This window comes from Agarivorans sp. DSG3-1 (genome assembly GCF_046774965.1).
GTDB lineage: Bacteria > Pseudomonadota > Gammaproteobacteria > Enterobacterales > Celerinatantimonadaceae > Agarivorans.
On sequence record NZ_CP177241.1, the window covers coordinates 3,511,637 to 3,626,979 of the forward strand.

General features: G+C 42.5%; 109 protein-coding genes, 11 tRNA genes and 1 pseudogene (2 of these 121 running past the window's edge). 67 read left to right on the forward strand and 54 right to left on the reverse strand.

Features of this window, described 5'->3' with window-relative positions:
• The 4 genes from ACLD71_RS16245 to ACLD71_RS16260 form a co-directional block, all read right to left on the reverse strand.
• Positions 1–385, reverse strand: the 5' portion of a protein-coding gene (locus tag ACLD71_RS16245) for an amino acid ABC transporter ATP-binding protein (RefSeq protein WP_137673210.1). 374 nt of this gene lie to the left of the window's left edge; only the first 385 of its 759 coding nucleotides appear in the window; the start codon lies at positions 383–385; the stop codon falls past the left edge of the window.
• Positions 386–399: 14 nt separating this feature from the next.
• Complete coding sequence (locus ACLD71_RS16250; RefSeq protein WP_137673209.1) at positions 400–1,491, reverse strand: amino acid ABC transporter permease; 1,092 nt, start codon at positions 1,489–1,491, stop codon at positions 400–402.
• A 1-nt stretch (position 1,492) separates the two neighbouring features.
• The gene (locus ACLD71_RS16255) at positions 1,493–2,689 is read right to left on the reverse strand and encodes an amino acid ABC transporter permease (RefSeq protein WP_137673208.1); all 1,197 of its coding nucleotides are present in this window, start codon (positions 2,687–2,689) and stop codon (positions 1,493–1,495) included.
• 72 nt (positions 2,690–2,761) lie between these two features.
• Entirely contained in the window at positions 2,762–3,787 is a 1,026-nt protein-coding gene (locus tag ACLD71_RS16260; RefSeq protein WP_137673207.1) for an amino acid ABC transporter substrate-binding protein, read from the reverse strand.
• Positions 3,788–4,298: 511 nt separating this feature from the next.
• Here ACLD71_RS16260 and cobB point away from each other — a divergent pair.
• Positions 4,299–5,024 carry a Sir2 family NAD+-dependent deacetylase gene (gene cobB / locus ACLD71_RS16265; protein ID WP_303509039.1) on the forward strand — a complete coding sequence of 242 codons (726 nt, stop codon included), beginning with the start codon at positions 4,299–4,301 and terminating at the stop codon, positions 5,022–5,024.
• The gene (locus ACLD71_RS16270; protein WP_411991355.1) at positions 5,021–5,782 is read left to right on the forward strand and encodes a glucosaminidase domain-containing protein; all 762 of its coding nucleotides are present in this window, start codon (positions 5,021–5,023) and stop codon (positions 5,780–5,782) included. Before cobB ends, ACLD71_RS16270 begins: the two co-directional genes overlap by 4 nt.
• Positions 5,783–5,785: 3 nt before the next feature.
• Here ACLD71_RS16270 and ttcA read toward each other — a convergent pair whose 3' ends face one another.
• The 11 genes from ttcA to ccoN form a co-directional block, all read right to left on the reverse strand.
• On the reverse strand, positions 5,786–6,682 hold the full coding sequence (ttcA, locus tag ACLD71_RS16275; RefSeq protein WP_411991356.1) for a tRNA 2-thiocytidine(32) synthetase TtcA: 897 nt from the start codon (positions 6,680–6,682) through the stop codon (positions 5,786–5,788).
• A gap of 80 nt (positions 6,683–6,762) precedes the next feature.
• A complete protein-coding gene (gene uspE, locus ACLD71_RS16280; protein WP_137673203.1) occupies positions 6,763–7,695 on the reverse strand; it encodes a universal stress protein UspE in 933 nt (310 codons plus the stop codon).
• 135 nt (positions 7,696–7,830) lie between these two features.
• Positions 7,831–8,577 carry an FNR family transcription factor gene (locus tag ACLD71_RS16285; RefSeq protein ID WP_137673202.1) on the reverse strand — a complete coding sequence of 249 codons (747 nt, stop codon included), beginning with the start codon at positions 8,575–8,577 and terminating at the stop codon, positions 7,831–7,833.
• Positions 8,578–8,645: 68 nt separating this feature from the next.
• Positions 8,646–9,311, reverse strand: coding sequence for a sulfite exporter TauE/SafE family protein (locus ACLD71_RS16290; RefSeq protein WP_137673201.1), 666 nt, complete (start codon positions 9,309–9,311; stop codon positions 8,646–8,648).
• Positions 9,295–9,474 carry a cbb3-type cytochrome oxidase assembly protein CcoS gene (gene ccoS, locus ACLD71_RS16295; RefSeq protein ID WP_137673200.1) on the reverse strand — a complete coding sequence of 60 codons (180 nt, stop codon included), beginning with the start codon at positions 9,472–9,474 and terminating at the stop codon, positions 9,295–9,297. Before ccoS ends, ACLD71_RS16290 begins: the two co-directional genes overlap by 17 nt.
• Positions 9,471–11,858: a heavy metal translocating P-type ATPase gene (locus tag ACLD71_RS16300; RefSeq protein ID WP_411991357.1), complete on the reverse strand. Its 2,388-nt coding sequence runs from the start codon at positions 11,856–11,858 to the stop codon at positions 9,471–9,473. The genes ccoS and ACLD71_RS16300 overlap by 4 nt, the downstream gene beginning before the upstream one ends.
• Positions 11,848–12,330 (reverse strand): FixH family protein, encoded by a 483-nt coding sequence (locus tag ACLD71_RS16305; protein ID WP_303509058.1) that lies wholly within the window; start codon positions 12,328–12,330, stop codon positions 11,848–11,850. The genes ACLD71_RS16300 and ACLD71_RS16305 overlap by 11 nt, the downstream gene beginning before the upstream one ends.
• 81 nt (positions 12,331–12,411) lie before the next feature.
• Entirely contained in the window at positions 12,412–13,380 is a 969-nt protein-coding gene (gene ccoP / locus ACLD71_RS16310) for a cytochrome-c oxidase, cbb3-type subunit III (protein ID WP_411991358.1), read from the reverse strand.
• Positions 13,377–13,559 (reverse strand): cbb3-type cytochrome oxidase subunit 3, encoded by a 183-nt coding sequence (locus ACLD71_RS16315; protein ID WP_137673196.1) that lies wholly within the window; start codon positions 13,557–13,559, stop codon positions 13,377–13,379. The genes ccoP and ACLD71_RS16315 overlap by 4 nt, the downstream gene beginning before the upstream one ends.
• Before the next feature lie 10 nt (positions 13,560–13,569).
• Positions 13,570–14,172 carry a cytochrome-c oxidase, cbb3-type subunit II gene (ccoO, locus tag ACLD71_RS16320; protein WP_137673195.1) on the reverse strand — a complete coding sequence of 201 codons (603 nt, stop codon included), beginning with the start codon at positions 14,170–14,172 and terminating at the stop codon, positions 13,570–13,572.
• Between the two features lies 1 nt (position 14,173).
• Positions 14,174–15,607: a cytochrome-c oxidase, cbb3-type subunit I gene (gene ccoN / locus ACLD71_RS16325; protein WP_411991359.1), complete on the reverse strand. Its 1,434-nt coding sequence runs from the start codon at positions 15,605–15,607 to the stop codon at positions 14,174–14,176.
• Between the two features lie 494 nt (positions 15,608–16,101).
• On the opposite strand from ccoN, the gene ACLD71_RS16330 reads away from it, so the two are divergent.
• The 4 genes from ACLD71_RS16330 to ACLD71_RS16345 are packed head-to-tail and all read left to right on the forward strand — an operon-like array spanning position 16,102 to position 21,013.
• Positions 16,102–17,133 carry an HD-GYP domain-containing protein gene (locus tag ACLD71_RS16330; RefSeq protein ID WP_137673193.1) on the forward strand — a complete coding sequence of 344 codons (1,032 nt, stop codon included), beginning with the start codon at positions 16,102–16,104 and terminating at the stop codon, positions 17,131–17,133.
• A gap of 47 nt (positions 17,134–17,180) precedes the next feature.
• Positions 17,181–18,770, forward strand: coding sequence for a response regulator (locus ACLD71_RS16335; protein WP_137673192.1), 1,590 nt, complete (start codon positions 17,181–17,183; stop codon positions 18,768–18,770).
• 27 nt (positions 18,771–18,797) lie between these two features.
• A complete protein-coding gene (locus ACLD71_RS16340; RefSeq protein ID WP_303509069.1) occupies positions 18,798–19,349 on the forward strand; it encodes a YSC84-related protein in 552 nt (183 codons plus the stop codon).
• A 59-nt stretch (positions 19,350–19,408) separates the two neighbouring features.
• A complete protein-coding gene (locus ACLD71_RS16345; RefSeq protein WP_411991360.1) occupies positions 19,409–21,013 on the forward strand; it encodes an FG-GAP repeat domain-containing protein in 1,605 nt (534 codons plus the stop codon).
• 44 nt (positions 21,014–21,057) lie between these two features.
• On the opposite strand, the gene ACLD71_RS16350 is transcribed toward ACLD71_RS16345, so the two are convergent.
• On the reverse strand, positions 21,058–21,414 hold the full coding sequence (locus ACLD71_RS16350) for a YibL family ribosome-associated protein (protein WP_303509075.1): 357 nt from the start codon (positions 21,412–21,414) through the stop codon (positions 21,058–21,060).
• A 212-nt stretch (positions 21,415–21,626) separates the two neighbouring features.
• Here ACLD71_RS16350 and ACLD71_RS16355 point away from each other — a divergent pair, with 212 nt between their 5' ends.
• Positions 21,627–22,916, forward strand: coding sequence for a tyrosine-type recombinase/integrase (locus ACLD71_RS16355; RefSeq protein ID WP_411991361.1), 1,290 nt, complete (start codon positions 21,627–21,629; stop codon positions 22,914–22,916).
• 201 nt (positions 22,917–23,117) lie between these two features.
• On the opposite strand, the gene ACLD71_RS16360 is transcribed toward ACLD71_RS16355, so the two are convergent.
• Positions 23,118–23,375 (reverse strand): hypothetical protein, encoded by a 258-nt coding sequence (locus tag ACLD71_RS16360; protein ID WP_411991362.1) that lies wholly within the window; start codon positions 23,373–23,375, stop codon positions 23,118–23,120.
• Between the two features lie 426 nt (positions 23,376–23,801).
• Between ACLD71_RS16360 and ACLD71_RS16365 the strand changes: the two genes are divergently transcribed.
• From ACLD71_RS16365 to ACLD71_RS16465, 21 genes are all read left to right on the forward strand, one after another.
• The gene (locus tag ACLD71_RS16365; protein WP_411991363.1) at positions 23,802–24,002 is read left to right on the forward strand and encodes a hypothetical protein; all 201 of its coding nucleotides are present in this window, start codon (positions 23,802–23,804) and stop codon (positions 24,000–24,002) included.
• 154 nt (positions 24,003–24,156) lie between these two features.
• Positions 24,157–25,875, forward strand: coding sequence for a hypothetical protein (locus ACLD71_RS16370; RefSeq protein ID WP_411991364.1), 1,719 nt, complete (start codon positions 24,157–24,159; stop codon positions 25,873–25,875).
• Entirely contained in the window at positions 25,872–26,162 is a 291-nt protein-coding gene (locus tag ACLD71_RS16375; protein WP_411991365.1) for a hypothetical protein, read from the forward strand. Before ACLD71_RS16370 ends, ACLD71_RS16375 begins: the two co-directional genes overlap by 4 nt.
• A gap of 8 nt (positions 26,163–26,170) precedes the next feature.
• Positions 26,171–26,473 (forward strand): hypothetical protein, encoded by a 303-nt coding sequence (locus ACLD71_RS16380; RefSeq protein ID WP_411991366.1) that lies wholly within the window; start codon positions 26,171–26,173, stop codon positions 26,471–26,473.
• Positions 26,470–26,988, forward strand: coding sequence for a hypothetical protein (locus ACLD71_RS16385; RefSeq protein ID WP_411991367.1), 519 nt, complete (start codon positions 26,470–26,472; stop codon positions 26,986–26,988). Before ACLD71_RS16380 ends, ACLD71_RS16385 begins: the two co-directional genes overlap by 4 nt.
• Positions 26,978–27,691: a hypothetical protein gene (locus tag ACLD71_RS16390; protein ID WP_411991368.1), complete on the forward strand. Its 714-nt coding sequence runs from the start codon at positions 26,978–26,980 to the stop codon at positions 27,689–27,691. Before ACLD71_RS16385 ends, ACLD71_RS16390 begins: the two co-directional genes overlap by 11 nt.
• Positions 27,692–28,039: 348 nt before the next feature.
• Positions 28,040–28,891 carry a major capsid protein P2 gene (locus ACLD71_RS16395; RefSeq protein WP_411991369.1) on the forward strand — a complete coding sequence of 284 codons (852 nt, stop codon included), beginning with the start codon at positions 28,040–28,042 and terminating at the stop codon, positions 28,889–28,891.
• A 16-nt stretch (positions 28,892–28,907) separates the two neighbouring features.
• Complete coding sequence (locus tag ACLD71_RS16400; RefSeq protein ID WP_411991370.1) at positions 28,908–29,180, forward strand: hypothetical protein; 273 nt, start codon at positions 28,908–28,910, stop codon at positions 29,178–29,180.
• Positions 29,181–29,360, forward strand: a complete 180-nt coding sequence (locus ACLD71_RS16405; protein ID WP_411991371.1) for a hypothetical protein — start codon at positions 29,181–29,183, stop codon at positions 29,358–29,360.
• Positions 29,357–29,554: a hypothetical protein gene (locus ACLD71_RS16410; RefSeq protein WP_411991372.1), complete on the forward strand. Its 198-nt coding sequence runs from the start codon at positions 29,357–29,359 to the stop codon at positions 29,552–29,554. Before ACLD71_RS16405 ends, ACLD71_RS16410 begins: the two co-directional genes overlap by 4 nt.
• Positions 29,555–29,556: 2 nt before the next feature.
• Positions 29,557–29,754, forward strand: coding sequence for a hypothetical protein (locus ACLD71_RS16415; protein ID WP_411991373.1), 198 nt, complete (start codon positions 29,557–29,559; stop codon positions 29,752–29,754).
• Entirely contained in the window at positions 29,736–30,113 is a 378-nt protein-coding gene (locus ACLD71_RS16420; protein WP_411991374.1) for a hypothetical protein, read from the forward strand. The genes ACLD71_RS16415 and ACLD71_RS16420 overlap by 19 nt, the downstream gene beginning before the upstream one ends.
• A 1-nt stretch (position 30,114) precedes the next feature.
• Entirely contained in the window at positions 30,115–30,864 is a 750-nt protein-coding gene (locus tag ACLD71_RS16425) for a hypothetical protein (protein ID WP_411991375.1), read from the forward strand.
• Positions 30,861–31,784 (forward strand): hypothetical protein, encoded by a 924-nt coding sequence (locus ACLD71_RS16430; RefSeq protein WP_411991376.1) that lies wholly within the window; start codon positions 30,861–30,863, stop codon positions 31,782–31,784. The genes ACLD71_RS16425 and ACLD71_RS16430 overlap by 4 nt, the downstream gene beginning before the upstream one ends.
• Positions 31,785–31,786: 2 nt before the next feature.
• On the forward strand, positions 31,787–32,929 hold the full coding sequence (locus ACLD71_RS16435; protein ID WP_411991377.1) for a hypothetical protein: 1,143 nt from the start codon (positions 31,787–31,789) through the stop codon (positions 32,927–32,929).
• A gap of 2 nt (positions 32,930–32,931) precedes the next feature.
• The gene (locus tag ACLD71_RS16440; RefSeq protein WP_411991378.1) at positions 32,932–33,378 is read left to right on the forward strand and encodes a structural protein P5; all 447 of its coding nucleotides are present in this window, start codon (positions 32,932–32,934) and stop codon (positions 33,376–33,378) included.
• Positions 33,379–33,452: 74 nt separating this feature from the next.
• The gene (locus ACLD71_RS16445; RefSeq protein ID WP_411991379.1) at positions 33,453–33,623 is read left to right on the forward strand and encodes a hypothetical protein; all 171 of its coding nucleotides are present in this window, start codon (positions 33,453–33,455) and stop codon (positions 33,621–33,623) included.
• Positions 33,624–33,630: 7 nt separating this feature from the next.
• A complete protein-coding gene (locus ACLD71_RS16450; protein ID WP_411991380.1) occupies positions 33,631–33,771 on the forward strand; it encodes a hypothetical protein in 141 nt (46 codons plus the stop codon).
• A gap of 3 nt (positions 33,772–33,774) precedes the next feature.
• Positions 33,775–33,924 carry a hypothetical protein gene (locus tag ACLD71_RS16455; protein ID WP_154675872.1) on the forward strand — a complete coding sequence of 50 codons (150 nt, stop codon included), beginning with the start codon at positions 33,775–33,777 and terminating at the stop codon, positions 33,922–33,924.
• Positions 33,925–33,929: 5 nt separating this feature from the next.
• Complete coding sequence (locus ACLD71_RS16460) at positions 33,930–34,112, forward strand: hypothetical protein (RefSeq protein ID WP_411991381.1); 183 nt, start codon at positions 33,930–33,932, stop codon at positions 34,110–34,112.
• Positions 34,113–34,258: 146 nt separating this feature from the next.
• Positions 34,259–35,710: a hypothetical protein gene (locus ACLD71_RS16465; protein ID WP_411991382.1), complete on the forward strand. Its 1,452-nt coding sequence runs from the start codon at positions 34,259–34,261 to the stop codon at positions 35,708–35,710.
• 96 nt (positions 35,711–35,806) lie between these two features.
• Here the strand turns inward: ACLD71_RS16465 and ACLD71_RS16470 are convergent, their stop codons facing one another.
• From ACLD71_RS16470 to ACLD71_RS16485, 4 genes are all read right to left on the reverse strand, one after another.
• Positions 35,807–36,292 (reverse strand): hypothetical protein, encoded by a 486-nt coding sequence (locus tag ACLD71_RS16470; protein ID WP_411991383.1) that lies wholly within the window; start codon positions 36,290–36,292, stop codon positions 35,807–35,809.
• Positions 36,293–36,549: 257 nt separating this feature from the next.
• On the reverse strand, positions 36,550–37,056 hold the full coding sequence (locus ACLD71_RS16475) for a hypothetical protein (RefSeq protein ID WP_411991384.1): 507 nt from the start codon (positions 37,054–37,056) through the stop codon (positions 36,550–36,552).
• Positions 37,057–37,864: 808 nt separating this feature from the next.
• Positions 37,865–38,617 carry a PEP-CTERM sorting domain-containing protein gene (locus ACLD71_RS16480; protein WP_411991385.1) on the reverse strand — a complete coding sequence of 251 codons (753 nt, stop codon included), beginning with the start codon at positions 38,615–38,617 and terminating at the stop codon, positions 37,865–37,867.
• 549 nt (positions 38,618–39,166) lie between these two features.
• Entirely contained in the window at positions 39,167–40,414 is a 1,248-nt protein-coding gene (locus ACLD71_RS16485) for a PIN-like domain-containing protein (protein ID WP_411991386.1), read from the reverse strand.
• A gap of 102 nt (positions 40,415–40,516) precedes the next feature.
• On the opposite strand from ACLD71_RS16485, the gene ACLD71_RS16490 reads away from it, so the two are divergent.
• A complete protein-coding gene (locus tag ACLD71_RS16490; RefSeq protein ID WP_411991387.1) occupies positions 40,517–41,032 on the forward strand; it encodes a hypothetical protein in 516 nt (171 codons plus the stop codon).
• Between the two features lie 133 nt (positions 41,033–41,165).
• On the opposite strand, the gene ACLD71_RS16495 is transcribed toward ACLD71_RS16490, so the two are convergent.
• The 4 genes from ACLD71_RS16495 to ACLD71_RS16510 form a co-directional block, all read right to left on the reverse strand.
• Complete coding sequence (locus ACLD71_RS16495) at positions 41,166–42,344, reverse strand: alpha-D-ribose 1-methylphosphonate 5-triphosphate diphosphatase (protein ID WP_411991388.1); 1,179 nt, start codon at positions 42,342–42,344, stop codon at positions 41,166–41,168.
• 75 nt (positions 42,345–42,419) lie between these two features.
• Positions 42,420–43,268 carry a phosphonate ABC transporter, permease protein PhnE gene (gene phnE / locus ACLD71_RS16500; RefSeq protein ID WP_411991389.1) on the reverse strand — a complete coding sequence of 283 codons (849 nt, stop codon included), beginning with the start codon at positions 43,266–43,268 and terminating at the stop codon, positions 42,420–42,422.
• On the reverse strand, positions 43,261–44,058 hold the full coding sequence (locus ACLD71_RS16505) for a phosphonate ABC transporter ATP-binding protein (protein WP_411991390.1): 798 nt from the start codon (positions 44,056–44,058) through the stop codon (positions 43,261–43,263). Before ACLD71_RS16505 ends, phnE begins: the two co-directional genes overlap by 8 nt.
• Positions 44,059–44,063: 5 nt before the next feature.
• Positions 44,064–44,951, reverse strand: coding sequence for a PhnD/SsuA/transferrin family substrate-binding protein (locus tag ACLD71_RS16510; RefSeq protein ID WP_411991391.1), 888 nt, complete (start codon positions 44,949–44,951; stop codon positions 44,064–44,066).
• 500 nt (positions 44,952–45,451) lie between these two features.
• On the opposite strand from ACLD71_RS16510, the gene ACLD71_RS16515 reads away from it, so the two are divergent.
• Positions 45,452–46,285 (forward strand): hypothetical protein, encoded by an 834-nt coding sequence (locus tag ACLD71_RS16515; RefSeq protein ID WP_411991392.1) that lies wholly within the window; start codon positions 45,452–45,454, stop codon positions 46,283–46,285.
• Positions 46,286–46,352: 67 nt separating this feature from the next.
• On the opposite strand, the gene ACLD71_RS16520 is transcribed toward ACLD71_RS16515, so the two are convergent.
• Together ACLD71_RS16520 and ACLD71_RS16525 are read right to left on the reverse strand one after the other, a co-directional pair.
• Positions 46,353–49,049 (reverse strand): hypothetical protein, encoded by a 2,697-nt coding sequence (locus ACLD71_RS16520; protein ID WP_411991393.1) that lies wholly within the window; start codon positions 49,047–49,049, stop codon positions 46,353–46,355.
• A 219-nt stretch (positions 49,050–49,268) separates the two neighbouring features.
• Complete coding sequence (locus ACLD71_RS16525) at positions 49,269–50,300, reverse strand: helix-turn-helix domain-containing protein (protein ID WP_411991394.1); 1,032 nt, start codon at positions 50,298–50,300, stop codon at positions 49,269–49,271.
• Between the two features lie 185 nt (positions 50,301–50,485).
• Between ACLD71_RS16525 and ACLD71_RS16530 the strand changes: the two genes are divergently transcribed.
• Together ACLD71_RS16530 and ACLD71_RS16535 are read left to right on the forward strand one after the other, a co-directional pair.
• On the forward strand, positions 50,486–50,821 hold the full coding sequence (locus tag ACLD71_RS16530; RefSeq protein WP_303509103.1) for a DUF805 domain-containing protein: 336 nt from the start codon (positions 50,486–50,488) through the stop codon (positions 50,819–50,821).
• Entirely contained in the window at positions 50,821–51,303 is a 483-nt protein-coding gene (locus ACLD71_RS16535; protein WP_411991395.1) for a hypothetical protein, read from the forward strand. The genes ACLD71_RS16530 and ACLD71_RS16535 overlap by 1 nt, the downstream gene beginning before the upstream one ends.
• A 324-nt stretch (positions 51,304–51,627) precedes the next feature.
• Here ACLD71_RS16535 and ACLD71_RS16540 read toward each other — a convergent pair whose 3' ends face one another.
• Entirely contained in the window at positions 51,628–53,274 is a 1,647-nt protein-coding gene (locus ACLD71_RS16540) for a methyl-accepting chemotaxis protein (RefSeq protein ID WP_411991396.1), read from the reverse strand.
• 249 nt (positions 53,275–53,523) lie between these two features.
• Between ACLD71_RS16540 and ACLD71_RS16545 the strand changes: the two genes are divergently transcribed.
• Complete coding sequence (locus ACLD71_RS16545; RefSeq protein ID WP_411994870.1) at positions 53,524–53,859, forward strand: PBPRA1643 family SWIM/SEC-C metal-binding motif protein; 336 nt, start codon at positions 53,524–53,526, stop codon at positions 53,857–53,859.
• A gap of 30 nt (positions 53,860–53,889) precedes the next feature.
• Here ACLD71_RS16545 and ACLD71_RS16550 read toward each other — a convergent pair whose 3' ends face one another.
• Together ACLD71_RS16550 and ACLD71_RS16555 are read right to left on the reverse strand one after the other, a co-directional pair.
• Entirely contained in the window at positions 53,890–54,420 is a 531-nt protein-coding gene (locus tag ACLD71_RS16550) for a YaeQ family protein (protein ID WP_411994872.1), read from the reverse strand.
• Positions 54,421–54,537: 117 nt separating this feature from the next.
• Positions 54,538–56,076 carry a DUF3369 domain-containing protein gene (locus ACLD71_RS16555; RefSeq protein ID WP_137673150.1) on the reverse strand — a complete coding sequence of 513 codons (1,539 nt, stop codon included), beginning with the start codon at positions 56,074–56,076 and terminating at the stop codon, positions 54,538–54,540.
• Between the two features lie 242 nt (positions 56,077–56,318).
• On the opposite strand from ACLD71_RS16555, the gene ACLD71_RS16560 reads away from it, so the two are divergent.
• Positions 56,319–57,473 carry a sensor domain-containing diguanylate cyclase gene (locus ACLD71_RS16560; RefSeq protein ID WP_303552740.1) on the forward strand — a complete coding sequence of 385 codons (1,155 nt, stop codon included), beginning with the start codon at positions 56,319–56,321 and terminating at the stop codon, positions 57,471–57,473.
• Positions 57,474–57,511: 38 nt separating this feature from the next.
• Here the strand turns inward: ACLD71_RS16560 and ACLD71_RS16565 are convergent, their stop codons facing one another.
• On the reverse strand, positions 57,512–58,702 hold the full coding sequence (locus ACLD71_RS16565) for an aromatic amino acid transaminase (protein WP_411991397.1): 1,191 nt from the start codon (positions 58,700–58,702) through the stop codon (positions 57,512–57,514).
• A gap of 215 nt (positions 58,703–58,917) precedes the next feature.
• On the opposite strand from ACLD71_RS16565, the gene ACLD71_RS16570 reads away from it, so the two are divergent.
• Both ACLD71_RS16570 and tpiA read left to right on the forward strand, forming a co-directional pair.
• A complete protein-coding gene (locus ACLD71_RS16570; RefSeq protein ID WP_137673147.1) occupies positions 58,918–59,694 on the forward strand; it encodes a YdcF family protein in 777 nt (258 codons plus the stop codon).
• Between the two features lie 115 nt (positions 59,695–59,809).
• Positions 59,810–60,562 (forward strand): triose-phosphate isomerase, encoded by a 753-nt coding sequence (gene tpiA, locus ACLD71_RS16575; RefSeq protein WP_137673146.1) that lies wholly within the window; start codon positions 59,810–59,812, stop codon positions 60,560–60,562.
• A 59-nt stretch (positions 60,563–60,621) separates the two neighbouring features.
• On the opposite strand, the gene uvrB is transcribed toward tpiA, so the two are convergent.
• Positions 60,622–62,613 (reverse strand): excinuclease ABC subunit UvrB, encoded by a 1,992-nt coding sequence (gene uvrB / locus ACLD71_RS16580; RefSeq protein ID WP_137673145.1) that lies wholly within the window; start codon positions 62,611–62,613, stop codon positions 60,622–60,624.
• Between the two features lie 657 nt (positions 62,614–63,270).
• Between uvrB and ACLD71_RS16585 the strand changes: the two genes are divergently transcribed.
• The 6 genes from ACLD71_RS16585 to ACLD71_RS16610 all read left to right on the forward strand — a co-directional run bounded on the left by ACLD71_RS16585 (position 63,271) and on the right by ACLD71_RS16610 (position 65,755).
• Positions 63,271–63,346 (forward strand) — tRNA-Asn (locus ACLD71_RS16585).
• A gap of 29 nt (positions 63,347–63,375) precedes the next feature.
• Positions 63,376–63,451: transfer RNA gene (locus ACLD71_RS16590), tRNA-Asn, on the forward strand.
• A 31-nt stretch (positions 63,452–63,482) separates the two neighbouring features.
• Positions 63,483–63,558: transfer RNA gene (locus ACLD71_RS16595), tRNA-Asn, on the forward strand.
• 27 nt (positions 63,559–63,585) lie between these two features.
• Positions 63,586–63,661, forward strand: a tRNA-Asn gene (locus ACLD71_RS16600).
• Positions 63,662–63,689: 28 nt separating this feature from the next.
• Positions 63,690–63,765: transfer RNA gene (locus ACLD71_RS16605), tRNA-Asn, on the forward strand.
• Between the two features lie 145 nt (positions 63,766–63,910).
• Positions 63,911–65,755, forward strand: coding sequence for an EAL domain-containing protein (locus ACLD71_RS16610; RefSeq protein ID WP_411991398.1), 1,845 nt, complete (start codon positions 63,911–63,913; stop codon positions 65,753–65,755).
• Here the strand turns inward: ACLD71_RS16610 and nrdG are convergent, their stop codons facing one another.
• Both nrdG and nrdD read right to left on the reverse strand, forming a co-directional pair.
• Positions 65,756–66,226 carry an anaerobic ribonucleoside-triphosphate reductase-activating protein gene (nrdG, locus tag ACLD71_RS16615; protein ID WP_411991399.1) on the reverse strand — a complete coding sequence of 157 codons (471 nt, stop codon included), beginning with the start codon at positions 66,224–66,226 and terminating at the stop codon, positions 65,756–65,758.
• The gene (gene nrdD / locus ACLD71_RS16620; RefSeq protein ID WP_411991400.1) at positions 66,227–68,347 is read right to left on the reverse strand and encodes an anaerobic ribonucleoside-triphosphate reductase; all 2,121 of its coding nucleotides are present in this window, start codon (positions 68,345–68,347) and stop codon (positions 66,227–66,229) included.
• Positions 68,348–68,693: 346 nt separating this feature from the next.
• Here nrdD and rsxA point away from each other — a divergent pair, with 346 nt between their 5' ends.
• Genes rsxA through nth form a run of 7 tightly spaced genes read left to right on the forward strand, consistent with a single transcriptional unit; the run spans position 68,694 to position 75,195 of the window.
• A complete protein-coding gene (gene rsxA, locus ACLD71_RS16625) occupies positions 68,694–69,272 on the forward strand; it encodes an electron transport complex subunit RsxA (protein WP_137673141.1) in 579 nt (192 codons plus the stop codon).
• Positions 69,273–69,281: 9 nt separating this feature from the next.
• A complete protein-coding gene (gene rsxB / locus ACLD71_RS16630; protein WP_411991401.1) occupies positions 69,282–69,842 on the forward strand; it encodes an electron transport complex subunit RsxB in 561 nt (186 codons plus the stop codon).
• Entirely contained in the window at positions 69,843–72,188 is a 2,346-nt protein-coding gene (gene rsxC / locus ACLD71_RS16635) for an electron transport complex subunit RsxC (RefSeq protein ID WP_411991402.1), read from the forward strand.
• Entirely contained in the window at positions 72,175–73,245 is a 1,071-nt protein-coding gene (gene rsxD / locus ACLD71_RS16640; RefSeq protein WP_411991403.1) for an electron transport complex subunit RsxD, read from the forward strand. The genes rsxC and rsxD overlap by 14 nt, the downstream gene beginning before the upstream one ends.
• Positions 73,235–73,867: an electron transport complex subunit RsxG gene (rsxG, locus tag ACLD71_RS16645; protein ID WP_411991404.1), complete on the forward strand. Its 633-nt coding sequence runs from the start codon at positions 73,235–73,237 to the stop codon at positions 73,865–73,867. Before rsxD ends, rsxG begins: the two co-directional genes overlap by 11 nt.
• A 12-nt stretch (positions 73,868–73,879) precedes the next feature.
• Positions 73,880–74,563 (forward strand): electron transport complex subunit E, encoded by a 684-nt coding sequence (locus ACLD71_RS16650; RefSeq protein ID WP_303516878.1) that lies wholly within the window; start codon positions 73,880–73,882, stop codon positions 74,561–74,563.
• Complete coding sequence (nth, locus tag ACLD71_RS16655) at positions 74,560–75,195, forward strand: endonuclease III (RefSeq protein WP_303516879.1); 636 nt, start codon at positions 74,560–74,562, stop codon at positions 75,193–75,195. Before ACLD71_RS16650 ends, nth begins: the two co-directional genes overlap by 4 nt.
• Before the next feature lie 27 nt (positions 75,196–75,222).
• On the opposite strand, the gene ACLD71_RS16660 is transcribed toward nth, so the two are convergent.
• A complete protein-coding gene (locus tag ACLD71_RS16660; RefSeq protein ID WP_137673134.1) occupies positions 75,223–76,092 on the reverse strand; it encodes a flagellar protein MotY in 870 nt (289 codons plus the stop codon).
• Between the two features lie 120 nt (positions 76,093–76,212).
• On the opposite strand from ACLD71_RS16660, the gene rnt reads away from it, so the two are divergent.
• The 4 genes from rnt (at position 76,213) to fabA (ending at position 80,895) form a co-directional block, all read left to right on the forward strand.
• Complete coding sequence (rnt, locus tag ACLD71_RS16665; protein WP_137673133.1) at positions 76,213–76,866, forward strand: ribonuclease T; 654 nt, start codon at positions 76,213–76,215, stop codon at positions 76,864–76,866.
• A gap of 13 nt (positions 76,867–76,879) precedes the next feature.
• Complete coding sequence (locus ACLD71_RS16670) at positions 76,880–78,211, forward strand: Na+/H+ antiporter family protein (RefSeq protein ID WP_411991405.1); 1,332 nt, start codon at positions 76,880–76,882, stop codon at positions 78,209–78,211.
• Positions 78,212–78,282: 71 nt separating this feature from the next.
• Positions 78,283–80,280, forward strand: a complete 1,998-nt coding sequence (locus ACLD71_RS16675) for an AAA family ATPase (protein WP_411991406.1) — start codon at positions 78,283–78,285, stop codon at positions 80,278–80,280.
• Positions 80,281–80,358: 78 nt separating this feature from the next.
• A complete protein-coding gene (fabA, locus tag ACLD71_RS16680) occupies positions 80,359–80,895 on the forward strand; it encodes a bifunctional 3-hydroxydecanoyl-ACP dehydratase/trans-2-decenoyl-ACP isomerase (protein ID WP_137673130.1) in 537 nt (178 codons plus the stop codon).
• A 45-nt stretch (positions 80,896–80,940) separates the two neighbouring features.
• Here fabA and rmf read toward each other — a convergent pair whose 3' ends face one another.
• The 5 genes and pseudogenes from rmf to rlmKL all read right to left on the reverse strand — a co-directional run bounded on the left by rmf (position 80,941) and on the right by rlmKL (position 87,315).
• On the reverse strand, positions 80,941–81,117 hold the full coding sequence (gene rmf, locus ACLD71_RS16685) for a ribosome modulation factor (protein WP_137673129.1): 177 nt from the start codon (positions 81,115–81,117) through the stop codon (positions 80,941–80,943).
• A gap of 146 nt (positions 81,118–81,263) precedes the next feature.
• Positions 81,264–83,090, reverse strand: coding sequence for a DUF3466 family protein (locus ACLD71_RS16690; RefSeq protein ID WP_411991407.1), 1,827 nt, complete (start codon positions 83,088–83,090; stop codon positions 81,264–81,266).
• A pseudogene (locus ACLD71_RS16695) lies at positions 83,087–84,981 on the reverse strand (ABC transporter ATP-binding protein). Before ACLD71_RS16695 ends, ACLD71_RS16690 begins: the two are co-directional and overlap by 4 nt.
• Entirely contained in the window at positions 84,975–85,214 is a 240-nt protein-coding gene (locus ACLD71_RS16700) for a glutaredoxin family protein (RefSeq protein WP_411991408.1), read from the reverse strand. The pseudogene ACLD71_RS16695 and the gene ACLD71_RS16700 overlap by 7 nt, the downstream one beginning before the upstream one ends.
• Before the next feature lie 4 nt (positions 85,215–85,218).
• Positions 85,219–87,315, reverse strand: a complete 2,097-nt coding sequence (gene rlmKL / locus ACLD71_RS16705) for a bifunctional 23S rRNA (guanine(2069)-N(7))-methyltransferase RlmK/23S rRNA (guanine(2445)-N(2))-methyltransferase RlmL (RefSeq protein WP_411991409.1) — start codon at positions 87,313–87,315, stop codon at positions 85,219–85,221.
• Between the two features lie 161 nt (positions 87,316–87,476).
• On the opposite strand from rlmKL, the gene ACLD71_RS16710 reads away from it, so the two are divergent.
• The 6 genes from ACLD71_RS16710 (at position 87,477) to ACLD71_RS16735 (ending at position 88,368) form a co-directional block, all read left to right on the forward strand.
• A tRNA-Met gene (locus ACLD71_RS16710) sits at positions 87,477–87,553 on the forward strand.
• 86 nt (positions 87,554–87,639) lie between these two features.
• A tRNA-Met gene (locus tag ACLD71_RS16715) sits at positions 87,640–87,716 on the forward strand.
• Between the two features lie 86 nt (positions 87,717–87,802).
• Positions 87,803–87,879 (forward strand) — tRNA-Met (locus tag ACLD71_RS16720).
• Between the two features lie 86 nt (positions 87,880–87,965).
• A tRNA-Met gene (locus ACLD71_RS16725) sits at positions 87,966–88,042 on the forward strand.
• A gap of 86 nt (positions 88,043–88,128) precedes the next feature.
• Positions 88,129–88,205, forward strand: a tRNA-Met gene (locus ACLD71_RS16730).
• Positions 88,206–88,291: 86 nt separating this feature from the next.
• Positions 88,292–88,368, forward strand: a tRNA-Met gene (locus ACLD71_RS16735).
• 77 nt (positions 88,369–88,445) lie between these two features.
• Here ACLD71_RS16735 and ACLD71_RS16740 read toward each other — a convergent pair.
• Positions 88,446–89,150: an SDR family oxidoreductase gene (locus ACLD71_RS16740; protein WP_411991410.1), complete on the reverse strand. Its 705-nt coding sequence runs from the start codon at positions 89,148–89,150 to the stop codon at positions 88,446–88,448.
• Between the two features lie 120 nt (positions 89,151–89,270).
• Here ACLD71_RS16740 and ACLD71_RS16745 point away from each other — a divergent pair, with 120 nt between their 5' ends.
• Positions 89,271–89,690, forward strand: coding sequence for a helix-turn-helix domain-containing protein (locus tag ACLD71_RS16745; RefSeq protein ID WP_174235969.1), 420 nt, complete (start codon positions 89,271–89,273; stop codon positions 89,688–89,690).
• A 46-nt stretch (positions 89,691–89,736) separates the two neighbouring features.
• Here ACLD71_RS16745 and ACLD71_RS16750 read toward each other — a convergent pair whose 3' ends face one another.
• From ACLD71_RS16750 to seqA, 9 genes are all read right to left on the reverse strand, one after another.
• The gene (locus tag ACLD71_RS16750) at positions 89,737–92,808 is read right to left on the reverse strand and encodes an efflux RND transporter permease subunit (RefSeq protein ID WP_411991411.1); all 3,072 of its coding nucleotides are present in this window, start codon (positions 92,806–92,808) and stop codon (positions 89,737–89,739) included.
• Complete coding sequence (locus tag ACLD71_RS16755) at positions 92,805–93,884, reverse strand: efflux RND transporter periplasmic adaptor subunit (protein WP_137674587.1); 1,080 nt, start codon at positions 93,882–93,884, stop codon at positions 92,805–92,807. The genes ACLD71_RS16750 and ACLD71_RS16755 overlap by 4 nt, the downstream gene beginning before the upstream one ends.
• Before the next feature lies 1 nt (position 93,885).
• Positions 93,886–94,953, reverse strand: a complete 1,068-nt coding sequence (locus ACLD71_RS16760) for an efflux RND transporter periplasmic adaptor subunit (RefSeq protein ID WP_411991412.1) — start codon at positions 94,951–94,953, stop codon at positions 93,886–93,888.
• 171 nt (positions 94,954–95,124) lie between these two features.
• Positions 95,125–95,526, reverse strand: coding sequence for a hotdog fold thioesterase (locus ACLD71_RS16765; RefSeq protein ID WP_137674585.1), 402 nt, complete (start codon positions 95,524–95,526; stop codon positions 95,125–95,127).
• A gap of 17 nt (positions 95,527–95,543) precedes the next feature.
• Entirely contained in the window at positions 95,544–98,594 is a 3,051-nt protein-coding gene (locus tag ACLD71_RS16770) for an FAD-binding and (Fe-S)-binding domain-containing protein (RefSeq protein ID WP_411991413.1), read from the reverse strand.
• A 213-nt stretch (positions 98,595–98,807) separates the two neighbouring features.
• Positions 98,808–99,860, reverse strand: a complete 1,053-nt coding sequence (astE, locus tag ACLD71_RS16775; protein WP_411991414.1) for a succinylglutamate desuccinylase — start codon at positions 99,858–99,860, stop codon at positions 98,808–98,810.
• A gap of 110 nt (positions 99,861–99,970) precedes the next feature.
• Positions 99,971–102,445: a glycogen/starch/alpha-glucan phosphorylase gene (locus tag ACLD71_RS16780; RefSeq protein WP_137674582.1), complete on the reverse strand. Its 2,475-nt coding sequence runs from the start codon at positions 102,443–102,445 to the stop codon at positions 99,971–99,973.
• Positions 102,446–102,942: 497 nt separating this feature from the next.
• Positions 102,943–104,592: a phosphoglucomutase (alpha-D-glucose-1,6-bisphosphate-dependent) gene (gene pgm, locus ACLD71_RS16785; RefSeq protein WP_411991415.1), complete on the reverse strand. Its 1,650-nt coding sequence runs from the start codon at positions 104,590–104,592 to the stop codon at positions 102,943–102,945.
• Between the two features lie 40 nt (positions 104,593–104,632).
• Positions 104,633–105,214, reverse strand: a complete 582-nt coding sequence (seqA, locus tag ACLD71_RS16790; protein WP_411991416.1) for a replication initiation negative regulator SeqA — start codon at positions 105,212–105,214, stop codon at positions 104,633–104,635.
• Between the two features lie 190 nt (positions 105,215–105,404).
• On the opposite strand from seqA, the gene ACLD71_RS16795 reads away from it, so the two are divergent.
• From ACLD71_RS16795 to ACLD71_RS16815, 5 genes are all read left to right on the forward strand, one after another.
• Entirely contained in the window at positions 105,405–106,172 is a 768-nt protein-coding gene (locus ACLD71_RS16795) for an alpha/beta fold hydrolase (RefSeq protein WP_411991417.1), read from the forward strand.
• A gap of 56 nt (positions 106,173–106,228) precedes the next feature.
• A complete protein-coding gene (locus ACLD71_RS16800) occupies positions 106,229–106,450 on the forward strand; it encodes a DUF2788 domain-containing protein (RefSeq protein ID WP_137674578.1) in 222 nt (73 codons plus the stop codon).
• Between the two features lie 18 nt (positions 106,451–106,468).
• Positions 106,469–106,756, forward strand: coding sequence for a LexA regulated protein (gene ybfE / locus ACLD71_RS16805; RefSeq protein WP_137674577.1), 288 nt, complete (start codon positions 106,469–106,471; stop codon positions 106,754–106,756).
• 21 nt (positions 106,757–106,777) lie between these two features.
• On the forward strand, positions 106,778–107,305 hold the full coding sequence (fldA, locus tag ACLD71_RS16810) for a flavodoxin FldA (protein ID WP_137674576.1): 528 nt from the start codon (positions 106,778–106,780) through the stop codon (positions 107,303–107,305).
• 89 nt (positions 107,306–107,394) lie between these two features.
• Positions 107,395–107,985 carry a lytic transglycosylase domain-containing protein gene (locus tag ACLD71_RS16815; protein ID WP_137674575.1) on the forward strand — a complete coding sequence of 197 codons (591 nt, stop codon included), beginning with the start codon at positions 107,395–107,397 and terminating at the stop codon, positions 107,983–107,985.
• 3 nt (positions 107,986–107,988) lie between these two features.
• Here the strand turns inward: ACLD71_RS16815 and ACLD71_RS16820 are convergent, their stop codons facing one another.
• Complete coding sequence (locus ACLD71_RS16820) at positions 107,989–108,477, reverse strand: DUF4442 domain-containing protein (protein ID WP_411991418.1); 489 nt, start codon at positions 108,475–108,477, stop codon at positions 107,989–107,991.
• A 148-nt stretch (positions 108,478–108,625) separates the two neighbouring features.
• Here ACLD71_RS16820 and fur point away from each other — a divergent pair, with 148 nt between their 5' ends.
• Positions 108,626–109,057 carry a ferric iron uptake transcriptional regulator gene (fur, locus tag ACLD71_RS16825; RefSeq protein ID WP_137674573.1) on the forward strand — a complete coding sequence of 144 codons (432 nt, stop codon included), beginning with the start codon at positions 108,626–108,628 and terminating at the stop codon, positions 109,055–109,057.
• Between the two features lie 14 nt (positions 109,058–109,071).
• Here fur and ACLD71_RS16830 read toward each other — a convergent pair whose 3' ends face one another.
• Positions 109,072–109,701, reverse strand: coding sequence for a flavin prenyltransferase UbiX (locus ACLD71_RS16830; protein ID WP_137674572.1), 630 nt, complete (start codon positions 109,699–109,701; stop codon positions 109,072–109,074).
• 156 nt (positions 109,702–109,857) lie between these two features.
• On the opposite strand from ACLD71_RS16830, the gene ACLD71_RS16835 reads away from it, so the two are divergent.
• Complete coding sequence (locus ACLD71_RS16835) at positions 109,858–111,087, forward strand: HD-GYP domain-containing protein (RefSeq protein ID WP_411991419.1); 1,230 nt, start codon at positions 109,858–109,860, stop codon at positions 111,085–111,087.
• Between the two features lie 64 nt (positions 111,088–111,151).
• Here ACLD71_RS16835 and ACLD71_RS16840 read toward each other — a convergent pair whose 3' ends face one another.
• The gene (locus tag ACLD71_RS16840; protein ID WP_411991420.1) at positions 111,152–114,277 is read right to left on the reverse strand and encodes an efflux RND transporter permease subunit; all 3,126 of its coding nucleotides are present in this window, start codon (positions 114,275–114,277) and stop codon (positions 111,152–111,154) included.
• A 10-nt stretch (positions 114,278–114,287) separates the two neighbouring features.
• A protein-coding gene (locus tag ACLD71_RS16845) for an efflux RND transporter periplasmic adaptor subunit (protein WP_411991421.1) crosses the window boundary here: on the reverse strand, positions 114,288–115,343 show its 3' portion. 108 nt of this gene lie beyond the right edge of the window; 1,056 of the gene's 1,164 nt are visible here — the last part of the coding sequence; its start codon lies off the right edge, out of view; the stop codon is at positions 114,288–114,290.

Sequence of the window (115,343 nt, forward strand, 5' to 3'; positions counted from 1 at the left end):
TCATCGCAGTTGCTTCGGCCTCTGCTTTGGGGATTTTTTTAACCCAAATTGGCGCTAAACAACAGTTTTGCAATACCGTGAGATGTGGAAATAAGTTGAAGTGTTGAAAACACATACCTACGTCACTTCGCACTAATTCAATACTTTTTAAATCACTTTGTAATTCAGTACCGTTTACAATTATGTCGCCTTTTTGATGTTCTTCTAGGCGGTTAATACAACGAATCATTGTTGACTTGCCGGAGCCCGATGGGCCACAGATAACAATTTTTTCGCCTTTGGCTACCGTTAAGTCTAAGTCTTTAAGTACGTGGAACTCGCCGTACCATTTGTTCATTCCCTTAAGTTGAATTACCACCTCAGGGCTTGCTTGATTAGAAGTCATTTAAAATTTCCTTATTAATGTCCTGTGTGTAGTTTCTTCTCGAGATGGATCGAATAGCGAGACATGCTGAAACAGAACACCCAAAAAACAAAAGCGATAAATACATACATTTCGGTAGAAAAACCAAGCCAAGCCGGGTCAGCTAGAGCTGATTGACCGATAGCCAATAAATCGAATAACCCAATTACCAGTACCAAACTAGTATCCTTAAACAAGGCTATAAAGGTATTAACGATTGACGGAATAGTAATTTTTAACGCTTGTGGCAGAATAATTAAACCCATAGATTGCCAGTAACTCAAGCTAAGCGCTTCACCTGCCTCGTACTGACCTTTAGGAATTGCTTGTAAACCACCACGAATTACCTCTGCCATATAAGCTGACTGGAACATAATAATGCCAATCATCGCTCGAGCTAGTTTGTTGAAATCAACTTCCGCGCCAACAAACAGCGGTAACATAACCGATGCCATAAACAATACGGTAATAAGAGGCACAGCCCGCCAAAACTCAATGTAGATAGTACAAAAGCTTCGTACTATTGGCATATGAGAGCGTCGACCTAAAGCCAATAAAATACCGATTGGAAGAGCTGCAACAATACCCACGATAGCCAATACTAGCGTTAGCATTAAGCCACCCCATTGATGGGTTTCTACTTTAGGTAAACCGAAGGAGTCACCTAACAATAAGAAGAACACAATAATTGGGTATATAAACAAGCTGAATAATGCAATTTTAGGTTTGTGAGGTGTTTTCTCGTAAACCAAGGCTGCAATTAGAATCAAGAAGGTAACAAATACCAAATCAACTCTCCAGCGCTCAGCAGAAGGATAGAATCCGTAGATTAACTGAGAAAATCGGTCTGCGACGAATACCCAACATGCGCCGTCACTGGTACAAGCTTCTCGACTATCCCCAATCCAATCGGCTTGCAAAAACGCCCACTGAATAGCCGAGGCTAAAGGTGGAATAATTAAGTACAAGATGAAAAGGGTAAATAGGCTATTAAGCCAAGAAGAAAACAGATTTTTCTTTAACCAGCCCACAAAGCCAACACTGAGGTTTGGTGGCGCTAGATCAGGTTTGAATTGATGTACTGACATATTAACGCTCCACCAAAGCCATTTTCTTGTTGTAGATATTCATCAAGATTGAAGTAGCAATACTAATGGTGAGATAAACCGCCATGGTTAGCGCAATAACTTCAATCGCTTGACCTGTTTGATTTAAGGTTGTTCCCATAAATACTGATACTAAATCCGGATAACCAATTGCTGTAGCTAACGATGAGTTTTTGGTTAAGTTTAGATATTGGCTGGTGAGCGGAGGAATAATCACCCGCATTGCCTGTGGAATAATCACCAGTTTTAAGGCTTGAGTTCTGGTTAAGCCTAAAGACTCAGCCGCCTCACTCTGACCTTTACTTACGGCCAAAATACCAGATCGAACAATCTCTGCTATAAAAGCTGCGGTGTAAAAAGTAAGAGCGACTAATAAAGCGGCTAACTCTGGAATAATTACCATACCACCACGGAAGTTAAAGCCCTTTAATGCTGGGTACTCTAAGCCAATTGGCGAGCCCATTAAAAAGAATACAACCGTAGGCACCAAGATAATCATTGCTGCAGAAACAGAAAAAATAGGGAAGGGTTGACCAGTAAGCATTTGACGCTTTTTAGCCCACTTGGCTAAAACAAAAGAGCCAATAATTGCCAAAATAAAACTAATGACAACGATATTAGCGCCCGACTCCATAATGGGCCCTGGCATGTAAAGGCCACGCACGTTCAAAAACACCGCTTCACCAATGCTAAGACTTTGCTTAGGACTAGGCAGTGCTCTAAGTACCGCAAAGTACCAAAAGAATATTTGTAAAAGTAAAGGAATGTTACGCAGAGTTTCAATGTAAACGGTGGCAACTTTAGAAACCAACCAGTTTTGCGACAGGCGTGCTATACCCATAATGAAACCAAGAATAGTGGCAAATATAATACCCAGTACAGATATTAGAATTGTGTTTAACAAGCCAACTAAAAAAGTGCGCCCAAACGTGTGACTTTCGTCATATTCGACCAATGACTGAATAATACCGAAACCTGCAGTTTGGTTCATAAAACCAAAACCGGTCGTAATACCACGTTGTTCTAAGTTAAAAAGAGCGTTACTGATGATGTAGAAAAAGAAACCAATAACACCAATAACAACGAGAATTTGGAAAACTAGCGCTCTTACGTTGGGATCAAACCAGATCTTACGAAGACTATTTGCTGAGTTATCCTTTGAGGAAGGATGGGCAGCCATATAATGTAACCTAGTAGTGTAGGATTAAAACGGAAGAGAGCAGGGCAAGCCCTGCTCTTTTAAGAGTAGAAATTAACGAATAGGTGGAGCGTATTGGAAACCACCGTCTTTCCATAGTGCGTTAACACCACGAGCGATACCAAGCGGAGAGCTAGTACCTACGTTTTTCTCGAAAGACTCGCCGTAGCTACCAACTTGCTTAACAATGTTGTAGCCCCATTTGTCATCTAAGCCTAAACCTTTACCTTTAGGGCCTTCTAAACCTAAGATACGGCGTACGTTAGGGTTAGTAGATTTAAGCATGTCGTCTGCGTTTGCAGAGCTTAAGCCATATTCTTCTGCATTGATCATGGCGAATAAAGACCATTTAACAATGTTTAGCCATTGATCATCGCCTTGACGAACAACCGGACCTAAAGGCTCTTTAGAAATAATTTCAGGCAATACCATTGCGCTGTCTGGCTTAGCTAGTTTGATACGCAGTGCATAAAGTTGCGATTGGTCTGAGGTTAAAACATCACAACGGCCAGCTTCGAAACCTTTTACTGTTTGGTCTGAGGTATCAAATACTACAGGCGTGTATTTCATACCATGCTCACGGAAGTAATCCGCTAAGTTTAGTTCGGTAGTGGTACCAGATTGGATACATACTGCAGCGCCATCTAATTCTTTAGCTGAAGACACACCGAGCTCTTTGCTAACCATAAAGCCTTGGCCGTCATAATAGTTAACACCAGCAAAATTCAAACCTAGTGAACTGTCGCGGGTTAGCGTCCAAGTAGTGTTACGAGAAAGAATGTCGATTTCACCAGACTGCAGTGCAGTGAAACGCTCTTTTGCAGTAAGGGGAGTATATTTAACTTTAGAAGCATCGCCTAGAACGGCGGCGGCTACTGCGCGACAAACGTCTACATCTAGACCTTGCCAATTTCCGTCAGCATCTGGGTTTGAGAAACCAGGCAAGCCGGTACTAACGCCACATTGTAAGAAACCTTTACTTTTTACGTTGTCTAACGTGCCATCAGCAGCGCTAGCATTTGCTGCGAAAGCTAAGGCTACAGCAGCTACCGCAGCTTTAATATGCGTGTTTTTTAACATGTTTTCTTCCCTGTACAGTTTGTCTTTATATTGTGGGTTGAACGGCTCTATATTCAATCAAGAGCCAAAACCAGAGCCAATAACAACATAAACATTCAAATATTGGGTGTCAACATTATTGTAACACCGCAATCACAACAGAATGCCGAATAACTGACCACTGGCGCAAAACTATTCAATATAATTGAATATAGTATCAAGCAGCAGTATCCGTAGGCTTTTTATCGTTTTCTTGCGCTAGATCAAGATTAGCACAGCTACAGATAATTCCCTGATTTAGTTAGCTTAAAAGTAGCAAAAGCGAGATATGTCGCAAAAGTTTAATTTAGATTAACTATGCGGTCAGACAAACTAGATATTTGTGGCTCTGTCGAGAATCATTCTAGATAAAATGTTAACAGTTAGTAACTTTTAAGCCATGTTTGTCACATTACAACTTAAGTAGAATGGGGACTTATGCTGACTTAATATATATTTATAGAGCTTTCTATTCGATTTTGAACAAAAGAAGATGAATATGAAAAAAAATGTGATTGTTTTGACCGGAGCAGGGGTTTCTGCTGAATCAGGAATTCAAACTTTCCGTGATTCAGATGGTTTGTGGGAAAAGCATCGCGTAGAAGATGTCGCAACTCCAGAGGCTTATCAACGAGCTCCTGATTTTGTCGATCAATTCTATAATCTGCGTCGCCAACAGCTTCAAAGTAGTAAGGTTCAGCCAAATGCAGCGCACTTCGCGCTTGCCGAGCTAGAGCAACAAGATGATATAGAACTACTAGTTATCACCCAAAATATTGATGACTTGCACGAACGTGCCGGCAGCAAGAATGTGTTGCATATGCATGGTGAGCTATTAAAGGCACGCTGCCCAATGTCTAATCAAACCACCAATTGGAAAGGCGACTTAGGTGCAGAGGTATTGTGTACATGTTGTCAGTTTCCTACTCGACTAAGACCGCATGTTGTGTGGTTTGGCGAAATGCCTATTGGCCTAGACAAGATTTACCATCGACTTAATCACTGTGATATATTTATTGCCATTGGTACCTCGGGACATGTGTTTCCGGCGGGTGGTTTTGTTCATGAAGCTGCAAGCCATGACGCAAGAACCATTGAACTCAATCTTGAGCCCTCTGAAATGCAAAGCGAATTCGCAGAGCGTCATTACGGCCCAGCGAGTGAGTTAGTTCCTAACTTCTTGCAAGAATTAACCACAGAAATAAGAGCAACTACTTGAATAAATTTTTACTTATAGGCTTGTTTTCAAGCCTTATCATCGCTTGCGATCACACACCAAAAAAGACTTCACCCATCATTAGTTACGCACCGCTACCTGCTTTTGAAGAATTTACCGACGTTAATCAAAAGAAGCAGCAATTTACTCAATACATTTTACCACTGATAAAAGCAAGTAATCAGCAAATACTTAAGCAACGTAATCAACTGGTTTCCTTCAATAGCAAGATAGCGAATAGCAAATTAAGCAAAAAACAACACAAGATTTTAGTTGAGTTAGCTGAAGATTATCGGGTTGATACCACCCTTGGTGATAAGCAAATCATCACTGAGCTACTAACCAAAATAGACGTTGTGCCTCCTGCCTTAGTGTTAGCTCAAGCTGCTAACGAGTCAGCATGGGGAACGTCAAGATTTGCGAAAGAAGGAAATAATTTGTTTGGTCAATGGTGTTACCAGAAAGGTTGTGGCTTAGTACCATTAAGCCGTGTTGACGGTGCCAACCATGAGGTACGTAAATTTGATAGTGTGTATCAGTCGGTAAATGCCTATATGAACAACCTCAACAGTCATCCTGCCTACCAAGCGTTAAGAGAACATCGCCAAATCGCTAGAACACGCGGCGAGATAGACGCAATCGAGCTAGCAAGTTTTCTTACTAGCTATTCTGAACGGGGTGAAGCCTACGTACACGAGCTCCAACAGATGATGAGAAGCAATAGATCTTTGTGGCCTTCTCACTTATCAGTGAGTTCTTAAGAACTAAAGCTCTACTATTTGAACTACCCCAGTCGTCTCTTTCATTGTCTGCTGGGGTTCTAACTCAGGTGCATCGAAACCAATATCACCGCCGTCAATTATGCCGCTATCTCGGTTAATAGATTTAAAGTCAAACTGTTGGTGATCGAGTAAATGAGATGGCACGACGTTTTGCACCGATCTAAACATTGATTCTACTCTTCCTGGAAAACGCTTTTCCCAGTCATTCAACATTTGTTTAATTGCCTGACGCTGCAGGTTTTCTTGAGAGCCGCAAAGGTTACACGGAATAATAGGGAATTCTTTTACCTCAGCGTATTTTTCCATATCGGCCTCTTTACAGTAGGCCATTGGACGAATCACGACATGTTTCCCATCGTCACTGACTAACTTAGGTGGCATGGTTTTTAGTTTACCGCCATGAAACATGTTTAAGAATAGGGTTTCTAATATATCGTCTCTATGGTGGCCTAGTGCAATTTTGGTGGCGCCTAGTTCGGTAGCGGTACGGTACAAAATACCGCGGCGTAAACGAGAACATAAAGAACAGGTCGTTTTACCTTCAGGGATTTTGTCTTTTACAATTGAGTAGGTATCTTCTTGCACAATTTGGTATTCAATACCTAAGTTATCTAGGTATTCAGGCAAAATATGCTCTGGGAAGCCAGGTTGTTTTTGGTCAAGGTTAACGGCAATAACGTTAAAGCTTATTGGTGCGTGGGCTTTTAGATGCAGCAAAATGTCTAACATTGCGTAACTGTCTTTACCGCCAGACAAACACACCATTACTTTATCGCCTTCTTCAATCATATTGTAGTCAGCTATCGCTTGGCCTACATGTCGACGAATTCGCTTATGAAGTTTGTTTTGGTTGTATTGTTGTTTAGATGTAACTGACATTTTGAGTTCCCAATAAAAAAGCGGGGCTATTATATAACCCCGCCTTGCTTAAGCAATCTTTTCCCTTAGCTTAAACGGATCTATTTTTGGAAAGGACTAACAAAGTTTTGTGGTTTCAATGCCAGTAAATCGCAGTCTAATTGATCAATAACGTGCTCAGCGGTATTACCTATTAATGCTGCGCTAAAACCGCTTCGACCAGACGTACCCAAAATAACTATATCTGCACCAATCTCATTGGCCACTTCGGGAATCACATCATCGGGTAAGCCTTCTTCGAGGTGGCTAGTGACTTCTTGCCCAAACTGTTCAGCCACAAATTTATTCAGGGCTTCTTTATGGTATTCCATAACATTTTTGTTGTACTTGAGAGGGTCGAAATCAGGCAGTTCTATGGCAATATTTACCGGGGCTGCGGGATAGGCTGTAACAATATGGGGAGTGGCAGATAGTAACCGGCATAAATCCTTAGCTTCTTGAGCAATTCGCACATTGAGTTTGTGGTGCTCTTCGTCCTCTGCTCCTGCGTGAATCGCTGCAACAATCTTACCTGCTGTTGGCCAATCATGGTCTTTAACCATTAGCACTGGTGTTGGACACTTACGTAAAATGTGCCAATCGTTGGGGGTAAAGATTATTGATTGCAGTGTAGGGTGAGGGTGGGTGGCTTTAACCACAAGGTCGTGACCAAAATCGAGAACTTCTTCTATAACACTTTCATAGAGTCGGTTATTCCACACTACCTTGATTTCTATCTCTAGGCCTGCGGTATCTGTTGCCGCGATAACTTCGTTCAACCAGACTTTACGTTCGTCTATTACGCCAGAGCGCATGGCTTCTCGCTCTTCGCCAGATAACATTGACGTCATCTCGTAAGAGAAGTCATAAATGGTGAGTAGAGCTTTGATTTTTGCTTGGTCTTCTTTCTGTGCTAAAAACACAGCCCGAGACAAAGCCGCCTGAGTGTCGTGCAGGGGGTCAATGACCACTAAAATATTACGATACTTAATCATAAAGCAGCTCCTAGAATGTTCTGGAATAGCTACTTAACTTTAGCTCAATTTGGAAGGAATAAATCTGACTTAGTTAACACTGACCCAAGTTTTTTATCATAGCTTGATGTAAATCAGGTCAGTGTTATTAATCACTTAGGTAGCTTTAGCGCCAGCTAACTGACGAAGGGATTCGCGGTCGGTAATTGAAATATACTTACCTTTAACCGCAATCATATCGGCTTTTTGGAAACGGCCTAACAAACGTGAAATAGTTTCTACTGTTAAACCTAAGTAATTACCGATATCACCACGCGTCATGGTAAGGCGAAACTCTCTCGGAGAGAAACCACGCTCTGAGAAGCGCTGCGATAAACCATAGATAAATGCGGCTAAACGCTCTTCAGCATTTTTCTTACTGAGTAACAAAATCATCTCTTGGTCAGCGACAATCTCGTTGCTCATTAAACGCATCATTTGGCGACGAAGTTTAGGCATACTTGCCGACAAATCATCCATCGTATCAAAAGGGATTTCACATACCATCGACGTTTCAAGGGCTTGTGCAAAACTAGGGTGTACTTGGTTATTGATAGCGTCGAAGCCAACTAAATCGCCAGCTAAATGAAAACCAGTGATTTGCTCATCACCTTGTTCAGTAATGGTGTACGACTTAATGGTGCCTGAACGTATCGCGTATAAGCTTTTAAGTTTATCGCCAGCAGCAAAAATTTCTTCGCCTTTTTGAATAGGCTTTTTACGCTCAATAATACTGTCTAAACGATCTAGCTCAGTTTCATTTAAAGAAAATGGAATACACAATTGTGCAATGCTGCAATCTTGACAATGGATTTCACATCCACCAGTTTGGATTCTTTGACTAGCTTTTGGGTTAATGCTCATACTCAAACTATGCTATAGGAGTTCGAGGCAATTCTACTCTTTATAGAGGTATTTTTCTAGCGCTATTGCTACAACAATGTAACAACCTGATAGATCCCTAGAGCAAAAACACTAAGTCCAGAAACAATCTGTAGCTTACGGTTGTTTAACAAGTGGCTAAGTTTTTGACCAAGCATCACCGAGAGCAACATAACGCTAAAAGTACCCAGCCCAAAGCTAAACATCACCGCAGCACCGCTTTGCCAGCTAGCTTGGCTAGCACTTAAGGTTAAAGTGGAGTACACCAACCCGCAGGGTAACCACCCCCATAACAAACCTAAAGGAACGCAAGCCAAGGGATGGTTTAAACTGAGAAATTTACTCGCGGTGGGTTGGATTTCGTTCCATAACACTTTACCAGCAGCCTCTAATGGGGTGAGTACAGACCACCACCGGGTGAGGTGAATACCTAACAAAATTAACATTAACGCAGCAAGCCACTGGAGGCTAACTAGCAAGTGTAGTGATTTGTGTATTTGCCCAATAGCCTGGATTGAACCAGACACTATCGCACCCGCAATTGCGTAACTCACTATTCGTCCAAGGTTGAAGCCAACGCTGACCAAAAACTTTGAGGACGAATTTTCAACTCTGCTACCAAGAACACAGGCAATACCACCACACATAGCAATGCAATGCGTGGCACCTAATAAACCGGTGATAAAAGCGGCCGCGTAATCAGTTTGGAGTATCATCTTTAACCGATTTAGTGTCTTGGCCTTTTTCGTCAAACAAAATGTTTACGCCTTGGCGATCTAGGTCTTCAAACTGTTCACTTTTGACTGCCCAGAAAAAAATACCAATTCCAATACACACAAAAACAAGGGCAATAGGAATTAACACAAAAATTATGCTCATCGCTTATTCAACCTTAGTGAGTTAGTTAACACCGCTAGCGAAGACAAAGACATACCAATTGCTGCCATATAAGGTGTCACAATACCCGACACCGCCAAGGGCAATATCAGGGCATTATAACCTAAAGCCCATGCCAAGTTCTGAGCGATAATTTTTTTGGTTTTTTTAGCCAAATCTATAGCATTTAACAAAGTACTTAGCTTACTGCCGAGAAGGACTGCATCGGCACTAGATTTTGCAATGTCGGTACCTAAACCCATAGCGATAGATAAAGGTGCAGACGCGAGCACAGGCCCGTCATTTACGCCGTCGCCAAGCATTAGCAAATGTGGAGTGCTGGTGACTTTATGTTTTACCACATCAAGTTTTTGCTGAGGTAACGCGCCACTAGAAACGTCGGTGATACTCAGTTGATTGGCAACAAATTCCACTTGTGCAGACTCATCACCAGTAAGCATCGACAAACTAATATCTCTTTGTTTTAAGCCTTTAGCGAATTCTATCGCATCACTTTTTATTAAGTCTGACAGATAAATCCTAGCCACTAACTGTGTGTTTACCAGTAACACTAATTCAAGCATACCTATGCGAGGTTGAGCAATTTGTTGGCAAAACTTAGCCTTTCCTAAAGTGAGCGAATGATTGTCTACCAAACCACTTAAGCCTAAACCGGTATGGTGCTCAATATTTGTTGCTTGTAACTTCTGAAAAGATTTAAACGCTAATGCTATGGGGTGAGAACTTTGACGCTCTAAGGCACCAACATATTCAAGAACTGTCTCCTTATCGTAGCCCTTGTAACACTCTAGTTCTTGGATCTGCAATCGACCTTCGGTGAGCGTGCCGGTTTTGTCTGACACAACAGCTTGTAACTTAGCCAAGCTTTCTAGCACGTGGCCACGTTTTACTAATAGGCCGTTTTTTGACAAATTATGAGTAGCAGCCGTTAGTGCTGCTGGGGTAGCCAACGATAGGGCGCAAGGGCAAGTTGCAACCAATACTGCTAAGGTGATCCAAAAAGCGTCTTCAGGTGAATGAAAATGCCAATATGTGTAGGTGAGGGCAGCAATAACCAATAAGCCAAACACAAAATAGCGAGCCACGCCGTCTGCTATAGTGGCTATTTTCGGCTTTTCACTCTGCGCTTGTTCTTGCAGGCGCATAATGTTGGCGATAAAGGTGTTTTGTGAAACGGCTTCAACGGCTAAATGTACAGTCTGTTCGTGGTTAATGGTGCCAGCAAACACGCGATCGCCTATCGACTTAACAATGGGTAAGCTTTCTCCCGTTAAAGAGGATTCATCAAATTCACTTTCACCAAAGCTAATCTGGCCATCAGCGGGCACGGTTTCCCCAGGTAAAATAACGATAAGGTCACCGGATTTAAGCTGGCTGGCCGCTACACGCTGCTGTTTGCCGTCTTTATTTAGTTTTAAAGCCAGTTTGGGAATAAGCTTAAGCATGTTTGAACTGGTTTCACTGGCTTTTCGCCGAGCCCGTAACTCTAGCAATCTTCCTAATAACAATAAGAAGGTAAACATTGAAACCGATTCGAAATAGACTTCACCCGTACCTCTTACAGTTGCATATAACGACGCGCTATAGGCCCCTAGTAGTGCAATAGAAACTGGGACATCCATGTTTAGGGTTTTCGCTTTTATGCTTCTATACGCACCAAAATAGAAAGGCTGCGCAGAAAAAAGTAGAACGGGCGTGGCCATAATCAGGCTCACCCAACGAAAGTAATCTCGGTAAATCACTTCCATTTCGTCAAACAGATCACCATAAAGAGCAATCGCAAACATCATCACTTGCATGGTGGCTAAGCCAGCGACACCAAGCTTTAACAAGTGGCTTCGATACAGCTTGCGATCTAATTCTTCTTGTTTGTCTGTTTGAAAAGGCGTGGCGTTGTAACCTAGGGTTTGAACGGTTTGCAGGAGCTGACTAAGCTTTACCTGTTTATCGTCCCACAACAAGGTGGCACGTTGAGTAGTGGAATTAACATGAATTTTCTGAACACCTTTAACATGCGAAAGCTGCTTTTCAATCAGCCATGCACATGCAGCACAAGCAATGCCCTCTATAGACAGCAGTACTTCTTTATAGGCGTCTGACTGAGCGACAAAGTCTAATTGAACACTCTCATCATCGTATTCCAACATTTTAGATAACGCGTCAGGGACCAAACCTTGAGCGCTGGGAGCTGCGGCGGTGCGGTGCTTGTAATAGTCTTCTAAGCCACTGTCGATAATGGTTTGGGCTACGGCGGCACAACCTTGGCAACACATGGGTTCCATTTTACCTAGAATAGGAACAGATAAGCTCAGACCTGCCGGAACAACTTCATTGCAATGAAAGCAAAGGTGTTTGTTACTTCCCATCAATCTCTTCTATGTTGTACAGCGGCAGTTGTAGCTCTTCTTGTAAACGCCAGCTGTCATCCATTGGACTGATGCGGATAAACCAGCGACCATTTTCATTTAAATCTTCACCAAACCTATATCGACCGGTAGCATCAGCGGTAACTACGTAACTGCGGTCGTTTCTCGCTAAGGTTTTATGGGCCAGTTCAACTTTAAGAGGTTGGTTTTTCAGTTCATCAGGTAAGGTCATATCTAACAATAAGCCGTTGTCTGTAGGTGACAACGCGGCTTTAACGCCTAACTGCTCTGCTTGTTGTATTAGTGACAAATCGGCATTAATCGCCTTACCTTTCTTATAATAAGACTCTACGACCATGTCATTGTCGGTGGTAGCAGCTATGTAAAATGTGGTTAAGCTAGCAACGACTGCAGCCATAGGTAACGCGATTAAAAACCACGGCCAAAATTGTTTGTACCAAGCTTGTTGCATGAGCTCTTACTTCCAAAAAGAGGGGGCTTAAATATAACAAAAAAAGCGACGCATAGGCGTCGCTTTTTATAAATTTTTAGTCTATTCGCTCTTAGAAAGCTGATACACATAGGCGGAAATAAGCTGAATCTTATCTTCTCCTAGAATATCCTTCCAAGCTGGCATTACGCCATTACGACCGTAACGAAGGGTATCTTCTACCGCTCTACGCGAACCACCGTATAACCAAATACCATTGGTTAAGTTGGGTGCACCTACTGCTTCGCTACCGGTGCCGTCTGCGCCATGACAGGCTGCACATACGGCAAACTGATTTTTACCTGCAGCTGCATCAATATCGTTAACTTTACGGCCTGAAAGACTCAGTACGTAAGCGGTGACTTCTTTTATTCCGTCGTCACCAAGTACTGCTTCCCATGCCGGCATTTGGCCTTGGCGACCATGCATTAAGCTTGCTTTAATCGCTTCGCCGCTGCCGCCGTATAACCAATCTCCGTCGGTTAGGTTAGGGAAGCCCTTACCACCGCGAGCGGCTGAACCGTGACATTGAGAACAGTTTTGTAGAAACAAACGTTGGCCGATTTTAATTGCATCAGGATCAACCGAGAGTTCTTCAACGCTGCGGTATTCTCCAGATTCGTTGTATGCAACCTTACGAAATACTTCTCCAAAACGTTGGTCGGCTTTTTCTACTTCACCTTGATATTGGTTGGCAACGGTACCGTCGTAAGCTGCCACACGTTCCTGGCCTTCTGCGATAGTCTTAATGCCCATCTCTGAGCTCTTCCAACCAAGGAAACCTTGCCAGTTGCCTAAACCTGGGTATGCGGCTAAGTAAATCAACGAGAAGATAATGGTGATAATGAACATATAAGACCACCACTTAGGAAGAGGGTTATTTAACTCCTCAATCCCGTCAAACTCGTGGCCCATCGATTCACCTTCTTTAACACCGGTGGTGTTTTTGTTACAAGCTCTCAGCAATAAGTAACAGCCTAAGATGCTTCCTAACGTTATTACGGTAACCCACACGCTCCAAAATGTGCTCATTTTTTCTGTGCTCCTTCAAATTCCTTTGTAGAGCTAGCTTTAGGCTCATCGGCAAAAACCAAATTCGCAGCTTCGCTAAAATCCTTTTTGCGTTTCTTGCTGTAGGCCCAGGCAAATATGCCAATAAAAATCGCCATTAAGAATGCAGTGTAGAGGCCGCTAAATGTACCAAAGTCCATAACTAACTCCTTATTTCAATGCTGTACCTAACACTTGTAAGTAGGCGATGAGTGCTTCCATTTCTGTTTTTCCTTCAACCGCTGCTGCTGCGCCTTCAACGTCAGCATCGGTATAAGGAACACCAAAGTGGTTTTTAAACAACGCCAATTTCTTACCAGTTAACGAGCCGTCTACCAAATTTTCCTCTAACCAAGGGAAACCAGGCATATTAGACTCAGGTACCACATCACGTGGATTAATCAGGTGAACACGATGCCACTCATCTGAATAACGTTGGCCTACACGAGCTAGATCAGGTCCAGTACGTTTAGAACCCCACAAGAAAGGATGTTCCCAAACGCTTTCACCGGCTACAGAGTAATGCCCGTAGCGCTCAGTTTCTGCGCGGAATGGACGAATCATTTGGCTATGACAGTTACTACAACCTTCGCGGATATAGATGTCTCGGCCTTCCATTTCTAATGCAGTGTAAGGAACTAAGCCGTCAACAGGTTCTGTTGTTTCAGGCTGGAAGATTAGCGGGGTGATTTGTGCTAAACCACCGAAGCTAATCGCGATAACAATTAAGATGGCAAGTAAGCCAACATTCTTTTCGATTAACTCGTGCTTCATGTTATGCCTCCTGAGCCTGTTCAATTGGTTCTAATGAGCCTTTCTCAGCAGTAATTGTTTTAAAGGCGTTATAGGCCATTACAAACATACCGGTTAAGAAGAACAAACCACCAACAAAACGAACGAAGTAGAATGGGTAAGAAGCCTGTAGTGACTCAACAAACGAGTAGGTTAAGGTACCGTCTTCGTTTACTGCGCGCCACATCAAACCTTGCATCACACCAGAAATCCACATTGCAACGATATATAGCACAACGCCAATAGTTGCTAACCAGAAGTGGGTGTTAATAAGCTTGGTGCTGTACATACGGCCTTGACCGAATAAAACAGGAATTAAGTGGTAAATACTACCAATAGACACCATTGCTACCCAACCAAGAGCACCAGAGTGAACGTGACCAACAGTCCAATCAGTGTAGTGTGATAAAGCATTTACGGTTTTAATTGCCATCATCGGGCCTTCGAAGGTAGACATACCGTAGAAAGACAATGAAACAATTAGGAATCGTAGAATAGGGTCATAGCGTAATTTATGCCACGCGCCAGACAAGGTCATAATACCGTTAATCATGCCACCCCAAGAAGGTGCGAATAAAATTAACGACATCACCATACCTAGTGACTGCGCCCAATCAGGTAACGCGGTGTAGTGTAAATGGTGAGGACCAGCCCAAATGTAAATAGATACAAGGGCCCAAAAGTGAACAATCGACAAACGGTAACTATAAACCGGACGACCTGCTTGCTTAGGAACGAAGTAGTACATCATCCCCAAGAAACCAGCGGTTAATAAGAATCCTACCGCGTTATGCCCATACCACCACTGCACCATAGCGTCTACAGCGCCAGCATAAATCGAGTACGATTTAGTCATGGTAAGTGGAATAGCAGCATTGTTTACAATGTGTAAAACAGCAACGGTGATGATAAAAGCACCAAAGAACCAGTTCGCCACGTAAATATGAGACGTTTTTCGCTTCACAATGGTACCGAAAAAGGCAATACCATAGGCAACCCAAACAACCGCAATGGCAATGCCAATAGGCCACTCAAGTTCAGCGTATTCTTTTGAGGTGGTAAAACCCATAGGCAAAGTAATTGCCGCAGATACAATAATTAAGTTCCAGCCCCAAAACACAAAGGAAGCGAGGGGGCCGCCAAATAGTCTTGTTTGACAGGTACGTTGTACCACGTAAAAAGAACATGCCATTAATGCACTGGTACCAAATGCAAAAATAACGGCGTTAGTGTGAAGGGGACGTAACCGGCTATAGGTTAGCCAAGGAGTATTGAAGTTAAGTGCAGGCCAGATCAATTGCGCAGCAATTAATACCCCAACACCCATGCCAACAATACCCCAAACAATGGTCATTACAGTGAACTGGCGTACAACCGTATAGTTGTAATCAGTTTCTGTGCTAGCTGCTTGGTTCATAAATACATGCTTCCGTTGCTATTATTATTTGTTTAAGCGAGTTAAATGCAGGTGCATCAACAACATGAAACGAATTGTTAGTCTACGTTACGTTTAGCGCTGTGTGGGCGAGTATAGCTGTAGGCTAACGGCGCGATCATACTTGATCGATTAGGCAAATAACAGATTGAAAAACTAGTTATTTGCATATCTCCGCTATATTTTTAACAATTTGTTTCCAAACGGCAAACCGCATTGATCAAGATCAATTATGGGGCATTAATTTACATTCGTATAACTTATTTTGCGACCTCGATATTACGCATTTATCTAGCCAAAGCCTTAAGTCCGCTGCACTAAAGGTATTCTTTCAATATTTTCATTATATCCTCAGTAAATGTTGAGGTTCTGTAAATCACTTGATTTGCAATTTAGTGTTATTAAAGTGTTGATTTTATGTCTATAGTTACTTTTATCTAAGAGGAAAATTGGCAGATTCGTAAACAAGGATTTTTATGGAAAACAGAGCCACCGTTCTCATCGTTGACGATACCCCTGAGAACATTGACGTATTAGCTGGCATTCTGCGTGAAGACTATAAGATACAAGTCGCTCGAAATGGCGACATGGCACTAAAAATTGTATCTAAAGCTAACAAGCCTGATTTAATCTTGCTCGACATCATGATGCCAGGCATAGACGGTTTTGAAGTATGTCGCCGCTTAAAAGACGATTTAACCACTCGCCATATTCCGGTGGTATTTGTTACCGCTAAAATTAGCCCCGCAGATGAACTCCATGGCTTAGAGTTAGGTGCTGTAGATTACATCACTAAACCTGTTAGTCCTCCGGTTGTTAAAGTAAGGGTAAAAACTCACTTAGCCTTATTTAACCAAAATAGAGAGCTAGACCGAAAAGTAAAAGAACAAACCGATGTAATTAACACCACCCGATTGCAAATCATTCAGCGTTTAGGGCGAGCAGCTGAATATAAAGACAATGAAACCGGCCTACATGTGATTCGAATGAGTCATTACTCCAAAATTTTAGGTATTGCGGCTGGCATGAGCGAACCTGATGCAGAAGTACTAATGAACGCAGCGCCCATGCACGACATTGGTAAAATTGGTATTCCCGATAGCGTATTACAAAAACCCGGAAAATTAGATGCCGACGAATGGGATATCATGCAAAGTCACGCGGTTATTGGCGGTGAAATTCTTGGTGAAGGAGACAGCTCAGAGTTACTCGATTTAGCCAAAACAGTGGCGTTAACCCATCATGAAAAATGGGATGGTAGCGGGTATCCAAATGGTTTGGCTGGAGAAGACATTCCTATTGTAGGCCGAATTGTAGCTATCGCAGACGTGTTTGACGCACTGACTTCTCAGCGACCTTACAAACAAGCCTGGCCAGTAGAAAAAGCAGTTGACCTATTAAAAAGCGAAGCTGGTACACATTTTGACCCAACACTCGTTCCTTTATTTATTGCAGCCTTACCAGAGATTCTGGAAATAAAAGCTAAGTTTGAAGAAAACCAAGATTAAGCTGTGGGATTGGCGCTAAAAAAAGTAAAGGCAAGGAATGCATTCGAATGAATCTTAGTAAGCTTACCGTTCTTATTGTCGACGACATGGCGCCAATGAGAAAAATTACCCAAGAACAATTAAGACGCTTTGGTGTTGGTAACATTGTTCAAGCCGAAAATGGTGCGCAGGCACTTAGCGTACTAAAAAAACGCCATGTAGACATTATATTGTCTGATTGGAATATGCCGGTGATGAGCGGCATAGAGTTTTTGAAAGAGGTACGAAACTCAGAAACCTGGCGCCACATTCCTTTTATTATGATTACTGCAGAAGCAGAGCGTGACAGAGTTTCTGAGGCAATATCTGGCGGCGTTACCGATCTCATTATCAAGCCATTTACTACCTCTACTTTGCAGGGCAGAGTGAAACAAGCAGCACAGGGTGATGTAAGAAACCGGGCTCAATATTTCTCTACAGAAGAAATAGAAGAAATAATCAGTGACGAACTTGAGGATAAAGACGCTTATCAAGCTCCACCAGTAAAATCGCAACAACACTCGATTTTAGTGGTAGACGACACGCCAGAAAACTTAACCTTGCTTGGCGGACTATTACGTAGCGATTACCGTGTATTGCTTACCAAAGAAGGGCAAAAAGCACTCGACATATGCCATTCAGACACGCCTCCAGATTTAGTGCTTTTAGACGTAATGATGCCAGGAATGGATGGTTATGAAGTATTGCAAAAACTGCGAGAACACCCTAGTTCTCAGCACATTCCGGTCATATTTGTTACTGCGTTAACCGAAGTACGCGATCAAACCAAGGGTTTATCTATCGGTGCGGTAGATTACATCACTAAACCCATACAGCCTGATTTACTTAAACTTAGGGTTAGAAACTTATTGCGCTATGTTGATTTACACAAACATTTGCAATCCGATTTAGACAACCTACTAGAGAAAGAGATCTTAAAAAACAGCGTCGACCAGTTGCTAAGGCATGACTTAAAAGGCCCAATAGCAGGGATTGTGGCCTTAGCAGAGCAGATAAAAGAAGACAGAACCCTTTCTAGCTCTGCATCAGAGCACGCAAGTGTGATAGATGAGTTGTCGATGCAGTTACTGAACATGATTAACTTATCTACAGAGCTATACAAAATAGAGCAAGGGCGTTTCAAATTACAAGCTAAGGCTTTTTCAATTCATCTTATGCTCAAAAAAATGCTCTCTGTTGTAAAGAATACCTTCAACACTAAACAACTCACCATGTACTTAGAACCTGAAGAAGAAGATCCAGGTAATGAAGCATTGGTTTATGGCGATGAATCTTTAAGCTACTCGTTATTTTTTAACTTGCTAAAAAACGCCTGTGAAGCCGCACCAGATAGAACCCGAGTATCAGTTCGTATTAGCACTTCAGCAGATAAAATCGCAGTGACTACCGAAAATATCGGTGCCGTCCCACAGAGTATACGAGAGAATTTTTGGGAAAAGTATGTCACGTCTGGTAAGCAATCAGGCACCGGGCTCGGCACTTACTCAGTGAGTTTATTAACGCACGCCCAAAATGGTGAAGTAAATATGAAAGTCAGTGACGCAGAAAATACGACTACTATTACTGTATCACTGCCACTGGCCGAAACTAAAAACTAACCCTATTTACCGTTAAAGGATAACCGAATGAAAAATTTAGTTAGTTACCTATGCGCTTCTCTATTACTTGTGAGTAACTTTGCGTTAGCCGACGTTGCCGAAGACCGCGCTGAGTACGATAAATCAGCCAACGAAACCATCGCAAAATTTAAACAAGAAAAGCCCGACATCTCCTCAAAAATGTCTGCCGGGGTGGGTTATGCGGTATTTAGTAACGTTGGAGTAAATCTGTTTGTTATTTCAGCCGGCGGCGGCACTGGTATAGCTGTAGACAATGCATCAGGTAAAAAGACTTACATGAAAATGGGTGAAGCGGGGGTAGGGTTTGGCTTGGGAGTGAAAGACTTCCGCGCATTGATGATCTTTAAAACCAGAGAGTCATTCGACAAATTCGTAGAAAGTGGCTGGTTGTTCGGTGCTCAAGCAGATGCAGCAGCAACAGCGGGCGATAAAGGCGGCTCTGCAGAAGTAGAAGGAGCCATTGGTGACGTGCAAATTTATCAACTAACAGAAGCAGGCTTATCACTAGAAGCAACCATTAAGGGAACCAAGTTCTGGCAAGATGGTGATCTTAACTAGTTAGTTTTCACTTTATTAAAGCCAGCTAAAAGCTGGCTTTTTGTTTGTATGGGCTCTTTATGCTAACGCTTAAATCACTTTCAAAAAGAAGTTTTACCTCAGCACTTTTATTTGCTTGCTGGCTCCCTCAAACCGGTTATTCCTTAACCTTTAAACAAGTAGCGACGAATGCAGACAGTATTATCTCTTCGTGGCATGACCAGGAGTTAAAGCGGCAAGGTGGAAAATTCGGCTCTCATGGATGGTGGCCCTGGGGAGTAGGTGGCTTTGATTATGATAACGACGGCGATATAGATATCTATTTGTCTCACCACGGCCAGCCCGGTGGGAAATTGTTAGTTAATCAACTTATCCCTAAAGGCACATTAGAATTTATAGCTCTAGATAATCAGTTACCCGGAGCAGATGACAGGCCTTGGTTTTTTGATTTTGATGGTGATGGTTGGTTAGACATTGCAGCATTTTCCGATGAAAAAAAGAATCCTTATGTCATAAATAAAGCAACCGAGTTAACGACCGGTTCTGAAAAACAAACATTCTCTCCAGTATCTTATGCAAAAACGGTAAGTGATTTAAATGGCGATGGTTATCTAGACCTCGATGCCGGCAGTAAAGGGGCTTTTTTCTATCACGCCGCCAAGCAACAGTTTATTCGCGACAAAACGTTTCGCTCTAACGCCAATCATTTACTGCCGGAAAAGTTCCAACACATAGAGGAAGAGTTTAGAGCGAACAATAAAGCCAATCGTTTTTTTCGCACTAAAGTGTCCCAACATTTTTTGAATAGGTCGCCGCAGCCTGCGCCCATGTTAGCGCCACTAGATTTAAACAATGATTCACTCGCCGACATTATTGTTGCTGGGCACGGCGGATATGGTGGCGAACACCTTGGTTGGTATTTTTTGGCCAATCAACAAAATGGTTTCCAGTTAGCTAACGACATTCTCAAGTTGCCCGTTAAAGCGACGCCCATTTTTGTCGGCGACTTAAATGGTGATCAACGCCAAGACATTATTACCACTGGTAAAGGCGAAGGTGATATTTACCTTGCCAGCAAGCACGGGTTTGCACAGCAAAAATCGGCACTGCGAGAAATGTTAAATGCAGGTGCACCTTATCTAGTGAGAATCTTTGCAGTCGATTTTGATAACGACCTTGATCTAGATTTAGTGGTGTCTAATCCACGTAAGAAATACGGTAAGGTGTTGGAAAATAATGGTAAAGGGCAATTTAAAGAAGTGTTGTCATTTAAGGGCTGGGATTCAAACCCCATATTTATTGCAGATATAAACAACGACTTACGCCAAGATTTAATAATAGGCGGTGCGAGTAACAAACAATTGCAGGTTTTTCTGAACACGGGGGAAGCACAGCAAAATACTGTGTATTTATACCCAAGATACAAAAGCCCAAACCCTTATGCGGTAGACGCTATATTAACGCTCTTTAATGGAGACGAGGTTATAGAACAGCAGCGTGCAAGGTGGGATGGGTTACCAACTGTGTTTTCCCTCGGAGCGTTAACTAAAGCAAGCGTTGAAGTTAAATTTCCCGACGGGAGCATGCTGCGCTATCAAGATATAGTTGCTAATCAAAGTTACAGTTTAATGGTAGATGGGGAGAAGTACTTAGGCTTTGTGCCTGCCCATTTAATCGCGGATTAATGCGGTAAAGAGTAGGGCAAAGCGGTGAGGCTTTGCCCTAATAACTAGAATTCTTTCGAAGCGTAACCTGTCACTTCTTTTATGCCCATCTCTCTGCCTAGCGCAGTCATAGGGTGTACAACGACTAAACCTTTAACTGATTTTTTTAGCTTACCCATGTCTGCTTGTTCTTGCTTAGTGAGAACGCGGCTAAAGGGGAGGGATTTCACATCACCGCCTTGCTGGCTTAACTGCTTAGTTTGCTGAGCTTTAACGCTTTTAAGCTTTTTAGTCAGTATCTCAACCGTTTTATTAAATTGGCTAATCATTGCTGTATCACCACGATCGTGGGCTGCATTTAGTTTTCTTTTGGCAGTTTCCAGCTTATTGTGAACCGTTTGAAGTTCGTTTTTCAAATTCATCAGTCGTCCTATTGCTCCAAGTGGAACAAGCGTAAATAAAGTGCCTAATTAGGCTAATCGGCGATTATACCAGTTATTATAGATGGGGATGACTTAAGTTTGCTTTATATTTCTATGCCTAATTTGTAGTCTAATTGCCGATAATGCTATTTATCGGCAATTGCTTTTTAAGCTATAGTAATTCTACAAATCAACGTGTTATAGAACTTTGAATGTTTGAACTACCGCCAGCGATCCCTTTATTTGATTCCTTACAATACCTTGAAGATGGTAACAGTACGGTTAACCAACATTTAGCTAGCATTACCATCAACCAAGTAGCTGATGCTGGATATGTATATGAGTTTGCTGTTGAATGGTTGTTAGAACAACGGTTTAGCGAAAATAACTACAAAACCTACAGAAGTGAGTTAACCACGTTTTTGCATTGGGCGTACTGCGTAGAACAAATATCCGTAGGCGATATTACTCGTCGTGTTCTAAACCGTTACCTCGATTACTGCGCCAATCCTCCAACACCTTTGATTGCCTACAGAAATGTCGCGCAATTTATTACCCATAAACAATTAGAAGAACGTATTCCTAATGTGCTTTGGCGGCCATTTTTGGGTAAAAAACGCGATGGTGTAGAGCAAGCTTATCAAATCAGTGACAAAGCACTTAAGACCAAGTTGGCTATCTTATCGTCCTTTTTTTCTTACTTAATTAATGAAGAATACACCGAACGAAACCCAGCAATGATGCTAATGAAAAGTGGCCGCTTTAAAGCCGGCAGCCAGCACACCGTGAGTGGCGAAGATTACGAGGATATAAAAGCGTTTAGTGATCTGCAGTGGTCGTATGTTATGGCTGCAGCCCAACAACTAGCAAATGACGAACCTAGCGAAAACGAACGAATTTTGTTTCTGGTTAGTCTTATGTATGGCTGTTATCTACGTATATCTGAAGTCGCTGCACGACCAGGTTTTTCGCCAATAATGGGACAGTTTAAACGTGATGCTAAAACCTCTGTTTGGGGTTTTCACATACCGCGCAGTAAAGGCGGTAAAAAACGGAGTGTGGCTGTTTCGAAACAATTATTGTCAGCCTTACAACGTTACCGTAAATATTTAGGTTTAACGCCATTACCAACACCTAACGAAAACACGCCATTATTTATTCGACACCGAGCTGCAGGCCGAGGCCGCGACTCGGGCTTACTCAATGCCAACCTTGGTATAAGACAACTAAGGGAACAAATCTACATAGTAATTGAACAAGCCGCTCAGCACGCAGAGACTGACGGCTTTGATCAAGACGCAAACGAAATGCGTCAGTTAACGCCACACAGCATAAGGCACACCGGAATATCTCATGACATCAATTTAGTTGGTCGGCCACTATCTCATGTGCAAGCAGATGCAGGACACGACAGTATCGATACCACATCTCAATATTTGCATACCTCTAGAGTTGAACGGCATCAATCAGCTGAGAACAAGCCTTTAGACCACCTAAGTTAATGTTTTATTTAAACCGGTGATTACAGGCAAACTTCTGTGGATTGCTAAAAACCCACCTATAAGGCGCATAATGTATATTACTTATCATAATATGAATGCGCCGCTAGGCCTTACCCCGTAAGGGTTAGAGGTTCTTTTTAGATTTTTGCATCATGCAAATAAAAAATCACAAAGTGTCTTTCAAAAACAATAGTTTACTGTTTAGGCAATCATTCTTTGTAAGCTAGCTTTTTCTCTTTCATCTTTTGCTTTCTCAAGCAATAAACACAAATGAACGTAGTCCACATCCATTTCTAAAAGCTCGGCAATTCTTAAACCGATAGCTGGTGACATAGACGTACCTTTTCGCCAGCCCGATACCGTTTGGTGAGTTACACCAAGATATTGAGCAGTCTTGTAGTCTGTAGGTAGGTTGAAACGGGCTTTTATCCCTTCTAAAAGTTCTAATGTAGTAATCATTTTTGCACCCCTAAATACAGTGTAGTTGCACGTTTTCAAGTACGCAATGCGCAATAGCTACTTGCGTACGCAGTTACCAATTGCGTATCCTGAATGGGTTGTTAGTCGCCCCGCACCTTGCACCCCCTAGTTCAAGCGGCGGGGCGGCGTCTGACTCAAATCAGAACAACCAGACAACTAATGACTTGGAGTAATCAGGATGAATACACCGCTACACGAAATTACAATCCCAATATTTAAAATTGACGAATGTTACGCGCTAGAGCGGAAGTTTAAGAATGCCGCTGTGTATTCGATAAGAGCAGCCATGATATTACGCGGACAAGCATCGGCCAGAATGTATCTAGCAGAGGCCGCTACTTATCGAAGAGCAGCAGTGCAAGCAAGACAAGCTATAAGCACAATGCTTGATGCGGGGTGTCACTAATGACTACCCAACTAATCGACCCAATCCCAAAAACAGACCCCAACTGGAAAGGGTTAACGCCTTTCGAAGCCGCTAAGCAAATGACACCAAAGAAACGCGAGCGCGGCCTAAAGTGCTGCATCGGTCTGCGCAGAATCTTAGCCGGTGAGCACAAGCCACTCGATTATCAAACAACTGTCTTTGGTGGTCAGCATGGGTAGTTTTCTTTATCGCCAATATAACCATTGCCTTAAGTGCGGTTTCAATTGGACAACTCACTCGCATATTTATCGAACCGAGCATGTTAATCACGATAGCTGTGATTTATGCCCCAAAGCAAAGAAGCGCCCTTTTAAGTGGGAGCATTGCTAGAGTATGAGTGACATACATTTTAATGATTCCATCATTGATGATGCAGTAAGCCGGTTATGTCCGGCTTTTTTTAGTTCTGAAATTCCTGTTAATCAAAACTTCACGCCTCTAAATCATTTTCCTGTGTCGGATTTATCCGAACATGAGCGCCGTTTAAGAAAGGGCATTCAATTGACTAGCCCCGCAGGGCTGGCGAAGCCAGAAAGCAATAGCCTTGTCCAGAGGTGCAAAAGTCGGACACCGACTAATACCGCCTCTGATAGTGCTAAATCTCGCTTTTACTTTGAGTCTCTCAAGTTAGCCGAGCTGCACAAGTTGGAAACGCATCACGACAGCTTTGCTATCCAGCAAACTACGCTCAACGCCTTTGAAGCGACCCGCGCAGAGATAAACCCAAGCCGCGTATGCCGTAAAACTGGCGAAGTGTACGCAACGCATAACCCAATCGCCCGAATTTATAAGCGTGATTGGTCAAATCAATACCGCGTAAGGGTTGAAGCGAGCGTGAGTAATAGTGAGCCGCCAAGTGCAAACCAAGGTGAGCGCATTACCACTGAGTTAAAAAGCCGCGCCGCCAGCAAAATCATGGACAGCGGGGCATTTGTTCAAGTAGCTAAAGGTGGGTTTACCACATTTTTAACCCTGACCTTTGAGCCTGCAGCGCGTAAACGCATTGTTGCTGGTGATAGCACCATTGGCGCAGAGGTGAGCCGGTTCTTTTCAGCGGCTAAAAAAATGTATCAACGTGGCTGGGTGTGTGACGAGCAAATACTAGATACCCGCAACGGCTTCGATTGTATTGGTGCGAGTGCGGTTCCCGAAGAAACCCAAGGCGAGGGTGATTTTGATTATATTTGGTGCGCGGAAATGCCCGACAACCAAGATGGTGAATCGAATCCCCATTGCCATGTGTTGTTGCGTTGGTCTGTGCCGCGCGTGTTTTTCGATGAATGGGCGAAGCGTTTAGAAAAATTGTGGGGCTTAGGCTTTGCCAAGTTAGAGCGCATACGCAATGCCGATGCTGCCAGCGGTTATCTACTTAAAGCGCTGGGCTATGTCGCCAAAGGCAGTAAAAGCGACCAAGGCGAAATTCGCGGAAACCGTTACAACATTAGTAAAGGTGCGCGCGCACCGGCGTGGGAATGTATCGCCTCTTATGAAGCGGAAAACATGACCGCGATTATCAATGAACTTAAAGACCGTTGGAATTATGAAAACCGTTGGCGCTTCGCCCAAATCAAAGCTAAGAAAGATGAAGCCAGCCAAGCCCAAAGCGCTTACGACAAAATCAAGTTTGCCAAAAAACCTAAACTGCGCAGCCAAGCCGACAAATTACGGGCAAAAATCGACAAACTCAGCGGCGATATAAGCGGCGTTTATCAAACGATAAAGGCCAAAGGTGCGCGCGCCGATACTTACCACATCACCATTACTGGCAAAGAAAAACTGGATAAGTTTCTAAGCTGGGCGATAGGTTCACGTGGTTGGAACCCTCAAGAACTGGATACCTTAGCCAGCGGCCAACTAGGTCACTACGGAAAACCCCTCCAGGTTAATCAAAGTAAACGCATCACTTCAATCATTGAAACCCGAAAGGCTTGGCGCAATGCGGCTAAGTGGTCGGGGCTTCTTTGGTTTCTCGATACTCACGAAAAAGTAAAACAAGACGTAGCCAGCTTAAGTGATTGGCTTGAATACCAACAAATGGAGTTACCCGCATGATGAATACTGAGCGCTTAAACGCGTTAATAGCCAAGAAAGAAGAAGTAAAAAAGCAGCTTGAGTCCGAATTGGGCGAGCTAAAGCCGGTGCTAGCAAAAATTGCAGCCAATCCAATGAGCGCATTGAGCTTATTAAGTGGTGGCGCTGAAACCTTAGCGCCAGCGGCCAAGAATGCCATGGCAATGTTAGAAACCTTAGACGACATTACCCACGAAATGGGCGAGCTAATAGCTGACTTAGACGAGCGTGTAACAGTGCTTGAACAAAAATATGAAGTAGCCGCTTAAGGAATCCTATGGCCGAGCAAATCGCAACGGTGCCTTGTCCTGAAACGGGCGAAGATGCGCACCTTATGAAAGATAAGCGGGGTAAATATTACCTCAATACGCCGGTCGGTGTGCTGAAGTACCAAAGCGCGCGCGGCCAAGCCATTCTCAAAGAAAAATATAGCCACTTAATTTCCGGTGAAGCCAGCAATAGCAGTGCCGCGCCCGAAATTGGAGACGTTCCTTTTCTAGAGCCCAAACCCGACCATGAAACCGAAAAACCGACCAAAGCGAAAAAGGTCTTTTCCCTGTTTCGGAGTAAAAACCAATGAACCAAGTCGACATAAGCAAAGAAACTGTTAGCCAAGATTGGCGGCGCATCGAAATTGAATACGATTTAGTGCCTAAACCAGCAGAGCCAGCGAAAGAAGCGCCAGCTCAAACAAACTCGGCCAATGACGATAGTTATGAGCCAGATTTAGGCCGCGCCCCGATCCCTTTAACGTATGAGCAGAAAGTTAACGGCGCTAAGACTGCCATTAATGCAGGCTTGAGCTTGGCAATTTCTGGAGTGTTACGCACTGAAATCGACCAAGAGCATTACGAAAAAGTTAGCCAATCCTATGCCGAACTTATTGTGGATTACTTCCCTGAGTTTGGGCTGCTTGGATTTATGGAGAAATACAAGAAAGAACTGGCCGCTGTATGGGCGACAGTCGGAATTGTTTCTGCAGTAGCGCAAGCGCGTTCAAACAAGAAGCTAAAAGAACTCGAAGCCAAAGCCGCCTTTAACAAAGGCGAAGCGGCCAATGATGATAATGCTGAGGTAAAAGAACATGCGGCATGATGGAAAAATGATTTTGTTTATCGGAGTGTCTCGCTCTGGTAAGTCCGTACCAGTGAAACGCATTGTTGAAAAACAAAAGCGTGTATTGGCCTTTGATCCTAAAGGTGAGTATGTCGCCCAAATGGGCTTTAAAGGCTTTACCGATAAAGGCGAATTTCTTAAAGCGGTTCGCGAGTGTACTGGTGGCGGTAAGTTCTCGCTAATTGCTAGCGACCCGAAAAGCTTTCAGTTTTTCTGTGATGTGGCGTTTAACTGGAATCGTCAAGCACCCGCAGCCGTTGTCTGTGAAGAATTAGCCGCTGTCACCAATAGCAGCAAAGCCGCCGGTGCATGGGGCAGATTGATAAACCAAGGTTTGGCCTACCAACCGTTGATTATTGGCACAGTGCAGCGCGGCCAAGAAGTCGATAAAACCCTAATGAACAACGCCAGCTTTGTGCATGTGTGTCGGCACAATACTGATGACGATGCCGCCTACATTGCGAGCAAGTTAGGGATCTCGGTCACCGAAATTCCTAGAGAGCCTTTGCAATTTTTCCAATGGACAAGTGATAAGGGCATTGTTTGTCGTGGCGTGATTGATTTCAAAGGCGCAAGCGGCAAAAACTGGAAAGAGGGATCTCCACGGTTCCGCGCCAAAGGCAAAAACAAACTCCTAACATTGACCAACAGCGGTGAGTTTCAAGGTGTTATCTATCGTTAGTTTCCGAAAACGTCGAGGTGGTTTCCGAAAAGTACTTGCCTCGGTTCCAAAAACGCTTGTTAGGGTGCAGGCCTCTTAAGCGTTTTTAACTTTAACTAGGAAACAAGCCGATGGATTTAATCAGCATGTTAATCGTGTTTGGTATCGCGTTATTGGCGGCTTTTGCTGCTATCTACGCCAACAACCACATTGAATTTGTAAACGATTTACTTAAGGGCTAGCCCCATGAGTAAAAAACAAATCGAAATTTTAATCATTTCTCTAATTGTCGCGTTGATTGTGTCGGTAATTGTTACCTATGCGTCAAACAACGTTCGTTCAGTTAGACGCATCATAGGATAAGAAGAAATGAGCCAAGTTTTAGCCGCAATGCGCGGAATCTTTAACCCAAAAAGCCGCGTACTCGACCCGTTTAATGGTGTTCACTATGGCAGTAAAGCCAGTATGCAATTAATCAATGGACCGACTTACCAAGAGATAGAGATCTCTTGTTCTGCGGTCGATAAAATCCGCCGCGTAAGCATGACGCTAAACGGTGAAGAATTTATCGCGATTACGCCAGCCCAGTTAAAAGTCTTAGACCAACAAAAGAAAATCTTTGTTGACCCTAGCAACAAGCGCGTAATTATCCGTTTTGCTGACTTTACCTTGCGTACTCGCGCTGGTATTCGCTCATGCGAACTGGTGACTAAGCCCACTGATTTGATTTTCATCTACGTGGAATTTGACGCACAAGTAGACGGCGACCCCGTATTAACCTTAAGCGCTCGCGCCAAGGTGACTGCGCCCCAGCCGCAACGCTATTTCCTGCCGCGATTGATTACTGATACATGGAATCACAACGCCGGTGGCATGTTGCCTCACCAATACAAGCAGCGCAGCCAGTTCCGCTTTTTGCGCCGCATGCTATTGAGCAGCCCAACCAACGATATTCAAAAAATCGAGATTTGGCGCGACGATAAAATTGAGCATGAAGTGACTGCCGCAGATAACGCCTTTGATTTGGCGGTACACAACCGCGAAGCCGTAGACGGTTATTTTGTGCTGGATTACTTGATGTATGGCTTTGGTGAAGATGGAAAATTCCCAACCGCCGCCATGAAATCACTTGAATTTAAAGTGACCAAAGACAGCGCCGAGCCCATCACTGTGTTGTATGACTTGGTTGATGTTGTCGCCATGCCGCCAAAAGCGGCTTAAGCCATAGGGGTTAGTTATGTATCAAGCGTTAATTGACCCCGCCGCAGAGGATAGCGGCGAGGCGGGTTTTTGGGATGTGTTAAACACCGCGGTCAATGTGGCCGGAGGCGTGTTAGGTGGCGCGGGTAATCTGCAAGACCACCGGCAAAGCGCAGCCCCAGCCCAAGAAACCAATGGCACACCGATACCAAAACAATCAACAAATCCGCTTAACAACCAATATGTGTTGTGGGGCGCGTTGGCCTTGTTCGCGCTAATCATTCTTATCATTTTGATAAAGGTGTTTTAGATGCCGTTGCCGCTTATTCCTTTAGCCATTGCTGCCGGTTCAAGCATGGTCGGTTTACTCACCGGCTTGTTTGCCGGTGATGCCTTGGACAATGCCCGAAAAGCCATGGTTGATGTGGCCGTCATTTTGGTGATTTGCTTAATCGTGTTCGTGATGCTGCGTAAGTGGGGCTACTTATGATTGGTTTAGGGATGCTCGCCAACAGCGGCACTATGAGTTTGGCCGGTGGTAAAGCCAGCTCAACCAATGGTGACCAAACCAACGGCGGCCTTAAAACTGGCGGTATCAACATGGGTGGCGGCTCTGCGTTTCCATTCCATTTGGTATTGCTGGCGATATTGGCCGTGGTCGTTGTTATCAAACTTAAGGGCTAACCATGATTGGAATAGACAGTTTAACCAACAGCGGCCAAATGGGGTTTCAAGGTGGCGGCTCTGATGCGACCAATGGCGACCAAACCAACGGTGGTTTATATACCGGCGGTATTGATATGGGGGCGGGTAAATCTGGCCTCTATCAAAACGCCTTACTCGTGGTGGTTGTCTTGGCGGTGTTATGGCTATTACTTGCTTAACGCCTGCAGTGTGGGACGGTGGGTTTCATCAAGTGATTGAACCCGCGCTTGGTAGTGATTATGCCGCCATTCGTGAAAGTGTTATTAGCAAACAATCGCAATGTTGGTGGTATGGCGAAGTGGCCGTGATTACTCGCGTTGAAGTGTTGCCCGCAGGCAAACAACTCGTGGTGGTGTCATTGGCGGGTATAGATGCCGGCCAATGTATGGAAGCGCTACACAATGCGGCAAAAGCTACCGAATGCGAAAGCATTCGAGTTCACAGCAATCGCCAAGGTATGTTGCGATTTTTAAACAAAAGCGGTTTTGCTTTTAAAGAGCAAGAGCGCATTTACACATTAGATTTAAGGGGCGAATAGTATGGGCGGCGGTAGTTCCAAAAGTTCAAACAGTTCTAGCCAATCCACCGAAACCACAAACCTCGCGGTCAGTGGTGATAATAACGGCGTAATGCTTAATGGTGATGGGAATACCGTCACTATGACCGACCACGGCGCAATTGATAGAAGTTTAGACACCGTTGAATACGTGATGGACGAAAGCCTGAACTTTGCCGGTGATGTGGTTAACGATAGCTTAGATACAGCTAATAACGCTGTTGATGAAATGGGCAACGTTACCGTTGAAGCGCTCGACTTTGGCAAAGAATCACTGGGCGTGGTTGAAAGCATTGCAGCCGATTCGCTACAAAATAGCCGCGTGGCTATGGATAGCGTACTAGATGCGCAAGAAAACGCCCTTGGCTTTGGTGAGTCGGCCTTAGATTTTGGCGAGCAAGCACTAATCGAGGCCAGCGACACCCAAGAATTAGCACTGGTTAACGCCTTTGGCTTTGGTAATGACGCATTAAATGTGGTGACCGATAGCCAAGAGCAAAGTTTAAAACAGCTTGGTCAAAACCAAGATGATGCCATGCAGTTTATGGCGGCAGTTCAAGGCAGTCATGCGGCCAGTACCAGCGAGCAATTAAGCGCAATCACTAAGCTTGCGACCTCGGCACAAACCGGCGGCGCATCTGAATTTCTTTCTAGCTCAAAAACCTTGTTATTAGCCTTTGCCGCCTTTGTCTTAATCGGCATGGGTTTATTGGTGTGGAGCGTTAAACGATGATTATTCAACAAACCTTAAACAAAGGTGAAATTGCACAACAATCTGGTGACGGCAAATTCATTTACCTACGTGAAGCCAATGCGCCGGTTGAATTGCTGATTAATAACCGTATTCGCCAAACACTGCGACTACGCGAAACTATGGAAATGCCCCAAGGGCAAACCGTAACCAGTGTTCGCGTTGAATCCCTTGGCACTGAGCCAAACCCAATTGTATTGGAATCTAGCGAAGCGTTAATCCATCAAGCCAATGACGGCCAATTGATGGAAGTGACCAACTTCCCCGCGTTCCCGCAAGTGCAGAACGTAGCCCAACATGGTGATTGGTCGATGAAAATTGACCAGATGCCAAGCGTAGCGATTAATAACTTTCCATCTATACAAAGTGTGGCTCAGTCGGGCGCATGGGAAGTGGCCGTCATCAATCTGCCTAACGTGCAAAAGGTGTCGCAAAGCGGAGCTTGGACAATGGAAGTGAGCAACTTTCCAAGCGTTCAAAACGTTGCGCCAAGCGGAGAGTGGCCGGTCACCATCAGTCAACTGTTAAATGTATCAGTTGACAACTTTCCAAGTGTGTACGCCAGTTCGCAAAGCGGCGCGTGGTCAGTAGAAGTCACCGCCTTACCTAGCGTCACCATTGATAACTTTCCTGCACTGCAGCAAGTAGAAATCACCAATTTACCGGCGGCCAACGATTCATTAAGTACCGGCGTAGTTGAGGTTACTGCAGGGGCAGGGAGCATTACCGCCAATGCTGGCCGAGATGTGATTAAGCTAAAAGCGGCCACCACAAACACCGCAGCAATTTTACTGGGCGATTGGCCTTTAGAGGCTGGCGAAACGCTCGAACTTGAAACGGTGGCAGCGATTAATTTCACTGGAACCGATCTCGACAAACTTTATTTTATTGAGGTGGCCTAGCCATGATTAACTTACCGGCGGGCGACCCGCGCAACAAAATTGAATACTTAGCTTCGCTGATTGGCAAGCTAGGCAATACACCTATCAACTTACTGTGTAATGTGATGTTTCGCTTTATGCAGCGTGAACCTGATGCGCGCGCCATGATTTTTCCGGCCGTCGGTAATTCAGGCCACAACTTGATTGCGACATTAAGCCCAATGCCAATATCAATGACCACCTTTGACCGTTGGGAATTTTACGTGACCAGCCCGTCACAGTCGGCCATGGTTCGCCAGCTCCCCGACAACGTGGCACAAATTAAGCTGCTGACTGATGAGTTTGACTCGGTAAAAGTCTGGCAGTTTTGCCAAACCTTGCCCTTTGAAGCAGCGGTGGTTAATCAGCCTATGAGTTTAGCCATTGATGTGCGAAACATTGCGAATAGCGGCGGCGCTTATCGTTTGTATGTCGAAACCTTTGATAAAACGCGCAAGGCGTATCGCGCGTTTGAGCGTGAAGTGTTGCCAAGCGCCAACTGGAAAACTGAGCTTGCTCAATTTCAATTAAGCGACCCTAAAGACTCTACTAAACCGTATCGCGGCATGTTGCGTTACGGCATTGAAATGTTGCACGTAAACAACGGCCAACACGCCGGTGATGAATTGGATATTCGCCACCCGTTTATGTGTGTAGGTGATGTTGAAACACTGCCGCTTTATAACGCCGTGAGTGACTTTGCCAATATCTCAGCGGTCACGCGCTCAGTATTTGGCGCACGTATTAGTGGCGTGATTGGTGTTGGCGGTGAGATTAAAACACAAACCATTGATTCAGGCTTACTCGATGCACTTGGCCTAACTACGTCTAACTACTTTCGCAGTGCACACCCAAATCTAGTGATTGAGTTCCAAGACATTACTGGCAATGACATTAATTTGAGCATTCGCGGTAATGAAGCAACAGTGGTTGCGGCCGGTGGCAGCGTTAAAAAAGTCGATGGTACTGACATTACCAAAATCACTGTAGAGACAATGCGCAACGGTATTGGGTTTGAACTTACCGCGCCAGCACTGGCGGCGAAAGCCGGTCAAGCCGTACTAATCGAAGTGGATTATCACATTGATACCGAATTTAAATCAGCAGGATTCACGCTGGAGAATTAACCATGCGTTTAGCACTGGTCACAGGAGTATTACTGATGGTTGCAGCAATCGGCTACACCCAATTACCGCGCGGGGTTCGCAACAATAACCCGCTCAACATTCGCAAAGGTAATGATTGGCAAGGCGAAGCGATTAGCTTTGACGGCGCGTTTGAGAGTTTTATTAATCCTATTTACGGATTTCGAGCGGCAGCGGTCATTGTTAAAGGGGCTTACCGCAATCGCGGTATTACCACACTTTCTGAGGTCGTTACCGTTTGGGCGCCTGAAAGTGATAACAACCCAACCACGCATTACATTGACTTTGTGGCCGAGAAAACCGGCTTAAATGCCAATTCAACGGTTACCGATGAAGTGCTAGCGCCGGTGCTTCACGCCATGAGTATTTTTGAGCTTGGCGGTGATTACTTTGGCATGGCTATGGCGCAACAAGGAGTCAACTTAGCATGATTTTACAACTGATATTAACGGTCTTTGGCGGCTTGCTAACGGCCTTGGCAATCAAATTTATAGGACTGTAAGCAATGAATAAACGATTACAACAATGGTCAACATTACGCGGTTTAGCAGTAATGGCCGCAGCAGTTTTTGGCCTTAATCCCGAACTTATCCAAGCCGGTACCCAAGCCATGGATACATTACCCGCCGTGGTTGTGGCTGGTGTTGGCCTGTATGACGTAGTGCGCAAAGGCTAGGGCGCTTATGTTAGGCACAACTAACGAAATTGCATTCGCACAAGATGCCCCGCTTAAGGTGCAGATTGATGTAGGGCAGCAACTGATTATTTTAACCATCGTGATTGCCACTGCATTAATCGTGCTTGGCAAAGTGATTAAGGGCTAGGGCATGTTTCAGACACTTGGCGAGATTGGTTTTGCGCCGGTTGAAGTCCTAATGGCCGCTTCACTTATCTTAAACTGGCGTTTGTTATCCCGCATGGATAAGCGCCTGAACAAACTTGAATGGCAGCAAGAGCTAGCCACTAAAAAGGACTAATTGTTATGGCGAGTAAAAAAGAAGCCACTTATCAAAGCGGCGCAAAGAAAGGCAAGCTTAAGCCAGGATATAAATACGCTAAAGGTGGCGGCATTGTAAAGGCGAAAGCTAAGGCCAAAACCACTGAGAAGAAGCGCAGCACCAAGCGGAAAGCCAGCCGCAAAAAAGCGTTTAAGTTGTTCAAATAAAAAAAGCCCGCTTTGGCGGGCTTTTTCAAATCTATGTTCAATTCTCACTTTTAACTATGGTAGCTCATGTTTGATTGCTCTTAAGTAGCTTCCGTTATATTGTTGATACAAATAATAACTAATAATTTAGAACTGAGTATTTGTATATGGGCGAGCAAAAGTGGTTGGATTTACATGAGACTATTGTTAGTTATCTGCATAAACTAAAAGCCTTACATGAGGTTTTGCCTTACCAAATGACCATGGCTGAGGTGGTCGCATATAAATCGGCAAAAAATCATAAAAATTTCTTAGAAAAACGAGGTGAAAAGATTGAAGAGAATGATGAAACGGCCTCATACAAGTTAAATTTTACGGATGTAAAAAAATCTTCTAGGCTTGGTCTTCGAAGCGACAGAGCAAAAACTGTCCTAAGTCTTTTACCTAAAAAATTCCATGTGTCTTATGTATCTGAATATGACGCCTATTTAGGTATGTTGTTAACTTCATTGTTAACTTTTAAGCCCGAAATTATAGATTCAAAAGATAAGAACATATCTCTATCTGACTTGGTTGCTTTAGGTAGCATAGAAGCAGCTAGGGAAAAAATCATCGCTAAAGAAGTTGAAACCGTCTTAAGGTCTAGCCACGCAGATCAGTTTGTCTGGATGGAAAACAACTTTGCTTTGACATTAACTACAGGTTTAAAGTCATGGCCAGCATTTATCGAACTAACTGAGAGAAGAAACCTTTTTGTACATTGTGATGGAGTGGTTTCTGAGCAATATCTAAGTAAGTGTGGAAAGCATAGTGTAACTATTAGTGACGATTTAACTGTCGGCACTAAACTTAAAGCTGATCAAGACTACCTAAACCAATCATACGAAACATTGTATGAAATAGGCCTTAAACTTTCTCAAGTACTTTGGAGAAAAATAGACCCCAAAAATATAAAGAAAGCTGACAAAAGTTTATCAGATATAACATACGAACTTCTTATTGAAGAAAACTACTTATTAGCAATAAACCTTTTGGATTTCGCTTGCTGCACATTAAAAAAATGGTCATCTGAAGGTGACCGACTAGTTTATGTTATAAATCGGTCATTAGCATATAAGTTCTCTGACAACGACAAAAAATGCCAATCTATATTGGCAGCAGAAGACTGGAGCGCATGCGGTGATAACTACAACTTATGCGTTGCTGTGCTTCAAGGTAAAGACGCAAGGGCTAGGGAGTTAATGCTACGAATTGGTGACTCAGGCCCTGTAACTGAAGTGGATTACGCTGAGTGGCCATGTTTTAAAGAGTTTAGAACTAAGGAAATATTTGTATCAACATACACTGAAATATTTGGCGAACCACCATCAACTATTGAACAAATCGATAAAGAAAAATCGAGTACCAAGTTAGACGATGATTTAGAAAAAACAAAGCAAAGTGATACCGATAAAACCAAGCGCGAAGATGAACTCGAAGATAAACTCGAAGATGAACTCGAAGATGAACTCGAAGATGAACTCGAAGATGAACTCGAAGATGAACTCGAGGACCTTAGTATTGGTGAAAATGATTTGGATGAGTTTTTCAGATTTCGTAAATCTGAAAAATCAAAATAAAATGGAATGCAATTGCCGATAATACCATTTATCGGCATATGCTAATTTGCCTCTAAATGTCTCATCATTCTTACATGAGAATAATGAGACACAACCTTACTTAACTAGTTTCAATACAGTGCCGTTCACAACGTCTTGTTGTTCGCGTGCTGCATCCAGTGATTCTTGTTCACGCTTAAAGGCTTCTTTATAAATTGAAATCAATTGAACGTCATGCGGCAGGAACGGTTCGTTAAATCCGTTTATTGATAAACCCCAGCTTGTTTGGTTTCGTACCTTACCAACTTGAATCAATTGTACACCTGACCATTGCGGCGTTGTAGGTAACCAGCCGCGCGCCTGAACCAGCATTAAACGCAAAGCCATTGTTGGCCAAGTACCATTTTTGAGCCAGCGATAAACCGTCGCTAAATCTACATCAAAATAAACAGCCGCGTCTTTGGGGTTGTCAAAGCACTTATCAAACAGATAGCGACCAACGGTTTTAATGTCGTCGCTATGGGAGCAACTGACCAGTTCGCGCCAAATATTAAACCGATGTGCTGGGCGGTAATGGTATGTTGATGGTTTCCGTGTCTTCATATTGTTGTTAGTCCATTTATTAGTGTGAACTTAATCACATTTATTAGAACTTACGGTAAATAGAGACTTTTAGCCGTTTTAGCACCTGTTAGGAGTGACAGTTGCAAAACAATCAAACTCTCCGATACATAAGGCGCATAATGTATATTATGTTAAATGCAATATATAACTGATTGTGTAGCTTATTTAAAATCGCCTCCCCAATATGAGATTCTAGCAACACTGGCAACTAGCCTTAAGGCTCGATACTGTCGTAATTATTTTTTGAATGGTCTTATTGTCGTAACAAAAATTAAAGTAACTGAAAAACACATGGAAAGAATAACAATAAAGCTAATTGGAGCTAGGTAAATTTTCTTTACTTCCTCTTCGTTCAAATACTTTTCACTTCGTAAAATCACGTTTGTTATAAACATACCGTTGGTATCGAAGATTCCTGGAATAAACTCTACGCAAGCATTAGCTCCAACATTAGCTTTAAAATTTGATAGATGACGATTAATAACAGAGTTAATCTTAAATTCATGCCTCACTTTATTAACCGACAAAATCAAGTGCCAAGATGAACTTCCTCTAGCGATACTTTGTTTCTCTCGGTCATGATAATAATCCTTTAGAATTCCACAAACAGTTTCTCTTTGTTGCAAGCTTTCTTCTGTTCGAAATAAACCGCTTGTGGAAGGCCCCATCAAGGTCACTAGTAGAATGAACCCGAAATAAAATGCTGTTCTTTTAAATCCCTTAGGTGGGAACCCAAAATGCATTAGACGAATCCCCTATAGCCTAAACCACTTAGTAGAAGGCAAAGCGGCCTAGTTTTCAGCGAATTTGACACTTTTAACTCTCCACAAAATGCAAAAGATACAAAAATCTTTTAGTAGAAATAAAACTAGTAACAAGGGTATATCTCTGCTGACCTCCCAATCATAAGCCATGGAGGATAGGTTCAAATATAGGGAGTTCGCTAAATAAACGCAGCCAATAGTTTGAAAAACAGCAGGTTGGAAAATATGTTTGCTATAACCGATACAGAGCAAAGAAAGTGCTGTAAAAAACTCAATAGGAAACGCTAATGAATCAATAATCGGAAGAGGTGAAGTATTGAATAATTGCTCTCCACAAGCATCGACAAAGTAATCGTTAACGACCTGACTTATCAATATAAGCCAAAAAAACACCTTAGCGGCGGATATCATGAGACCTCTAACTAACTGTTTCAAATGATAATTTTGATGATAACATTGTTTATTAACTACGGGTATATAGTATTTTGACCATTTTGGTTTTATCGACGGAGGATTTTTCACGGACTGCTCTACACGCTTAACGGCCAATGCTTAAAGCCTGAACAACTGCATGCAATTTGCACTGCATTTGATTTGCAACAATATGAGCGAATTCAACTTTGGTTGAATGGTCTGTAGTAGCTCAGACTTGAACTCTCAGTAACCTTCTGCTTAACGCATTACTGGTTACCAAGTAGTCTTTGAGTTTGCATGAAAATAGCCGCCCAGACAGAGCGGCTATCTTTGAACTTGCTCAGTAAAAATAGCTAACCCAGTTTACGTTTGTTCATACAGTTTTCGGTGTAGACATTACGCGCCTTACCAGCAAACCGAATAAACTCACCATCAATAAACCTAGCGAGCCAGGTTCTGGCACTTCAACTATTGTTGGTTGTCTTACAAGTAATGAACCTAGCATAGAGCTAGAGTTAGATTTCCCTCGAACTCGATTATCATTATTTAAGCCAGCATCTACTCCAGAGCGGCTATCAAAATATCCTAAGGGTGTCCTGGCCTGCATATAACCTTTATATCCTGTGTGGATATTTTTTGTGGCTAGGGATCTATAAAAGCCGTCGGCGGAGGCAGCTTCTCCTATGCAGCTAAGTCGCAGTTCATCAGAACATTCCTTATCTTTGCCAAAAAAAAATTGTGACACGTCATAGTTGTCCCAGGTGCTGTTATTTAGCTTGAGGTCTACGCGGTTTAAGCCGAAGCTAGTATCCATGCCAAGGCCACCAAAGTAATTGATAAACCAACTCGCTCCAATAAAGTTGTCATTAGAAAAACCTAAATAAACGCCGCCCCATAACGAGTTAAGCAAGGTGGCAGTTTCGCTACGTGTGGCATAACGCCAATCATCGGCTTCAACGTATAGTCGAGAGTAACTTTGCGAGTAAGTAAGCGGCATCCATTCTAAACCTTGTAGAGCCACTTCTTTGCCATTCTCCAAGGTGTAATCCCCACTAATAAACGTGGCGTTAGCGGTAAACGAGCTAACAATTACCACGAATGCAGACAGTGTTTTAGTAGCTTTCATGTTAATCCCTTTTAATAAGGTAACTTGCTGAAATATCCAAATTGACAGAATTGTCATTTTTATGCTGAATGCAAGTCATTAGCCAGTATTTAAGGCCTTGAAAGCGCATTGATTTAAAACTGTAATAAAACAATTTGTAAGTAAAACCGACAGTATGAAACGTATTTAAGCGCCCTTCTCTATCGACATTTCGTTCCAAAGGGTAGGAATAGAATAAGCGAAAATATTGATACAACTGCAGAGAGAAATTGGCAGGAATATGAAGTATTAGGTTTTAGTGAGGGAAGATTCTAGATTTTTACAGACAGCTCTACACACCAAATGGCCAATATTTAAAGCCTGAACAACTACAAGCGATATACACTGCTTTTGATTTGCCACTATATGAACGCATTTAGCTTTGGTTAAATAATCGCAGAGCGGCAAAAGTCCCCGAATGGGTTGTCGAGGAGTAATCTAACTCTAAAGTTGTTTCATTTAAGTAGTTAAACTCTACTCATGCCGGTAAATGGTATTATTGGCACTAACAAACACCAGAAAAGCTTCCAATTAACTTTGTTTATGTTGCTCTTGTAGAATGTCGGTATATTTACTCCTAATAATATTTAATTGTGTATTAGCCATTTCTTGCTTAAAGGTCGCGTTTTGCACTTTTGCTGCCGCTTTTATTAAAATACCATTGGTTGCACTAATTTTATCGTTCAAATCTTTAACCTCATCTTCGTTTTCTCGAAGAATGGCTATTTTAAGAAGAGTATTTTGTTGTTCTAATGTGGCTAAACAGTCATCACACTCCTTTTGGTATAAATTCAACTCGTCAATGATTGATGACAATTCAATTAACAGTTTTTTACCGTCCTCTGCGAGAATATCTTTCTGAGTATCCAAATATTGTAGTTGTGCCACACTTAGCATTGGATCTGCGAGGCGCCTGGCCTCCCTAATCTCTTCTACTATTTCGTCACTCACATTCTCTCCAAGGTTTACCCTAGCAAGCTCTAGGAATCTGTCCGCTTTATACATATGGAAAGACTTATTTGTTTTGTCTCTAAACTCTTTTACCAGCTCGGGGCGCGGACCTAGGGTTTTCCCATTAACCTTTTCCCACCAATCTTCTTTTTTGTCATCGGTAACAAGTACAATACTTTGGTTCTCTGTGATTGCCTTGTCAATTACCTGTTTCCAAACAATCAAATCGCCATACTTTTTGCATTTTTCAACAAATATATTGCTATAACCACCTTTTCCGCCATCTTTAAATCCGGGTGGGATTTTTTCCTTATACCTGCTTTCCCCTTCTACAATAAGGTTCTTTAACTCGTCGTTATCGTAAGGTTGACCAACTCTACTTTCAAACATAGCAGCGATAGCATCTTGAATTTCATCGTCATTAATTCGCTTAGTGTGGGTCAGCTTGTTCGAATCTAGCTCGGCTAGTAGCTTATCAAAAGCGCCGTTAGCATTGTCCATTACATCTCTGCTAACGAATGGATGTTGCCGAGAGTTTTTTAGAGTTTGCTTCAAATTATCAATGGAATTTTTAGTTTCATCATAAGACTTCTCTTGTTGAGAAATAACTACTAGTCGATTGTTTAGGTACTCTTCTGCGGCTCTATGTGGAAGCCAAATTCTTTCTTTCATTTTGTCTAGAATTCGAATGAATTCACTACGAGTTGAGTCAGAATAACGATAGAGATTTAGTAAAATATTTGCGTCAAACACAAACAGCGACTCATCCCACGCCTTTTTGAGTTCTTTTTCGCTATCCTTAAAATGGCCTGGAAACAAATCTTTCATGTCATCACCTTGTTTTTACTATTCTGACGCCTGAGTGTAATGTTATCAATTAACTATTAATTTATCAGTAACCTAGCACTCAAATATTAAGGAACGCTCTAAATGACAACAGCAATAGAGATAGTTGATACAGCCGTAAAGATCGGGCTCGGCTCTGTTATCACTGGTATTTCAGGTTATTTTCATTTGAAGGCTAAGAATCGTCACGAAATAACTTCATCAAATTTAGCCAAAGATAAAGAGATACTTAAAGAAACTATTTTGAAAATAGAGCATACAACAGAGCTCATCACACTATTTCTATACTCAGCCGCATCTAATGAAAACATTAAAGATATAGAAAAAAGCAAAGTGAAACTTGCAGAGGCAATAGTTGCTTCTGGTAGTGCATCAGCCTTATCTAATATGCTGGGTTTGACCGAATTGTCTTCAAGAGACCACACTCTGGATCTTACGATGATTGAGTTTTACGAACTTGTAGTGGTGAAAGGAAATGAAATGAGCATTGCTGAGGCTGATAACAGTTTTAACGCTCTACTAAAAAAAATTAATTCCCAAGGGGAAGAGTTGAGGCCTTATATAACCTCAGCCTATCGTAAGCTGAGCAACAAAAAATGAACTTAAGCGAAAGCCCGCTAATGCGGGCTTTTTTATTTCAACAACTTAAACGCTTTCTTGCGGCTGGTTTTCCGCTTGGCACTACGCTTTTTCGTAGTGGTTTTAGACTTGGCTTTTGCCTTACCACCACCTTTCAAATATTTGTAATCTGGCTTAAGTTTGCCTTTGTAAACACTTGTTGCCCCTTTACCCAAGTCGATAAGATAGATAAGGGTGAGCCGTCCAATTCGCTAAGTAGTATGAAGTCGGCATCATAACCCATCTCAATCTTACCTTTGCTAGCGCCTAATCCTGCTGCTTTAGCGGGGTTTTCACTAACAAATTTCCAGGCATCAAATAGCGACAAGTTATTGGTGTTTACTGCGGTAAACGGAGCGCTGAACAAACTTGGGTAGTGATAGTCGCTACACAATATATCTACCACGCCATGGTCCATGGCTTCTTTTACACTTATCGCGCCTACGTGGGAGCCGCCTCTTACCAAATTGGGCGAACCCATTAATACTGCAGCGCCGCCTTTTTGGCATTCGCGGGCTGCGGCTTCCGACATGGGAAATTCGGCAATAGATACACCTAGTGAAATAGAACGCGCCACTTCTTCTAGGGTTTCATCGTCGTGAGAGGCTAAAGAGATTCCCTGTTGTGCTGCAATTTCGGCTAAGTCTGCGGCTTGTTGCTCTCCCAACTCGCGGTGCTGCTGTAGATTGTGAAGAAACTGATTAATGCCTTCTACCGACATTGAAACACGCCTGCGCATTCCGGCTAAGTAACGTTGTATTTTTCGTTCGTTATTTAGCGGTGGTAGGTGATCGTTTAGCGACAGTAAATGTATTCTTCCACTCAGGATCCAATCCACTAACTCTTCGTGCTTTTCAACATTCACTTTTTCATGGCGAATATGTATACGTGCTTGGCAACTAAAACGAGGCATAAGTTTTTCTAAGGCTAATAACAACTCGCGAACGGTATCGCGGCTGCGTGGCCCTGGCTCAAAACCATCGGTAATGCTGTAGTAAAAAGTAGTAATGCCACTGGCTACTAAACTCGCGTCGTTCGCCGCTAAAGCTAGCTCTAAAGGAAAATGGGTGCCTGCGCGCGGTGCGATATGTCGCTCAAAAGCATCGCCATGCAAATCGATTATTCCGGGTAAAATGTATTGGCCTTGCACATCAATATACCGGGCATTTGGGTGTTGAATCCCCTCACCTACTTCTGCAATTTTACCGTTTTCGATCAGTAAACTGGTGGGTTGGCTCCAACCTTGTTCACTGAGTATTTTAATGTTTTCTATAATTACTGTTTGCTTATTCATTGCTGTTTCAATCTCATATATCCGTATCAAGCTCACTGGCGATTTACCTAAGCAAGCCTAGTTTTTTAAAGGTGGTTATTTACTTTGGCGTAACAGACGGTTGCGGGTAGAAGATGAAAACTGCTCTACGGCAAACACCAGTATGAAAATCATCAGTACAATCATGGCAGCTTGGTCGTAACGGAACATTTCCATAGATACCGCTAACTCTGCGCCAATACCGCCTGCGCCCACTAAACCAAGAACCACCGAAGAACGTACCGCTTTTTCTAGAGAAAATAGACTGATGTTAATAAAGCTTGGCATTGCACCGGGCATTAATACCACCGCTATTCTGTCCATGGGGCTTGCGCCAATAGAGGCCAGCGCTTCTGATGGGCCAGGGTCTACTTCTTCCATTGATTCGGCAAAAAAGCGCGCACAAAAACCAATGGTATCGACGATGATGGTTAAGGTTCCTGCAAACGGCCCTAAACCCACCGAGGCAACAAAAAATAGCGCCCATGCTAAGTCGGGTACGGTTCTAAAAAAACTCACTACCGAGCGAGTAATGTGGCGAACCACCGGATGCGGCGAGGTATTGCGCGCAGCCAATATGGCAATGGGAATGCTTAATGCAATCCCGATAACAGTACCCACTAGCGCCATTTGAAAAGTAACCAGTATGGCGTTCGCCATGGGCCAAACCCGATCGGTGGCCGGCGGTACCATTTCACCAGCAATAGTGGCCATGTTGGGAAAGCCAGCTAACAACTCAGACAGTGACAGCCCAGCGTTGGCAGTAGACCACAAGAAAAACAGCAAGAATAAGGCAACTAATACCTGACTTAATATACTCGGTCGCTCAAAGCGAAGCGGCGCGCCGAAGTTAGTTCTTGTTTCATCGTTGCTTCTTGTAAATCCCTTATTGCTTAACTTACCCATAAAAGGCTCGCAAACTTTGCAGACTTTGAGTATTGGTTGCGCTGTCTAAAGACAGTTTTCGCGCTTGCAAACCTAATACGCGGTCGGCGTATTTCAGTGCATGTTCAATATTGTGTGAGACAAAAAACAGGGTTAGCCCCTTGTCTTTCACTAGTCGCTCAAACAACTCCATAATTTCTTGCCCGGACTGCGGATCGAGACTGGCGGTTGGCTCATCGGCAAACAAAATCGTCGGCTGCTGCATTAAGGCGCGCGCTACCGCAACCCGTTGCGATTGCCCTCCTGAAAGTTGGTCGCACCGTTTTCCGGCAAGGTGAGCCAAACCCACTTGCTCAAGACAATCCATGGCGCGGTCTCGAACCTCTTGCTTGGCTAAGCTGTGTAGCCAGTTTCTTGGCCCTTGACTATAGGCCAAGTTGCCGTGAATAACATTGGTTAAGGCCGATAATCGCGGCACTAAGCAGTGTTTTTGAAATACAAAACCCACTTTGTTTCTGACTTTGCTAAGGTGTCGCCCAGACTTTTTATCAATGGTTTCGCCATCAAGCACAATTGAACCGCTATCTGGTTCAATCAGCCTTAAACAGCAGCGAAGCAAAGTACTTTTGCCTGCGCCATTTGAGCCAATCAGTGCCACAGATTGAGAGGCACTTATTGAAAAGCTCACATCAGAAAAAATGGGTGTGTTGCTATTATCGAAGCTTTTTGAAAGCCCACTCACTTGGAGTAGGCTTGACGCGGCCGACACGCCAGCACTTGCTAACGAACTCGGCTCAGCATAATTACTCATAGTGATTACTCGCCAATGAAGTCTGAGTATTCCGGGTAACCAGCGGTTGCGTACATAGCGCGTACGTAGTTGTAGTCACTGTCTTTGATGCCAGTAAGGAAGCGCATGCCAGCGTACTTTTGGTTGTCTTCGCCTTTAAGAATCGCAGCGACTAGCTCGTCAGAATGGTTAACAAAGGCTTGTTGCATGGTTTGAAACATTTTGTCGTTTATATGGCTGCCAGCCATTAACACGTCGTTTGGCAGATCGGGACCACGAGCAACCACGCGGAATTCACCCGGCTGTAACCCGCCCTTTTCAATCTCTTTGTTACGCAATGAGATAAATTTTAAGTGATTAATGCCAATCGCCGATACGTCACCTTTCTTGAGCGATTCCCAAAGAACCGGAACCTTGGTATTAATCATGTCTACGTCTTTAGCAGGGTTTAAGCCTGCGTCAGCTAGCGCTTGAATTGGCCCAAGGTGCTTAGAGGTAGAACCAACAGAACCTAAACCAATTTTTGTACCTTTAAGTGAGGCGGCATCAGTATATGGGCTGTCTGCCATGGTGATGATTACTGCGAAGTAATCTGGGCGAGAGAAGCCAGCTACAATTTTTGCCTTAGAGCGTTTTTGCATCACTACGTATTCAGCTGGACCAGTGAGTACAAAGTCCACTTTGTTAAAGCGCAAAGCTTCCACTGCTGCAGTACGGTTAGTCACGGGCAAGAACTCGATGTCGTAGCCAGTTGCTTTAGACAAAGTTTCTTTAAACGCACCAAATTCACGTTGTAACTCTTCCAAACCGACAAGATCTGTTACGGCCAGCTTAACTGTTTCTGCATTTAATTGAGATGCAAATAAAAGAACTAAAGCGGCTGCCATGCCTGTTTTCTTAATCCAATTTAACATTTTGATTCACCGAAATTTTTGATTGTTGTTGAAGAAGTGAATTCAATAGTTACGAGGAAGTATTATGATTTGGTGATGGAAAAGTGATGGATTTATGACCAGCTTATTGAGTGTCTAGACAAGTAATTAGCTAAGCAATTGTTAAGGTAGACTAATACCTTGGCTATTTAGCGAATGGTCAGCATAAATCTTTGAATAAAAAAACCTACTTTAAATTAAGCACACTTAAGTGACCGAACTTTTATTATTGTAATTAGCCACTTATCAAAGGCTTTTTTACGCAAGTTTCGACAATATTTTGTTGCCTGAATCTTAAACAGCGCTGCCGCAAACGCCAATCAAACATGATTAAATACACATCTTATTGATGTAAAACATAATCGCCGTAGGTACAAATTTAAACGGTGTGAGATGGGCTAAAATTCTATTAGGCCTAGTTTTACTGAATACCCTGTTCAGCAGCCTCTTACATTTTATCAATTCTTCTAGAGGATATTGTTATGAAAGAGCTCATTGTTTTAGCCGTACACGGAATGGGACAACGAAAACCTAACTTTGCAGATGGATTAGAAGACAAACTCACCGAGTATCTTGGCTCAGAAGTAATGAACAAGGTGTCTTTTCAGCGAGTGAAATACTACTCAGCCTTACAAGCTCCCCAAGACCAACTGATTAGCGACATTTGGGATAGGTACCACAATCGATTTAGTACTATTTCAAACCATGGTAGGCGCTTTTTTATGAACTCGTTTTCTGACGCCACCAGTTTAGAAGTAGCCGGTCGAAGGCAAACCAACGATTACATGAAAATTATTAAGGCTGCTCAAGGCGCAATGTTTACAGGCATGGATGAGTGTGGTTTTAACCTAAACGTGCCAGTGGTAATTATTTGCCACAGCTTAGGGGCCCAGGTCATTTCCAATTACTTTTGGGACGCGCTAAATAGAAGTAATGCCCAAGTATGGGATAAAGACCACAACGACTTTATTAGCAACATTGATGATGGAAAACTCGCCTATCTAAAAGGCAACCGAGTAAAACTAATGTTTACCACTGGCTGTAATATTCCCTTATTTTTAGGTGGCCTGGCTCAACGCGAGTGTTTTATCAGACCCAGTACCCAATTTAGTTGGCTTAATTATTTTGATGCCGACGACCTTCTCGGCTGGCCGCTAAATGAATTAGGACCAAGCTACCAATTTGTAGTGGATAAATGTGTAAAGGTGGGTGGACTGATTAGCGGTAATACGCCGTGGAGCCACACCCAGTATTGGACAGACAAAGATGTTTACCAAGCTTTTGGCGACCACATTCGCGGTTATTTGGGTATGTAATAAAGAGTTTGCGGGAACGAAGTTATTAAGCCGTGCAACTGTGCAAAGTGATTGCACGGCAATAGGACTATAACACTTCTGTTTTGCCGCTGCGGTCGTATGAAATTACCGGTGTAAGCAGCGGCTCGTCTCTTCCTAGGTACTTGGCAAGAATAATCAACAATACCATTGTTGTTTTAGGAAGGGCTTCGGTAAACAAGCCACTAAACCAACCTCTTACCCTTATAAACGATTGCATGGTGTCTATTAGCTCTTCATTGGCTTGGTTAACGATGTTTATATAGGCTGTTGGATCCTTAGAGTTTACCGATTCGATTTGCTGAGTGAGCTTGCCGTAAATGGCTACAAACTGAGACAAACACTGAGCATTCTTTAATATGCCTCGTACTCTATCTTGTAGTAGTTTGAATGACGTTTCGGCCCCTGAAGGTGCCGAACTGGTGATATCTACTTCCAAGAACACTTCAAGCTGCTTTTTACCAATCACTAGGTTTTTACTGGTAAAAGCTATTTGGTTTTTATCAGCTGATGAAAGCGTCATGTTATAGAGCAAGTCTATGGCACTGGCTTCTATTTCACCTGCGTCTGCGTTGGCTAACGCACCAATATCTTTAGTACTTAAGCTTAAATGGCATTCGATGATTGAGCGTGATAACTGCTTACTTTCGCAAAGTACTTTGAAACGGTCTAAGGCTAAAAGGTAGCTTTTATTGTCAATTAAGGGCCACGGTTCTTGGGTTAAGGGGGCTAAAAATTGTTGCATTTCTGCTGGGGTCATTACGCCTTTGTCTTCAAAGCTTAGTCCAATACCTATATTGGGGCTGCCGCCAAACTTAAGCGCTGCTAGTACATCAAAAGCACTAACAAATTCTGCGTTTCTGCTTTCTTTAAGTGTTTTAGATGCGTGTCTAACAACGCTTTTTGCATTAAGCGCTAACAGTTGACCGGTGTGAGCAACCTTAGCCCGAGCTATTTTTTCTACGAAACTTTGCTCTGAGAAGCTAAAGCTGTCGCCTAGGTTAAGCTTTAGCCCAATCTCTTTAGACACTTTGCTGCTTTTAACTAGCCAACCAGATAATTGGCTTAAGTTGCCTTTGTTTTGCATAGCATGTAATGCATCTAGATTCAGTTGTTTGCCTAATAGCACATCTTGATACAAGCTCTGAGACGCAGCACTACTCGTGTTTAGCAAATTAAAACTGAGCATGGCTTGATTATTAGTTTGTTGACTATGCGAGCCATACACAGATAAACCAAGCTGCAGATCGGCGGCTTTTTTGATTGCTTTGCTAAATGTTGTTCGCGCTTGGTTATATTGCGCTAACCAAGCAGTAACACAACCGGTTAGCACCTCTACCAATTGCTGATTATTCAGCTGACCTTTTAGTTTGGTTTTAGCGTCTTTAAGCTGCTTTAGGGGAGTGAGCAAAGGCTTTACTTGATCTTGCGCGAGTTCAGCGATGGATGAGATTTCGTCCAATACTCTCTCTTTAGCCTTGTTACAGCTTTTCCCCACAAAATCTTTTAGTTTTAGACGATCTAACATGGCTGGGGTTAGAAAGGTGTTTTCTTCCAAGTATTGGGTTATTTGTTCGGATACGTCACCTGGATGACTCATCCAATCTAGGTGTTTTACACTTAACGCTAAAGACAACTTCTGTTTAACGGCTGCTCCTACTTCAGTAGATAAGCCATCACTATTACCATCAGCCACCAACAATGCGATATCTTGCCAGTTTTCACTGGAGAGCTCTTGCGCTAAGTGCTCATCAAACTGCGCTAATAGCCATGTACCGGGCTCTTTATAAGCTTCTAATAAGTCTTGAAGCTTTTTAGCGGCTCCATCTAATGACTCCAACGGTGTTGCTAAATAGGTCTCTGCAACTTTATCTAAGCCCTCTAGGTTTAGCATGGCGTCCAGGCTTATGCCTTTGTCGCGTATATGGTTGCTTAGTTGGTGAACGTCAATTTGGAGCCCTACATCCGCAGGTTTTATTACTATTTTAAAGTCACCAGTGAAGGCATAGCTGGCTTTTAACGCTACGCCTGCGCTGGTATTCACTTTGATGTCGAGTACTTTATCGCTGCTAGATACACTCCAAACATGGCCCAATGTAGCGGTAGTAGAACTTGAAACCGCTCTAGTTTGATGAATGATGACACCCTGCATAGCGTGTTTGGGATACTGAGCGTTGATAACATTGGTTAGTTTTTCTATTGAGAGCAGCGGCATTTTTTGCTTAACCAATTGGCCTAAAAAGCTGATTAGCTTTTGGTCATGTGCGACAGCGCAAACCACTTTAACCCGCCATTTTAGGTTAGCCTGACTATCGTTCGCCAAATTGAGCAGTTTAATCGGTAGGTTAACACTTACGCCGTTTGCCAGTTGTAGCTCTTGGTCTATGGCTACTAAGGCCATGTTAGCTTGCTGAAACTCAGAGTATTGTTCACTGTCTGTCGGTAAAACAAGATCAATGATTAAGTGACCACCAATGCGCCCGGTAACCGATAATCCAGTGCCAAGCGGCACCTTCCATTCTTCTGTGGCGAGTTTTAGAGAGGGGTCCGCTGTAACTTGATCAACAAACGAAAATAAACTTCGAAGCTCGGCCGCATCAATACCCACTTTGCTAAGGAGTTTTTTAGCGCCATTATCTAATGCATCCCATGCTTTAGCAGTACCCTGTTCTATTACAATGCCTTCAATCTGATCAACTTTCATAACCAGTTTACTTAAGGCTTGATTAAGGTCTAAAAGTGCCATTGTTGAATCCCTTCGATAACGTGGCTAAGTGGAGAAACCGTAATAATTAGAAACAATAATAATTAGAAACAATAATAATCATAGCCCAGTTAAAGACTAGAGATTTTGAATTTATGAAAATTCTTTAGTAACCAAGGCTTTGACCTATCAAACCACGAAAGGTGTTAGGGAGTCTTTGTTTGTAGGCAACATATTTGCTTTTGACATTACTGGCGAAGGCTATGCATTGTTTTGCTTTCTATACTCGCTGGGAGTGCAACCGGATATGCGAGAAAATTCCCGGTTAAAATTAGATTTTGTCTGAAAACCAGAGCTCATAAATACCTGAGTAACAGTATGCTCGGTACTTAACAAGTTGTGTTGCGCGTGCTTTATACGATATTCGTTAACTAACTTAGAGATGTTTTTCTTATGAATTAGGTTTACCGCAATTGATATCTTTTTTGCAGGGGTAATGAGTTTTCTGGATAATTTGGATAAGGTTAAATCTGGATCCAAGTATAATTTTTTTTCATCCAGCAATTGCTCTAATTGATTAACGATATCCTGCGCTTGTTCGGCTAACATTTCTTGATTTACGTTTTCTTCTCTAGACTCTGGAGCCCCACTTCCTGCGTGTTTTTCTTGGTTTGGCGTGCTTACACCAATAACAACCACCGCAAAAGACAGCACCGGTAGTAAGAAAAGGTGACCAATAGTCACTATGAGCAAAGAAAAGCTGCCGTGATTAAACATGAAATCTAAAGATACTATCGAGTCTATTGCCGCTGATGCTAAGAGCATCCAACCCGCCAGGTGTTCTGCTCTTTTAACTCCTTCCCAACGGCTTAAGGAAATGTTGATTAACAAGGTGTTTTGGCTAGCATGGCGTAACAGTGCTATGCCATAAACCACATATATAGAGGTAATAAGCGCATCTAAAGGCGGAGTCCACAAAGTTTGGCTTAGTACCGCTAATAGCACTAAGGCTGGGCCTAGAATGTGGCTTAGCCATAGAAAAGGCGTTGTTCTGCTGCTCTTTGTAAAACAATACCAAGCTATAACCGGTATTAGGGAAGCTAAAACCGGTTGTATAAATTGCAGTAAGGGCCAATTTACCGTCCAACGCAGCCCAACTACTGCGGTGGTTATTGCACACACTCCCAAAAACAAGCAGCTAGTTTTGGCTAGGTCTGGTGAGCGGATATACAAAATTATCGCCATTAAACTAAGCAATAAAGACACGACAAAAGGCACCGGAATAGCCAGCATAATGAGTTATTAACCTGTACTAAATTTATAAATCCATGCTTATAACAATATCCGCACCTGCATCGATTACCTAGCCCTTAACTAACAAAAACAGGTTTTAGCACGTCCTAAAACCTGTTTGAGGACGTTTTTGCTGCCGACATAGCCACACTAAGGCTTATTCATTTAGCAATAGGAATAAGTGTATGAATTTTTATATTTTAGCTTGGCAGCGTTACTTTGATTTTTCTGGATACTCAACCAAACAAGAGTTTTGGATGTTTATGTTGATTCACTGTCTTATCTGTTTGGCGCTTATTGTATTGGCCATTGCCGTGCCAAATGCAGAATGGCTAGACACCGCTTATAACCTTGTTAGTTTTATTCCGATGGTTGCGGCTATTGTTCGCCGCTTACATGATACGGGTAAACCTGGTTGGTGGAGCTGGATATTTGTACTGCCCATTGCAGGGCCTTTTATACTCGTTTACCTGCTGTGTTTGTCTAGCGTCATTCCACCACAAGCGATGAGGTACGTATAATGAGAAGCGTACTTTTCACATTAGCATTGATAGCAGCTGTGTTTACTGGGCAAGCAGCCACTATTGATTTAACCCCACCTAAAGTGCTGGGTGTTTTAACGGTGAAACATACAACTGAAGGCAATTTGCTTTGGTTACAAGGGCGCGTAGGCGAAGGACAATATTCAATTATTGATGATGCAGGGAGACAATGCTCAATTGATGTGCCTATTGCCATTGGACACTTAACCAAAACACATATTGGCATTGTTAAGCAACCAGGATTAGAGATAGCAATCACAAATTCTGAGTTAAATCATCAGCTGCTTAGCGGTAAACCTGTAACAAGTGACAATTGGGTATTTAGACGCGCTGACGATTCTTTGCCAGCAGACGGATACTTAGTGAGTGGGATAAACACTGAAGAAAGTTTTGTTTTAAACTCCCGCAGGCGATGGATATCTTGGCTGTTGAATGACCAACCCAGCTTGGTTTGCCAATAAATCTGTTCTAAACAGCTTGCTAGTTGATTGGATAAACTTTGTCAAACTGTTAAATGTAACAGTAACCAAATCAGCCAGTAAGTGCTTTAATTTACTTAACTAATCAGTACTCGCGTTCTGTTAAGTTGCTAGGGACTAAGTAGTTTATCTACTTGCCCCCCTAACCTACATGCTAGTTGAACAATTTTGCCTTTTGTTGCCACTAATTGATTTAGTGGCTTTTTTTTGGCTTGTGAAAAGATGTGCAACTTTACACCTTCTGTTGGTCAGTCCTGCTTGCAGCACGACTAACCAACATATGGTGAGTAAAAATCTCTCCTATAGCTACAATTTGAACGAGCCAACTAACTGATCAAGCTGATTAGACAGGCGCTGTAAGTGGCTGCTGGTGTCGTTTAGTTGCTCGGCTACGTCGGCAGTTTCTACTGTAAGCTGATTAATATCTTCAACATTACGATTGATTTCGCCCACCACGCTCGATTGCTCTTCTGTTGCAGTGGCCACTTGAATGTTTTGATCATTAATGTGCTCTATATGCTCGCTGATCTGAACCAAGGAGTTGTTGGCATTTTCTGCTTGTTCTACCACTAGTAAACTCTGTTCGCGCCCTTGAGACATTGCATTTACAGCCCGAGATGATTCGCCTTGTAGTCGATTAATCATGTTCTGGATTTCTTCGGTAGAGCCCGCAGAGCGGCTTGCTAGGTTTCTTACTTCGTCTGCAACAACCGCAAAACCTCGGCCTTGCTCGCCAGCTCGTGCAGCTTCAATGGCCGCGTTGAGCGCGAGTAAGTTAGTTTGATCAGAAATACTGCGAATGGTGTCCAAAATAGAGCTGATTTCACCTACTTGGTTAGCTAACGATTCTACTACTTCAGTAGCCTGGCCTAACTCATCGGTGAGCACCGAAATCTGCTCTCGCACATTGGCTACAGTTTCACCGCCATGCTTAGATTGGTGGGTTGCTTCTTTGGCCACTTCAGCAGCCTGTGAGGCGTTTCCAGCAATTTCACCTACCGTTGCCCCTAATTCATGAATAGCGGTGGCTACCTGTACGGTTCTATCTCGAGAAGTCGTACAGTTTGTTTGCGTTGATTGAGCTCGGTGCTGAACTTCTATTGCTGTATTAGCAAGTTCATTAGAACTGGAGGCGACTTCTTTTATTGCGTGATGGATTTTAGAAATAAAGCTATTGAAACTAGTGCCAATGGCATTAATTTCATCATTTCCAGATAGCTCTATGCGAGTGTCTAGTGCCATGTTATCGGCAGCCGAAGCAATGGTGGTTTGTAAATAGCCCACTCGGCGTTTCAAACTAAGAACTATATAGGAAGATACAACAAACGAAATGATTAAGCCTAAGCCAATGATGATACTCATTAAAAACTGACCGCTAGCGTAGCTACTTAAGCTTTGCTCGTGTTGCTCTTTAGCTTGCTCAAGCAAAGAGTCCATAATTGCCGATGTCTCTTTGCGCATTGTGCCGTAGGTTTTAGCATATCTGTTCTGATATATGTCTTTCGCCGTGTTCAAGTCCTTTTTTTCAAATGCTACTAACATGGGCTCTAGCTCTTTTTTGACCATATTCTCGAATTGACGGAGCAGTTGCTCTACTTCTTTACGGCGTTGCGGATTAACTTGAGCATCTACCGCATTTTGAAATGCCTCTCGCATTTCTATAATGTCTTCTTGGCGGGTTTCTCTTACCCTTGTTGTTACACCTTTTTTATCTCGTAAAGAGGTTTCCTGTAACAACATCATATCTATACCCACACGCATTCTCGGTATTCTTGACGCCACCTCTCCCATCGACCGCATCGGCGCAGAGGTATTGAGATACAACTGTTCCGCCTTTTGTTGAATCTTGGACATACTGTTTAAACTTGTCATCCCCACAACTAGTAGTGCTATACAAGGTAACAGCACGGCAAATATGAGCCGGGTTTGTAATGTAAAACGATTGGCAAACATATATCTTCCTTCTTCAAAAATGCTCAAGCAACAAAACGAAGCGTTAAAACCATGATAAAGCTAATGTTATTAAGCATAGTAGGAAGACAATTATTGGTCACTTTTTAACAAGAGTTTGAACGCAAATCTGCAAGCGTTTTACTGATGTACATCAGTCTTTAGCGACTAAATCCTTATCTGCAATTATTTACCGTTTATTTGCCAATGCATATGCTGTATAAGCCTGCTGCTAATTACTTTTTTGGGGAAATTATGTCTAAGTTTTTTTATAAGGGCCGAATCGAGAAAAAGCCGAAGTATGAAAGTTTTGGTTTTACGACCAAGCGAGCTGCAAAGTTGGGCACAAGTGAAAACCCATTGAATTTGACTGTTCAAACCGAAGAGAGAAAAGTGTCTGTTGTGGCACTCGCAGACGAACACCAACTTGCGGTTGAGGTTATCGTTGATGCGTCATCGGAAGAAAATACTCAAGCCTTAGACGTTTTGCTCAACAAGCCAACCACTACTACTTTTGCTACGACGCCTAAACGTAATGATCCTTGTCACTGCGGCAGTGGTAAAAAGTACAAGAAATGTTGTGGATAAAAAAGGAAGCCGAAGCTTCCTTGTTTAAACTTATTTTAAACTGCGCCAGTGAATTTCTATTTCATTGTCGTCTGAGGTTACGTAAGCTGATTCTTCGGTAATGGTTACCGATAGATCCATGGTACGTTTAACAAAAGAGGCTAAAGTGCTTATTTCTTGCCAGTCAAATTGCCAAACCTGAACCGCTAATTGATTAACTTTATTTTCTGTTTGCTGCCACCAAGTATCTGACTTAGCGTTAAAGGTATATACCTTAGCTAACTCAGCTGAACGAGAAGCCTTTTTCATGCGCTCTGGTGCGGGTTCGCCTACATCTACCCATACTTTGGTGTCGTTTTCTAAAGACTTTAACCAAATATCTGGTTCTTCTATTTCACTAAGTCCTTTAGTAAATTCTAAACCTTGTTCTGCGCTATGACAAAAAGCCATGGTGCGCGCCATCATTCGTTCTAAGGTTTCGGAGGGGTGTTGGGCAATGGTTAAGTTAAGTGTGTCGTAATAATTTCGATTCAAATCTGACAGTGAAATTCGTAACTTATAGATAGTTGGTTTTAGCGCCACAATTGTGCCCATAGTCATAAAAAAGCTTAGCCAGATTGGCTAAGCAAGTAATCAATGGAGCATGCGCTAAATTAAGCAAAAACTCAATCAGAAAGGTTAACTAGAACTAACTTAGCGCTAATCTGGGTAAGTATTTCTTATTTCGAGAAATTCGTCGAAATCTTCGACCAAAATATCAACCAGTTTTGGATCGAAATGTTTACCTTTTTGCTCAGTAATAAAGGTTTTAATCTCTTCATTACTCCACGGTTCTTTGTAAGAACGTTTAGACCCTAGCGCATCAAATACGTCGGTTATCGCCATAATACGGCCAACTAATGGTATATCTTCACCGGCCAACTGACGAGGGTATCCTGTTCCATCCCATTTCTCGTGGTGACATAGAGAGATTTCAGCGCCTAATCGAGCAATAATTTTATTTGAGTCGGCCAAAAGGTCATAACCTATTTGGGCATGGGTTTGCATGATTTTCCATTCTTCGGCATCTAACTTACCGGGTTTATGCAATATAGACTCAGGTATGGCAATTTTTCCTAGGTCGTGCAATGGGGCCGCGTGTTTAAACACTTCAACAAACTCTGCATCGAAATCTAACTTTTGCGCCATCAACTCACAGATTAACGATACGCGTTTTACGTGTGACCCAGTTTCTTTACTACGTTGCTCAATGGCGTCGCCAATAATAAAGATAAGCTCTTTTTGAGTATCTTGAATTTCTTCTTTAATGGTGAGATTTTCAAAGGTTAACGCAATATTGGTAGCAAATACTTCCAACAAACCTTTTTCAATGTCGTCTAAAGGTTTCTCGTGTTGAACATATAACAAGCTCACACTGCGACTATCGGTTGGATAAAAACCTACGTAGCAGTCTTCGGTTACTAAGGTTTTCTTCTCATCGAGCGCACGCTTAAGCAAGCTTTTTACGTTGTCTGGAATTTTGCTCTGGTCAAAGTCGTATTCATTGTGTTCGTTGGTAACAAAGTCACCGGTAGCAGCTAACACGTTAAAAGACTGATGCCGCAATACGTCTTCGGTAAGAGTAGTAATGTACATTGCGGAGCTTTCTAGCTGGAAAAGCTCAACCAATTGTTTGAGTACAGCTGAACCAAAGTGGTATAGCGTTTTACTTTTCAATACCAAAGAAGTTGATTCGATAACCTGTAATAAACCGGTGCGATGACGCTCAATAAACAGTATGTCTCGATAAGAGCGGATCGCTGAATAGGTGATTGTTTTTAGTTTGGTTGCGGTGAGTTCGGTTTTACTTTTGTAATCATTAATATCGTAATCTTTAATTACCGACTCTTCAGGTGCTTGGCCTGGTTGGCCGGTTCGTAAAATCAAACGAGTAGCATGGTTTTGATGAGTTTCGCGGATCCAACGTACTAACTCTAAGCCAGCATGGTCGGTTTCCATTACTACATCCACCAAGGCAATGGCGATGTCGTCGTTTTCTTGGAAGATTTTTTGCGCTTCTTCCGCACTATAGGCAGAAAGAAACTCCAATTTGTAACCATCTATTTCAACGTCAGATAAAACTAAGCGAGTAACGGAGTGAATTTCGGCTTCGTCGTCAATGACAAGTAATTTCCAGGTTGCTTTGGTAACTTCTTCAGCTGGTTCGTCGATATCATCGATGAAAAGAAAGTCACTCATGCGTCGCTCCATATTCTGTAGATACAGTAAAATTAGAACAGCAAATGCATAATATCAAAGAGTATTAGGGTGTTGCAGGCAAAAACTTAGAGGCTAAGCGTATTATCCATACGTTATTGATTCAAAATCTATTAATAGTTCGATAAAATCCACTCAAACTCAATTACTTGAAAACTATGGAAAGCCGCCTAACTAGCTACAACGTGTTTCCTTCTCTAGTCATACTGTCTGTGGCTGCTGGAATGTTGATTTGGCACTCTGCTTTGTCTAGCAATACAAGAGACATTATTTACTGGATGCCCTACGGCTTAGCTGCCATTACCGCTATGTTGGCTTTGCAGTTTAATCGTCGGCAGCTTATTGCGGTTGTCATGGTTAACTCGTTTAGTTACTGGATTATTTCCAATTATCTTCAGCAGCCTTTAGACGTGCCCGAAGCGAAAACAGCTTTTACGCTAATCTGTTTATTCATCCCATTAAACTTGGTGTTGAACCAGTTTATTAGAGAAAACGGCAGCAAAACGCGAAGAGCTTGGTTAAGTTACAGCTTTATACTGTTACAAGTGGCTGCTATCTCGCTAAGCATTAATTACTTCGCCGCTGATATGCTTGGGATTATCGATGAGTGGTTTCCCCCTCGCCCCTTAGATGGCTTAGTGATCAGTTTACACGCCCTTGGCTTAGCCACATTGTGTTTGGTATTGGCCTTTATTCGTTTTTTAAACCAGCCCACCAGTTTGTCTATTGGTTTGTTTTTTAGTTTTGTCGCCAGTGTCTTTCCTTTGGCGTTCCTCGACAGGGAAGCGATTTCGTCAGTATTCTTTGCGGCGTCGATGCTAATTATGTTGTACAGCGGGTTCAGTGCTTCACACGAGTTAGCCTACCGAGACGAGTTAACCGGCTTACTTGGCAGACGCATGTTGTTTGAGAAGCTGGCTGGTATGTCTAAAAACTATAGTTTAGCGATGGTAGATATTGACCACTTCAAAAAGTTTAACGATACCTACGGCCATGATGTTGGCGACGACGTGCTGGCAATGGTGGCGTCTAAACTCGACCAAATAGAAGGCGGCGGCCAAGTGTTTCGTTATGGCGGTGAAGAGTTCACAGTATTATTCAAAGGTAAAAAGCTCGATCACGCACTTGCCTTTTTAGATGATATTAGAGAAATAATCTCGGAAACGCCCTTTGCTATTCGTGATAAAACCAATCGCGATAAAGGCGACAAAGCCGCTCGAGACGAAGAAGCTAAACCGAAAAATACTGTACAGATTACCGTAAGCATCGGTGTGGCAGAAAAAGCTAGCCATCACGCCAACGCTGAAGAAGTGATTAAAGAGGCTGATAACGCTTTATACAAAGCGAAGAACAAAGGTAGAAATATAGTGGTGGGGTGAAAGTTTGGTTAAGCGCCTTAGCGCTTAACCAAAAAGCTTTAAACTACTGCAGCAATTGCCGCACAAAGCGCTTCCATATTGTTTTTAGTCATACCCGCTACGCTGATACGACCAGAACCTACGATGTAAACACCGTGCTCTTCTTTTAAGGTTTGTACTTGTTCTTTGCTTAAACCAGAGAACGAGAACATACCGTTTTGACGTTGGATGAAGCTATAGTCACCCGTTGCGCCTTTGGCAGCTAAAGTTGCCACGAACAAATCACGCATCTCTTTAATTCGCTCACGCATGTCAGCAACTTCAGCATTCCATTGCGCTTTAAGTTCTGGGTTTTGCAAAATGGTCGTAACCACTGCCGCGCCATGTGATGGTGGGTTTGAGTAGTTTGCACGAATCCCAGCTTTAACTTGGCTAAATGCTACTGCACCCTGCTCTTTGTCGCTAGCGACTAAGGTAAAGGCTCCAACACGTTCGTTGTATAAACCAAAGTTTTTAGAAAATGAACTTGCTACTAGCAGTTCTTTTATCTCTTTGGCAAAAATACGCAGGCCAGCTGCGTCTTCTTCAACACCCTTAGCAAAACCTTGGTATGCAAAGTCGAACAACGGTAGCATTTTTTTGCTGGCGGCTAAGCTAGCAAGTTGTTGCCACTGTTCGGTTGTTGGGTCAATCCCGGTAGGGTTATGACAACAGCCGTGGAACAATACAAGGTCACCTTCGGCAACTTGTTCTAGCGAGCTTAGCATTGCGTCAAAGTCTAAATCTTTAGTGTCAGCATTGTAGTAATCGTATGCTTTAACTTCTAAGCCTAAGGCTTTAAAGATATTGCCGTGGTTTGCCCAAGTAGGATTACTCACCCATACAGTACGAACACCCAAATGGTTGTAGGCAAACTCGGCTGCATTGTGCAGTGCGCCGGTTCCACCTGGTGATTGAGCGGTAAATCCACGCTGACTGGTTACAATTTCGCTGTTTTCGCCAAACAATAACTTTTGAACTTCGGTGCCATAAGCCGGGTTACCTTCAATACTGAGGTAAGACTTTGTGGCTTCGTTTTCTAAAAGTTGTTTTTCTGCAATCTTAACGGTGGCCAAAACTGGGGTTTGACCCGCTTCATTTTTGTAGATACCAACACCAAGATTGATCTTGTTGGGACGTGGATCAGCTTTAAAAGCTTCAGTTAATCCTAAAATAGGATCTGCCGGGGCGGCGGTTACGCGCTCAAACATATTTTCCTCACTGCTAATTACATACCTGTATTGAGCGAAGATTACCCTAACTAGCCAAACCTGTCTTTAGCGACAGAAAAAAATATCGGGATAATTTTGATTTAACGCACTTTTTTGGTTTAAGCATCTATTTTTGTCAATTTTGAGTAATCGTATTTCCACCATTAGCCACAATCAATTAAGATGCCTACAACGCATTTGAGAGAAACCACTATATGGACTTAAGTTTAGGTTTTATCGTTAAAAAATGGCTGGGATCGCTGTTGATGCCACTCAACATTTCGTTGTTTTTTTTGTTGCTTTCTTTTTACTTTGGTTTAACCAAACGGCCTTATCGTGCAGCAGCGACGTTGCTTCCTGCTTTGCTTATATTAATAGTGACCAGTAACCCGTGGTGGGTTAATGAACAATTGTTAGAAAAAGAACGTGCGGTGCTCCCCCCTAGTCAATTAGTAGATAGCTTTGATTTTGTTGTGGTACTAGGCGGAGGACATATAAGTGACCCGCTGCTATCGCCCACTGAACAGCTCAGCCGTTCTTCATTTGCTCGCATTATCAAAGGCATTGAGCTGAGTTTAGTTAATCCTCAAAGTCGCTTAATTGTGTCAGGTTATGGCGGCAGCGATCCTAACAGTAACGCTGAGCTAATGGAGAAAGTTGCGCAGCAAGCCAACATTCCTCCGGCAAACATCATCACTATTCCTAAAGCGAGAGATACTGAACAAGAAGCCGCGGTTATTGCGACTTATATAGGGCAACGACCCACTGCTTTGGTGACTAGCGCTACCCACATGCAACGAGCGCTAAAACACTTTAATAAGTATTCGAGCAATATTAGCCCGGTTCCAACAGACTATTTGGGTAAAGAAATTCAAGGAGAACAACAACTTTATGAATTTTTGCCTGACGCACGATTTATCCATCGCTACGATGCCTTATGGCATGAAAAACTTGGTATTTGGTGGCAACAAATTCGTGCTTATTTTTCGTAATCGTTTGTTTTAGATCAGCTATTTTCAGAATTAGGCAGATAATTTCGCGTAAACACTACGTTTTTGTAATTTATTCACTATAATCGAGCCAATTTATTTAAAGGAGAGAAGCACAATGAGAACACCTCTAGTAATGGGTAACTGGAAACTAAACGGTACTAAAGATTCTGTTACCGCATTAGTAAATGGCTTAATCGCACCTGCTAAAGCAGCAACAAATGTACAAGCTGCAATTTGCCCACCTGTTGTTTTCTTAGGTCAAGTTGAAGCGTTAGTAGGCGATGCTCCTATCGCTTACGGTGCACAAGATGCAAGCGTAAACACTTCTGGTGCATTTACTGGCGAAAACTCTCCAGTTATGTTGAAAGAGTTTGGCTGTACTTACAGCTTAGTAGGCCACAGTGAGCGTCGTCAGTACCACAACGAAACAGACGCTGTAGTTGCCGCTAAATTTAAAGCTATTCAAGAAAACCAGTTAGTACCTGTACTATGTATCGGCGAAACTCTTGAAGAGAACGAAGCAGGCAAAACTCAAGCGGTAGTTGAAACTCAACTTAAAGCTGTTATCGACCTTTGTGGTGTTGAGTCCCTAGAAAACGCCGTTATCGCATACGAACCTGTATGGGCAATTGGTACTGGTAAATCTGCTACTTCTGAGCAAGCTCAAGCTATTCACGCTCACATCCGTAGCTGGTTAGCAGCCCAAAGCGCAACAGTGGCTGAGAAAGTTCAAATCCTTTACGGCGGTAGCGTTAAAGCGGCTACAGCTAAAGAACTTTTCTCTCAAGCTGACATTGATGGCGCGCTAGTTGGCGGTGCTTCTCTAATGGCTGAAGAGTTTGGTGCAATTATTACTGCAGCAAACTAAGATAGTTTTTAGCTAAAAAAGCCGCTGTTATCAGCGGCTTTTTTTTGTCTTAGTTTTAGTTAACTCATTTTTACTAATTGTTCCTGCATTTCGGTTATCTCATCACGCACCGCCGCAGCTTGCTCAAATTCCAGCTCTTTAGCATGGTGGATCATTTGCTTCTCTAATTGAGCAATATTTTTAAGCATAACCTCAGGAGTAAGTGCCGCGTATTTAGCTTTAGGTTCAGCAGCTTGTAAGACCTTACTCTTACCAAAGTTACTAATATCCACTACTTTTTTGTTTAGCTTTTTCGGTACAATGCCGTTGTCTACGTTATATTGATGCTGAATTTCACGACGGCGTTTGGTTTCGCTGATTGCTTTCCCCATGGAGCCAGTGACTTTATCACCGTAAAGAATCGCTTTACCTTGTGGATGACGTGCAGCACGGCCTATCGTTTGAATCAGTGAACGTTCAGAGCGTAAGAACCCTTCTTTATCAGCATCTAGAATGGCAACCAAAGAGACTTCTGGCATATCCAAACCTTCTCGCAATAAGTTAATACCGACCAACACGTCAAACACACCCATTCGTAAATCACGAATGATCTCCACTCGCTCTACAGTATCGATATCAGAATGCAGATAACGTACCTTTACTTGGTGCTCGGTTAGGTATTCACTTAAATCTTCCGCCATGCGTTTGGTTAACGTTGTCACCAGTACTCGTTCGTCTATCGCAGTTCTAATACGAATTTCAGACAACAAATCATCAACTTGGGTATTAACAGGTCTTACTTCTATCTCAGGATCAAGCAATCCAGTCGGCCTAACCACTTGCTCCACAAATTCTTGATTGGTTTTCTCTAACTCATAGTTGCTCGGTGTCGCCGATACAAAAATAGTCTGTGGGGCTATTTGTTCAAACTCTTCAAACTTTAGGGGCCTATTATCCAAGGCAGAAGGCAAACGGAAACCATAGTTCACTAGGTTCTCTTTACGAGATCGGTCCCCTTTGTACATAGCGCCAATTTGCGGAACAGTAACGTGAGACTCATCGATTATTAACATGCCATCAGCCGGCAAGTAATCAAGTAAGGTTGGTGGTGGCTCGCCAGGCGCGCGCGACGATAGATATCGAGAGTAGTTTTCGATACCTGAGCAATAACCCAGCTCATTCATCATTTCAATATCAAACAATGTACGTTGCGAGATCCGTTGCTCTTCTATAAGTTTATTGGCATCAAGTAGCTGCTTCTTGCGCTCATTTAGCTCTTCTTTAATAAACGAAATGGCATTTAGAATGGTTTCTCTAGGGGTAACGTAGTGAGTTTTAGGAAATATAGTCACCCGCACCATCACTTCTTCTTCGGCGCCGGTTAGCGGGTCAAAGCTGCTTAAGCGCTCTACTTCGCCGTCGAATAATTCTATGCGTACAGCGTTTTTATCGGATTCTGCTGGAAAGACATCAATCACATCTCCCCTAACCCGAAAAGTAGAACGCTGAAAAGCCGCATCATTTCTAGAATATTGTAATTCAGCCAAGCGCCGCAAAATGGCACGTTGATCGATCATGTCGCCAACGCTTAAATGAAGCATCATCTGCAAATACGACTGTGGGTCACCTAAGCCGTATATTGCTGACACAGACGCCACTAAGACTACGTCGCGTCTCTCTAGTAGTGCTTTGGTGGCAGATAAGCGCATTTGCTCAATATGTGAGTTTACCGACGCATCTTTTTCAATGAATGTATCGGTAGTAGGCACGTACGCTTCTGGTTGGTAATAGTCGTAATAAGAAACGAAAAACTCAACTGCATTATTAGGAAAGAACTCTTTCATCTCGCCGTATAACTGTGCAGCCAAGGTTTTATTGGGCGCCAATATAATCGTGGGGCGGTTTTGGGTAGCAATCACATTTGCCACAGTAAAGGTTTTACCCGAGCCCGTAACCCCTAATAATGTTTGGTGAGCGAGGCCATCTTCTAGGCCTTCATTTAAACTACTGATTGCCTTAGGCTGATCCCCTGCGGGTGTGTAATCAGACACTAAGTCGAAAGGTTTTTTCATTATGTAACTACCGATGAACTGTTCTGAGGCTAAGATTGTCTATTCTACGCAAAACTGCTTTGATTTTACTAACCGTATTACCTTTTCAGCCAATTTAAGCTAACTCCAGCAGAGAATATTGCATTATGCTTTTACTCAGTATATTCAGCTAAATTGTGCACAGTAAGATGACTGTAATGAAAAGTAATGCACATCAAATATTTTGTAAAAGCAACAACTTTATATTGCGGTTAAATTTTGAGCTTTTGTGCCAATAAATCACTAAGGTATTGATATTTATATCTAATAAGTAAAAACAGATATAGATCAAATTTGCTTCAACTCACCGTAACTGCTGGGCTAGCGCTGATAGTAACTATTTCATGCACACAGTTATCCACAAAATCAGTGGATAACTATCTGTAGATAGCACTAACAAAGGCTTTTCGGCTTTGTGTATAAAATCTGTTCAACATCGCCTGGCTATAAGGAAATGGTTTTTTATGAGATTTAATTATCTGCGCATTATTTATACCAGCTGAGCAACTTTCGATCTGTTGTTTGCAACAACTGGATGTAAGTTGAGCAAACAAACAGAAAATGTCATTTTTGACGTAGAATTAGTTGACACTTATAGGGGCAATTATTACTATGCGCCCCGCACTTAAGCAAAGCGATTCCCCAATAGCTCAGTTGGTAGAGCGGTGGACTGTTAATCCATGTGTCGTTGGTTCAAGCCCAACTTGGGGAGCCAAATTCCTTAGCTTAAGTACAAATCAAGATTCCCCAATAGCTCAGTTGGTAGAGCGGTGGACTGTTAATCCATGTGTCGTTGGTTCAAGCCCAACTTGGGGAGCCAATCTTGATTTAAATGTAAGACCTTATATGATTCCCCAATAGCTCAGTTGGTAGAGCGGTGGACTGTTAATCCATGTGTCGTTGGTTCAAGCCCAACTTGGGGAGCCAATCATATAAGTAGATATACCCTAAGATTCCCCAATAGCTCAGTTGGTAGAGCGGTGGACTGTTAATCCATGTGTCGTTGGTTCAAGCCCAACTTGGGGAGCCAATCTTAGTATATCCAGTAAAAAAGTAATTCCCCAATAGCTCAGTTGGTAGAGCGGTGGACTGTTAATCCATGTGTCGTTGGTTCAAGCCCAACTTGGGGAGCCACATTTCTAATTATTTTCCCTCCTACTTCACGCTAACGTTTTTACACACTTTAAAATTATATTACCTAATGCTAAGCATCTGATAGATAAGTCTAATGTTTGCATGTATCATTATTGCGATCGCTGAATAATTATACAGGTAGGATATGAAAGGCCTTAGAACATTCTTTGTTGTAAATGCTTTTTTGTTTATTGCGTTATGGATTTCCTTAGTGGGTGTACACGTACAACTTTTCAAGTTGGATCTTGCGCGTGAAAACCAACAGATAAATACCCTACTCGCCTTGCAACTAACAAAAGTAAGCCAGCTCAACCAGGACTATCTATCTGGGTTACGCGAACAGCATAACCTCAGCTTTATTTCTACTCAGTTAGCCGTAGACAACACCTTGGCAACAGTGGGCTCTGCTCAGCACTGGCTGGTAGATTTAGCCGAACCAAGTAAAACGGCTATGCAGACTTTAGCGGTAGACAAATTTAGCGTGAATTTTAAGCCTTCTTTTGAATTTGTTAGCGATGGTTACTTAAAACTGTACCTTACTATTGCAGCGCTATGTTTTATGGGCTATTTCCTCACGAGTTTATTGTATCTGCGCGCAATATCTCGAGTTAAGAGCAAACTTAAGAAACTGGTTAACGCTGACCGCCTCGTGGATGAAAAGCCCGTATTAGGCTCGGTGGGCGAATTAATTAAGGATCAGAAGCAACAGTTCACTCAGCAAATTCGCCAACAAAAGCACGCGATTAAACAACTTGAAAAACAAGTCGCTTTAGACCCGTTAACGGGCATGTTTAATCGCCATTCTTTCCGCCAAAAAATGCAGGAGATGCTGCAGTCAGAGTCTAAAAACACCGTGTTGTTTTTAGTGAGAGCCTCACAGCTGGAAGAAATCAATAAGTCTCGAGGACATCAGGCCGGCGACGACTACATTAAAGAAATAGCGCGTATTATTGATTTAAACCGCAAAGATTATTCAAGCAGCCTACTCTATCGGTTGTTGGGCGCTGAATTTGCCCTTATCATCCCTAACTTTGCCGCCAGCCGAGTAAGCCAAATAGCGCTAGCGCTGAAATCTTCGTTAAGCGATTACAGTAGCAACAAACAAATGCAAAGCGCCGCTTACACCGGAGTTACCGAACTAAAACAAGGTGATACCATAGAACGCATTATAGCCCGTGCCGACGCTGCATTAGCTATTGCTCAAAGCCTTTCACCCAACGGCTGGGAAATCGTTTTAGAAGACAACGAAACATTGGAAAGTAGCGAACTTCAATGGCACACCACCATTAGTAGGCTCATCAATCACGCTAACTTCCGCTTAGCCTCTCAGGCTATTCAATCGCTTCACAGAACCATGCCTGCTTATCATGAAGTATTTATACGTTTCTTGTCTGAAAAACAGCAACAGCTGCCAACAGAAACTACCTTGGTAATGGCACAACGTTTAGGAGTGATTGTTGAGTTAGAAAAAGCCACTTTACGCTATATTTTGAAAACGATTTCTAGCCAGAATGCCGAGTATCGCTGGGGAATTAACCTAAGTAAGCTAATTTTAACCGACCCAGAGTTTTGTGGTTGGCTAACTCAGGAGCTACTCACCTACCCTAATCTGAAGTCTCGTGTGGTGTTTGAAATAGAAGAAGAATTGCTAGACATGCACTTAACCAATGCTAAGAAGCTATTTGAGGTATTACGACGCAATAGCTGCCACACAGCGATTGCAGATTTTGGTAATGGTATTGGCTCATTCAAGCTGTTTAAAGAGCTTAAACCTAACTATGTGAAAATTAGCAGCGATTTGGTTCAGCAACTTGAAACCGATAAGGCTAACCAGCAGTTTGTTACTATGTTAGTAGAAGTATCACATCGACTAGGATGCCAAGTAATTGCTCAAGGTGTAGAAACACTTGAGCAAAAACAATTGCTAGAATCTATGTATGTAGACAGCTTGCAGGGTTACTTAATTGCTCGTCCTGAGCTAATAAGTTAATTAACGCAGTGGTTGTTGGTAGATAATTTGGTTACTACTACCGCGCCATTGCAACTTTGGATCGGCAAGTGTCTGTTCAAACTTGCCATCAATTAGGGTATCGACTAACTTAACTACCGCTTGCTGCTGTTCATCAAGATCGCTTAATAAATACCCTGTCCACAGCCATATATCTTTATCACTGCATTCCTGTTTAACACGTTGAACTAAACGATGAACGGCTTCGACGTTTTTCGGGTGAAGGGGATCTCCACCGCTAAGGCTTAGGCCTTTTCGTTTAATCCGCGTGTCGTTTAGGTCATCGATAATTTGTTGTTCTAATTCGGAAGTGAACTGATGGCCTGAATCACAACTCCATGACTTTTGATTGTAACAACCGCGGCACTGGTGCTCGCAGCCAGCAACAAACAAGGTACAACGAGTACCTTGTCCATTAACTACATCAATAGGATGATAGCTTAAGTAGTTCATTTATAGATGTTTTACTCGTCGTTTAACTTCTTCTTGCTTACCGTAGTTAAACGGGCGCGCATCTGGGCTACCTAAATAACCACATACTCGTCGAGTCACCGATACCTTGCTAGCTTCAGTGTTGCCGCACGAAGGACATTCGAAACCTTTGCTTGTGCAGTTAAACTCGCCAGTAAAGTCACACTCGTAACATTCATCTATTGGTGTATTAGTGCCGTAATAAGGTACTCGACTGTAGCTGTAATCCCATACGTCTTCCAAAGCTTCAGTGTTGTGTTGCATGTTTGGGTATTCGCCATAACAAATGAAACCACCACTAGTGACCGACGGGTAAGGTAATTCGAAATCGATCTTGTCGAACGGGTTAACCTTTTTCTCAACATCTAAATGAAAGCTGTTTGTGTAATAGCCTTTATCAGTAACGTCTACAATCACACCAAACTTTTTAGCGTCTAAGCGACAGAAGCGATCACACAAGTTTTCACTTGGGGTGCTGTACAAGCTAAATGCATAGCCGCTTTCTTTTTCCCAGCGAAGAGTAGCTTGCTTAAGCGCAGTAACAATACCAAGGGCTTTTTGTTGAAGTTGCTTATTGTCGTACACGTGGTCTTTGTTGTCATAGAGCGCGTTTACTGTTTCGTGTAAACCAATGTAACCCAAAGAAATTGACGCACGACCGTTTTCAAAGATCTTAGATACATCATCTTCGGCGTTCAGCCGAACACCACAAGCGCCTTCCATGTACAAGATTGGAGCAACCTTGGCTTTTACGCCTTTTAAACGGTCTATACGAGTATCTAGGCCCATTTTTGCCACGCTTAAACGTTGCTCCAATAATTCAAAGAAGCGTTGCTCATCACCTTTAGCTTCAATAGCGATACGCGGTAAGTTTAAGCTAACCACTCCTAAATTATTGCGGCCATCATGGATGTCTTTACCATCTTCTTGGTAGTGACCTAAAAAGCTACGACAACCCATTGGGGTTTTAAATGAACCAGTGACCTCTACTACTTTTTCATAGTTAAGAATATCTGGGTACATGCGTTTCGACGCACACTCTAAAGCTAACTGCTTAATGTCGTAACTTGGGTCAGACTTCTTATGATTTAGGCCATCTTTAATTGCAAACACTAGTTTAGGGAACACTGCTGTTTTGGCATTTTTGCCCAAACCTGCAATGCGGTTCTCTAAAATTGAACGCTGAATAAGACGAGAGGCCCAGCAAGAACCTAAACCAAATCCAAAAGTAACAAACGGAGTTTGACCATTTGCGGTATGCAAGGTGTTTACTTCGTACTCAAGTGACTGAAAAGCGTCGTGACACTCTTTCTCAGTTTGTGCTTTAGCGTAAGCTTCGGCGTCTGCTATTTGCCACTGTTGAGCGGTAGCTAAATGTTTCTCATGGCTTTTAAGCACATAGGGCGATAAAATTTCATCGATCCGGTTAATCGTGGTTCCGCCGTAAATATGGCTAGCCACTTGGGCAATAATTTGTGCCGTAACTGCAGTCGCCGTAGAAATCGACTTAGGCGTTTCTATCTCGGCATTACCCATTTTAAAACCACCGGTTAACATCCCTTCAAGGTCAATCAACATACAGTTAAACATTGGGAAGAACGGTGCGTAATCTAAATCGTGAAAATGGATTTCGCCAGCTTCATGGGCTTTAACAACATCACGTGGAAGTAAATGCGTTTTTGCGTAATGCTTAGCAACAATACCTGCTAACAAGTCACGCTGAGTAGGAATAACTTTACTGTCTTTATTGGCGTTTTCGTTTAACAGTGCCGCATTGCTTTGCTCAACCAGACCTCTGATTTCGCTATTTAGCACGCTACGCTTATCGCGAGCAACGTCTCTATCATGGCGATATTCAATATAAGCACGAGCCAGTGTTTTGTTGTCGCTTTCCATCAAGAAGTTTTCTACCGACGATTGGATATCGTTAATATCAACTTCTGATTGATTCAAAAACTGCTCAGTGACCTGCTGAGTAATTTGTAGTGCTACGAGGTTATCCTTTACACCTAAAGCTTCAGCAGCTTTCAGTACGGCATCTACAATTCGCTTCGCGTCGTAAGGTACACGGCTTCCGTCTCGTTTTATCACGACTGTTTTCACGATTTACGCTCCAATTTAACTCACTCATTCTATAAAATTGTTTGGAAGCCACGTTGTTAAAGGCTTTGCAGAGAGTTCTGCATACAAAAAGCGTTAAACAGGATGGTTTTCCATATCTAGTGGTGAAGGATTTTAGTACCCACTAGATATAGTAGTCGAGTAATTTTATTCATAAAGCAAATACCAATGATCAAGATCAATTGAAGCTAAGAAAGACAATTTGTTTGCACAAAAATGACCCACTAATCACAGCAATATTTTGTGCCCTTTCCCACAGTGAACTCGCGGTTGTTATACGGCACGCAAACAAGGATAATAGCGGCTCGTTTCGCTGCATCTTACTTAAATGACTGAATATTTGTTGTTATTGATTAGCACCGTGCTGGTTAATAATTTTGTACTCGTTAAATTTTTGGGCTTATGCCCATTTATGGGTGTATCCAGTAAAGTGGAAACTGCAATAGGCATGGCCTTAGCAACCACTTTTGTACTCACCTTGGCCTCTATGTGTTCTTATTTAGTGGAGCAATATATTCTTGCACCACTAGATATAGTGTATTTGCGCACCATGAGTTTTATTTTGGTAATTGCTGTTGTAGTGCAATTTACCGAGATGTTCGTTCAAAAAGCCAGTCCCGCTCTGCACCGCGTATTGGGTATCTACTTACCATTGATTACGTCTAACTGCGCAGTATTAGGGGTAGCACTGTTAAATATTAACGAACAACACGATTTGTTTGAGTCAATTATTTACGGGTTTGGCGCTGCTGCAGGTTTCTCATTAGTTCTCATATTGTTTTCAGCGATGCGAGAGCGCTTAGTGGTTGCCGATATTCCGGTGCCATTTAAAGGTGCTGCAATCGCCATGATCACCGCAGGCTTAATGTCGTTAGCTTTTGTTGGATTCACCGGATTAATTAAGTAGTAAATCAGAATGTTAGAAGCACTCATCGCCATTACATTATTAGCTCTCGTGTTTGGAGCAATACTGGGTTATGCCGCAATAAAATATAAAGTGGAAGGCAACCCAATTGCCGACCAAGTAGAAGCCTTGCTCCCGCAAACTCAGTGTGGACAATGCGGCCATCCAGGCTGTCGCCCCTATGCAGAAGCCATTGCCAACGGTGAAGCAATCAATAAGTGCCCGCCGGGAGGCGATGAAACCGTAGTAAAGATTGCCGATTTGCTTGGTGTTGAAGCGATCCCTTTAGATGAAGCCGCCGTTAAAGAAGATGACCGCAAAAAAGTCGCCTTTATCGTAGAAGATGCTTGTATTGGTTGTACAAAGTGCATTCAAGCTTGCCCAGTTGACGCAATTATGGGCGCGAATAAACACATGCATACCGTTATTAGCAAAGAGTGCACTGGTTGCGAACTTTGTGTAGCACCCTGCCCAACCGATTGTATTGAAATGCGCCCTGTACCCACTACCACCAAAAACTGGGATTGGAAATTGAATCAAATTGACATAGCAATCATCGAGGAAAACAAGTAGATGGTTGCTTGGCTAGAAAAAATTAAACAAGGTTTCACCTGGAACTATAAAGGTGGCGTGCATCCCAGCACCAATAAACAAAATATTAACTGCGATAAGCCGGAAACTATCGATAACCCCGCGGTTATTAGTATCCCTGTTCAACAGCATATCGGCAGTGCTGGAAAATTATTAGTTAAGGTGGGTGATAAGGTACTGCGAGCTCAAGCGCTAACAGAGTCACAATTTTTCCAAGCGCCACCGGTGCACGCCTCCTGTTCTGGTGAAGTGATTGCCATAGAACCGCGCATTACTGCACATGCCTCGGCAATACCTGAGTTAAGCGTGGTCATTAAGGTAGACAAAAACCAACAAGATGCAGTGTTACCCGCCGCCTTAGAAGGTGAGCAATTAACCGCTGAGAATATCTGCCAGCGAGTGCATCAAAGCGGTATATCAGGCATGGGGGGAGCGGGCTTTCCTACTGCATTAAAAATCACTCCGCATAAAGCCTTAGATGTACTAATCATCAACGGCGCCGAATGTGAGCCCTATATATCTGCCGATGATTGCCTAATGCGCAACTACGCAGCTGAGATAATTGAAGGTGTTGCCCTACTACAAAAAGTATTACAGCCAGCAATTACCATTGTTGCAGTAGAAGACGATAAACCCGAGGCAATTAAAGCACTTAAAGAGAATACTAACGACTCCATTAGCATACGTAGTATTCCGACGAAATATCCTTCAGGCGGTGAAAAGCAGTTAATTCAGGTATTAACCGGTAAAGAAGTTGGCGCAAAACAACTGCCTATCGATTTGGGTATGTTGGTACAAAATGTAGGTACTGCTTATGCTATACACAAAGCGGTAAACCATGGTGAACCGCTTATTTCTCGTATCGTAACCCTTGCAGGAGATTTAGTTGCGACCCCTAGCAACTACTGGGTACCAGTTGGTACACGAGTGGAAGATGTAATTGCGAATAAACTGCAAGCAGCTAGTGAAACCCCTACGATAATGGGAGGCTCTATGATGGGCTTTATGTTGCCGAGTAATCAATCACCCATTGTAAAAACAACCAACTGTTTAATCGTTAATCACCCGCAAGCAGCCCAAAAAGAGTCGCCTTGTATTCGTTGTGGCGAATGCGCACAAGCTTGCCCAATGGGGTTATTGCCACAACAACTTTATTGGTTCGCCCAAGGTGATGAGTTAAATAAAGCCCGCGATTTTAATATTATGGATTGTATTGAATGCGGGGCTTGCGCGTTTGTATGTCCGAGCGAAATTTCACTGGTGCAACACTACCGCACAGCGAAAGCAAAGATAAAAGCTGAAGACATTGCCCAAAAAGAAGCTGATGTTGCAAAGCTTCGCTTTGACGCCAGACAAGCACGTTTGGAAAACGATAAACTCGAACGTAAAGCCAAACATCAGCAAGCGGCACTGCGCAGGCAAGCACAGACTCCACCTCAAGCTGATGACAAGCCTGATCCCGTAGCAGCAGCGTTAGCAAGAGTGAAAAAAGCCAAATCGCAGTCACCAACAGCAAAACAAACCGACACCGGCGAATGGGTACCCGATAACGAAGCAGCAATAGCGCAGCGCGAAGCACGCAAAGCGCAGAAACGCAAGCAACAAGAGAGCTCATCAGCCAAAGCCACAAGCAATCCAGCGGTTGCTGCAGCCATTGCGAGAGCAAAAGCAAAAAAAGAATCGACTACGTCCGATGAACTAGATTCAACAACTCACTCAGATACTAAGACAAGTGCTAATCCGGCTGTCGCTGCCGCGATTGCAAGAGCGAAGGCTAAAAAGCTTGCGAGTGAACAACAAGTAACAACTGAAGAAGCAAACAATGCTGAACCTGAAAAGCCGGTAAAATCTTCAACAAACCCGGCGGTTGCTGCGGCTATCGCTCGCGCCAAAGCCAAAAAGCTAACTAGTGAGCAACAAGTAGCTACCGAGGAAGTAAACAAAGCTGAACCTGAAGAGCCAGTAAAATCTTCAGCAAACCCAGCTGTTGCTGCGGCTATCGCTCGCGCCAAAGCCAAAAAGCTTGCTGCTGAGCAACAAATAGCTACCGAGGAAGTAAACAATGCTGAACCTGAAGAGCCTGTAAAATCGTCAGCCAATCCAGCGGTTGCTGCAGCTATTGCTCGCGCGAAGGCCAAAAAGGCCGCTGCGGCTAGCAGTGAAAGCGCTGACGATACAGAAATCAGTAAAGACGAGAATTCGCAAGCCATTGCTGATAAACCTAAAAAGGTTAATCCTGCAGTGGCTGCCGCTGTGGCGAGGGCTAAAGCAAAAAAAGTAGCTGAACAGAAACAACGCGAAGAGAATGAATCTAATGACAACAACTAAACTACAAAGCTCTCCGTTTGTTAGAAAGCCACTGAAGACCAAGACTTTAATGTTTTGGGTAATGCTGTGTTTACTGCCCGGTTTATTCGTTCAAAGCTTACATTTTGGTATGGGTACACTGGTACAAGTATTACTTGCTAGTACTGTTGCCCTTGTCAGTGAATCCTTAGTGATGGTGCTGCGCAAGCGTTCTGTTTTTTCAACCCTCAGTGATAATAGCGCTTTAGTAACGGGAATATTAATCGGCCTTGCTCTTCCAGCTTATGCACCTTGGTGGATTACCGTTATTGGCGCTAGTTTTGCTTTATTAGTGGTTAAACACTTGTACGGTGGCTTAGGCCACAACATATTTAACCCTGCAATGGCTGCATATGTTTTGCTGCTGGTCTCTTTCCCTGTCACGATGACAAGCTGGATGCCACCGCAAAGTTTATTACATGAAACCTTAACGATGGCAGACGGGCTATCCCTCATCTTCAATGGATATACTGTAGATGGATTTAGCATCAAACAAATAGCTAGTATTGATGGCCACACCATTGCTACCCCCTTAGATGAGATGAAAACGCAACTAACGCTAGGGTTTACCTCTACTGAGATCGCTAATAATGAAGTATTTGGACAATTCGCCGGTATCGGTTGGCAATGGATAAACGCGGCATACTTAGTCGGTGGCATCGCCTTAGTTTATTTGAAGGTGATCCGTTGGCACATTCCCCTGGCCTTTTTGGGCACCTTACTCGCGCTTAGCTTACTGTCTAGCGCTATTAACCCAGACCACTCTATCCCCACTTTATTGCAGTTGTTTTCTGGCGCAACCATGATAGGTGCGTTCTTTATTCTCACCGATCCCGTGAGTGCCGCGACCAGCAACAAGGGCCGGATTATATACGGTAGCTTGGTTGCCTTACTTGTATTTGTCATTCGTAATTACGGCGGTTACCCTGACGCGGTGGCGTTTGCAGTACTATTGAGTAACATGGCAGTGCCAATGATCGATCATTTTACTAAACCGAGAGTGTATGGTTACGGTGAAGGAAGCAACAATGAGCAGTAAGCGCTATTCGATGACTAAAAACGCCGGCATGTTAGCCTTGTTCGCATTCGGTTGCACCTTACTGGTAGTCATTGTTAATTACTTCACTGCCCCACGCATTGAAGTACAAGTTGCCAAGCAACTGCTTAGGTCAACAAACGAAGTATTATCTCCAGAGTTAGCCGGTAATGATTATCAACAACGTTGTTACCAGGAAACTAACCAACAGTTTTTAGGCAGCGACAAAGCACAAACTATTCGTTTAATTAGTGTTGATGGCCAAGTTCAAGCATTTGTTTATCAAACGACTGCGCCAGACGGTTACAGTGGCGCAATTCGTCTACTGGTAGGAGTCAATGAGGATGGTTCGGTAAGTGGTGTGCGGGTAGTACAACACAACGAAACACCGGGCTTAGGCGATAAAGTTGAAACTCGAAAATCAGATTGGATTTATCAATTTGACCAACAAAAATTGTTAGAAGAAAAAGACCCTCGCTGGGCAGTTAAAAAAGATGGTGGACAATTTGATGCTTTTACAGGCGCAACCATTACTCCTCGCGCGGTAGTGAAAGCGGTTAAAAACGTACTGATTTATCACAGTAATAATCAACAAATACTGCGCCAGTCTGCTGTTGACTGCTAATTAGGATTTGAGATGAGTGAATATAAGAAACTAGCCTGGCAAGGACTCTGGAAGAATAACCCAGGTTTAGTGCAGTTACTTGGTTTATGCCCACTGTTGGCAGTGACCTCGACCTTAACTAACGCAATAGGATTAGGTGTAGCCACTATGCTGGTGCTTATTGCTTCTAACACTACGGTTTCGCTAATTCGTAAATGGGTTGCTAAGGAAATACGTATTCCTGTGTTTGTTATGGTGATTGCGTCTTTTGTTACTTGTATTCAACTATTAATGAACGCTTATACCTATGGTTTGTATCAAAATCTCGGGATCTTCATTCCCTTGATCGTGACAAACTGCATCATCATCGGTCGCGCGGAAGCCTTTGCTGCACGTAATGAAGTAAAACCGGCCGCGTTCGATGGCTTAATGATGGGCCTAGGTTTTGGCTTGGTATTAGCATTAGTGGGCGCGATTAGAGAGTTATTAGGTAACGGCAGTTTATTCTATGGCATCGAATTGTTGCTGGGTGATTGGTCGTCGTTTTTGTATGTTCAGCTAGTCAATTTCGACGAACACTTTTTGGTTGCCATACTGCCGCCGGGCGCATTTTTGGTAATGGGGTTTATCATTGCTTTAAAAAACATTATCGACAGTAAAGTTAACACTAAGCAGCCTGTTGAAGCCTCAAACATGGAAAGTACGCCTCAATCATGAACAAAGATAAACGTTTAGAAATATTAACTCGGCTCAGAGACAATAACCCAAAGCCTGAAACAGAACTAAACTTTGCATCTCCATTTGAATTACTCGTCGCTGTAACATTGTCAGCCCAAGCGACTGATGTTAGCGTCAACAAGGCCACTGATAAGTTATTTCCTGTGGCCAATACCGCTCAGCAAATATTTGATTTAGGTGTAGATGGCTTAAAAAGCTATATTAAAACCATTGGCCTATATAACAACAAGGCCATTAACGTCATTAAAGCCTGTGAGATGTTAATTAACCTTCATGGTGGCGAAGTACCAGAAAACCGTGAAGCACTTGAAGCACTTCCCGGCGTTGGTCGTAAAACCGCTAATGTTGTATTAAACACAGCTTTTGGTTGGCCAACTATCGCAGTTGATACTCATATTTTCAGGATGGCGAACCGAACTAAATTTGCAATGGGCAAGAATGTCGATCAAGTTGAAGAAAAAATGCTAAAGGTGACACCTGCTGAATTTAAAGTAGATGTTCATCATTGGTTTATCTTACATGGCAGATATACCTGTATCGCGCGCAAACCTCGTTGCGGTTCGTGCATTATCGAAGATTTGTGCGAGTTTAAAGAAAAAGTAGAGCTTTAAGCTCTACTTTATCTTAAGTTCTAGCGCTTAAAGTAAATCTTTACCTAAAGAGATCACCACTCGGCGATTTCGCTCTCTTCCCATCGTATTATCGTTTCGTGCTACATGGCGACGTTCACCATGACCTGATACTTCAATAACACTTTCATCTAAGCCACTAGATTTAAAGTAATCTCTAACTTTTGTTGCTCTTTTTTCTGATAATTCTTGGTTAATCCATTTACCACCATAGCTATCGGTATAAGCATCTACTAATACCACATCAATCTCAGGATCGTGTTTTACGTAATCACCGATTAGCTGCAAACGTTTTTTAGAGCGAGGAGTTAATTCATTACTGTTGGATTGATAGGTTAAAACCGTAAACGCAATGTCATCAAAAGAATAAGGTAACAAACGCCCTACACACTTCAAAAAATCGTTGTATTGGGTTTTAAAATTAATCGAGGAAATGCCCACTGCGGTGGTATTGTTATTGGCATACCAATCATCGAAATAGAAGGTAGGCACATTACCGTCTTCTAACTCACTCAACATTCTCCAAGCGGGCTGCGCGTTTACGTATCCATCAAACTGCTGGTAAAACGACAGTTCGCTGATTTTTTTCGAACTTGCACCTGGCTTCCACAGTGGAGGAACACTGCGTAAAGAAACTTGGTGAGTTTCAGCCGAAATTTTGTACATGTCGAGGTAGAAATCGAGATTTACGCTTTTAGATGCGCGACTAACAAAACTGGCAACGCCAAAAGCAGGAATGAAGTGATCCATTCTGCATTCAATTGGGGTTTTGTTTGAAATCACCCATGTCGAGTCATCAAGTGACGCGGTATAGTTTCGTACATTGGCTTGAGCCGACAATGCGCACAGCGCCAAAGGCAACAATAAATAACGTTTCATTAGCAGAAATCCTCTCTTCTCTACAAATTATCGGCATCTGGCCAATAATCTTTAAAGCAAATTCGCGATTCTTTGCCGCTTTTGTAATAATGCGCGCTTCCGTATTTAGTTACCCACATTATGACCATAACAGAACTCACTACCCAGCTAATGTCTAGCCGCTTTAGAGGCTATTACCCTGTTGTTATCGACATCGAAACAGCAGGCTTTAATGCAAAAACTGATGCCCTGCTTGAAATTGCAGCTTGTTTACTTAGCTTCGATGAAAACGGCCAATTGTTTGTACTTGAGAGTATTCAGTACAACGTCGCGCCCTTTGAAGGCGCAAACCTAGAAAAAGCGGCATTGGAGTTTACTGGTATAGATCCAGAAAACCCATTGCGTGGCGCCGTAAGCGAAGACTTTGCGCTAAAAGACATGTTTAAACCGATTCGCAAAGCGCTCAAGTCACACGGCTGTAATCGAGCGGTCATGGTTGCGCATAACGCGGCGTTTGATATGGGCTTTTTTAACGCAGCGGTTGAGCGTTGCAATATAAAACGAAACCCCTTCCATCCTTTTGTTAGCTTTGACACAACCAGTATCAGCGCTTTAGCCCTAGGGCAAACGGTGTTGGCCAAAGCGTGTAAAGAAGCGGGTCTAGCTTTCAATAACGAAGAAGCACACTCTGCCCTTTATGACGCACAAAAAACTGCAGAGCTATTTTGTTTAATTGTGAACAAATGGCAACACCTTGGCGGCTGGCCGCTTCCTCAGCAAGACGAACAAGACTAAATTGGAATTATAAATGTTAAACCCTGTGGTTATCTCGGTCTGCTTGATGTTGTTATTAAGCTTGTTAAGAGTGAATGTAGTACTTGCTTTGTCGGTAAGTGCTATGGTGGGTGGTTTGCTTTCTCATATGAGCTTAGCGGATACCATTGCCAGCTTTGAAGCTGGCCTAGGAGATGGTGCGCAAATTGCGCTCAGCTACGCATTGTTAGGTGCATTTGCAGTCGCAATATCACGTAGTGGTTTAACCGACCTTATTGCAAACAAAATTGTCTCTACAGTGGACAAAAACAGAGATAAACACCTATCTCGAGTAAAATGGCTAATGCTAGTGGCTATTATCTTAATGGCTGTCAGTTCGCAAAACTTAGTACCCGTGCATATTGCTTTCATCCCTATTTTAATTCCGCCACTACTCGCGGCTTTTAATCAACTGAATATTGACCGGCGGATCATTGCCTGCTGTATTACCTTTGGCCTAGTGACCACCTATATGTGGCTGCCCTATGGATTTGGTAGTATCTTTTTGAATCAGCTTTTACATTCCAATATTGAAAGTGCTGGTTTAGTAATTGAACGCAGCCAACTGCCTAAAGCAATGACAATCCCAGCTATAGGAATGATAGTGGGTTTACTCACTGCAATTTTTGTCTCATACAGAAAACCTCGTCAATACAAGACTGTTGAGCTAATTCCAACTGAATCGGAAACACAAACATCAACACCCTTGAGCAAGGGCCGCTTGATAATGAATGTTGTCATTATCTTATTGGCGCTTGCGATTAACGTTTATACCGAATCCATCATTATTGGTGCGCTTTGTGGCTTTTTAATGCTTACTACCGCCGCAGGATTACGCCCTCAAAGCAGCCAAGATTTATTCGTAGAAGGTGTTAAATTGATGGCCTTAATCGGGTTCATCATGATTGCCGCTAATGGTTTTGCCGGCGTGATGAAAGCAACCGGTGGCGTGCCTGAATTGGTAGCCAATGCGGGCCAAATATTAGGCTCGAACAAAATGTTTGCCGCAGCAGTACTGCTTATAATGGGTTTGCTCATCACCATGGGAATAGGATCGTCTTTCTCAACAATTCCTATTATTGCGGCTATTTATGTTCCATTGGCTTTGTCACTCGGGTTTTCGGATCTCGCAACTGTAGCATTAGTAGGCACCGCTGCAGCGTTAGGAGATGCAGGGTCACCCGCTTCAGATTCTACACTAGGGCCTACAGCGGGTCTAAATAGCGACGGTCAGCACGACCACATATGGGATACTGTAGTGCCAACATTCTTACACTTCAACCTACCCTTGTTGGTTTTTGGTTGGATTGCAGCTATTGTCTTATAAGACGCTGTAACAAACTGTTTTAGCTAATAATTACTACACACAAAAATATGTATGTTTAACGGAAAGCCAATTTGACTGATTTAGCCCTATCGATTGAAAAGTTACGCCCTAGTTTTGATTTAAGCAACATTGAGCCTTGTGCTGAGTTGCAGTGGTCAAACCTAATGCCCGTGGCTAAAGCCAGTTTTGATTATTTTCTCGCAACAAATTTTGATAAATCACTCATGATTTGTCAGTCGCCGAGTTTTTTAGAAGAACAAGCTATCATCAAAAGCTTACTCAATAATGGTGATGCTAGGCGAGCAGCAAAAGCTTACGTTATGTTGGCTAACCCGGAGCAACTTAATCGACCTTTAAGTTTTGAAATTAGCGCTCAACAACTAACTGCTTTCAATCAAGCGATTGATGCCTTTGAAGAGTTATTAAACCAAGACTTTAGTGCTGAGTTGCTAGCGACAGAATTCGCTGAAGATATGCAATTTTTAGAAGAAAACAATAAACAGTCGCTAAGTTCAATTTTGCAAAAACTTGTGGATGAATCTTTTGAAACAGCTTTTGTTCAGATTCTAGAAAGGCTGTTTCGCTTCTTGCAGGAAAATCCTGAAAACGTTAACTGCAATGCTTATTACAAAGCGTGGGAAACCAATCACGCTGCGGTATTTTGCACGGATTTTAACCGGGTAAGTTTGTTTGGCCAATTACTTGCTCCTCATCCTAACTATCCATATGATTTAAATAACATCAATTTTGGGCACCTCCACACAAGCAACAATAGTGTATTAGTTTTAAATGCTGAAGATGTGTTAGCCGACCCTAAACTTTGGTTTGAACTAAAAGCTAGCTTTAAAGAGCAAACCCTTGCTTGGTCAAAAGTAGACGCAGATAAAACTTATTTGCAAGCTAGTGATTTATCTTTGCATATTAAATTGATTATTTCGGGTAATGCGATTGCCGTATCGGATTTGTATGAGCTGGACCCAGAGTTAAGCAAATTAAGCATTGCAGAAACAGAGTTATTGAGTGAAGTAAGCGTAAATGCTGACTCTGTTAATTGGTACCTAAGCCAATTAAATTATGAGTTAAAGCAATTAGATCTACCGCAATTGTCCCACGAGTTATACCAGCCGGTATTGTCTTTTGCAGCAAAACTCTGTGAGCACAACGCCTTACTGAGTTTGGGTTTAAACCAGATACTCAAACCTTTAAAGCGCCTTAATCACTTAGGCTTAGCACATAATGAGACTGGTTTTGAGCAAGCTTTATTAACCTTAGGCAACAATATTAACAGCCAGCAACGTTTTAGTGACCTGTCTTATCGAGACGGTCAAACCCACATTAGTTTAAGTGGTACACAAGTAGGTCAGATAAACGGCCTGTCGGTTATTGATTTTAATGGCTTAGGCCTCTCATTTGGAGAACCGATTAGGATCACGGCGAACGTTTTTCAAGGCGACGGGGACTTTACTGATGTAGAACGAAAATCTGAATTAGCGGGTAACATTCACGCTAAGTCAATGATGATAATTCAAGGGTTTCTGACTCAATTATTTGCTAAAGAACATCATTTCCCGTATTCCGGCAATGTAGTATTTGAGCAGTCTTATCATGAAATAGATGGCGATAGTGCCTCTCTAGCTGGAGCATTGGTTTTACTCAGTGCCCTATCTGAACTGCCAATTTTTCAACATATAGCCGTTACCGGCTCCTTAGACCAGCAAGGTAATGTACTCGCGGTTGGCGGGATAAACGAAAAACTAGAAGGCTTTTATCGAGTAGCTAAAACTAAGGGAGTGGATACTCCAGTAGCGGCTATCATTCCTAGCGCCAACTTAGGTCAACTAAATCTTAGTAAAGACTTATTAGACGCGTGTACAGATGGCCTGTTTAGCGTTTTTACAGTAGAGACTATTGAGCAAGCGGCTAAACTAGTATTTGGTGTGCCTGCAGGCGATCTTTATGAACCGGATTCGGTTTATGGAAAAATATTCAAACGAATAAATATAGATGATGGAGAACCTAGCCTCCTAGCTTGTTTAATAAAGAGAATTACTCGTTTATTCAAACTCTGATAAATTAATTGGACATCGGACTTGTTTAGCGCACACGTGTTCGCTAAAGTATCGGCAAATTTTTTAAAGGTATTATCCATGACTCAGGTTTCGCAAAAAGAACTAGGCAAAACTAGTTACGAACGCCAAGAATTACTCGATTGTAGCCAAGGCCTTTTGTTTGGAGAAGGCAATAGTAAATTACCTGCACCCAACATGTTAATGATGGATAGAATCCTCAAGATTACGCATGAAGGCGGCGAGTTTGGCAATGGTGAGATTATAGCCGAGTTAGATATTACCCCAGATCTTTGGTTTTTTGATTGCCACTTCCCTGGTGACCCAGTAATGCCTGGTTGTTTAGGCTTAGACGCTATGTGGCAGTTAGTTGGATTTTTCTTAGGCTGGAGCGGTGGGCCAGGTAAAGGTCGTGCTCTAGGTGTAGGTGAAGTGAAGTTTACTGGTCAGGTACTACCTACTGCGAAGAAAGTCACTTACCGCATCAAAATGAAACGCGTAATTATGCGTAAGCTAGTGATGGGAATTGCTGACGGTGTTGTTGAAGTAGATGGCCGAGAAATCTATTCGGCGAATGATTTAAAAGTTGGTTTGTTCACTGATACTTCAAGCTTCTAAATAACTCTTTTAGCTTAAAAAAGCCCTTTAAAAAGGGCTTTTTTTTTAGTTATTATCTAATCCTGAAACGCGTTCTTCAAGAGCTTCTCGCCAACCCCCATACCAATGACCCCTTGCGTCGGCCCCGCCGTAAGGACAAGTCTCTTTAGACCTTCCTGATAACCCTGCTTGATAACCTTTGGCATGCGCTCTTTCTAAACGATCGCGTTTTTGTCTTTTCATAGACTTCTTCCTCATCAAGATCAGAAAACAAAACAGGAGCCCTAGGGCTCCTGATCTACTATCGCTTAACAATTTACAAAGATCAAAAACAAATTTTTTGATTATTCGCTAACTATTTGATCTTTTTGTGGCACTAAAAAGACAAATTAGTGTTTTATGAAACGTCTCACAAAAACAACAGGTAAGAGCAGCAACGCCAACCAAAGGCTACTTGCACCTTTTCGCTCATACTTAACCTCTTCAATTTGTGGACACACCGCTAAATTATCAATATCGGTTACAGCAGGGTTTCTAACCAGTTTAAGTAATACCGCTCGTGGATTAACACCATTTACAAAGTCTTCTGCAGTCTCGTAGTGGTAACCGTTTGCAAAAATTTCACCCTCGTCGTTGATATGAGTAGCATACTCAAACCGATATAAAGGAATTTGTGGTTCACCATTTTGTTCGTAACACGTAAGCTGATTTAAGGTCCATGTGTAAGAAGAGTTTCCTTCTAGAAAGCGATTGTAATCTAAAATCATACCAGTTTGGCGACGGGTAGTGCCATTGTAAGAAGGCTGTTCTTCTCCGTCACCATCACGCCAACCAACGATTATTCCACTATCGTTAATATCGCTAAATTCACTATTGGCTCCCGAAAACGGTTTGTTTCTTAGCGGCCATCTAACTTCTTGATAATTTTCAGAATTTTCCTCGTTGTCATAAACAAAACCTTCAACAGGACGGTTACGTGACTTAACTTCAACATAGCGTAAGTTACCAACCACTAGAGACTGGTTGTTAATGGCGTTTGCCCAAGTATGGGTAACAGAATCTTCAAACTTGTCATTATCTCCATCAATCGCAATATTAGGGATCTTGGTAAGTTTGTAGGTTCCATCTCCATTATCGGTGTAAAATGTCGCGCGGCCTCGCGAACCATTTGTACTGTCAAAGACGTCGTCCGAAGAAATGCCAACAAACACTTCTCCATTATAATCTTTAATCAAATTGAAATTCGGTGCATTACCGTATCTAGAGCGCACGTAACCATCTACGAAGAGCTCTCCTGTAACTTGATCACCATCTAGGGCATCTGTAATGTCCCATGCCCAGGCTTGAGTATGAAAACCAGAACAGCGGTAATAGTTTTCTCTGTTACCAGTCTGACACTCGCCAAAACTATCAGAATTTGAATAACTGACACTAGCTAATCCAATGACCACTGTTCGACCATCTTTCTCAATGATTTGTAAACCTGAAGACAAGCCACCTTTGTCGTCTGCTAAATCTCCACTGCTATTAAAAGCAGTAGGTAACAATGTAATTTTAGCTTGAGTAGACAAATTGTAAGCGAAACCGCGCTGAATAAAGTCTCGTGCATAGCTGGAGCCAGTATCGCTTGTGAAGGGCGAAGAATCGTACCCCACGGCCCAACCTAACTCCCCATTAATACTATTTACTCGAGTATCCGTAGTATAAGTATCGTTACTTATATCATCGAAAACATAGAGTTTTTCATTAACGGTATCCCACGTCGGTAACGGTGGTATGTTTTTTCCATCTGTATGAGCCCCAGAAATATTCCTTTCGCTTATAAAAGCTAATACATTCGATTTATACAGTTTACTACTTTGGTCTCTTAGTCTGTCGCGATACAACTCGTAAAAGCTACCTGTCCCGTAATAAAACAAATTACACACTTCGCTCGCATATTGGCAGCCATAATCATAGGTAGTGCGGTCTGAAAAATCATAAAAGCGAAATGGACTTCTAAAGGTTAACGCATTACCCGCTACATAGTTACCGTCTTCACTTGCTGCGGTTACGTTGATGTTGCCATCACCTTCTGCAAGCCCGTTAGCCGCTTCTAAGGGAATTTCTTCAATTAAGTAATAAGATTCGGTTTGCGCAGCATGACTAAACCCTGCTGACAACAATAAAGGCGCGAATGCTAAGCTCAATGAGCAATTTAAAATAGACTTCTTCATGAATTTTTTAGTTCTTCCAATTCTTCCCAACGCGAATAGAGGTTTTCTAAAGCCTCTTCTGCACTGGCTAAACTATTTAGTGTCTGTTGAACCAGATCCTGTTCTAGGTTAAAAAACTCTGGTTCGTTAACATCGAGCTGTAGTTTTTCAACTAAGTTTTCCGCAGCTTCCAATTTTTCAGGTAACTGGTCAAGTTCAAGTTTTAATTTATATGACAGCTTCTTAGTTTGTTTACCTACACGGTTTACAACATCAGATTTTTCTGTCGACTTTATTGGGGCTAGTTTATTTTGGCTTTCTATGTAGCGCTCTACTTCCGAATAACCCCCCACATAAGTACTCACGTTACCTTTGCCGTCAAAATGCCAAACATGGCTAGCAGTATTATCAATAAAGCTACGATCGTGGCTTACTAACAACACAGTACCAGGGTACTGACTGACCAATTCTTCTAGTAACTCCAGCGTTTCGACATCCAAATCATTGGTTGGTTCATCTAAAACCAGCAAGTTAGCGGGCTTTAAAAATAGTTTTGCTAACATCAAACGATTTTTTTCCCCCCAGACAGCGCTTTAACCGGGGTAAATGCACGTTTAGGGTGAAACAAAAAGTCTTGCAAGTAGCCCATGACATGGCGCTTTCCGCCATTAATTTCGACTTCTTGCTTTCCGCCAGCCAAATTGTCTAACAGTGTTTTATCGGGGTCTAGCTCTTGGCGATATTGGTCGAAATAAGCAGCGCTTAACTTTGTGCCTACTTTTACACTCCCCCCACTAGCGGTTAGCTGTTCAAGTAAGATTTTAATTAAGGTAGATTTACCACACCCGTTTGCGCCAACTAAAGCAATTTTATCGCCTCGCATAACCAATAAGTCTATTGGCGAGATAATGGGATAATCGTCATTCGGGTACGAAAAGGTAAGCCCTTCTGCTTCAAATACGATTTTACCTGACCGCAAACCATCGTCGATTTGCATTTTAGTATTACCTTGGCGATTAACCCGCTCACTACGTTCGTTGCGCATTGCTTTCAAGGCACGCACTCGGCCTTCATTGCGAGTTCTTCGCGCTTTAATGCCTTGGCGGATCCAAGACTCTTCTTCGGCTAGGCGTTTGTCAAAAAGGGCATTTTGCTCTTCTTCTACTCGCAACCATTCAGCTTTACCTTCTAAATAAGTATCGTAATTGCCTGGCCATGAGGTTAAAACACCTCGGTCAATATCAACAATTCTAGTGGCAATTTTGCGAATAAATTCCCTGTCGTGACTGATAAATACGATGGTGGCTTTGAAGTTAAGTAAAAATTCTTCTAACCACTTAATTGTTGTGATGTCTAAATGGTTGGTAGGCTCATCTAACAACAATATATCGGGTTCACCAGCCAGCGCTTTAGCAAGAGCCACTTTACGTAACCAACCGCCAGAAAGACCTTGCAGTGGTGCATCACCATCCAACTTCATTGTAGTGAGAACACGTTGTATTTCACTGTCAAACTTCCAACCATCTACAACATCAATTTCATGTTGTACTTGCTGCATCCGGTTGAGCTGTTGATCGGTCGCGTTTTCATCGATATTCGACGTTAAATGATGAAACTCGCTAAGTAGCTTACCAATATGTGGTTTGCCTTCTGCGACGTAATCAAAGATGCGTTGCTCGCTGGCTTCAGGTGGATCTTGCTGCAAGCGCGTAATAACAACGTCATTGACTAATTGACGTACGCCAGAATCAAGTAAGACCGCACCTTCGATAACTTGCAATAAAGTACTTTTACCAGCGCCATTGCGCCCTACTAAACACACTCGTTCAGCTTTGTTTATCTGTAAATTAGCTTTGTTTAGCAAGGGAGTATCCCCATATGCTAACAACGCATCTTGTAGGTTTACTAACACGTACAGCTCTCTATAAATTGTTCTAACTGGCTGGCATCGAATGGCCAATTAATTGTTTGCTGACTAGGTTCGTGACAAAGCACCGGAATACTGTAGCGAAACTGCTCTACCAAAGACTCATCGTCAATAATGTCTTGTTCAGTTAATGCATTAATATTGGGGTTCGCTAGAATCAATGCTCTAGCGTCCTCACACAAATGGCATCCGTCGGTACTATATAAAACCCAAGTCATACAACTAATCCTTGTGAATCATCCAACAATTGTGGATTTGTTTATTTCGTTCGAAGTCAGGCGAAAGCGACTGACTTGAGATATTTTCGGCAGATAAGCCTAACTTAGCCAGTCCGTCTTTATCCATTTTAAACTGGCGTTTGTTGTTTGAAAAAATCAGTTTGCCGCCAGGATTTAACAAGCGAGAAACCGAGGCCAATAAATCAATGTGATCTTTTTGTATATCAAACACTTCTTCCATTTTCTTGGAATTAGAAAAAGTAGGAGGATCAAGGAATATTAAATCCCAGCGCTGTGATATTTGGGTCTTCAGCCAAGCCATACAATCAGCTCGAATAAACTCATGTTTATTAATGGGTAACTGATTTAACCGGAAGTTGTCTTTGGCCCAGTTAAGGTAGGTATTCGACATATCTACTGTGGTGACTTTAGATGCTCCGCCAATAGCAGCATGCACACTTGCTGACCCAGTATAGGCAAACAGGTTTAGTACCGATTTGCTTTTACTGTTTTGCTGAATATAGTGGCGCATGTTGCGGTGGTCGAGAAACAAGCCAGTATCTAAGTAATCGGTTAAGTTAACGTAAAACTGCGCACCATACTCCTGAACAACAAAGCGCTCTTTTTCATCGCTGTTACGTTCATACTGCTGGCGACCTTTCTGTTGCGAACGCTGTTTGATAACTAACTTGTCGTTGGCTACTAAATCACTTTGTAATAAGCCAGTAAGCAAATCCATTAAACGGCGGCGAGCTTTAGCTGGCTCAATAGTTTTTGGCGCTCTATATTCTTGAACAATGACATAATCATCGTAGCAATCTACTGCTACGTTATATTCAGGCAGATCTGCATCGTATAAACGGTAACAAGTGATGTCGTCTCGCTTAATCCACTTTTGCAGTTTCTTTTTGTTTTTTAGTAATCTGTTAACAAAGTCTTCGGCGTATTTACGTTGCGAGCCTTGCCCGCCCTCGCCTATTTGATAAATTTTGAGCACACAGTTGAGTGCCCCGTTTAAAAACTTATATTGCTTGTCACTGCGTAAACGTAAGTAATCCAGTAATTCAGGTGCTGCGGTAAACAAAGATAAGCGCCAGCCAGGGTAATTCTCTCTTACGCTGGCGCCAAAGGATAAAAACAAGCCGATAAGTTTGGTTAACTCGCCCAGGCGCTCACCATAAGGAGGGTTAGATAGAATCAAGCCCGGTTCATTAGGTGCTGCCGGCAAATGTGCTGCATCATGAACGTGAACGGAGATAATATCGCTTAAACCTGCGCGCTCAATGTTAGCTTTAGCTACGGCTACCATACGTCTGTCAATGTCGTAACCAATCAAACGCTGCTTACAGTTGGCCAAGCCCGTTTCTGCACGAGCATTTGCATCTTCTTGAATATCGCTCCACGCAAATTTGGCGAAGTTACTTAAACGTTCAAAACCAAAACTACGATTAAGGCCTGGCGCAATGTCTGCTGCTTGCATCGCAGCTTCAATAAGAATGGTACCTGAGCCACACATAGGGTCGATAAGATACTTCTCTTGCCAATTACTTCTGGTGACCAATGCAGACGCTAAGTTTTCTCGAACTGGCGCTTCACCCTGCTCGGTACGGTAACCACGGCGGTGTAACGATGCACCAGATAAATCAATAGAAATAGCCAAGTACTTGCTTGCCAAGCGCACCACTATTCGTGCGTCTTCATCGGTTTTAGCTACGTTAGGACGAGATCCCACTGTTTTATTAAACTGATCAACAATGGCGTCTTTAACTTTTAGTGCGCCAAACTGGCTATTGTCTATATAGTGGTTGGTTCCACTGCAATGCACTGAAAATGTTTGATCGACGTTGAAATACTTATTCCAAGGTATCGAGTATGCGGCTTGGTAGAGTTCATCTACGTTGTCGGCTTGGGTTTCAACCAAACGTAACAGGATACGCGACGCAACACGTGACCACATACAAATTTTATAAGCCGTTGGCCAATCACAGGTAAAACTCACACCGGCAACCGTTTGTTTGCACTCTTGTGCGCCTAACGCCTTTAATTCATCTAAACATAAGCTTTCTAAACCTTTAGCGGTCGAAGCGAAAAAATCAGCCATTTTTATACTCTATTTATTTAACCCGAGGATTATACCTGTTTTAGTACGGATCAGTAGTAAAAGCCTCATACGGATAAATAATCGGCAATCAACAACATTTAGCAAATAATCTCTTGTAATATCGAAGCTCTCTGCGTACTATCCGCCCCGCATTAAACGGACGCGGGATGGAGCAGTCTGGTAGCTCGTCGGGCTCATAACCCGAAGGTCGTTGGTTCAAATCCAGCTCCCGCAACCAATTCTTGGTGTACTAAGAATTGCCTAGTTAGAATAGCTAGACCATACAATTATTCAAATCACTTAACTATTTTAGTTAAGACCGGACGCGGGATGGAGCAGTCTGGTAGCTCGTCGGGCTCATAACCCGAAGGTCGTTGGTTCAAATCCAGCTCCCGCAACCAATTCTTGGCGTACTAAGAATTGCCTAGTTCGAATAGCTAGGTCCAACAATTATTCAAATCACTTAACTATTTTAGTTAAGACCGGACGCGGGATGGAGCAGTCTGGTAGCTCGTCGGGCTCATAACCCGAAGGTCGTTGGTTCAAATCCAGCTCCCGCAACCAATTCTTGGTGTACTAAGAATTGCCTAGTTCGAATAGCTAGGTCCAACATTTATTCAAATCACTTAACTATTTTAGTTAAGACCGGACGCGGGATGGAGCAGTCTGGTAGCTCGTCGGGCTCATAACCCGAAGGTCGTTGGTTCAAATCCAGCTCCCGCAACCAATTCTTGGTGTACTAAGAATTGCCTAGTTCGAATAGCTAGGTCCAACAATTATTCAAATCACTTAACTATTTTAGTTAAGACCGGACGCGGGATGGAGCAGTCTGGTAGCTCGTCGGGCTCATAACCCGAAGGTCGTTGGTTCAAATCCAGCTCCCGCAACCAATTCTTGGTGTACTAAGAATTGCCTAGTTCGAATAGCTAGGTCCAACAATTATTCAAATCACTTAACTATTTTAGTTAAGACCGGACGCGGGATGGAGCAGTCTGGTAGCTCGTCGGGCTCATAACCCGAAGGTCGTTGGTTCAAATCCAGCTCCCGCAACCAATTCTTTATTCTCTATATCTTCTTTCAGCGTACTCTCAGAACAGCCACCTTTCGCAGCTGCTTTTCATTGTTAATCTCTAAAATCCATACAAACCGATATTTTCTAGCTGCACACGTTTAGGCTGTCTAAGTACAAACAACGCTGATTCAGCAAGATCTTCTACTTGCAACCAACCTGGTTTTATTTCACTTTCGCACGTCGGCGCAGGTACTTGAACCAAGCCAGGACACAAACTATGTACCTTGATACCATATTCTTTTACTTCTTCTTGTAGAGCTGCAGCTAAACCCAATACCGCAAACTTTGCCGCGCAATATGGACCTGCATTCGCGTAACCATTTTTGGCTGCTTGCGATGCAATGTTTAGTATATGACCGCTTTTTTGCTCTCGCATAGTGGGTAATACAGCCTGGCTAGTTAAGAAGGTGCCTTTTGTGCAGGTATCTACCACTAAATCCCAATCATCTTCGCTGCAGTTTTCAATGGTATCGCCAACACCCAAGCCACTATTGTTAATAAGTATGTCAATTTTCCCAAAGCTGCTTAAGGCGAAGTTTTTAAGATCTTGTACTTGTTGTTTACTGCGTATATCTGCAGCAAAAGGAAGTACCTTCGTACCCGTTTTTTTACTTAGGTATTCCGCTGATTGTTTTAGCTTGGCAAAATCTCTTGAGCTAATCACCACACCTACGCCCTGCTCTGCCAATGCCTTTGCTATCGCTAAGCCTATTCCACTTCCGCCGCCAGTTACAATTGCGCATTTGCCTGCTAAGTTTTCCATCCATCGGGTTCCTTTATCTTAAAAGTCGCTAGTATTTTGATGCTTATAATCCTAGAATCAATACTATAGTTCTAATCAATTCGCACTATAGTGAGGTAATTACATTTATGGGAAGAGTTAATGGCACAATTTTCTGAACGTTTGAAAGAGCTCATGGGTGAACAGAGTGTTAGTGGATTTGCGCGAAAAGTAGAGTTAAATGAAAGCTTAATACGCAAATATTTAAAAGGTTCAGAGCCAAGCCTTTCTAAAGCTAACCAAATAGCACAAAAAGCTAACTGTTCATTGGAATGGCTAGCCACTGGCGAAGGTTACCAATACCGTAAAGCTGAAGTGGTTGATATGGAAGCGTTAGAGAAAGCCGTTGAACTCACTTTATCTGCTGCCGAGCAAAATGATTTAAGTGTAGAAAATGAGAAAGTGATGAAGGTCATTGTAGCGACTTATCAGTATTTGCGCACAACTCGCAAGAAGGATGGTTATTTTGATCTACAAGAAGCTAAGCCGTTTGTACGTTATGTGATGGGTTTGTGTGGATAGTAAAAGGCCGAGATAACTCTCGGCCTTTACATATATATAACGCTCGTTAGAACTGTTTGTAATCTCGATAACTAACTTTAAAGAAAATCACATACAAGACCGGCACGATCAATAATGTAAGTATGGTTGCGACACCCAAACCAAACATCACTACGGCTGCCATTGATTCAAAGAATACATCGGAGATCAGCGGGGCGACACCTAGTATGGTAGTGACCGCAGCCATACAAACGGGCCTAACCCGGCTGACGGTAGATTCAAATACCGCTTGGTATGCTTCTTTACCCGCATTTATATCTGCGTTGATTTGATCGAGTAAAACAATACCATTTTTGAGTAACATCCCTGATAAACTCAGCATTCCCAATAAGGCCATAAAGCCAAACGGCTTGCCTAAAAACAATAACCCTGCTGTAATTCCTATAAGTGCTAGCGGCACGCAACACCATATAACCAAGGGCTTTTTGACAGAGTTAAACAGGAACACCGTAATCATGAACATGATCAAATAACCCATCGGCAACGAAGCAAACAAGGCTTCTTGAGCATCCCCAGAAGACTCATATTCCCCACCCCATTGCAGCTCATAACCAGGCGGTAATTCCAAGGCTTCAACTTGCGGCCGAACCTTAGCAAATAATTCAGCTGGTAATATGTCGTATTCGAAATCAGCATCAGCAAAAATGGTTAATGTCCGTTTTTTGTCGCGACGTTGTACAATTGGATCTTCAAATTTAACGTCAAAACCATTTACTACTTGCTGAATAGGTATATAAGTTTTTAAGCTTGGGCTCCAAATTCGTAAACTTTCTAACGAATCAATATCAATTCGTTCATCATTAGGTAAACGCCCAACTATCGGCAGTAAAGTTGTACCTTCACGATACAAACCAAAACTTAAACCAGCAAAAGCGAATTCTAAAGTTTGGTCGATATCTGATTTATTGATGCCTAAGCGCCTGGCCTGTGTCTCATTGAAGTTTGGTTCAATGTACTTAACCCTATCGCGCCAGTCGTGACGAACGTTTACGGTGCCCGGGGTATCGTTAAAGATTTGCTTTATCTCAGACGCAATTGAGCGAAGTACATCTGGGTCAGCACCTAATACTCTAGCCTCGATTTTTGCGTCGGTAGACGGGCCAATTTCAAGATTTTTAAACTTGAATTGAGCTTGTGGAAACTGTTGCTCAAACTCTTTACGAAGAGAAGACATCGCTGCAGCTGCAGTTTGAGGATCTGTTGTTCGCACTGCTATTTGCGCATAAGCCCCGTAGTTTTTTTCTGGCGAATAAGTCAACATAAAACGTTGAAAGCCCTTACCTACCGACGACGACACAAACTCTACAGCATTGGTATCTAAAGCTAATTGCTCCATTACCCCCACCGATTCACTTGTCTCTCGAATGTCAGTCCCTTCAGGCATCCATACATCTACCAAAAATATCGGTGTAGACGAGGGAGGAAAGAACATTTGTTTTACGTAACCAAAACCTAATACCGAGACAATGAATAAAGAGATAACAACTATTAACGTTGGCCATTTAAAACGTAAACAAAAATCTAACAGAACCTTGTAAGCATTAAAAAATGCACCTTTATATGGATCATTGTTCTCGCCGACTACTTGCGCCTCACCTTCTTTGCCAAAAAATAGCTGGGCAAAAAATGGGGTAATAGTAATAGCCGTAACCCACGACAAAAATAATGAGAACAGCAATACCCAAAATAGTGATCCCGCAAACTCGCCAGTCGCATCAGGTGATAAACCAATCGGAGCAAATGCAGTTATCGCAATAACTGTAGCCGCCAATAATGGCCACATGGTTTGACCAACAATTTGCTGAGCAGACTCTAAGGTACTTAAGCCTTTCTTACGGCCCATCAAGATACCTTCAACCACCACGATTGCGTTGTCTACTAGCATGCCTAGTGCGATGATTAAAGCACCTAATGAAATACGCTGTAATTCTATCTCAGCTTGCTTCATTAAAATAAATGTTCCTAAACATGTGAGGAACAAAATTAGACCAATTAAAATACCACTCTTTAGGCCCATAAATAACAGCAATACCACGATCACAATGACAACCGCGAGAATTAAGTTCCAGACAAAAGAGCTTACCGATTTATCAACCTCTTGAGGTTGGTTGTACATAGATTCAACGATCATTCCCGCAGGTCGAGCATAATCAATTTCATTTAACCTAATTTCAATTGCCTTACCTACTTCCACCACATTCACACCGCTGGTAAACGCCACCCCTATATTAATGGCTTGATGTTGGTTATAGCTGACTAAGTTAGTGGGTATTTCTTGGTAACCACGGCTAATGGTAGCTACGTCTTTTAAGTAAATGAGCTTGTCACCAGTGGTTCCAGGAATAATTAAATCGCCTAACTCATTCACTGACTTGAATGCGCCAGTGGGACGAATGGTAAGTTGGTCACCAGCAATTTTGATGTTACCCGCGGAAGTTACCATGTTCTGTGAATTGAGTAAGCTGGTGATCAAACCAGGGTCAAGATTAAAAGTGGCGAGCTTTTGAATCGAAATTTCTATAAAAACTTGTTCAGTCTGTTCACCTGCTAAAGTTACCTTACCCACACCTGGTACTAACTCGATTTCACGTTTAATGTAATCAACATAGTCTTGTAGGTCTTTGTAATCGTAGTTTTCTCCAGACACCATATACATAATGCCGTACACATCACCGAAATCGTCATTAACTAGAGGAGCCGCGACTCCTGGAGGTAACTGCGATTGCATGTCCCCCACTTTTCGGCGCAGTTCATCCCAAATTTGTGGTAGTTCTTCTGGGCCGTAAGTTTTCTTCATAGAAACGGTAATTTGCGATAGGCCCGGTGTACTTAACGATACAATTTCGTCTACATAAGGTAAGGCTTGAATCGCTTTTTCTACGGGATAGGTCACTTCTTCTTCTACTTCGGTTGAAGTAGCGCCTGGATACATTGTGACAACCACCGCATCTTTAATAGTAAACGGAGGATCCTCTAATTGACCTAAGCCAGTAAACGAAAGTATTCCACCGATAAGTAATATCAGGGTGAACATCCAGCTTATAATGGAGTTTTTTACGAAATAACCTGCAATGTTCATCGTTTACCCTTCTTTAAAACAACCTTTTGACCATCTACCAATTTGTTGGCACCTACTGAGACAATCACATCACCGTCGTTCAGGCCTTGATTAATCTCAATCATATCGCCGGACAGAGTCCCTAGTTCTACCTCTTGTGACTCAACAGTTTGGTCATCTTTGTAACGCCACACCACGGGTCTCTGCTGGCCTATTCGGGAACCATCTGGCATTACTACCGCAGCCACAGGCACCAAGAAATCTCTTGAGTAGGTGTAGGTCAAGTCTGATAAGTCTATTGATACCTTGGCTGGCATACCTTCTAATACACCAAACTGGTTATCAAAAGGCACTAAAAAGGTAGCTATATAACTACGTGTGCTTGGATCTTTTTCAAGGTTTAGCTCATAGGGCGTAGCAGTAAAAATCTTATCTGGAAACGCCTCATAGGCAACTTTGACATCCAAGTTTCTAATTCTGTTTTCGCCTAACTTAGCCACTGCCAAAATCATATCTGGCAATTGCACATCAACTTCTACAAAATCTACTTTATGAAGGCTTAATACTGCAGACCCAGGTTGTACATTCACAAATGGGTCAGAAAACACGTCACCAATAATCCCGTCGAAAGGGGCTTTTAATTCTGTGTATTCAAACATTAGTGATGCTTTTCTAAAATCAGCTAGCGCCACCAAATATTCAGCTCGCATTTTGTCATATTCGCTTTGCGATAAAAGCTTTTTGTCTAACAATGCTTTAGCGCGCTCAAACTGCTGTTCAGTCAAGACTAGACGAGCCTTTCTGTCATCGACTACGATTTGATAATCGCGTTTGTCTAATACTGCTAGCACATCTCCTTTGTTAACTTTCTGGCCCTTATTGATATTAATTGATTTTATTTCACCATCTACCCTGAAAGCCAAATCCACGAGATCATGTGCACGAGCAATACCATTAAAATCTCTCTCTACAGGATTAACTTCCGTAGGTAAGTTATAAATTTCGACGATCTGTTCAGGCATCTCAATAGATTCTTCAACACTACACCCGGCTAATATAAGGGTGATTAAACTAGTGGTAATTGTTTTAATGAACATACTAGAGCCCTCTCTCTTTTACCCATTGAATCGCAGCTTGACCATCAACTAGCTCTTGAGCACCTGCTACCACTAACCAATCACCATCATCGAGCCCACTTGATATATTACCGTTATCAATTGTTACTTGCTTTTTAGTCACTATTTTAGTCTTTGGATTCCAGGTAAAAACAAAACTTTGACCCGCGTCTTCAACCAAGCTTCCTGCAGGAGCGACCCAATTACTTCCAATTAACTGAGTACTTGATTCAATCTGCACTAGTGTTGCCATACCAGGGAAAATATTGAGTTCATTAGGTATAGGTAAGGTTAAAACGATGGTGTAACTACCAGTGGAAGGATCCGCCACCGTGCTTAACTCTTTTAATGATGCAACGTACCACTCTTGTCGGCCTTGAAACTGTACTGCGAGCTCCGGTGCGATCAGTCCGTTGCGACGGGCTTCTTGGAAAATACCAATCAGTCGCTCAGGTAACTGAAAGTTAACATCTATAGTCGATTCCGTTTGCAGGCTTAATACTTGTTGTTTCTCATAAACATACTCAAATTGCTCTGCATACTTACGAGCGATTACTCCGTCATAAGGTGCAACAAGCTTGGTATAACTAAGATTCACTTTTGCTTTGTCTAAAGCGGCTTTGCTAATGGCATATTGGCTTTTGGATTTATCAAAATCACTTCGAGAAATCACCCCTCGTTCTACCAATTGGTTTGCTCGATCAAACAACACTTTAGCTAATTCATAGTTTGCTTTGGCTACTTCTAGCTCTTGGTTATACATTGCCGGATCAATATTCGCCAATGGCTGACCTGCTTTAACCATTTCGCCCGGTCTAACGAGGATTTCATCTAATCGCCCTGAGACTTGAAATGATAAAAGCGCTGTATCAGAAGCAAAGGTTTCTCCCGGCAAAGTTCTTATCCGCTTACCATCTCCTATTTCTATTTGTTGTACTTTTACTGGTCGTGGATAGCTTTCTACTGACTCGACAGGGTCTTTATTACAGCCAAGCAGTAACAAACTACTGCAGGCGAATACGGTAAGACCTCGGTGTGCTTTGCGCGTCATAGGGATCCCTAAGTTAATTTATCAACACATATAAAAGTTAGTCGCTAGGCGACTAATCTTCAAAATATTTAAGCTAAATTAGACAGTAAAACTGTATTAAGTTCAGTTTGTTAGGAAACGTGTTACAAAAGATAAGAAAAACAGAAGCTGGATTTGATGTAGATTAAGAAATTATGATTTAGCTGCTCGTACCATAGCCGTTAATCTTGAGCTACAAACTAGCTCTTTGTGTTGACGGATCTCTATTTGCCAAACTTGTAGGGTTGAACCTAGTTTTATAGGCTTGGCTATAGCGGTAACCTCCCCATTACGTACCGCTTTAAGATGGTTTGCGTTTATTTCTACGCCCACCACCATAGAGCCCTTACCAGCAACACAATAAGCAGCGCAACTAGCAAGGCTTTCTGCCAGTACGACGTTAGCCCCTCCATGCAACAAGCCCATAGGCTGTTTTACCTTTGCAACAACAGGCATGGTAGCGACTAGGTAATCGTCGCCCACCTCGGTAAACTTAATATCCAAAAAAGCGAGCATGTTGCCCTCGCCCATTTGGTTTAAGCTATCGAGGTTCATTGGCAAATTCCAAATGCTCAAGGCAGCAAGCTCAACAATATTTGGAGAGGGTGTTTTGGTTTGTCCCCTTCCAATCGTTTGACTTGGCTACGACATGAGTACCCAGTAACCATGCAACGTTCGCGCGGCAAGCTTGCCATTTTTTGTTTCCAGCTCAACTCATAAATAGCTTTAGAAGTAGCTAATTGCTTTGCATCATGGCCATAAGTACCCGCCATACCACAACATCCCACTGCTACGTCTTCTAAACTTGCGCCAAATCGCGTGAACACTTGCTGCCATTGCTTGAAAGCGTCGGCCTTTAAGGCTTTTTCTGTACAGTGGCCAAACAAGTACCACGTATTGGTATCGCTCACTTGATGCGATTCGAATGATTCAGGTGCTAATCCGTTTAGCCATTCTTGAACCACCTCTACTTCAAAATTTCCCCGCTTTTCGCCAAGCGCATGTTTATACTCATCACGATAACAAAGCACTAGCGCGGGCTCTACCCCTACCATTTTAATGCCAAGCTCACTCACTTGATTTAAAAAGGCAGCGCTTGTTTGAGCAGACTTATTAAACTTGCTTAAAAAGCCTTTAATATGCTGCGGCTTACCATTGGGTTTAAAAGGCAGAAGAACAGGATTAATGCCCAACTTTTTAGCTAAGTGAATAAAATCTTCAACTAACTCTGCTTCATAAAAAGTGGTAAACGGATCCTGCACAATTAACACCGTGCGTTGTTTTTGCTCATCACTTAACGCCTGCAACGCTTTAAAGTCGTACTTGCTGGTTAGGCTTTCTGGAACTCGCTGTGCCAGCGTAGGGAAACTAAGCGTAGGGATATCAACCATACCAATAGTTTTTGTCACTAAACTATTGGTCCACCTCGGTGCCATAGCTGCGTTAAACAAACGGGGTGCTTTCGCCATTAACGGCGCATAGGTTTCTACATAAGCGACAAAATAGTCTTTTATCGGTCGCAGATACCTTCCATGATAAATATTTAGAAAGCGTGAACGAAATGTAGGTACGTCTACTTTAATTGGGCACCCTGTTGTACACGCTTTACATGCTAAACAGGTTTGCATGGCATCATAAACTTCGTGGCTGTAATCGTACTCACCTTTAGATTTTGCAATGCTATTACGTATTTTAAGCAAAATACTATCGGGTGAAATAAAACTAGACGTTAACTTTTGCTCTTGGGCCAAAGGGTCAACTTTTAGCGCAGCAAGTTGGCGTAACCATTCGCGCATTAAACCCGCTCGACCTTTTGGTGAATAACGTCTATCACCAGTGGCTTTAAACGAGGGACACATAGGGCTAGCAGTGTCATAGTTAAAACACAAACCGTTGCCATTACATTCCATGGCGTTCTTATAGCTGTCTCGCACTTCTACAGCTATTTCTCTGTCGTATTTGCCACGTTTAGTCCCGTCTACCGATACTAGTTTTTCATCACTATGCAGCGGCGTACAAATTTTGCCGGGATTGATTTGATTATGCGGATCAAACGCTGCTTTAATTTTTCTTAATTCGGCAAACAACTCATCACCAAAAAATGCTGGACTGTATTCTGAACGGAAGCCTTTACCGTGCTCGCCCCACATTAAGCCCTTATACTTAGCTGTTAAAGAGACCACTTGGTCTGATACTTCACGCATCAAAAGCTCTTGCTCTGGGTCGCACAAGTCTAAGGCTGGTCTTACATGCAATACGCCTGAGTCAACATGACCAAACATGCCGTACTGCAAGCCTTTATCATCCAGCAGTTTTCTAAACTCAACAATGTAGTCAGCTAAATTTTCGGGAGGTACACAAGTATCTTCAGCAAAGGCGACAGGTTTAGCGGCGCCGGCTGTATTGCCTAATAAACCAACGGCTTTTTTCCGCATATTGTAAATAGCGTTGATACTAGTGAGGTCATCGCAACTTTGATAGCCAATAACCCCTAAATCAGCAACATTTTCCTGAGATAAAGTGCTTAGCAGCTCAGATACTTTTTGCTGCTGCAATAATTCGTCATTTTCTGCAAATTCAACAATGTTAATGCCCTGCATATCAGCATCTTCTACATCGCTAATTAATTCTCTTACGCTATCCCAAACAACATCTTGCTGAGCTAGGTTAAGCACCTTAGAGTCGATAGTTTCTACCGACAATGCTTGGGCTGCAACTAAACTTGGTGCATGACGAAGTGCCGAATTGAACGAGTCATATTTAACTGTGACTAAAGTTCTGAATTTTGGAATAGTGGTGAGATCTAACTTAGCTTCGGAAATAAAGGCTAATGAACCTTCAGAGCCACATAAAATGCGGGTTAAATCGAGACTGTCATCCTCTGGACTGTAAGCGTTTTTTAAATCATAGCCTGTTAGAAAGCGATTAAGTTTAGGGAATTTTTCTTCTACTAACGAGCGCTTATCTACACAAGCGTGTTTAACCGCCGAGTAGATATCAATAAGCGACTCGCGTTGCTGATCTATGTGATCTACACTCACCGTTTCGCTATCGAGTTCCTCCCCACTGGCCAATACTGCTTTAACGGACAAAACATGATCACTGGTTTTGCCGTAAACCATCGATCCCTGGCCTGAAGCATCAGTATTGATCATCCCTCCAAGTGTCGCGCGGTTACTGGTTGAAAGCTCTGGAGAGAAAAACAAGCCATGTTCTTTTAACACGCTGTTAAGCTTATCTTTAACAATACCCGTTTCAACTCTAACCCAACGCTCTTCAACATTAAGTTCGATAACCTTGTTCATAAACTTAGATAAGTCTACAACAATACCTTGGGTTAACGACTGGCCATTGGTACCCGTACCGCCTCCCCTAGGAGTGAGCTTTATTAATTCAAACGCCGAGGCCGAGGCTAATCTACAAAGCTGTTTAATGTCTGCTGTGCTTTTCGGGAATACCACGGCTTGTGGCAAATATTGATACACTGAATTATCTGTCGCTACCGCCAAACGGCTAGCATAAGAAGTTTGAATTTCGCCGGAAAATGCAGAAACTTCAAGCTTGGTTAGATAATCTAAATACAGAGCCTCAAGAGAATGCTGAGGGCTTAACTTAGGGATCATAAATCCGTTGTCCCACTCTAAGGTATTAAAAATTGGAGAGATTATATCACGTGATTTCTCGCTTCTGTAAGACTTTGCTACTAACAAAGGGTTGTTCTTTAAATCACCTTGGTTACAGCGAATCACTAAAGTATTCTCTTGGCTTATTAGTATTAATTACTAGCTGGCCTTATAAAAAGAGTACAAACCAGCCTCACCTGCATGGTAGATGGATTATATGAGATTTTTATCTGTTATTGCTTGTTGTATATCGGCTTGTGTCATTTGCTTAACCAATAACACTGCTCGCTGGCCAATTGCTACTTTATCGTTAGGAAACACTATTGCTTTTGGACCATTTTCAACTTCAATAATGCGCGAACCATCTTTAGCTAAACGGTAACCATTGGGGTATTCAGTAAAGTTAGCCTGACTCTGGTTGAAATTAAAACAGAAATCATCGGTGGTTTTATTAAGCACATCACTCACTTCAAATAAGGTGGCACGCGAAGGGTTGAACAGTAGCTCAGATAAATCACTAGCACCCAACAAAGTAGTTAAGGTTTGACTTAATGCCTTAAGTTTATTGGGATCATTTTGGCCAAATGCATGCACCTTTCCAAGTTCAACAGTAAACGCCGCAGCATTATGGATATAGCTTGAATGATAACTAAACGTTGACGCAGGTTCATTTGAAAACAACACACAATCAACTTCACAGGCTTGCAGTAAAGCTAAGCTACTTTGTTTCCTTGCTCTCCCATGAGTAAAGGGGTGCACGGCAAATTTCTCGTGTTGAGAACTTCTGATGGCCGTATGTAGATCTAAATGGTAAGCAGCTAAAAGGCTGTAACGAGTAAAAAACTGTTTCACTATTTCTTCTAAATGTTTTGCTCGCCGTACTTCATAGCAATCATCGTAATTAGCATGCTTGCCAATAAATAAACGGTTTAGGTTTAGCATTAGCTCCCGTTTTGCCTCAACCATTGCGGGAGGATTACCCAAGATGACTAATAAAGGTTGTTGTAATTCGACCTCCATGTTTAAGATTTTGCTTACAAGCTCGTCGATGCATTCGATGGGGGCGGTTTCATTGCCGTGAATACCGGCAGAGAGTACCACTGCTCTGGTACTTATCATAGGTGTTGGTTCAAACAACAATACACCAGTACTTAGTAAACTAACTTTGGTTTGGCTGGCTAAATTGAAACTAAAAGTCTCAGAACTTTCTGGCGCATTTAAAGTGAATTGAAGTAGACCAAGTTGGAGTAAGCTTTCTTTAGGCACATCTTATCCTTAGATGTAAACGAAGTAAGCAACAGTATGCTAGTTTTTAAGGCATAAAAAAAGGGAGACATAGTCTCCCTTTTTATTGCTAACTAAGGCTTAAACAAAGCTTAGTTAGGCATAACTTTTTCAAGTTTCCAGATACGGCTTACGTAATCTTCAATTGAGCGGTCAGAGTTAAACTTACCTACTGACGCTGAGTTGATGATAGCCATCTTAGCCCATTTCTTCTGATCACGGTAAGTTGCGTCGACTGCAGCGTACTCAGTAGTGAAAGACTCGAAGTCTGCCAATACTAGGTACGGGTCACCGCCTTCTAGCAAGCTGTGCTTGATTGAAGCTAGCTCACCAGGAGCGCCAGGAGTAAAGAAGTCTGTTTCTAGCCAATCTAGAACAGCTTTCAACTCTGGGTTACCGTAGTAGTAATCCCATGGGTTGTAACCAGCAGCTTTAAGCGCTTTAACTTCGTCACAGTTTAGACCGAAGATGAAGATGTTGTCGTCGCCTACTTCTTCTGCAATTTCAACGTTCGCACCATCAAGAGTACCAAGAGTTAGGGCACCGTTTAAGGCAAACTTCATGTTACCAGTACCAGATGCTTCGTAACCTGCGGTAGAAATTTGCAGTGATACGTCACCTGCTGGGAATAGTTTCTCAGCAAGCGTTACGCGGTAGTTAGGCATGAAAACAACTTTCAGCTTGTCTTTAATGCGTGGGTCGTTATTAACTTTATCTGCAACTTTGTTGATCGCGTAGATAATGTCTTTAGCTAGCTTGTAACCAGGTGCAGCTTTAGAACCGAAGATAAATACTTGTGGGCCCATATCATAATCTGGGTTTTCAAGTAGACGACGGTAAAGTGCAAGGATATGTAGCAGTGCAAGGTGCTGACGCTTGTATTCGTGTAGACGCTTAATAAGTACATTGAACATTGCATCAGGGCTTACTTTAATGCCACATAGCTCTTCAATCTTGTCAGCTAGTTCTACTTTCTTCTCGCGTTTAATCGCCATGAAGTTTTTCTGGAACTTAGGGTCATCTGCGAACTTAGCTGCGCCTTTTAGCTCATCTAGTTTACGCGGCCAATCAGTACCAACGGTATCGTTGTACATATTAGCTAGCTGTTCGTTACATGCAAGCAACCAACGACGAGGAGTTACACCGTTTGTTACGTTTACGAAGCGCTCAGGCCATAGTTCGTAAAACTCTGGGAACAGATCTTCTTTAACCAACTCTGAGTGCATTGCTGCAACACCGTTAGTTTTGAAACAGGTAACAACACATAGGAACGCCATGCGAACCATGCGAGTTTCACCTTCTTCAATAATAGAAAGGTGACGTTTCATTTCGTCGTTGCCAGGCCATTTAGCTTCAACTTCGTCTTCTAAGAAGCGACGGTTGATTTCGTAAATGATTTCTAGGTGACGTGGAAGTACTTTTTCGAACAAGTACACAGCCCATTTTTCTAGTGCTTCTGGCAATAGAGTGTGGTTAGTGTAAGCGAAAGTTTCTGTACAGATTTTCCAAGCGTCGTCCCAAACTAGACCTTCTTCGTCGATAAGAATACGCATCAACTCAGGAATAGCTACAGTTGGGTGAGTATCGTTCAACTGAATTACAGCTTGCTTAGAGAACTGAGAGAAATCACTGTGGTTACGTTTGTAACGACGAATGATGTCTTTTAGTGAACAAGCACAGAAGAAGTACTGTTGGATAAGGCGAAGTTCTTTACCCTGTTCACTTTCGTCGTTCGGGTAAAGTACTTTAGATACTGCTTCAGCTTGTGATTTCTCAGATTGAGAATCAATGTAACCACCGGCGTTAAATACATCCCAGTCGAAGAAGTCAGCAGCTTTAGATTCCCACAAACGTAGTACGTTTACAGTTTTAGCTTCGTAACCAACTACAGGGATATCCCATGGCACACCTTTAATTTGACGACCAGCATGCCAAACTTTACGCATTTTGCCATCTTCGCCAAATACCGTTTCTACGTAACCGTATAAAGGTACTTCTTGAATTGATTCTGGACGGCAGATTTCCCAAGGGTTGCCGTATTCGCGCCAGCTATCAGGACGTTCGATTTGACGGCCGCCTTGAATTTCTTGACGGAATAAACCGTGCTCGTAATGGATACCGTAACCTACCGCTGGGTAGTTAAGTGTAGCCAAAGAATCGATGAAACAAGCAGCTAGACGACCTAGACCACCGTTACCAAGAGCCATATCTGGTTCTTCGTCACAGATGTCATTAATGTCTTTACCTAAATCGGTAAGTGCATCACGTGCAGCGTCGAACACACCAACGTTGTGAAGGTTGTTTATAGTTAAACGACCCATCAAGAACTCTAAAGAAAAGTAATGTACAGCACGAGAATCGTTTTCTGCATTCGCTTTAGAAGTTTCAGTTAAACGATCAAACACTAATTCGTTTACTGCAGAACACGTTGCTTTCCACCAAGCTTGGTTGTTAGCACGTCCTTCATCAGTACCGTGAGTACTGCGCAAGTGTTTAATAATTGAATCTTTAAACTCAACTTTCGATAACGCTAGTGCGTTTTTTGCTTTTGCCTTTTTAGCGGCCATGTGAATTTCCTTTGTATCTAACCTTTGTGGTGACATCTTCAAACGTAGCATTCGATGGTTAACCGAACAGCAAATGCTACAAAAGACTGTATGTGCTCAAAAATCCGAGCTCATGTTACCGATGCGGAACGACATTATATACGTTCTACATCACATTTAGGTAAAAAAGCCTCTCTCAAGACTAAATTTTTATGCATTTTTTGGAAAAAATGCTTTTTCACTCAAAGAACCGAAATGAAGTGTAAAGAAAACCCAACAAAAGCCCAGCATTTGAAAATGCTTTCATACGCGAATCGGCAGTAATCTTGATCGGAATCAATTAAAACGGGGCTTTTGTGCCAATTCGCCCAAAAATAAGACCTGATACATTGTAATCTGCCTTTGTAACAAAACTATTACAGAACTTGCAATTTAAAGCAGTTGGCATACGTTTTCAGGCGGAATTTATGCACAAAAAAAGGGTATTTATTCAATACCCTTCAGTCGGCGCTTATAGATTATAGTCCAGCTTTAGCCAATGCGGCAGAAACAATTGTTTGTGCTTCTTGCTCGATAAGCGCTAAATGTTCTTCGCCTTTAAAGCTTTCCATGTAAATCTTATAGATAGCCTCAGTTCCAGAAGGTCTGGCAGCAAACCAGCCGTTTTCAGTGACAACCTTTAAACCACCAATGGCAGCACAGTTACCCGGAGCAGCAGTAAGTTTTGCCGTGATCTGCTCCCCTGCTAAGGTTTCAGCTTCAACCATGGCTGGATCTAAGGCGCTCAATACAGCTTTTTGTTCTATGCTGGCTGGCGCGTCAATCCGTTTATAACAAGGCTCGCCAAACTGTTCGACAAAACCTTGGTAGTGTTCGCCAGGATCTTTCCCAGTAACAGCGATAATCTCTGCCGCTAGCAATGCCAAAATAATACCGTCTTTGTCAGTACTCCACACTCCACCATCTTTTCGTAAGAAAGAAGCACCGGCACTTTCTTCGCCACCAAAAGCAATGCTACCGTCAAACAAGCCGTCTACGAACCACTTAAAGCCAACCGGAACTTCTTTTAGTTCACGCCCTAAACTGGCTGCAACGCGATCAATCATCGAACTAGACACCAAGGTTTTACCAATTGCAGCATTAGCGTCCCACTCACTCCGATGAGAGTAAAGGTAGTTAATCGCTACCGCTAAGTAGTGATTAGGATTTAGTAATCCACTACTTTTGGTCACAATACCATGGCGGTCATAATCAGGGTCGTTGGCTACCGCTACGTCGAACTTATCTTTTAAGGCAATTAAGCTGGCCATAGCGTACGGAGATGAACAATCCATACGGATTTTTCCATCTTTATCTAGAGTCATGAAAGAAAACGTTGGGTCTACGCGCTCATTCACTACTTCTATGTCTAAACCATAGGTTTCTGCAATTACCGACCAGTAAGCAATGCCACTGCCGCCTAAGGGGTCTACACCAATTTTCACTTTAGATTTAGCAATCGCATCCATATCTAATACGTTGGCTAAATCATCAACATACGGTTTGATGTAATCAATACCAACAATAGAAGGTAATGCAATGGCTTCATCATAAGACAAACGTTTAACGTCTTTTAGGCCATTAGCTAATATTTCGTTTGCACGGTCTTGAACAACCTTAGTTACATTACCATCTGCTGGACCACCGTTTGGCGGATTGTACTTAAAACCGCCATCTTCAGGTGGGTTATGAGAAGGAGTAATCACCACTCCATCAGCCTGGTCTTTACCTAAACGGTTGTAAGCCAAAATTGCATGAGAAATAACTGGCGTTGGTGTGTAACCTAAACCCTCTTGATAACGAACTTCAACACCGTTTGCTGCAAACACTTCAATCGCTGAGCAAAATGCAGGCTCCGATAAGCCGTGGGTGTCTTTACCTATATATAAAGGCCCGGTAGTACCTTGCGCTAAACGGTATTCTGCCAATGCTTGACTAACTGCCAAAATATGATTTTCGTTAAAGGCTTTTTTACTAGAACTGCCGCGGTGGCCAGATGTACCAAATGCAACTTGTTGCTCTCGAACCGCTACGTCGGGTTCTAGTAAGTAATAGTCGGCCACAAGACGTGGGATATTTGCAAGATGCTCAGCCTGAGCTGGCTTTCCTGCTAGAGGGTGAATAGCCATTTATAGCTTCTCCGATGCTTAAGTTAAAATTAAAAAATGATTAGATCGCTTCACATAAGCGTTCAATTTGAGATTCTTGTAAGCCCATTTCGCTAGCGACATGTTGCAAAATATGGCGTTTGCGCGCGGTATTAGTGTTTGTAATCACCCAATATGGCGTATCTGGGATGGCTTGCGGTTTACTGGTTTTTCCAGACGCAAGTAATGAATCTTTGTCTTGAGAAAAGTACTCTCGCTTGCTGCCTTTGATCACACACGCTTTAGCGAACATTGCGTTGTTAACCGTATATAGGCTGGCAAGCAAAGAAAGGAAGCGTTTAGTGGAACTGCCTGCATTACCGATAAGCTCAAAATTGAAGTAACTGAGGAAATCAGGGTCTTGCGGAGTTGTTACCACGTCTTCAAGATTTTCGTATACAGAGCTTTCTTGAGTGGGTTGCTCAGGAGGAACATCGTCAACTGCTTGACTGTTCAAGTCAACAGGCTCTGGTTCTGCGCTTTCTTGAATAGAGGCGTCTACCTCAAGTAAGCGCCTAAGAATATCTGATGCGCTCTCGCCAATATGTTTAGTTTGGCCAGCAATATATAAATACAAGTCTTCTTCAATTTCTATGGTTTTCATCGCTACTTTCAAGTCATGCTCTGTACTTAACATAGCTAATGATTATACATAGCAAAGTTAATAACTCATCAACAATCCGAATTGCCAGCGCTAAAAGCACAAATAATGCGCAAACAATTTGTTTTTAAAGACTTGTAGTAATAAAGCTGCAAAGGCAGACTAACAATCCAATTACATAAGAGGTGTTGTTTTGGATCTGCACTACAAAGATCAAGGTATTGGCTACCCTATTTTATTGATTCACGGCTTGTTTGGTAGTTTGTCTAATTTGGGCTTGTTGGCTAAACACTTGGAACGTCTTGGTTATAGAGTGATTAGCGTAGATGCGCTTAATCACGGCTTATCCCCTCGTGTGGCGAAAATGGATTATCAAACACAAGCTAAAGCCATATACACCCTGTGTAACACTCTTAATATAGAAGAGTGCGCCATTGTTGGTCACTCTATGGGCGGTAAAGTGGCTATGACAACGGCGCAACTTTACCCTACTTTGGTTAGCGCTTTAGTCGCAGCAGATATCGCGCCTGTGGCCTATAACCATAATCATCAGGCTGTTTTCGCAGGCTTAAATGGCTTTGATGTAAGCCAAGTCACTTCTCGCTCACAAGCCGATGGATTACTTGCCCAACATATAAAAGAACCTGGAGTCAGGCAATTTCTTCTTAAATCCTTAACCAAGAGTGAACAACACTGGCATTGGCTGTTTGATGTTCCCTTACTTGCGGAAAACTATACCAACATCACTGGGTGGCAAACCTTTGGCGCATTTAACAAACCTTGCTTGTTTATCAAAGGGCAAAACTCAGACTATATTGTTAACCAGTATCAACAAGAGGTAGCTCAGCAATTTCCTAAAGCTGAACTAAAAATAATCAGCGACACCGGGCATTGGTTACATGCTGAAAAGCCAGCTATTTTTAATCGTTTAACCGAACAGTTTTTAGCCAAGCATATTTAACACCCTAACGCGCTTTATGGTATAGTGCGCGTCGAATTTTTCTCTCAAGGATAGTGATGTTCGCGAAGCATATAGATTTAATCGAAAGCCTTGCTCTAAATATAGGTTTTGTAATTCTATTTTTCTTTATCGGCATGGCTATTCAAGACGTACTTAAAAAAGGCAACGTTCCCCCATTTGGCCGCGCCGTGGTTTGGTTAGTGTTGTTTTTAGGGTGTGCAGGCTTTATTGCAAAAGGCCTAATTCAAATGTCTTGGGAAGGCACTGGTTTAGGTTAGACGGTTGTTTCAATATTAATGGCAAAACAAAATACAGATCGAACTACTATTGATCTATTCGCAAGTGAAAAAAGAGTTGGTCGACCTAGAACTAACCCTTTAGAGCGTAAAGATCAGCTAAAAGCCAATAAACGAAATCAACTTAAAAGAGATCGTGCGAATGGGCTTAAAAGAATCGAGTTGAAAGTTGAACAACAGCTTTTCGAAACCTTAAATCAGTTAGCCAATGAATCGGGCATAAGCCGAAGTGAACTGATAGAAAAGATGCTGAACAACCAAGTTAATCAGTTTTCAACAAATCAATAGTTTGTAATACAGGTAATATTTATGGCGAGCGTAGGAATATTTTTTGGTAGCGACACCGGTAACACCGAAGCAGTTGCACAAATGATCCAAAAAGAGCTAGGCAAAAAACTAGTAGAAATAAAAGACATTGCAAAATCTACTAAAGAAGACATCGATGAGTTTTCGTTGATTCTTTTAGGTATTCCCACTTGGTATTACGGCGAAGCACAATGTGATTGGGATGACTTCTTCCCTGATCTTGAGCAAATAGACTTTTCAGAAAAGTTAGTCGCAATATTTGGTTGTGGTGATCAAGAAGATTACGCAGAGTATTTTCTTGATGCTATGGGTACTATCAACGATATCGTTACTACCAAAGGGGCTACGGTTGTTGGTCATTGGCCCATCGAAGGTTATGACTTTGAAGAATCAAAAGCGCTAGCAGATGATGCTCACTTTGTTGGTTTGGGTATCGATGAAGATCGTCAGCCTGAGTTAACCCAAGAGCGTGTTAAAGGTTGGTGTAAGCAAGTATATGAAGAAATGTGCTTAGCTGAATTAGCCGACTAAAAATCTACTGGGCGAAAGCCCAGTTTTTGTATCTGACCCTCGTATAGTTGGCCAAGTTTATGCTTAACTTGGCTCAGAGGGAGAAAAATGTGTTTAAGTATCTATTTATAATTTTCCTGGGAATATCCAGTAGTGTATATGCAGACGTTTGGTTTTATGAAGACCAAAACGGTGTGATGCACTTTGCTCAGGAAAAAAAGGGCTCTAAATGGCGCTTGCTGATGCGTACGCCTAAATCGCTCAACCCGCCGAAAGCCAAAAGTACCCAACAAAAAGCGCCTAATCAACGCCCTTATCATCAACTTATCGTTGCAAGCGCAAGGCGCCATAAACTTGACCCTGCGCTCGTTCATGCGGTGATAGCAACTGAGTCCAATTACAGAGCCGACGTAGTTTCTCGCGCTGGTGCAATGGGATTGATGCAATTAATGCCTGCTACAGCCGAACGCTTTTCAGTGACAGACCCATTTATGCCTGAACAAAATATAGAAGCAGGAACACGCTACCTGCGCTGGCTACTGAATGAATTTGAATCACTTCAGCTAGCTTTAGCGGCTTATAACTCGGGAGAAAACACCGTAAAACGCTACGGCTTTGCGATTCCTCCCTATAAAGAGACTCAGAACTACGTGACTAAAGTCATTGAGCGCTACAAAAAAAACCTAAGCCTTGTTCAGTAATCATTAAGCAACTTGTTCAAGGTTTGGTCTATGCTGTCGCTTTAATCGGATATAGAGCTTACGGGTAATCACTGCGATAACTTTACCTTTCGAATCAACAACCTCGGTGCTTACCTCTGGTTGATACTTCTCTCCACTCTCAGCCTTACGCAAAACATCTTCTATAAATGCTTCTTCTAGTTTGAAGTGTCCATAAACCACTCCACGACCTGGAGAAACAAACTTGATCGAGGCTTCACTATCCCAAATATGGTATTTGTTACCCAATATCGCCATCAACATTAACGGGTAAATAGGATCGGTCATCGAAAACATAGAGCCACCAAACTGAGACCGATTAGCGTTTTTGTTCCACCATCTAAACGCGAGCCTCACCTCGCAAGTGCGAAAATCTTTAGATAGTTTAGAGATCTTAATCCCTGCTCCCCAGAAAGGAGGCCACATATTGAGTAAACTTTTTGCTAGGTTGGCGTTTTTAAGTAGATGTTCCATAAGCTCAACTGGTCTGACATGTTAACAATAGGTTAATAAATAATTAACTGCGCTACAAGTTTTCTTATCGAGCTTTCTGTTTGTCTCGTAAGTCCGTATACTTACCGCAGTTATGGAATGAATAACAGCAACGGAAAATATTTCACCTATGTCTGATAATAATCAAGCTCTAAAAAAAGCAGGCCTTAAAGTCACCCTGCCCCGAATGAAAATTTTGGAGCTACTACAAATTCCGTCTAATCAACATATTAGCGCCGAAGACTTGTACAAATTACTGATAGACCAAGGTGAAGAGATTGGTTTAGCTACCGTTTACCGAGTACTTAATCAGTTTGATGACGCCGGCATTGTTACCCGCCATCACTTTGAAGGTGGTAAATCAGTATTTGAACTAAATAGCCAGCAACACCATGACCACTTGGTATGCTTAGATTGCGGAAAAGTTATCGAATTCAATGACGACACCATTGAACAAAGACAAAAAGATATTGCTAAAACAAATAATATTCAACTAACTAACCATAGTTTATATCTTTACGGAAACTGTACTAAAGTAGATTGCGAAAACCGCGAAGATTAAAATAGAAACAGGTGCTAAGCACCTGTTTTATTCTCCCCCGAGTAACCCCACCGCTCAACTAAATCATTCTCAATTCCAATATGATCTAAGATTCTAGCCGTAACGTGCTCTACCAAATCTTGTATCGACTCAGGTTTATGATAAAAGCCAGGACAAGCCGGTAGAATATCTACGCCTAACTTAGCGAGCTTAAGCATATTTTCTAAATGAATGGCTGAAAACGGCATTTCTCGGGGAACCAGAATCAATTTGCCCTTTTCTTTTATGACTACATCCGCTGCGCGCTCAAGTAAGTTATCAGACAATCCCATAGCAACCGAGGCCAGCGTGCCCATGCTACAAGGACATATCACCATGGTTTTTGGAGCAGCAGAACCGGAAGCTACCGGAGAAAACCAATCATTTTTGCCTGGCACTAATATCTGGCCTGGCTGAGCACCAAACTTGCTTTCTAAAAACAGTTGAGCTTTTTCATTTTGGCTTGGCCACTGCTGGTTAGCCTCAGTAGCTAGCACCACTTTCGCTGCGCTAGATATGAGCAAATGAATGGTAAATTGCTTTTTTACTAACTGTTCAAGTAAACATAAAGCATAAGGAGCTCCGGACGCTCCAGTTATCGCTAAGGTGATTTGTTTATTATTCATTTAATTAGCACTTTCAATGAAAAGAAGACAGATAAACGCTGAGCCACAGATTGTAACGCCAATAAGTGTGCGAGGCGACTTGTTATGAACAATCAGCCATTTATAAATTTGTGACTATTTACTACAATTATCTAAAGGACTTAATAAGTTGGGACTATGTCTAAGATAGAAATACCCACCGATTCATTGCAAGTTGGGCATTATATTAGCCTTCCTATAGGTTGGACTGCTCACCCTTTTATGCGCAATAACTTCATCATTAAAAACCAAGAGCAACTTACAGTTGTTCGCTCCTTAGGTTTAGACAATATTGCCGTTATTCCTAGTAAATCTAAAGTAGCGGTACCTGATACTAACAATGAAGACGACTTAGCAGGGGCTGACCAAGAAGAGCCAGAAATCGACCCTGATCAGGCTTGGCTAGATGAGTTACGTAACGGGCAAAAACGCGCCAACAAAGCCTATTTACAAAACGCAGAAAAGTTTCGCTCAGCACTGACTAAGTTCACCAGCAAACCCGAAGAAGCTTACTACAGCATATTTGAACAAGTTAATATAACCCTTCAGCTTATGTTTAAGTCTGCAGATGCCCACAGTGTTTATGTGAGTTTAGAGCCCAGTAGCGACGAAGATATATTTTTTCATAGTGTAAACGTAGCTGTTCTTTCCATCTTAGTGGCAAAAAACTTGGGATTTTCTGAAAAAGAATGCCAGCACTTATGTATAGCTGGGATGATTCATGACATTGGTGAACTAAAAGTACCTCAGCAAATACGTCGAAAACCCAGCGAGTGGAGCCAAGCTGAGCAAAACTTTTACCAAACTCACCCCAAATTTGGTGCAGAGTTAATTAAAAAAGCTGGGTCTTTTCCACCAGAAGTTTTACCCATTGTGATTAATCACCATGAGCTTCTAGACGGCAGTGGTTACCCCAACCAACGTAAAGCCAGCGAACTAGACAAAGCAACACAATTGCTGAGCATAGTAGATAGCTTTGAACACCTTTGTGCTCCTTTAGCAAATCAAAAAAGAATGACCCCACAAGAAGCATTCGCTTTTCTATACAAGAGTGCAGGAACCAAGTACAACAAACTGTACTTAGAACAACTGATGAATACCTTAGGCATATACCCGCCGGGCTCAATTGTAAGTCTATCTAACGATGGGTATGCAATGGTGATGTCGAGTAATCCTAAAGAAAAACTTAAACCAAGAGTATTACTGTTAGAAAAAGGAAAAAACTTTAGTAACGCCAACGTAGCAGACCTAACTAAAGAAGACATTAAGATAAACAAAACGGTTAAATGGGACGATGTTCCTGCTGTTCTGATAAAGAACTTTGACCCGAAATTACGTTGCTGTTACTTTTTCGACCCCGGACAATAAAAACTCTTAGAACAAAAAAAGCCTGATTTCATCAGGCTTTTTTATTTTACTTTGTTGTAGCTAATTAGCTGTCTTCAGCATCTTCGATACCTTTAACTTTTTCTCGTAAACCTTGCAGCATCACGTAGAAAACAGGCACTAAACAAGTACCAACAATGGTAGCTGCGATCATCCCACCCATAACGGCATAACCCAGCGATATTCGACTCGCCGCGCCAGCACCGGTGGCTATCACCAAAGGTATTACGCCTAAGATAAACGAAAAGGCAGTCATCAATACAGCACGAAAGCGTAGTCGAGCTGCCTTTACTGCAGAATCACGAATACTCATTCCGCCTTCGCGTAACTGCTTCGCGAACTCTACGATGAGAATAGCATTTTTACAGGCCAGTCCTATCAACAACACCAGTCCGATTTGAGTGTACAAGTTTATGTCTGAACCCATGATCCAAATATAAATAAAGGCACCCAAAATCGCGATTGGAACCGCTAACATCACCGAAATAGGAACTGTCCAACTCTCATACTGTGCTACCAAGAACAAGTAAGTAAAGATAAGCGCTAAACTAAAGATAAATGGCGCTAAGTTTCCTGCTTTAAGCTCTTGATAAGTCTGACCAGACCACTCATAAGTGTAGCCTGCGGGGAACGTCGTTTCGGCTATTCGCTTAACGGCATCAATTGCTTGGCCAGAACTAAAACCGGGTGCAGGGAAAGCGTTCATTTTCACCGCGCCATACAAGTTGAACTGGTTAATGTACTCAGGGCCAAGTTTAGGCTCAACCTTCACCAAGGTATTTAGCGGTACCATTTCATCAAACTTATTTCGAATATAGAAGCGAGCAATATCTTGCTCTGAATTTCGATACTCTGTTTCAGCCTGCATGTTCACGCGAAACACCTTACCAAAGCGGTTAAAGTCATTCACGTACATAGAACCAAGCATAGTTTGCAAGGTCATGAAAATACTACTTAATTGAACACCTTGTACTTTCGCTTTCTGTCGGTCCACATCTACGAATAGTTGTGGTACATCAGCTCTGTAAGTACTAAATGCAGCAGCTAATTCTGGTGCACTGCCCGCCTCTACCGCTGTTGCTCTCATCACACTTGCAAGACTTGCAGGAGTGCGGCCTAAGGTATCTTGGATAAAGAATTCAACACCTGCAACAGTACCTACACCAGGTAAAGCGGGTAACGAAAAGCCTACGGCTTGTGCTTCGTTATATCCGGCTAAAACGCCGTTAGCTTTTTGTACAATGTTAGATTCAATTAATGCAGGGTCTTTACGTTCATCCCAATGAGATAAGATAACAACCATTAAACCAGCATTAGATGAAACGGCCCCTGAGATGATAGAATAACCGCTTGCAGAAATAACATTGGTTACCCCTTCAAGGTCATTTAGTTCATCAACCATCTTAGATACAACGTCTTTAGTACGGTTGATAGATGCACCGTTAGGCAGCTGTACATCGATAAAGAAGGCCTTTTTATCCTCTGTAGGTACAAAGCCTGATGGCAACGAAGTGGCCAAATAACCAGTAGCACCAATCAGCAATACATAAACAATGCCTACAATAGACAGTTTTCGTACCATTCCACTAACAAAGCCAGTGTATTTGCCAGTAACCTTATCAAAGTGCTTGTTAAAGAAAGCATGGAAGCCTTTTTCGTGTACTTTTGGCGTTTTCAACAACGATGCACATAAAGCTGGGCTTAGTGTTAATGCATTAATTGAAGAAATAAGTACTGAAATACAAATGGTAATTGAGAACTGAGCATACATTTGACCAGTAATACCAGGCATAACCGCTGTAGGAGCAAACACAGCTAAGAGTACCAAGGTTGTCGCTACAACCGGTCCGGTTACTTCTTGCATCGATTTAGTGGTCGCGTCTACTGCGTTTAATCCTTCGTCTTGCATTAAACGTGTGGTGTTTTCTACCACCACAATCGCATCATCTACCACGATACCAATGGCAAGAATCAGTGCGAACAACGATACTGTGTTAATGCTCATACCAGTAGCTAACAAGAAAGCAAATGTGCCTACTAGTGATACTGGAATAGCAATCGCTGGGATTAGTGTTTGTCTAACATCTTGCAGAAAGATATAAACAACAAAAATAACTAAAGCAATAGCAATCAGCAGCGTTTCAAGCATTTCATCAATTGAGGTTTCAACGAACTCGGTCGTGTCGTACAACACTTTGTAGTCCATATCTTCTGGGAACTGAACGCTCAAACGGGTGAGTTCTTCTCGCACACCTTTAGCGACTTCAAGTGCATTTGCACCACTAGCTTGATAGATAAACAATAAGGCAGAAGCTTTATTGTCTAACATAGCCTCAGCATCGTAACTTGCTGCGCCTAACTCAATGCGTGAAATATCTTTAAGATAAACTGCACTGCCATCAGGGTTTGAGCGAACAATAATTTCTTCAAACTCTTCTGGATGACTTAAACGGCCTTTGGTAGACAAAGTATACTGAAACTGCTGGTCTCTAGGCACCGGAGCAGCACCAATACGACCTGCTGCAACTTGGATATTCTGTTCTTGAATTGACGCTATTGCATCATCAACAGTAACACCTAAGCTCGCCATGCGATCTGGGTTCAGCCACACTCGCATTGAATAGTCCATGCCACCAATAATGCTTACTTTAGATACACCATTAACCCGTGCCAGGTTATCTTTAATATTGATCCCCATGTAGTTATTAAGGAACAAGTTATCTAAAGATTCATTAGGAGAAACAAGGTTAAGCATCATCAAAATACTAGGGTCTTGTTTCTCAACTTTAACCCCATTTCGTTGTACTTCAGATGGTAAACGCGGCATAGCTTGCTGAACGCGGTTTTGCACATTTACCTGTGCCATGTCTACGTTACTGCCTACCTCAAAGGTCACGTTTAGAGAGTAACTACCGTCGTTAGCGCCTTTTGACTCCATGTAAATCATGTTTTCAACACCATTTACTTCGGCTTCAATCACCTTAGCAACGGTATCGGCAACAACTTCGGCACTCGCACCTGGGTAGCTTGTGGTAACAGAAACCATAGGTGGAGAAATATTCGGAAATTCAGCTACCGGTAAAACCGGAATCGACAAGAAGCCCGCCAGTGTTAAAACAATCGCGATAACAAAGGCAAACTTGGGTCGATGAATAAAAAACTTACTAATCATCACCGACTCCTTAAGATTTAGTGTCAGAGAATGGCTGAATAGTATCCATTTCGTGGTCAACTTCAGCGCCTACTCGGGCTTTCTGTAAACCTTCAGAGATAACTAAATCGCCTTTTTCTAAACCTTTCTCAACTTCCCAGTCAATACCGTAACGTTGACCAAGCTCAACATTTTTTCGAGTCACAACATCCTTCTTATCAACGGTAAGAACGTAACGTCCCTGCTGATCTTCTTGAACAGCACGTTGTGGGATTAACAACACTTCTTCCATTTCTGGAGACTCAATAATTACCGTCACATACAAACCTGGAACAATAATGTGTTCTTTATTTGGGAACTCTGCGCGTATTGCCAAGGTACCAGTAGTAGCGTCTACTCGGTTATCTACAAAATCCATGTTGCCGGTTTCTTCAAACATAGAACCGTCTGGAAATTGAATTTTTACAGGGAAATCACTTAGCTTAAATGGCGTGGTAACTGATTTATGCGCGCGTTGAGCTTCAATTAACACTTTTTCTGGTAACTGGAAGTTCACCCAAACTGGTTCCATTTGCACTAGGTCTGCAAGTTCAGTTTGATCAGGTATGATGAGATCACCGGTGAAAACGGCTGCTCGGCTAATACGACCTGTAAAAGGTGCGTAAATTTTGGTGTAGCCTAATTCTAGTTTCGCGTTATCCAACTCTGCGTTGGCACTTTGCAATGCAGCATTAGTTTGTAACTTACGAGATAGCAGATTGTCGTAATCAGACTGACTAATAAAGTTGTCTTTTATCAGCCCTTCTCCACGTTTAAAGTTCAATACAGCAGTATCGTAAGCGGCTTTCGCTTGGGCTACCATTGCCTCAGAAGACTTTAGAGCTGCATCGTACTGTTCTGGGTCAATTTCAAACAGCAAATCGCCTTTTTCTACAATGCTACCTTCTTGAAAATTAGTTGTTGCAAGATTGCCGCGAACTTTAGACTTTAAAGTAATATCCTGAGTCGCTTCAGTTCGGCCAACAAAATCATTACTTGGTGTTACTTGCTGCATGGTAACTTCAAGCACTTTAACATTTGCTTTAAC

What these genes read in the sequence shown, in the direction of transcription:
- ACLD71_RS16370 (WP_411991364.1), top strand. Translation starts at nt 24,157, where the DNA reads ATGAGTGACATACATTTTAATGATTCCATCATTGATGATGCAGTAAGC.
- ACLD71_RS16300 (WP_411991357.1), bottom strand. Translation starts at nt 11,858, where the DNA reads ATGGGAAGTAACAAACACCTTTGCTTTCATTGCAATGAAGTTGTTCCG.
- rnt (WP_137673133.1), top strand. Translation starts at nt 76,213, where the DNA reads ATGACCATAACAGAACTCACTACCCAGCTAATGTCTAGCCGCTTTAGA.
- ACLD71_RS16345 (WP_411991360.1), top strand. Translation starts at nt 19,409, where the DNA reads ATGCTAACGCTTAAATCACTTTCAAAAAGAAGTTTTACCTCAGCACTT.
- rsxD (WP_411991403.1), top strand. Translation starts at nt 72,175, where the DNA reads ATGACAACAACTAAACTACAAAGCTCTCCGTTTGTTAGAAAGCCACTG.
- ACLD71_RS16470 (WP_411991383.1), bottom strand. Translation starts at nt 36,292, where the DNA reads ATGAAGACACGGAAACCATCAACATACCATTACCGCCCAGCACATCGG.
- ACLD71_RS16650 (WP_303516878.1), top strand. Translation starts at nt 73,880, where the DNA reads ATGAGTGAATATAAGAAACTAGCCTGGCAAGGACTCTGGAAGAATAAC.
- ACLD71_RS16835 (WP_411991419.1), top strand. Translation starts at nt 109,858, where the DNA reads ATGTCTAAGATAGAAATACCCACCGATTCATTGCAAGTTGGGCATTAT.
- ACLD71_RS16335 (WP_137673192.1), top strand. Translation starts at nt 17,181, where the DNA reads ATGAATCTTAGTAAGCTTACCGTTCTTATTGTCGACGACATGGCGCCA.
- ccoN (WP_411991359.1), bottom strand. Translation starts at nt 15,607, where the DNA reads ATGAACCAAGCAGCTAGCACAGAAACTGATTACAACTATACGGTTGTA.
- ACLD71_RS16415 (WP_411991373.1), top strand. Translation starts at nt 29,557, where the DNA reads ATGATTGGAATAGACAGTTTAACCAACAGCGGCCAAATGGGGTTTCAA.
- ACLD71_RS16315 (WP_137673196.1), bottom strand. Translation starts at nt 13,559, where the DNA reads ATGGACTTTGGTACATTTAGCGGCCTCTACACTGCATTCTTAATGGCG.
- ACLD71_RS16540 (WP_411991396.1), bottom strand. Translation starts at nt 53,274, where the DNA reads ATGTTTGCCAATCGTTTTACATTACAAACCCGGCTCATATTTGCCGTG.
- seqA (WP_411991416.1), bottom strand. Translation starts at nt 105,214, where the DNA reads ATGAAAACCATAGAAATTGAAGAAGACTTGTATTTATATATTGCTGGC.
- fldA (WP_137674576.1), top strand. Translation starts at nt 106,778, where the DNA reads ATGGCGAGCGTAGGAATATTTTTTGGTAGCGACACCGGTAACACCGAA.
- ACLD71_RS16445 (WP_411991379.1), top strand. Translation starts at nt 33,453, where the DNA reads ATGAATAAACGATTACAACAATGGTCAACATTACGCGGTTTAGCAGTA.
- fabA (WP_137673130.1), top strand. Translation starts at nt 80,359, where the DNA reads ATGACTCAGGTTTCGCAAAAAGAACTAGGCAAAACTAGTTACGAACGC.
- ACLD71_RS16465 (WP_411991382.1), top strand. Translation starts at nt 34,259, where the DNA reads ATGGGCGAGCAAAAGTGGTTGGATTTACATGAGACTATTGTTAGTTAT.
- phnE (WP_411991389.1), bottom strand. Translation starts at nt 43,268, where the DNA reads ATGGGTAAGTTAAGCAATAAGGGATTTACAAGAAGCAACGATGAAACA.
- uvrB (WP_137673145.1), bottom strand. Translation starts at nt 62,613, where the DNA reads ATGAAAAAACCTTTCGACTTAGTGTCTGATTACACACCCGCAGGGGAT.
- ACLD71_RS16660 (WP_137673134.1), bottom strand. Translation starts at nt 76,092, where the DNA reads ATGAAACGTTATTTATTGTTGCCTTTGGCGCTGTGCGCATTGTCGGCT.
- ACLD71_RS16560 (WP_303552740.1), top strand. Translation starts at nt 56,319, where the DNA reads ATGTTGATTTGGCACTCTGCTTTGTCTAGCAATACAAGAGACATTATT.
- ACLD71_RS16355 (WP_411991361.1), top strand. Translation starts at nt 21,627, where the DNA reads ATGTTTGAACTACCGCCAGCGATCCCTTTATTTGATTCCTTACAATAC.
- ACLD71_RS16255 (WP_137673208.1), bottom strand. Translation starts at nt 2,689, where the DNA reads ATGGCTGCCCATCCTTCCTCAAAGGATAACTCAGCAAATAGTCTTCGT.
- uspE (WP_137673203.1), bottom strand. Translation starts at nt 7,695, where the DNA reads ATGATTAAGTATCGTAATATTTTAGTGGTCATTGACCCCCTGCACGAC.
- ACLD71_RS16515 (WP_411991392.1), top strand. Translation starts at nt 45,452, where the DNA reads ATGAAAGAGCTCATTGTTTTAGCCGTACACGGAATGGGACAACGAAAA.
- ACLD71_RS16505 (WP_411991390.1), bottom strand. Translation starts at nt 44,058, where the DNA reads ATGAGTAATTATGCTGAGCCGAGTTCGTTAGCAAGTGCTGGCGTGTCG.
- rsxC (WP_411991402.1), top strand. Translation starts at nt 69,843, where the DNA reads ATGGTTGCTTGGCTAGAAAAAATTAAACAAGGTTTCACCTGGAACTAT.
- rsxG (WP_411991404.1), top strand. Translation starts at nt 73,235, where the DNA reads ATGAGCAGTAAGCGCTATTCGATGACTAAAAACGCCGGCATGTTAGCC.
- ACLD71_RS16570 (WP_137673147.1), top strand. Translation starts at nt 58,918, where the DNA reads ATGGACTTAAGTTTAGGTTTTATCGTTAAAAAATGGCTGGGATCGCTG.
- ACLD71_RS16765 (WP_137674585.1), bottom strand. Translation starts at nt 95,526, where the DNA reads ATGAACCTCGATAGCTTAAACCAAATGGGCGAGGGCAACATGCTCGCT.
- fur (WP_137674573.1), top strand. Translation starts at nt 108,626, where the DNA reads ATGTCTGATAATAATCAAGCTCTAAAAAAAGCAGGCCTTAAAGTCACC.
- ACLD71_RS16690 (WP_411991407.1), bottom strand. Translation starts at nt 83,090, where the DNA reads ATGAAGAAGTCTATTTTAAATTGCTCATTGAGCTTAGCATTCGCGCCT.
- ACLD71_RS16410 (WP_411991372.1), top strand. Translation starts at nt 29,357, where the DNA reads ATGATTGGTTTAGGGATGCTCGCCAACAGCGGCACTATGAGTTTGGCC.
- ACLD71_RS16490 (WP_411991387.1), top strand. Translation starts at nt 40,517, where the DNA reads ATGACAACAGCAATAGAGATAGTTGATACAGCCGTAAAGATCGGGCTC.
- ACLD71_RS16740 (WP_411991410.1), bottom strand. Translation starts at nt 89,150, where the DNA reads ATGGAAAACTTAGCAGGCAAATGCGCAATTGTAACTGGCGGCGGAAGT.
- ACLD71_RS16250 (WP_137673209.1), bottom strand. Translation starts at nt 1,491, where the DNA reads ATGTCAGTACATCAATTCAAACCTGATCTAGCGCCACCAAACCTCAGT.
- ttcA (WP_411991356.1), bottom strand. Translation starts at nt 6,682, where the DNA reads ATGTCAGTTACATCTAAACAACAATACAACCAAAACAAACTTCATAAG.
- ACLD71_RS16450 (WP_411991380.1), top strand. Translation starts at nt 33,631, where the DNA reads ATGTTAGGCACAACTAACGAAATTGCATTCGCACAAGATGCCCCGCTT.
- ACLD71_RS16840 (WP_411991420.1), bottom strand. Translation starts at nt 114,277, where the DNA reads ATGATTAGTAAGTTTTTTATTCATCGACCCAAGTTTGCCTTTGTTATC.
- rlmKL (WP_411991409.1), bottom strand. Translation starts at nt 87,315, where the DNA reads ATGGCTGATTTTTTCGCTTCGACCGCTAAAGGTTTAGAAAGCTTATGT.
- ACLD71_RS16430 (WP_411991376.1), top strand. Translation starts at nt 30,861, where the DNA reads ATGATTATTCAACAAACCTTAAACAAAGGTGAAATTGCACAACAATCT.
- ACLD71_RS16340 (WP_303509069.1), top strand. Translation starts at nt 18,798, where the DNA reads ATGAAAAATTTAGTTAGTTACCTATGCGCTTCTCTATTACTTGTGAGT.
- ACLD71_RS16285 (WP_137673202.1), bottom strand. Translation starts at nt 8,577, where the DNA reads ATGAGCATTAACCCAAAAGCTAGTCAAAGAATCCAAACTGGTGGATGT.
- ACLD71_RS16510 (WP_411991391.1), bottom strand. Translation starts at nt 44,951, where the DNA reads ATGTTAAATTGGATTAAGAAAACAGGCATGGCAGCCGCTTTAGTTCTT.
- ACLD71_RS16395 (WP_411991369.1), top strand. Translation starts at nt 28,040, where the DNA reads ATGAGCCAAGTTTTAGCCGCAATGCGCGGAATCTTTAACCCAAAAAGC.
- ACLD71_RS16555 (WP_137673150.1), bottom strand. Translation starts at nt 56,076, where the DNA reads ATGAGTGACTTTCTTTTCATCGATGATATCGACGAACCAGCTGAAGAA.
- ACLD71_RS16360 (WP_411991362.1), bottom strand. Translation starts at nt 23,375, where the DNA reads ATGATTACTACATTAGAACTTTTAGAAGGGATAAAAGCCCGTTTCAAC.
- ACLD71_RS16455 (WP_154675872.1), top strand. Translation starts at nt 33,775, where the DNA reads ATGTTTCAGACACTTGGCGAGATTGGTTTTGCGCCGGTTGAAGTCCTA.
- ACLD71_RS16530 (WP_303509103.1), top strand. Translation starts at nt 50,486, where the DNA reads ATGAATTTTTATATTTTAGCTTGGCAGCGTTACTTTGATTTTTCTGGA.
- ACLD71_RS16495 (WP_411991388.1), bottom strand. Translation starts at nt 42,344, where the DNA reads ATGAATAAGCAAACAGTAATTATAGAAAACATTAAAATACTCAGTGAA.
- ACLD71_RS16350 (WP_303509075.1), bottom strand. Translation starts at nt 21,414, where the DNA reads ATGAATTTGAAAAACGAACTTCAAACGGTTCACAATAAGCTGGAAACT.
- ACLD71_RS16745 (WP_174235969.1), top strand. Translation starts at nt 89,271, where the DNA reads ATGGCACAATTTTCTGAACGTTTGAAAGAGCTCATGGGTGAACAGAGT.
- rsxA (WP_137673141.1), top strand. Translation starts at nt 68,694, where the DNA reads ATGACTGAATATTTGTTGTTATTGATTAGCACCGTGCTGGTTAATAAT.
- pgm (WP_411991415.1), bottom strand. Translation starts at nt 104,592, where the DNA reads ATGGCTATTCACCCTCTAGCAGGAAAGCCAGCTCAGGCTGAGCATCTT.
- ccoO (WP_137673195.1), bottom strand. Translation starts at nt 14,172, where the DNA reads ATGAAGCACGAGTTAATCGAAAAGAATGTTGGCTTACTTGCCATCTTA.
- ACLD71_RS16800 (WP_137674578.1), top strand. Translation starts at nt 106,229, where the DNA reads ATGTTCGCGAAGCATATAGATTTAATCGAAAGCCTTGCTCTAAATATA.
- ACLD71_RS16565 (WP_411991397.1), bottom strand. Translation starts at nt 58,702, where the DNA reads ATGTTTGAGCGCGTAACCGCCGCCCCGGCAGATCCTATTTTAGGATTA.
- ACLD71_RS16420 (WP_411991374.1), top strand. Translation starts at nt 29,736, where the DNA reads ATGGCTATTACTTGCTTAACGCCTGCAGTGTGGGACGGTGGGTTTCAT.
- ACLD71_RS16435 (WP_411991377.1), top strand. Translation starts at nt 31,787, where the DNA reads ATGATTAACTTACCGGCGGGCGACCCGCGCAACAAAATTGAATACTTA.
- ACLD71_RS16400 (WP_411991370.1), top strand. Translation starts at nt 28,908, where the DNA reads ATGTATCAAGCGTTAATTGACCCCGCCGCAGAGGATAGCGGCGAGGCG.
- ACLD71_RS16375 (WP_411991365.1), top strand. Translation starts at nt 25,872, where the DNA reads ATGATGAATACTGAGCGCTTAAACGCGTTAATAGCCAAGAAAGAAGAA.
- ACLD71_RS16260 (WP_137673207.1), bottom strand. Translation starts at nt 3,787, where the DNA reads ATGTTAAAAAACACGCATATTAAAGCTGCGGTAGCTGCTGTAGCCTTA.
- nrdG (WP_411991399.1), bottom strand. Translation starts at nt 66,226, where the DNA reads ATGAACTACTTAAGCTATCATCCTATTGATGTAGTTAATGGACAAGGT.
- ACLD71_RS16425 (WP_411991375.1), top strand. Translation starts at nt 30,115, where the DNA reads ATGGGCGGCGGTAGTTCCAAAAGTTCAAACAGTTCTAGCCAATCCACC.
- ACLD71_RS16760 (WP_411991412.1), bottom strand. Translation starts at nt 94,953, where the DNA reads ATGACGCGCAAAGCACACCGAGGTCTTACCGTATTCGCCTGCAGTAGT.
- ACLD71_RS16475 (WP_411991384.1), bottom strand. Translation starts at nt 37,056, where the DNA reads ATGCATTTTGGGTTCCCACCTAAGGGATTTAAAAGAACAGCATTTTAT.
- ACLD71_RS16305 (WP_303509058.1), bottom strand. Translation starts at nt 12,330, where the DNA reads ATGCAACAAGCTTGGTACAAACAATTTTGGCCGTGGTTTTTAATCGCG.
- ACLD71_RS16820 (WP_411991418.1), bottom strand. Translation starts at nt 108,477, where the DNA reads ATGGAACATCTACTTAAAAACGCCAACCTAGCAAAAAGTTTACTCAAT.
- ybfE (WP_137674577.1), top strand. Translation starts at nt 106,469, where the DNA reads ATGGCAAAACAAAATACAGATCGAACTACTATTGATCTATTCGCAAGT.
- ACLD71_RS16390 (WP_411991368.1), top strand. Translation starts at nt 26,978, where the DNA reads ATGCGGCATGATGGAAAAATGATTTTGTTTATCGGAGTGTCTCGCTCT.
- ACLD71_RS16385 (WP_411991367.1), top strand. Translation starts at nt 26,470, where the DNA reads ATGAACCAAGTCGACATAAGCAAAGAAACTGTTAGCCAAGATTGGCGG.
- ACLD71_RS16830 (WP_137674572.1), bottom strand. Translation starts at nt 109,701, where the DNA reads ATGAATAATAAACAAATCACCTTAGCGATAACTGGAGCGTCCGGAGCT.
- ACLD71_RS16365 (WP_411991363.1), top strand. Translation starts at nt 23,802, where the DNA reads ATGACTACCCAACTAATCGACCCAATCCCAAAAACAGACCCCAACTGG.
- rmf (WP_137673129.1), bottom strand. Translation starts at nt 81,117, where the DNA reads ATGAAAAGACAAAAACGCGATCGTTTAGAAAGAGCGCATGCCAAAGGT.
- ACLD71_RS16330 (WP_137673193.1), top strand. Translation starts at nt 16,102, where the DNA reads ATGGAAAACAGAGCCACCGTTCTCATCGTTGACGATACCCCTGAGAAC.
- ACLD71_RS16610 (WP_411991398.1), top strand. Translation starts at nt 63,911, where the DNA reads ATGAAAGGCCTTAGAACATTCTTTGTTGTAAATGCTTTTTTGTTTATT.
- ACLD71_RS16520 (WP_411991393.1), bottom strand. Translation starts at nt 49,049, where the DNA reads ATGGCACTTTTAGACCTTAATCAAGCCTTAAGTAAACTGGTTATGAAA.
- ACLD71_RS16525 (WP_411991394.1), bottom strand. Translation starts at nt 50,300, where the DNA reads ATGCTGGCTATTCCGGTGCCTTTTGTCGTGTCTTTATTGCTTAGTTTA.
- ACLD71_RS16460 (WP_411991381.1), top strand. Translation starts at nt 33,930, where the DNA reads ATGGCGAGTAAAAAAGAAGCCACTTATCAAAGCGGCGCAAAGAAAGGC.
- ccoP (WP_411991358.1), bottom strand. Translation starts at nt 13,380, where the DNA reads ATGAGCACATTTTGGAGCGTGTGGGTTACCGTAATAACGTTAGGAAGC.
- nth (WP_303516879.1), top strand. Translation starts at nt 74,560, where the DNA reads ATGAACAAAGATAAACGTTTAGAAATATTAACTCGGCTCAGAGACAAT.
- ACLD71_RS16480 (WP_411991385.1), bottom strand. Translation starts at nt 38,617, where the DNA reads ATGAAAGCTACTAAAACACTGTCTGCATTCGTGGTAATTGTTAGCTCG.
- ACLD71_RS16405 (WP_411991371.1), top strand. Translation starts at nt 29,181, where the DNA reads ATGCCGTTGCCGCTTATTCCTTTAGCCATTGCTGCCGGTTCAAGCATG.
- tpiA (WP_137673146.1), top strand. Translation starts at nt 59,810, where the DNA reads ATGAGAACACCTCTAGTAATGGGTAACTGGAAACTAAACGGTACTAAA.
- ACLD71_RS16670 (WP_411991405.1), top strand. Translation starts at nt 76,880, where the DNA reads ATGTTAAACCCTGTGGTTATCTCGGTCTGCTTGATGTTGTTATTAAGC.
- ACLD71_RS16380 (WP_411991366.1), top strand. Translation starts at nt 26,171, where the DNA reads ATGGCCGAGCAAATCGCAACGGTGCCTTGTCCTGAAACGGGCGAAGAT.
- ACLD71_RS16290 (WP_137673201.1), bottom strand. Translation starts at nt 9,311, where the DNA reads ATGATACTCCAAACTGATTACGCGGCCGCTTTTATCACCGGTTTATTA.
- ACLD71_RS16535 (WP_411991395.1), top strand. Translation starts at nt 50,821, where the DNA reads ATGAGAAGCGTACTTTTCACATTAGCATTGATAGCAGCTGTGTTTACT.
- rsxB (WP_411991401.1), top strand. Translation starts at nt 69,282, where the DNA reads ATGTTAGAAGCACTCATCGCCATTACATTATTAGCTCTCGTGTTTGGA.
- ACLD71_RS16750 (WP_411991411.1), bottom strand. Translation starts at nt 92,808, where the DNA reads ATGAACATTGCAGGTTATTTCGTAAAAAACTCCATTATAAGCTGGATG.
- ACLD71_RS16485 (WP_411991386.1), bottom strand. Translation starts at nt 40,414, where the DNA reads ATGAAAGATTTGTTTCCAGGCCATTTTAAGGATAGCGAAAAAGAACTC.
- ACLD71_RS16755 (WP_137674587.1), bottom strand. Translation starts at nt 93,884, where the DNA reads ATGTTCATTAAAACAATTACCACTAGTTTAATCACCCTTATATTAGCC.
- ACLD71_RS16780 (WP_137674582.1), bottom strand. Translation starts at nt 102,445, where the DNA reads ATGGCCGCTAAAAAGGCAAAAGCAAAAAACGCACTAGCGTTATCGAAA.
- cobB (WP_303509039.1), top strand. Translation starts at nt 4,299, where the DNA reads ATGAATATGAAAAAAAATGTGATTGTTTTGACCGGAGCAGGGGTTTCT.
- ccoS (WP_137673200.1), bottom strand. Translation starts at nt 9,474, where the DNA reads ATGAGCATAATTTTTGTGTTAATTCCTATTGCCCTTGTTTTTGTGTGT.
- ACLD71_RS16770 (WP_411991413.1), bottom strand. Translation starts at nt 98,594, where the DNA reads ATGATCCCTAAGTTAAGCCCTCAGCATTCTCTTGAGGCTCTGTATTTA.
- ACLD71_RS16440 (WP_411991378.1), top strand. Translation starts at nt 32,932, where the DNA reads ATGCGTTTAGCACTGGTCACAGGAGTATTACTGATGGTTGCAGCAATC.
- ACLD71_RS16700 (WP_411991408.1), bottom strand. Translation starts at nt 85,214, where the DNA reads ATGACTTGGGTTTTATATAGTACCGACGGATGCCATTTGTGTGAGGAC.